This is a genomic window from Alcaligenes sp. DN25, from assembly GCF_023674485.1.
Lineage (GTDB): Bacteria > Pseudomonadota > Gammaproteobacteria > Burkholderiales > Burkholderiaceae_B > Alcaligenes > Alcaligenes phenolicus.
Genome location: NZ_CP098408.1, coordinates 2,215,323 through 2,330,665 on the forward strand (window position 1 = coordinate 2,215,323; position 115,343 = coordinate 2,330,665).

The 115,343-nt window shown below is 56.5% G+C and carries 103 protein-coding genes and 1 tRNA gene (2 of these 104 cut by a window edge); 35 read left to right on the plus strand and 69 right to left on the minus strand.

All coding sequences use genetic code 11. From position 1 onward, the window contains the following. Nucleotides 1–257: the final stretch of a deoxynucleotide monophosphate kinase family protein gene (locus tag NBV64_RS10370; protein ID WP_250755717.1), read on the plus strand. Its footprint begins 553 nt before the window's first position; the window shows 257 of its 810 coding nt (coding positions 554–810); the start codon falls outside the window, past its left edge; its stop codon occupies nt 255–257. 88 nt (nt 258–345) lie between these two features. Here the strand turns inward: NBV64_RS10370 and mltG are convergent, their stop codons facing one another. Continuing rightward, nucleotides 346–1,353 carry an endolytic transglycosylase MltG gene (gene mltG, locus NBV64_RS10375; RefSeq protein ID WP_250755718.1) on the minus strand — a complete coding sequence of 336 codons (1,008 nt, stop codon included), beginning with the start codon at nt 1,351–1,353 and terminating at the stop codon, nt 346–348. Nucleotides 1,354–1,622: 269 nt separating this feature from the next. Between mltG and ygfZ the strand changes: the two genes are divergently transcribed. Further along, a complete protein-coding gene (ygfZ, locus tag NBV64_RS10380; RefSeq protein ID WP_250755720.1) occupies nt 1,623–2,474 on the plus strand; it encodes a CAF17-like 4Fe-4S cluster assembly/insertion protein YgfZ in 852 nt (283 codons plus the stop codon). On the opposite strand, the gene mmsB is transcribed toward ygfZ, so the two are convergent. The 5 genes from mmsB to NBV64_RS10405 form a co-directional block, all read right to left on the minus strand. Continuing rightward, nucleotides 2,449–3,345 carry a 3-hydroxyisobutyrate dehydrogenase gene (mmsB, locus tag NBV64_RS10385; RefSeq protein ID WP_250755722.1) on the minus strand — a complete coding sequence of 299 codons (897 nt, stop codon included), beginning with the start codon at nt 3,343–3,345 and terminating at the stop codon, nt 2,449–2,451. The two genes, ygfZ and mmsB, sit on opposite strands and share 26 nt — an antisense overlap. A gap of 58 nt (nt 3,346–3,403) precedes the next feature. Next, nucleotides 3,404–4,531 (minus strand): enoyl-CoA hydratase/isomerase family protein, encoded by a 1,128-nt coding sequence (locus NBV64_RS10390; protein WP_250755724.1) that lies wholly within the window; start codon nt 4,529–4,531, stop codon nt 3,404–3,406. After that, nucleotides 4,528–5,676, minus strand: a complete 1,149-nt coding sequence (locus NBV64_RS10395) for an acyl-CoA dehydrogenase family protein (protein ID WP_250755726.1) — start codon at nt 5,674–5,676, stop codon at nt 4,528–4,530. The genes NBV64_RS10390 and NBV64_RS10395 overlap by 4 nt, the downstream gene beginning before the upstream one ends. A gap of 149 nt (nt 5,677–5,825) precedes the next feature. Beyond that, nucleotides 5,826–6,179 (minus strand): RnfH family protein, encoded by a 354-nt coding sequence (locus NBV64_RS10400; RefSeq protein WP_009454120.1) that lies wholly within the window; start codon nt 6,177–6,179, stop codon nt 5,826–5,828. Continuing rightward, nucleotides 6,172–6,606, minus strand: a complete 435-nt coding sequence (locus tag NBV64_RS10405) for a type II toxin-antitoxin system RatA family toxin (RefSeq protein WP_009454121.1) — start codon at nt 6,604–6,606, stop codon at nt 6,172–6,174. Before NBV64_RS10405 ends, NBV64_RS10400 begins: the two co-directional genes overlap by 8 nt. A 59-nt stretch (nt 6,607–6,665) precedes the next feature. Here NBV64_RS10405 and smpB point away from each other — a divergent pair, with 59 nt between their 5' ends. After that, nucleotides 6,666–7,130 carry an SsrA-binding protein SmpB gene (smpB, locus tag NBV64_RS10410; RefSeq protein ID WP_003799781.1) on the plus strand — a complete coding sequence of 155 codons (465 nt, stop codon included), beginning with the start codon at nt 6,666–6,668 and terminating at the stop codon, nt 7,128–7,130. Between the two features lie 32 nt (nt 7,131–7,162). Here smpB and NBV64_RS10415 read toward each other — a convergent pair whose 3' ends face one another. Further along, nucleotides 7,163–8,473, minus strand: a complete 1,311-nt coding sequence (locus NBV64_RS10415) for an NAD(P)/FAD-dependent oxidoreductase (protein WP_250755728.1) — start codon at nt 8,471–8,473, stop codon at nt 7,163–7,165. A gap of 341 nt (nt 8,474–8,814) precedes the next feature. Between NBV64_RS10415 and NBV64_RS10420 the strand changes: the two genes are divergently transcribed. Next, nucleotides 8,815–9,456 carry a TetR/AcrR family transcriptional regulator gene (locus tag NBV64_RS10420; RefSeq protein ID WP_235484220.1) on the plus strand — a complete coding sequence of 214 codons (642 nt, stop codon included), beginning with the start codon at nt 8,815–8,817 and terminating at the stop codon, nt 9,454–9,456. A gap of 490 nt (nt 9,457–9,946) precedes the next feature. Here NBV64_RS10420 and ppsA read toward each other — a convergent pair whose 3' ends face one another. Continuing rightward, nucleotides 9,947–12,313: a phosphoenolpyruvate synthase gene (gene ppsA, locus NBV64_RS10425; RefSeq protein WP_021446560.1), complete on the minus strand. Its 2,367-nt coding sequence runs from the start codon at nt 12,311–12,313 to the stop codon at nt 9,947–9,949. A 169-nt stretch (nt 12,314–12,482) separates the two neighbouring features. On the opposite strand from ppsA, the gene ppsR reads away from it, so the two are divergent. Continuing rightward, nucleotides 12,483–13,316 carry a posphoenolpyruvate synthetase regulatory kinase/phosphorylase PpsR gene (gene ppsR, locus NBV64_RS10430; protein ID WP_009454124.1) on the plus strand — a complete coding sequence of 278 codons (834 nt, stop codon included), beginning with the start codon at nt 12,483–12,485 and terminating at the stop codon, nt 13,314–13,316. 200 nt (nt 13,317–13,516) lie between these two features. On the opposite strand, the gene NBV64_RS10435 is transcribed toward ppsR, so the two are convergent. From NBV64_RS10435 to rpsB, 17 genes are all read right to left on the minus strand, one after another. Continuing rightward, nucleotides 13,517–14,965, minus strand: a complete 1,449-nt coding sequence (locus NBV64_RS10435) for an amidase (RefSeq protein ID WP_021446559.1) — start codon at nt 14,963–14,965, stop codon at nt 13,517–13,519. A 258-nt stretch (nt 14,966–15,223) separates the two neighbouring features. Next, on the minus strand, nt 15,224–16,006 hold the full coding sequence (locus tag NBV64_RS10440; RefSeq protein WP_009454126.1) for a TrmH family RNA methyltransferase: 783 nt from the start codon (nt 16,004–16,006) through the stop codon (nt 15,224–15,226). Between the two features lie 10 nt (nt 16,007–16,016). After that, the gene (gene rnhB / locus NBV64_RS10445) at nt 16,017–16,622 is read right to left on the minus strand and encodes a ribonuclease HII (protein ID WP_009454127.1); all 606 of its coding nucleotides are present in this window, start codon (nt 16,620–16,622) and stop codon (nt 16,017–16,019) included. Further along, nucleotides 16,619–17,800 carry a lipid-A-disaccharide synthase gene (lpxB, locus tag NBV64_RS10450; RefSeq protein WP_250757231.1) on the minus strand — a complete coding sequence of 394 codons (1,182 nt, stop codon included), beginning with the start codon at nt 17,798–17,800 and terminating at the stop codon, nt 16,619–16,621. Before lpxB ends, rnhB begins: the two co-directional genes overlap by 4 nt. A 77-nt stretch (nt 17,801–17,877) precedes the next feature. Then, nucleotides 17,878–18,666, minus strand: coding sequence for an acyl-ACP--UDP-N-acetylglucosamine O-acyltransferase (gene lpxA, locus NBV64_RS10455; protein WP_250755730.1), 789 nt, complete (start codon nt 18,664–18,666; stop codon nt 17,878–17,880). A gap of 3 nt (nt 18,667–18,669) precedes the next feature. Further along, the gene (gene fabZ, locus NBV64_RS10460; RefSeq protein WP_003799758.1) at nt 18,670–19,125 is read right to left on the minus strand and encodes a 3-hydroxyacyl-ACP dehydratase FabZ; all 456 of its coding nucleotides are present in this window, start codon (nt 19,123–19,125) and stop codon (nt 18,670–18,672) included. A gap of 12 nt (nt 19,126–19,137) precedes the next feature. After that, a complete protein-coding gene (gene lpxD / locus NBV64_RS10465; RefSeq protein WP_250755732.1) occupies nt 19,138–20,271 on the minus strand; it encodes a UDP-3-O-(3-hydroxymyristoyl)glucosamine N-acyltransferase in 1,134 nt (377 codons plus the stop codon). A gap of 6 nt (nt 20,272–20,277) precedes the next feature. Beyond that, nucleotides 20,278–20,832 (minus strand): OmpH/Skp family outer membrane protein, encoded by a 555-nt coding sequence (locus NBV64_RS10470; RefSeq protein WP_003799754.1) that lies wholly within the window; start codon nt 20,830–20,832, stop codon nt 20,278–20,280. 61 nt (nt 20,833–20,893) lie between these two features. Continuing rightward, nucleotides 20,894–23,236 (minus strand): outer membrane protein assembly factor BamA, encoded by a 2,343-nt coding sequence (gene bamA, locus NBV64_RS10475; RefSeq protein ID WP_009457011.1) that lies wholly within the window; start codon nt 23,234–23,236, stop codon nt 20,894–20,896. A gap of 52 nt (nt 23,237–23,288) precedes the next feature. Further along, nucleotides 23,289–24,611 (minus strand): RIP metalloprotease RseP, encoded by a 1,323-nt coding sequence (gene rseP, locus NBV64_RS10480; protein WP_250755734.1) that lies wholly within the window; start codon nt 24,609–24,611, stop codon nt 23,289–23,291. Between the two features lie 11 nt (nt 24,612–24,622). After that, nucleotides 24,623–25,825, minus strand: coding sequence for a 1-deoxy-D-xylulose-5-phosphate reductoisomerase (locus NBV64_RS10485; RefSeq protein WP_250755736.1), 1,203 nt, complete (start codon nt 25,823–25,825; stop codon nt 24,623–24,625). Nucleotides 25,826–25,865: 40 nt separating this feature from the next. Continuing rightward, entirely contained in the window at nt 25,866–26,720 is an 855-nt protein-coding gene (locus tag NBV64_RS10490; protein ID WP_009457013.1) for a phosphatidate cytidylyltransferase, read from the minus strand. Between the two features lie 13 nt (nt 26,721–26,733). After that, entirely contained in the window at nt 26,734–27,498 is a 765-nt protein-coding gene (gene uppS / locus NBV64_RS10495; RefSeq protein WP_035271876.1) for a polyprenyl diphosphate synthase, read from the minus strand. 25 nt (nt 27,499–27,523) lie between these two features. Then, entirely contained in the window at nt 27,524–28,084 is a 561-nt protein-coding gene (gene frr, locus NBV64_RS10500) for a ribosome recycling factor (RefSeq protein WP_009457015.1), read from the minus strand. A gap of 19 nt (nt 28,085–28,103) precedes the next feature. Then, on the minus strand, nt 28,104–28,820 hold the full coding sequence (pyrH, locus tag NBV64_RS10505) for a UMP kinase (protein ID WP_003799741.1): 717 nt from the start codon (nt 28,818–28,820) through the stop codon (nt 28,104–28,106). Nucleotides 28,821–28,913: 93 nt separating this feature from the next. Beyond that, the gene (gene tsf, locus NBV64_RS10510; protein ID WP_009457016.1) at nt 28,914–29,792 is read right to left on the minus strand and encodes a translation elongation factor Ts; all 879 of its coding nucleotides are present in this window, start codon (nt 29,790–29,792) and stop codon (nt 28,914–28,916) included. Between the two features lie 111 nt (nt 29,793–29,903). Next, nucleotides 29,904–30,653: a 30S ribosomal protein S2 gene (rpsB, locus tag NBV64_RS10515; RefSeq protein WP_021446553.1), complete on the minus strand. Its 750-nt coding sequence runs from the start codon at nt 30,651–30,653 to the stop codon at nt 29,904–29,906. Between the two features lie 609 nt (nt 30,654–31,262). Here rpsB and map point away from each other — a divergent pair. Genes map through NBV64_RS10535 form a run of 4 tightly spaced genes read left to right on the plus strand, consistent with a single transcriptional unit; the run spans nt 31,263 to nt 35,867 of the window. Next, nucleotides 31,263–32,066, plus strand: a complete 804-nt coding sequence (map, locus tag NBV64_RS10520) for a type I methionyl aminopeptidase (protein WP_009457018.1) — start codon at nt 31,263–31,265, stop codon at nt 32,064–32,066. Nucleotides 32,067–32,069: 3 nt separating this feature from the next. Further along, nucleotides 32,070–34,649 carry a [protein-PII] uridylyltransferase gene (locus NBV64_RS10525; RefSeq protein ID WP_021446551.1) on the plus strand — a complete coding sequence of 860 codons (2,580 nt, stop codon included), beginning with the start codon at nt 32,070–32,072 and terminating at the stop codon, nt 34,647–34,649. After that, nucleotides 34,649–35,362 (plus strand): MarC family protein, encoded by a 714-nt coding sequence (locus tag NBV64_RS10530; protein WP_009457020.1) that lies wholly within the window; start codon nt 34,649–34,651, stop codon nt 35,360–35,362. Before NBV64_RS10525 ends, NBV64_RS10530 begins: the two co-directional genes overlap by 1 nt. A 4-nt stretch (nt 35,363–35,366) precedes the next feature. Further along, nucleotides 35,367–35,867: a disulfide bond formation protein B gene (locus tag NBV64_RS10535; protein ID WP_250755738.1), complete on the plus strand. Its 501-nt coding sequence runs from the start codon at nt 35,367–35,369 to the stop codon at nt 35,865–35,867. 66 nt (nt 35,868–35,933) lie between these two features. Here NBV64_RS10535 and NBV64_RS10540 read toward each other — a convergent pair whose 3' ends face one another. The 8 genes from NBV64_RS10540 to aceE all read right to left on the minus strand — a co-directional run bounded on the left by NBV64_RS10540 (nt 35,934) and on the right by aceE (nt 47,978). After that, nucleotides 35,934–37,151 carry a serine hydrolase domain-containing protein gene (locus NBV64_RS10540; protein WP_250755739.1) on the minus strand — a complete coding sequence of 406 codons (1,218 nt, stop codon included), beginning with the start codon at nt 37,149–37,151 and terminating at the stop codon, nt 35,934–35,936. 260 nt (nt 37,152–37,411) lie between these two features. Then, nucleotides 37,412–38,896 carry an amidophosphoribosyltransferase gene (gene purF, locus NBV64_RS10545; protein WP_009457026.1) on the minus strand — a complete coding sequence of 495 codons (1,485 nt, stop codon included), beginning with the start codon at nt 38,894–38,896 and terminating at the stop codon, nt 37,412–37,414. A gap of 23 nt (nt 38,897–38,919) precedes the next feature. Further along, on the minus strand, nt 38,920–39,408 hold the full coding sequence (locus NBV64_RS10550; protein ID WP_009457028.1) for a CvpA family protein: 489 nt from the start codon (nt 39,406–39,408) through the stop codon (nt 38,920–38,922). After that, on the minus strand, nt 39,405–40,247 hold the full coding sequence (locus NBV64_RS10555) for an SPOR domain-containing protein (RefSeq protein ID WP_250755741.1): 843 nt from the start codon (nt 40,245–40,247) through the stop codon (nt 39,405–39,407). Before NBV64_RS10555 ends, NBV64_RS10550 begins: the two co-directional genes overlap by 4 nt. Before the next feature lie 38 nt (nt 40,248–40,285). Next, nucleotides 40,286–41,677, minus strand: a complete 1,392-nt coding sequence (gene folC, locus NBV64_RS10560) for a bifunctional tetrahydrofolate synthase/dihydrofolate synthase (protein ID WP_088450091.1) — start codon at nt 41,675–41,677, stop codon at nt 40,286–40,288. Between the two features lie 92 nt (nt 41,678–41,769). Beyond that, nucleotides 41,770–43,548 carry a dihydrolipoyl dehydrogenase gene (lpdA, locus tag NBV64_RS10565; RefSeq protein ID WP_009457034.1) on the minus strand — a complete coding sequence of 593 codons (1,779 nt, stop codon included), beginning with the start codon at nt 43,546–43,548 and terminating at the stop codon, nt 41,770–41,772. A 9-nt stretch (nt 43,549–43,557) separates the two neighbouring features. Further along, nucleotides 43,558–45,258 (minus strand): dihydrolipoyllysine-residue acetyltransferase, encoded by a 1,701-nt coding sequence (gene aceF / locus NBV64_RS10570; RefSeq protein ID WP_021446548.1) that lies wholly within the window; start codon nt 45,256–45,258, stop codon nt 43,558–43,560. 11 nt (nt 45,259–45,269) lie between these two features. Beyond that, complete coding sequence (gene aceE / locus NBV64_RS10575) at nt 45,270–47,978, minus strand: pyruvate dehydrogenase (acetyl-transferring), homodimeric type (protein ID WP_060185117.1); 2,709 nt, start codon at nt 47,976–47,978, stop codon at nt 45,270–45,272. Between the two features lie 267 nt (nt 47,979–48,245). Here aceE and NBV64_RS10580 point away from each other — a divergent pair, with 267 nt between their 5' ends. From NBV64_RS10580 to NBV64_RS10600, 5 genes are read left to right on the plus strand one after another with little or no spacing between them, the layout of a single operon-like run. After that, nucleotides 48,246–50,003, plus strand: coding sequence for a PAS domain-containing sensor histidine kinase (locus tag NBV64_RS10580; RefSeq protein WP_009457049.1), 1,758 nt, complete (start codon nt 48,246–48,248; stop codon nt 50,001–50,003). Further along, on the plus strand, nt 50,000–50,623 hold the full coding sequence (locus tag NBV64_RS10585; protein ID WP_009457051.1) for a response regulator transcription factor: 624 nt from the start codon (nt 50,000–50,002) through the stop codon (nt 50,621–50,623). The genes NBV64_RS10580 and NBV64_RS10585 overlap by 4 nt, the downstream gene beginning before the upstream one ends. Then, nucleotides 50,624–51,487 carry a bifunctional methylenetetrahydrofolate dehydrogenase/methenyltetrahydrofolate cyclohydrolase FolD gene (gene folD, locus NBV64_RS10590; RefSeq protein WP_026483301.1) on the plus strand — a complete coding sequence of 288 codons (864 nt, stop codon included), beginning with the start codon at nt 50,624–50,626 and terminating at the stop codon, nt 51,485–51,487. A gap of 15 nt (nt 51,488–51,502) precedes the next feature. Then, nucleotides 51,503–53,575: a M3 family metallopeptidase gene (locus tag NBV64_RS10595; RefSeq protein WP_250755743.1), complete on the plus strand. Its 2,073-nt coding sequence runs from the start codon at nt 51,503–51,505 to the stop codon at nt 53,573–53,575. A gap of 15 nt (nt 53,576–53,590) precedes the next feature. Next, on the plus strand, nt 53,591–54,202 hold the full coding sequence (locus tag NBV64_RS10600; RefSeq protein WP_250755744.1) for an SCO family protein: 612 nt from the start codon (nt 53,591–53,593) through the stop codon (nt 54,200–54,202). Nucleotides 54,203–54,403: 201 nt separating this feature from the next. Here the strand turns inward: NBV64_RS10600 and fusA are convergent, their stop codons facing one another. Then, the gene (gene fusA, locus NBV64_RS10605; RefSeq protein WP_250755746.1) at nt 54,404–56,521 is read right to left on the minus strand and encodes an elongation factor G; all 2,118 of its coding nucleotides are present in this window, start codon (nt 56,519–56,521) and stop codon (nt 54,404–54,406) included. Nucleotides 56,522–56,725: 204 nt separating this feature from the next. On the opposite strand from fusA, the gene NBV64_RS10610 reads away from it, so the two are divergent. Then, nucleotides 56,726–57,079 carry an ArsR/SmtB family transcription factor gene (locus NBV64_RS10610; RefSeq protein ID WP_009457063.1) on the plus strand — a complete coding sequence of 118 codons (354 nt, stop codon included), beginning with the start codon at nt 56,726–56,728 and terminating at the stop codon, nt 57,077–57,079. A 133-nt stretch (nt 57,080–57,212) separates the two neighbouring features. On the opposite strand, the gene NBV64_RS10615 is transcribed toward NBV64_RS10610, so the two are convergent. Next, a complete protein-coding gene (locus tag NBV64_RS10615) occupies nt 57,213–58,598 on the minus strand; it encodes a dihydrolipoyl dehydrogenase (RefSeq protein WP_250755748.1) in 1,386 nt (461 codons plus the stop codon). A gap of 128 nt (nt 58,599–58,726) precedes the next feature. On the opposite strand from NBV64_RS10615, the gene NBV64_RS10620 reads away from it, so the two are divergent. Next, the gene (locus NBV64_RS10620; RefSeq protein ID WP_009457067.1) at nt 58,727–59,188 is read left to right on the plus strand and encodes a MerR family transcriptional regulator; all 462 of its coding nucleotides are present in this window, start codon (nt 58,727–58,729) and stop codon (nt 59,186–59,188) included. A gap of 196 nt (nt 59,189–59,384) precedes the next feature. Here NBV64_RS10620 and NBV64_RS10625 read toward each other — a convergent pair whose 3' ends face one another. The 11 genes from NBV64_RS10625 to NBV64_RS10675 all read right to left on the minus strand — a co-directional run bounded on the left by NBV64_RS10625 (nt 59,385) and on the right by NBV64_RS10675 (nt 73,406). Continuing rightward, a complete protein-coding gene (locus NBV64_RS10625; RefSeq protein WP_026483308.1) occupies nt 59,385–59,954 on the minus strand; it encodes a nitroreductase family protein in 570 nt (189 codons plus the stop codon). A 50-nt stretch (nt 59,955–60,004) separates the two neighbouring features. After that, entirely contained in the window at nt 60,005–60,742 is a 738-nt protein-coding gene (gene pdxJ, locus NBV64_RS10630; protein WP_009457072.1) for a pyridoxine 5'-phosphate synthase, read from the minus strand. 55 nt (nt 60,743–60,797) lie between these two features. Then, entirely contained in the window at nt 60,798–62,261 is a 1,464-nt protein-coding gene (locus tag NBV64_RS10635; protein ID WP_250755750.1) for an efflux transporter outer membrane subunit, read from the minus strand. Continuing rightward, entirely contained in the window at nt 62,261–65,455 is a 3,195-nt protein-coding gene (locus tag NBV64_RS10640; RefSeq protein WP_021446545.1) for a multidrug efflux RND transporter permease subunit, read from the minus strand. The genes NBV64_RS10635 and NBV64_RS10640 overlap by 1 nt, the downstream gene beginning before the upstream one ends. A gap of 5 nt (nt 65,456–65,460) precedes the next feature. Then, the gene (locus tag NBV64_RS10645) at nt 65,461–66,699 is read right to left on the minus strand and encodes an efflux RND transporter periplasmic adaptor subunit (protein ID WP_009457075.1); all 1,239 of its coding nucleotides are present in this window, start codon (nt 66,697–66,699) and stop codon (nt 65,461–65,463) included. Nucleotides 66,700–67,006: 307 nt separating this feature from the next. Then, nucleotides 67,007–67,801, minus strand: coding sequence for an ABC transporter ATP-binding protein (locus tag NBV64_RS10650; RefSeq protein WP_009457077.1), 795 nt, complete (start codon nt 67,799–67,801; stop codon nt 67,007–67,009). Continuing rightward, nucleotides 67,801–68,697 (minus strand): ABC transporter permease, encoded by an 897-nt coding sequence (locus NBV64_RS10655; RefSeq protein ID WP_009457079.1) that lies wholly within the window; start codon nt 68,695–68,697, stop codon nt 67,801–67,803. Before NBV64_RS10655 ends, NBV64_RS10650 begins: the two co-directional genes overlap by 1 nt. A gap of 79 nt (nt 68,698–68,776) precedes the next feature. Then, entirely contained in the window at nt 68,777–69,745 is a 969-nt protein-coding gene (locus tag NBV64_RS10660; protein WP_009457081.1) for an ABC transporter substrate-binding protein, read from the minus strand. Nucleotides 69,746–69,843: 98 nt separating this feature from the next. Next, the gene (locus NBV64_RS10665; protein ID WP_035271766.1) at nt 69,844–70,605 is read right to left on the minus strand and encodes a class I SAM-dependent methyltransferase; all 762 of its coding nucleotides are present in this window, start codon (nt 70,603–70,605) and stop codon (nt 69,844–69,846) included. Nucleotides 70,606–70,791: 186 nt separating this feature from the next. Beyond that, complete coding sequence (gene bktB, locus NBV64_RS10670; RefSeq protein ID WP_009457084.1) at nt 70,792–71,964, minus strand: beta-ketothiolase BktB; 1,173 nt, start codon at nt 71,962–71,964, stop codon at nt 70,792–70,794. A 260-nt stretch (nt 71,965–72,224) separates the two neighbouring features. Next, a complete protein-coding gene (locus NBV64_RS10675) occupies nt 72,225–73,406 on the minus strand; it encodes an acetyl-CoA C-acyltransferase family protein (protein ID WP_009457088.1) in 1,182 nt (393 codons plus the stop codon). 193 nt (nt 73,407–73,599) lie between these two features. Between NBV64_RS10675 and NBV64_RS10680 the strand changes: the two genes are divergently transcribed. Both NBV64_RS10680 and NBV64_RS10685 read left to right on the plus strand, forming a co-directional pair. Further along, complete coding sequence (locus NBV64_RS10680) at nt 73,600–74,061, plus strand: universal stress protein (protein WP_250755751.1); 462 nt, start codon at nt 73,600–73,602, stop codon at nt 74,059–74,061. Between the two features lie 61 nt (nt 74,062–74,122). Further along, complete coding sequence (locus tag NBV64_RS10685; protein ID WP_009457092.1) at nt 74,123–74,908, plus strand: isocitrate lyase/PEP mutase family protein; 786 nt, start codon at nt 74,123–74,125, stop codon at nt 74,906–74,908. Between the two features lie 69 nt (nt 74,909–74,977). Here the strand turns inward: NBV64_RS10685 and NBV64_RS10690 are convergent, their stop codons facing one another. After that, nucleotides 74,978–75,118: a hypothetical protein gene (locus tag NBV64_RS10690; RefSeq protein WP_021446543.1), complete on the minus strand. Its 141-nt coding sequence runs from the start codon at nt 75,116–75,118 to the stop codon at nt 74,978–74,980. 287 nt (nt 75,119–75,405) lie between these two features. On the opposite strand from NBV64_RS10690, the gene NBV64_RS10695 reads away from it, so the two are divergent. Then, entirely contained in the window at nt 75,406–76,299 is an 894-nt protein-coding gene (locus NBV64_RS10695; protein WP_009457094.1) for a LysR family transcriptional regulator, read from the plus strand. Nucleotides 76,300–76,489: 190 nt separating this feature from the next. Here the strand turns inward: NBV64_RS10695 and NBV64_RS10700 are convergent, their stop codons facing one another. Next, on the minus strand, nt 76,490–78,757 hold the full coding sequence (locus NBV64_RS10700; protein WP_021446542.1) for an arginine/lysine/ornithine decarboxylase: 2,268 nt from the start codon (nt 78,755–78,757) through the stop codon (nt 76,490–76,492). 165 nt (nt 78,758–78,922) lie between these two features. Here NBV64_RS10700 and NBV64_RS10705 point away from each other — a divergent pair. From NBV64_RS10705 to NBV64_RS10730, 6 genes are all read left to right on the plus strand, one after another. Continuing rightward, nucleotides 78,923–78,996, plus strand: a tRNA-Cys gene (locus NBV64_RS10705). A 564-nt stretch (nt 78,997–79,560) separates the two neighbouring features. After that, the gene (gene xth / locus NBV64_RS10710; RefSeq protein WP_250755753.1) at nt 79,561–80,343 is read left to right on the plus strand and encodes an exodeoxyribonuclease III; all 783 of its coding nucleotides are present in this window, start codon (nt 79,561–79,563) and stop codon (nt 80,341–80,343) included. 15 nt (nt 80,344–80,358) lie between these two features. Further along, on the plus strand, nt 80,359–80,688 hold the full coding sequence (locus NBV64_RS10715) for a hotdog family protein (RefSeq protein ID WP_009457104.1): 330 nt from the start codon (nt 80,359–80,361) through the stop codon (nt 80,686–80,688). Nucleotides 80,689–80,725: 37 nt separating this feature from the next. Next, nucleotides 80,726–81,370, plus strand: a complete 645-nt coding sequence (gene gmk, locus NBV64_RS10720) for a guanylate kinase (protein WP_021446541.1) — start codon at nt 80,726–80,728, stop codon at nt 81,368–81,370. 35 nt (nt 81,371–81,405) lie between these two features. After that, a complete protein-coding gene (gene rpoZ, locus NBV64_RS10725; RefSeq protein ID WP_003799665.1) occupies nt 81,406–81,609 on the plus strand; it encodes a DNA-directed RNA polymerase subunit omega in 204 nt (67 codons plus the stop codon). Between the two features lie 21 nt (nt 81,610–81,630). Beyond that, the gene (locus tag NBV64_RS10730) at nt 81,631–83,910 is read left to right on the plus strand and encodes a RelA/SpoT family protein (RefSeq protein WP_009457108.1); all 2,280 of its coding nucleotides are present in this window, start codon (nt 81,631–81,633) and stop codon (nt 83,908–83,910) included. A gap of 94 nt (nt 83,911–84,004) precedes the next feature. Here NBV64_RS10730 and NBV64_RS10735 read toward each other — a convergent pair whose 3' ends face one another. The 4 genes from NBV64_RS10735 to NBV64_RS10750 form a co-directional block, all read right to left on the minus strand. Beyond that, complete coding sequence (locus NBV64_RS10735) at nt 84,005–84,349, minus strand: AzlD domain-containing protein (protein WP_009457110.1); 345 nt, start codon at nt 84,347–84,349, stop codon at nt 84,005–84,007. 9 nt (nt 84,350–84,358) lie between these two features. After that, on the minus strand, nt 84,359–85,042 hold the full coding sequence (locus NBV64_RS10740; protein ID WP_009457111.1) for an AzlC family ABC transporter permease: 684 nt from the start codon (nt 85,040–85,042) through the stop codon (nt 84,359–84,361). A 21-nt stretch (nt 85,043–85,063) separates the two neighbouring features. Beyond that, entirely contained in the window at nt 85,064–85,936 is an 873-nt protein-coding gene (locus NBV64_RS10745) for a M23 family metallopeptidase (protein ID WP_250755755.1), read from the minus strand. Nucleotides 85,937–86,006: 70 nt separating this feature from the next. Beyond that, the gene (locus tag NBV64_RS10750; RefSeq protein ID WP_021446540.1) at nt 86,007–87,965 is read right to left on the minus strand and encodes a SurA N-terminal domain-containing protein; all 1,959 of its coding nucleotides are present in this window, start codon (nt 87,963–87,965) and stop codon (nt 86,007–86,009) included. A 170-nt stretch (nt 87,966–88,135) separates the two neighbouring features. Between NBV64_RS10750 and ugpQ the strand changes: the two genes are divergently transcribed. Beyond that, a complete protein-coding gene (gene ugpQ / locus NBV64_RS10755) occupies nt 88,136–88,882 on the plus strand; it encodes a glycerophosphodiester phosphodiesterase (protein WP_009457115.1) in 747 nt (248 codons plus the stop codon). 25 nt (nt 88,883–88,907) lie between these two features. Continuing rightward, nucleotides 88,908–89,762, plus strand: a complete 855-nt coding sequence (locus NBV64_RS10760) for a 23S rRNA (adenine(2030)-N(6))-methyltransferase RlmJ (RefSeq protein ID WP_009457117.1) — start codon at nt 88,908–88,910, stop codon at nt 89,760–89,762. 15 nt (nt 89,763–89,777) lie between these two features. Here the strand turns inward: NBV64_RS10760 and NBV64_RS10765 are convergent, their stop codons facing one another. Then, nucleotides 89,778–90,512: a pseudouridine synthase gene (locus NBV64_RS10765; protein WP_009457119.1), complete on the minus strand. Its 735-nt coding sequence runs from the start codon at nt 90,510–90,512 to the stop codon at nt 89,778–89,780. Nucleotides 90,513–90,548: 36 nt separating this feature from the next. Here NBV64_RS10765 and NBV64_RS10770 point away from each other — a divergent pair, with 36 nt between their 5' ends. Next, nucleotides 90,549–91,124, plus strand: a complete 576-nt coding sequence (locus tag NBV64_RS10770; protein ID WP_250755756.1) for a chorismate--pyruvate lyase family protein — start codon at nt 90,549–90,551, stop codon at nt 91,122–91,124. A gap of 50 nt (nt 91,125–91,174) precedes the next feature. Next, nucleotides 91,175–92,383 carry an MFS transporter gene (locus tag NBV64_RS10775; RefSeq protein ID WP_250755758.1) on the plus strand — a complete coding sequence of 403 codons (1,209 nt, stop codon included), beginning with the start codon at nt 91,175–91,177 and terminating at the stop codon, nt 92,381–92,383. A 75-nt stretch (nt 92,384–92,458) separates the two neighbouring features. On the opposite strand, the gene NBV64_RS10780 is transcribed toward NBV64_RS10775, so the two are convergent. The 3 genes from NBV64_RS10780 to NBV64_RS10790 are packed head-to-tail and all read right to left on the minus strand — an operon-like array spanning nt 92,459 to nt 95,020. Beyond that, the gene (locus tag NBV64_RS10780; RefSeq protein ID WP_250755759.1) at nt 92,459–93,301 is read right to left on the minus strand and encodes an aldo/keto reductase; all 843 of its coding nucleotides are present in this window, start codon (nt 93,299–93,301) and stop codon (nt 92,459–92,461) included. A gap of 50 nt (nt 93,302–93,351) precedes the next feature. Continuing rightward, on the minus strand, nt 93,352–93,690 hold the full coding sequence (locus NBV64_RS10785; protein ID WP_003799650.1) for a P-II family nitrogen regulator: 339 nt from the start codon (nt 93,688–93,690) through the stop codon (nt 93,352–93,354). 19 nt (nt 93,691–93,709) lie between these two features. Beyond that, entirely contained in the window at nt 93,710–95,020 is a 1,311-nt protein-coding gene (locus NBV64_RS10790) for a mechanosensitive ion channel family protein (protein ID WP_060185150.1), read from the minus strand. Between the two features lie 145 nt (nt 95,021–95,165). On the opposite strand from NBV64_RS10790, the gene argH reads away from it, so the two are divergent. Further along, the gene (gene argH, locus NBV64_RS10795) at nt 95,166–96,587 is read left to right on the plus strand and encodes an argininosuccinate lyase (protein ID WP_115633758.1); all 1,422 of its coding nucleotides are present in this window, start codon (nt 95,166–95,168) and stop codon (nt 96,585–96,587) included. Between the two features lie 241 nt (nt 96,588–96,828). On the opposite strand, the gene NBV64_RS10800 is transcribed toward argH, so the two are convergent. Together NBV64_RS10800 and NBV64_RS10805 are read right to left on the minus strand one after the other, a co-directional pair. Then, nucleotides 96,829–98,244 carry an IS1182 family transposase gene (locus NBV64_RS10800; protein ID WP_250755761.1) on the minus strand — a complete coding sequence of 472 codons (1,416 nt, stop codon included), beginning with the start codon at nt 98,242–98,244 and terminating at the stop codon, nt 96,829–96,831. A 154-nt stretch (nt 98,245–98,398) separates the two neighbouring features. After that, on the minus strand, nt 98,399–99,256 hold the full coding sequence (locus tag NBV64_RS10805) for a P-loop NTPase family protein (protein ID WP_250755763.1): 858 nt from the start codon (nt 99,254–99,256) through the stop codon (nt 98,399–98,401). A gap of 166 nt (nt 99,257–99,422) precedes the next feature. On the opposite strand from NBV64_RS10805, the gene NBV64_RS10810 reads away from it, so the two are divergent. Continuing rightward, nucleotides 99,423–100,265: an ROK family protein gene (locus NBV64_RS10810; protein ID WP_250755764.1), complete on the plus strand. Its 843-nt coding sequence runs from the start codon at nt 99,423–99,425 to the stop codon at nt 100,263–100,265. Between the two features lie 280 nt (nt 100,266–100,545). Here the strand turns inward: NBV64_RS10810 and NBV64_RS10815 are convergent, their stop codons facing one another. Together NBV64_RS10815 and NBV64_RS10820 are read right to left on the minus strand one after the other, a co-directional pair. After that, entirely contained in the window at nt 100,546–102,996 is a 2,451-nt protein-coding gene (locus NBV64_RS10815; protein WP_250755766.1) for a penicillin G acylase, read from the minus strand. Nucleotides 102,997–103,150: 154 nt separating this feature from the next. Continuing rightward, nucleotides 103,151–104,563, minus strand: a complete 1,413-nt coding sequence (locus NBV64_RS10820; RefSeq protein WP_250755768.1) for an NAD(P)/FAD-dependent oxidoreductase — start codon at nt 104,561–104,563, stop codon at nt 103,151–103,153. Nucleotides 104,564–104,781: 218 nt separating this feature from the next. Here NBV64_RS10820 and NBV64_RS10825 point away from each other — a divergent pair, with 218 nt between their 5' ends. After that, nucleotides 104,782–105,450, plus strand: coding sequence for a TetR/AcrR family transcriptional regulator (locus tag NBV64_RS10825; protein ID WP_250755770.1), 669 nt, complete (start codon nt 104,782–104,784; stop codon nt 105,448–105,450). 320 nt (nt 105,451–105,770) lie between these two features. On the opposite strand, the gene rlmD is transcribed toward NBV64_RS10825, so the two are convergent. The 4 genes from rlmD to surE form a co-directional block, all read right to left on the minus strand. Next, nucleotides 105,771–107,081 (minus strand): 23S rRNA (uracil(1939)-C(5))-methyltransferase RlmD, encoded by a 1,311-nt coding sequence (gene rlmD, locus NBV64_RS10830; RefSeq protein ID WP_250755772.1) that lies wholly within the window; start codon nt 107,079–107,081, stop codon nt 105,771–105,773. Between the two features lie 297 nt (nt 107,082–107,378). Beyond that, the gene (locus NBV64_RS10835) at nt 107,379–108,203 is read right to left on the minus strand and encodes a peptidoglycan DD-metalloendopeptidase family protein (protein ID WP_009462088.1); all 825 of its coding nucleotides are present in this window, start codon (nt 108,201–108,203) and stop codon (nt 107,379–107,381) included. A 23-nt stretch (nt 108,204–108,226) separates the two neighbouring features. Further along, on the minus strand, nt 108,227–109,051 hold the full coding sequence (locus tag NBV64_RS10840; protein ID WP_009462090.1) for a protein-L-isoaspartate(D-aspartate) O-methyltransferase: 825 nt from the start codon (nt 109,049–109,051) through the stop codon (nt 108,227–108,229). Further along, nucleotides 109,048–109,788, minus strand: a complete 741-nt coding sequence (gene surE / locus NBV64_RS10845; RefSeq protein WP_226349772.1) for a 5'/3'-nucleotidase SurE — start codon at nt 109,786–109,788, stop codon at nt 109,048–109,050. Before surE ends, NBV64_RS10840 begins: the two co-directional genes overlap by 4 nt. Nucleotides 109,789–109,903: 115 nt before the next feature. Between surE and plsY the strand changes: the two genes are divergently transcribed. Next, entirely contained in the window at nt 109,904–110,545 is a 642-nt protein-coding gene (gene plsY / locus NBV64_RS10850; RefSeq protein ID WP_250755774.1) for a glycerol-3-phosphate 1-O-acyltransferase PlsY, read from the plus strand. 3 nt (nt 110,546–110,548) lie between these two features. Here plsY and tsaD read toward each other — a convergent pair whose 3' ends face one another. Further along, the gene (gene tsaD / locus NBV64_RS10855) at nt 110,549–111,607 is read right to left on the minus strand and encodes a tRNA (adenosine(37)-N6)-threonylcarbamoyltransferase complex transferase subunit TsaD (protein ID WP_009462097.1); all 1,059 of its coding nucleotides are present in this window, start codon (nt 111,605–111,607) and stop codon (nt 110,549–110,551) included. 188 nt (nt 111,608–111,795) lie between these two features. On the opposite strand from tsaD, the gene NBV64_RS10860 reads away from it, so the two are divergent. Together NBV64_RS10860 and trxA are read left to right on the plus strand one after the other, a co-directional pair. Continuing rightward, nucleotides 111,796–113,088: an NCS2 family permease gene (locus NBV64_RS10860; protein WP_021446536.1), complete on the plus strand. Its 1,293-nt coding sequence runs from the start codon at nt 111,796–111,798 to the stop codon at nt 113,086–113,088. A gap of 120 nt (nt 113,089–113,208) precedes the next feature. Further along, nucleotides 113,209–113,589, plus strand: a complete 381-nt coding sequence (gene trxA, locus NBV64_RS10865; RefSeq protein ID WP_009462103.1) for a thioredoxin — start codon at nt 113,209–113,211, stop codon at nt 113,587–113,589. 63 nt (nt 113,590–113,652) lie between these two features. On the opposite strand, the gene NBV64_RS10870 is transcribed toward trxA, so the two are convergent. The 4 genes from NBV64_RS10870 to NBV64_RS10885 all read right to left on the minus strand — a co-directional run. Beyond that, nucleotides 113,653–113,916: a DUF2024 family protein gene (locus NBV64_RS10870; RefSeq protein ID WP_009462104.1), complete on the minus strand. Its 264-nt coding sequence runs from the start codon at nt 113,914–113,916 to the stop codon at nt 113,653–113,655. A 24-nt stretch (nt 113,917–113,940) separates the two neighbouring features. After that, nucleotides 113,941–114,471 carry a peroxiredoxin family protein gene (locus NBV64_RS10875; RefSeq protein WP_250755776.1) on the minus strand — a complete coding sequence of 177 codons (531 nt, stop codon included), beginning with the start codon at nt 114,469–114,471 and terminating at the stop codon, nt 113,941–113,943. A gap of 208 nt (nt 114,472–114,679) precedes the next feature. Further along, a complete protein-coding gene (locus tag NBV64_RS10880; protein ID WP_203145786.1) occupies nt 114,680–115,276 on the minus strand; it encodes an IMPACT family protein in 597 nt (198 codons plus the stop codon). A gap of 8 nt (nt 115,277–115,284) precedes the next feature. After that, on the minus strand, nt 115,285–115,343 hold the 3' end of the coding sequence (locus tag NBV64_RS10885) for an ABC-F family ATPase (RefSeq protein WP_009462110.1). 1,540 nt of this gene lie beyond the right edge of the window; the window shows 59 of its 1,599 coding nt (coding positions 1,541–1,599); the start codon falls outside the window, past its right edge; it ends in the stop codon at nt 115,285–115,287.

The window sequence follows — 115,343 nt, forward strand, 5'->3', positions numbered from 1 at the left end:
TGAGTCAGGCCCGTTGTCTGCTGATTAAAGACATTCGTTACGAAAACGAGGCCAATTTCATCCGTGAACATGGTGGGGAAATCTGGCATATCGAACGCCCTGGCAATCCAGTGATCAGCCAGCACTCTTCCGAATGGGGTGTAGAACGCGCCCCCCAGGACTATCTGATTCGCAATGACGCAGGCCTGGAAGAACTGGCCAGCAAGGTCCATGATTTGTGGACGGGCTTCACGCAACGGCACGGCTTGAAGCTTTGACTCCCTGGCCTTGGATAGCGCTCAGCCGTCCAAGTGTCACCAAACCGCCCCCAAAAACCATTCAGGCCCCTGATAGGGCCTGAATGGTTTAGCGTTTCAGAATATATTTGGCGACGGCCCGGTTATGTGCAGACAGATTCGTCGAGAACTCGCTGGTTCCATCGCCACGCGATACAAAATAATAGAAATCATGCTTTTCGGGATGCAAAGTCGCCATCAAGGAAGCCTTGCCAGGACTGGCTATCGGCGTGGGAGGCAATCCATTGCGCGTGTACGTGTTCCAGGGGGTATCCGTCGTCAAATCGCGCTTGCGAATACGGCCGTCATAGGCTGAACCCATGCCGTAAATAACCGTTGGGTCTGTCTGCAATGGCATGCCTACGCGCAAACGGTTCATGAACACCCCGGCCACACGCGCTCGATCCTGACTGTGGCCTGTCTCACGCTCCACGATAGAAGCCATGATCAAGGCCTCGTATGGCGTCTTCAAGGGCAAATCCGCATCCCGGTCCGCCCATAGCTGTTCCAGCAGTTCCTGCTGAGCCTGAAACCCGCGCCGCAGGATATCCACATCTGCAGTACCCGGTACAAAAACGTAGGTGTCGGGATAGAACAGACCTTCAGGATGTACAGCGTTCAAGCCAAAACGCTGCAGCAAGTCTGCATCACTGACATCACTCAAGGTTTGGCGAACCTGGGGATTGCTCGCCAACGTCTCGCGAATGCGTTGATAGGTCCAGCCTTCAGGAATGGTCAGGCGGGTTTGCAGCATATTGCCGCTGGACATGCGCTCCATCACCATCCATGGCGTATCACCACGCACGGCCTCGTAAGCCCCCGCTTGCAAGGAGGTATCCAGGCCAGAGAAACGCGCCATCCAGACAAAAGCATCTTCCTGGATACCGATCCCGGCCTGCTGCATGCTGCGTGCAATCGCACGGGGGCCAGAGCCTGCAGGCACCACATAGTCGATGCGTTCAGCACTCATCGTCACGGGCTGCTTCTTGGCCCAATACCAGGCGCCACCCGCTATCACACAGGCGACGACCACCAGAAGGCCCAACAGGGCAAAGAAGATCTTGACAGTTTTTTTCATGCGAGCGCTATTGTAATCAGAATAAGGCGGCATATTCCTGAATATGTGTCACAGTCAAACACAGAAACCGGGACAGGCCCGCGCTACCGGATTGCGCTATCCAGCTCATGCCCTGATCCCAGCGGGGATATGCCCCTGAAACCGGCCTCACACACGGTATCATTGATGTTTAAATTTATTTTTTTCGCTCAGCCATGACCGGAATGCCAGCCCCCTCCTCTTTCGCCCTGCCTGATTTGTGCGTCCTCCAGTTTCAGGGAGCCGATGCCGTGTCCTTTCTCCATGCTCAAGTCAGCAATGACTTGGAGCATCTGGCAGCCGACCGCGCCTGCATCGCGGCCTATTGCACCGCCAAAGGTCGCAGTTTGGCGACCATGGTCTTGTGGCGTGAACAGGACGAGACCGTCTATGCCCTGGTGCGCCGTGACCTGAGCGAGGCCCTGATCAAGCGCCTGCGCATGTTCGTGCTGCGCAGCAAAGTGACGATCAGTCTGGCCGAGTTGCAGGTTTACGGTGTAGCGGATCAATCCGCTGCCCAAGCGGTCTGGAATTTGCAGCGCGATGGTGACGACACCTTAATCCAAGCCCCCGGCGAGCTGGAAGGCTTGAATCGCTACTGGCGGATTTCTCCCCAGCAGGATACGAACGCTCAGGCTTCTGAGGGTCGTTGGGAAACGGCGGATATTTTGGCGGGCCTGCCCTGGATCAGCGCCGACACGCAGGATCTGTTCATTCCCCAGACTCTGAACCTGGACCTGATCGACGGCATCAACTTCAAGAAAGGCTGCTATCCCGGCCAGGAAGTGGTGGCACGCAGCCACTATCGAGGCACGATCAAGCGCCGCATGATGGCCGCCCGCAGCGCCATTCTGGACACGGCACCACAGGTGCAAGAAGCCGCCGATGTGTTCCTGGTCTCTCAAGATGCAGAGCCGGTTGCCGCTGCGCGCATTATCAACCGCGCCTGGCAAGCCGAGCAGCAGCGTCTGTATGTCTTGATGGAAGTGGTACTGGCGGACCTGGAACAAGGCCAGTTTCAACTGGAGCAAGGACAGGCGCTGGAATTGCAGCCCCTGCCCTACGCTCTGCCAGAACTTAGCTCTTCTGACGGTACAAATTAAGAATGCTGGAGAAATCCAGCCCTGCATTCTGACCCTGTGCGGCATGCAAGGCGAACAGGTTACGGGCCAGTTCGCCTAAGGGTGTCGCACTGTTTTGGCTCACGGCTGCATCGGCCGCCAAACCCAGGTCTTTCAGCATCAAACCTGTTGCAAACCCACCCTGATAATCACGCGAAGCCGGTACATCCGGCATCACGCCAGGCCAGGGGTTGTACAGCTCGGTCGCCCAGTTACGGCCGGAGCTGCGCGCCATGATGGACGATAGCACTGCCGGGTCCAGACCGTGAGCAACGCCCAGAGCCAGGGCCTCGGCGGTACCTGCCATCAAAATCCCCAAGAGCATATTGTTGCAAATCTTGGCAACCTGGCCCGCACCGGCTTTACCAGCATGAAAAATGTTCTTGCCCATGGCTTCCAGGTAAGGACGCGCCTTTTCCAGCGCTGGATCCTCGCCCCCGACCATAAAGGTCAAGGTGCCGGCCATTGCGCCACCAGTACCACCGGAAACAGGCGCATCCAGCATCAACAGACCCAGCTTGGCCGCCTTGGCCGCCAGATCCTGGCTGGTTGAAGCATCAATCGTGCTGCAATCGACCAGCACTGTGCCGGGGGCCACGGCATGCAACAAGCCGTTCTCGCCCTCGTAAACCTGACGAACGTGGCGGCCAGCAGGCAGCATGGTAAAGACCATCTGCGCGTCTTTGGCGATCTGCACCGCCGACTCGCCCACTTGCGCTCCCGCTGCCTGCAGCTCCTTCATGGCTTCTGCATTCAGGTCAAAGACCTTCAGGCTATGGCCGGCTTTGAGCAGATTCAGCGCCATGGGTTTGCCCATATGGCCCAGCCCGATAAATGCAATCGTGTTACTCATTTTGTCTCCTCGTCATTATGAAAACGGCGCCGTCAGGCGCCGCAGCGGTCTGCCTGGATCACAGGTCAGCCAAGGGATGAGTCGTTTCTGCGGGCCAGGCGGGAACAAAAAAACGTTCCACCCAGCGGGCATCAGCCTGTTCCAGCGAGGCCGGATTCCAGCGTGGCTGTTTGTCTTTATCAATCAGCAGTGCGCGTATGCCTTCCTGGAAGTCACCCTGTACGCCACATTGCAGCGACACAATGTATTCCAGGCGGAAGACATCAGCCAAAGACAGGTGGTGTACACGCTCCAGCAGTTCAAAGGACAAACGAGCCGAACCTGGAGCACCTTTGGCGAAGGTCTGTGCGGCACGGGACAGCCAGGGGTCGGCACTGTCCTGCCACTGCTGCAAAGCCTGTGTAATGCGTTCAAACTCGCGACTGGCGCAGACATCACGCAGCATGGCGTAGTTTTGCTCCAGCGGGCCGGTATCGGGGCGAGCACCCTCTGCCAGACCACGCAGGACCTGATGCAGGCTGCTGTCACAAGCGGCGCGTTCATCAGACCAGTTCGTGGCTTGCAAGGCCTTGAGCAAGGCATCGAAATGCACCCGTGGCAAGTAGGCATCGGCCAAGCCCAGGAACAAGCAATCCGAGGCGTTGATTTGGGCGCCGCTCAGTGCCAGGAAATGGCCGATACCCGCAGGCAGATGTGACAGCATCCAGGTGCCACCTACATCGGGGAACAGGCCAATGGAGATCTCGGGCATGGCAAAACGCGTGGTATCGGTCACCACACGATGGCTGGCACCGTTGAACAAGCCCACGCCCCCACCCATCACAATACCGTCACCCCAGCACAAAATTGGTTTAGGGAAGGTATGGATCAGATAATCCAGGCGGTATTCCACATCGAAGAATTCGCGGGCGTACTCGTTATCCCAGGCCGAACCACCCTGATTCTTTTGCATGGAGGCATACAGGGAATGCAGATCGCCCCCGGCACACAGGGCCTTTTCTCCGGCGCCATGCAACACGATCATGGCAATACTGGAATCCCGCGCCCATTCCTGAAACTGCTTGAACAGCAGCTGGCACATTTCCAAATTAAGCCCATTCAGGGCTTGCGGGCGGTTCAGCGTAGCAACACCAATCGCCTTTCCGTTCTGGCCGGGCAGGCGATCAAACAAAACAGAATCCGTCATCGAATATCAGCTCCAAGATCAATGATTTGTCGTGCAATGATGACACGCATGATCTCGTTTGTGCCTTCCAGAATCTGGTGCACCCGAGTATCGCGCACCAGTCGCTCAACAGGATAATCCTTCAGGTAACCATAACCGCCAAAGAGCTGTTGTGCATCCACGCAAGCCTGAAAACCCAGATCCGTGGCCATACGCTTTGCCATGGCGCAGTAGGTGCTGGCCTGATTGCTACCGGCGTCCAGGTGCGAAGCGGCCAAACGTACCATTTGGCGGGCAGCAACCACGCTGGTCAGAATATCGGACAATTTGAACTGCAGAGCCTGGAACTGGTCCAGATGCCTGCCGAACTGGCGGCGCTCCTGCATATATTGGCGGGCAGCATCATAAGCCCCCTGGGCGGCTCCTACCGAGCAGCAGGCAATATTGATGCGCCCACCGTCCAGGCCCTTCATGGCCAGTTTGAAGCCCTCGCCCTCCTGGCCCAGCATGGCCGAGGCAGGAACGCGTACGCGCTCAAAGGTAATGCCCCGTGTGGACTGACTATTCCAGCCCATCTTCAATTCTTTACGACCGTAAGTGATACCAGCGGCATCGGCAGGTACGGCAAAAGCGGAAATCCCCTTTGCGCCGTCCCCGCCGGTACGAGCCATAACCACCAACAAGTCCGTGTCCCCGGCACCGGAGATAAAGGCTTTGCTACCGCTGATCAGGTAGTCGTCGCCATCACGCTCGGCACGTGTCCGCAGCGAGGCAGCATCCGAGCCTGCGCCCGGTTCGGTCAAACAGTAAGAGCCCAGTTTCTGGCCGCTGCTCAGCAGCTCGCCCCATTGGGATTTGACCTCGTCCGTACCCCAGGTGCCGACCATCCAGGCAACCATATTGTGGATAGTCAGAAACGCGGTGGTCGAGGGATCAACTGCCGCCATTTCTTCGAACACCAGGCTGGATTCCAGACGCCCCAGGCCCAGGCCGCCGATGGATTCCGGGGCATACAAGCCACAAAAACCCAACTCACCGGCTTTACGGAACGCCTCGATCGGGAAAATCTGCTCCTCATCCCAACGTGCCGCATGCGGTGCCAGTTCCCCTTGTGCGAACTCGCGAGCCGCTTGCGCAAAAGCGTTCTGATCGTCAGTCAGTATCATGTCTGTCTCCTTATTTTCACCCACCATAATGCGTGCCGCCCCCTTTAGTTGTCGTGCTGATGACAATCAGCCGTTTCATAGGGGGCAGTGCAAGGCAGGAGGCGACAGTCTAGCTGAAAGTAGCGGCCTGATGATCAGGCGCAGAAAAACTAGGTGCGGGCGGGTTTGCGGCGAGGTCTGGCGGCAGCGCGGGCGGCCAGCTTGTGCGCATAACGGCGACGGCGGGAATCCATGGGGTCAAAGACCAGCTCGCGATAGACTTCTACCCTGTCCTGATCCTGCAAGAGTTGGTCCAGCTGGCAGCGCTGGCCGTAGACACCGACGTGCAGCGCGTCCAGGCCCTGTTCATCGTCCAGCGGCGGCAAGCCGCATTCACGCAGGCCTTCGGCAATGCCAGCTTTTAACAGGGCATCACGCACACAACTGCCCGCAGGCAAATGCAGGGCGGCTTTCCAGACCTGCGCCTGGGTAGCCACAATCACGCTGACGGATAATTCAGTCACCGTAGACCTCTTGGGCACGGCGGGTGAAGGAGTCGATAAAGCTGTTGGCAACGCGGTTAAAAATGGGACCGACTACCATTTCCAGCGCGCGGCTGGAGAACTCGTACTCCATGGTGAACACGATCTTGCAACCGTCTTCGCCCAAAGGAGTAAACTGCCAATCCCCCGTCAAGGCCGAGAAAGGCCCTTTGACCAGGCGCAAGACAATCCGATTGGGATAATCGTGTTCGTTACGTGTGGTGAAGGTTTGACGAATACCCGCAATGCTGATGGTAACCGAGGCTTCCATCCCCTTTTCGTCACGCTGGTTGACACTGGCGCCACCACACCACGGCATGAATTCAGGGTATTTTTCCACCTCTGCAACCAGGTCAAACATCTGTTCGCAGCTATAAGGAAGGAGGACGGAGCGTTTTACTGTATGCATCAGGTCTGGTTAATAGATAGAATGTTCTGATTTTACAATCTATGGTTGGCAATTAATTCATGAGTATTGTTGATAATCGCAAGGCTACCCACGAATATTTTATCGAAGAGCGCTTTGAGGCCGGTCTGGTCTTGGAGGGTTGGGAGGTCAAGGCGATCCGAGCTGGGCATGTTCAGCTCAAAGAAAGCTATGTCATCGTACGCGAGGGCGAGCTGTTTATTTTAGGAATGCACGTCAGCGCTTTGCCGACAGCGTCCACTCATATCCGGCCCGATGCCACTCGTACACGTAAACTGCTGCTCAAAGCCGAAGAAATCAGCAAGCTGATCGGCAAGGTTGAACAACGAGGTTACGCCCTGGTTCCCCTGAACCTCCACTACAAGAAAGGTCGTATCAAGCTGGACTTCGGTCTGGGACGCGGTAAAAAACTGCACGATAAACGCGATGTTTCCCGCGACAAAGACTGGAAGCGCGAACAAGAACGCTTGATGAAACACGACACCCGCCGTAAGACGAATGAATAAAACGGGCTAAAAAGCCCGTTTTGTTCCAAATCTCAATGTAATTTAACACGAGGGGCGGCCCGTTTGCTGAGCAAGCGGCCCAAAGCCAAGGTTGCCGTTCGCGCAACCCCTAAAATCGCCATGTGGTGCATCAGGTGCAGACTCATGTACATGATGCGAGCCAGCAAACCTTCCACAAACCAGCTCTTGCCGGACAAGACCCCCATCAGGCTCCCTACCCCACGGCTGTGGCCCACGGAAACCAGCGAGCCGTAATCCTTATAGACAAAGGGTGCTTCATCCACAGGCTTGCCCTGGATGCGAGCGGCCAGACGTTTGCGCAAGTAACTGGCTTGCTGGTGCGCGACCTGGGCACGTGCAGGCAGGAACTGACCTTCCTTGTCCCAGGGCACTTGTGCGCAGTCGCCCAAGGCCCAGATATAGGGATCGGGTGTGGACAGACAGGAATCCAGCACCAGCTGATTGATGCGGTTGACGGGCAAACCCAACTGGCCCAAAAAGGCAGGGGCTTCAATCCCCGCCGCCCAAACGCACAAATCGTTGGGATATTGACCACCGTTCGCATCCTCGATGTGGTCCGCCGCCAGACGGCTGACCCGCACCGAGGTCCGTACCGCTACGCCACGCTGCTCCAGCAGACTTTGAGCGGTAGCGGACAGCTTGGGCGGCAGAGCAGACAGAATGCGATCGGCGCCTTCCAGCAAGGTAATGCGCACTTCGCGGTCCGAACTGCTGCCCGGAATGCTGTAAATGCTTAAATCAGCACGGGCTTCCAGCAACTCGGCAGCCAGTTCCACCCCCGTTGCCCCGCCCCCGACAATATTGATGTACAGCGGTGCCCCCGGTTCACGCTGCGCGCGGCGTGTCACACTGATCAGTTCATTGAGCAATTTCAAACGGAAACGCTCTGCCTGATGGGTCGAGTCCAAGGCCAGCGCGTGTTCATGGGTGCCAGGCGTATTGAAAAAATTGGATTTGCTACCCACGGCCATCACCAGGGTGCCATAGGACAGGCTGCGTTCCGGAAAGACTTCTTCATGATCGGGCCCCAGGACAGGAGCCAGCGTAATGCTGCGCTGCTCGCGATTTATACCGGTCATTTCACCTTGAATAAAAGTGAAACCACAGTCTCGTGCCAGCATGAAATATGACAGCCCTTCGCGGTGAATATCCAAGGTGCCGGCGGCAACCTCGTGCAAGGACGGTTTCCAGATATGGTCACTGTCTTTGTCGACCAGAAAGATATGCTGACGCCCGAACTGACGTCCTAATTTGGCAGCCAGCTCCAGGCCACCTGCCCCGCCCCCCACGATCACCACTTGATACGACTGCGTAGTAGACATCCAGAACTCCTTGGGACTTGTCTTGAGCAAAGAGAGTATCAGAACCGCCGCCTTATACTTTAAATCAAAACAGATAAGGACTATAGCGATCTGTAGACGCCGCCAGGCGCGCCCAGAAGCGCCGGCCTGCGCTACCACCCGAATATGTGGCTCTTTTGCGCTTTAATAGGCCTTAGATCAAAGACTGGCGCAAACAAATAGGTCCAGCAGCAGTGCATGTCGTAAAATCAAGGGGTTTGGTCTTGCTTGCCCTTAACGATCGAAATAGAGCAACAGCACAGCAGCTATTGATACGGTATGATGCTGACTTTGTCCTATTCACTTATTTTTTGCCTGCCATTATGCACGACGATGTTCCCCGAAAATCCCAACGCGCGACTCGAAAAGGGCGCGAACGCCGCGACAAAATCCTGGAAGTGGCTTCCGAGGTTTTTCGCGAGAATGGTTTTGAGGCCACATCCATGTCCCAAATCGCTGCATTGGCAGGCGGCTCCAAGGGCACACTCTACAACTACTTCCCGTCCAAAGAAGACCTCTTGCTGGCTGTCTTGCTGACAGGCGCCCAGGACTTTACCGAACAGGTCTTGACCAAGCTGGACTGCGAAGGCGATATTCGCGAAGAACTGAAGCGCTTTTTGCTGCCCATGCTGCGCAATCTTTACTCCAAGCAAACCGCCCAGTTGTTACGTATCGTCGTCTCTGTAGGTGGCCATAGCGACATCGGCAAGCGCTTCATGGAGATGCTGGATGATCAGATCTGGGACGGCGTGCAGTGCTTTTTTGCCCACCACATCGAGCGCGGCACCTTGCGCAAGCTGGACCCGGCATTGATGGTGGAACACTTCCGCTGCCTGAGCGAAGGCGAAATCGTTCTCCTGCTGATGGGCGCCATGGAGCCCTGGAGCGAAGAACACATTCAAAGCGAAACCGAACATATTCTGGATATGTTCCTGCACGTTTATCAAAACGACACGGCAAACTAAGGCTGCATCAATCGGCGGCAACCGCTGATTGCCATCTCCTTACGGTTCCCGGCTTTATGCTCTACAGCTGACAGCGAACCCTTCAAGACAATCTGAATCCATGCCGCCCGATCCAGGGCGGTGACGGCGACTCCTTTTTCCCCATCACTACCTTTCACCAGCTCCCTGCCCCTGATCGGTGCCGGTTGTCAGGATTGAACCTGTGCTTCTCACTGCCCTACACCACGAGCACTCGGCGATACCTGTACGAGCTCGCACACCGACTCCAGCCTGCCAATACGCCAACATAGACGCACTATCAGGCTAAAAGAACCACAAAACGAAATCGCCTGAGCACGCGCAGGAGCAAGAACAGAAGCGCTGGCAAAAGATGCGCCCCAAAAACGACAACACCCCGACATGGAAGCTCCATGTCGGGGTGTTGAATCTTGACTGGCTTGACCAGCTTACTGCCAGAGACGTTTCCCTGGCAGTGGATTAGGTCTTGGTCTTAGGCCTTGGCCAGACGCTGCCAGGTGTCCACAACCGTGTCAGGGTTCAGCGACAGCGAAATAATGCCTTCTTCGCTCAGCCACTTGGCCAGATCGGGGTGATCGCTAGGGCCTTGGCCACAAATACCGACGTATTTGTTTTGTGCCAGACATGCCTTGATGGCACGGCTCAACATGAACTTCACGGCTTCGTCGCGCTCGTCGAAGTCAGCAGCCAACAGTTCCATACCGGAGTCACGATCCAGACCCAGGGTCAGCTGAGTCATGTCGTTGGAGCCGATGGAGAAGCCGTCAAAGTACTGCAGGAACTTCTCGGCCAAAATAGCGTTGGAAGGCACTTCGCACATCATGATCAGGCGCAGGCCGTTTTCGCCACGAGCCAGACCGTGGGAAGCCAGCAGCTCAACCACACGCTCTGCCTGACCCAGGGTACGCACGAATGGCACCATGATTTCGACGTTGGTCAGACCCATTTCGTCGCGCACTTTCTTCAGGGCTTCGCATTCCATCTTGAAGCATTCTGCGAAGTCTTCGGACAGGTAGCGAGCCACACCGCGAAAGCCCAGCATTGGGTTCTCTTCCTCGGGCTCGTAGCGCGAACCACCCACCAGTTTGCGGTATTCGTTGGACTTGAAGTCCGACAAACGCACAATGACGGGCTTAGGGTAGAAGGAAGCGGCCAGAGTCGCAATACCTTCAGCCAGTTTTTCCACGAAGAAAGCACGTGGGCTGGCGTAGCCACGAGCCGCCGATTCCACCGCCTTTTTCAGGTCGCTATCCACATTGGGATAGTCCAGAACGGCTTTGGGGTGAATCGCGATGTTGTTGTTGATGATGAATTCCAGACGGGCCAGACCCACACCATCGTTCGGGATTTGCGAGAAGTCGAAAGCCAGTTGTGGGTTACCCACGTTCATCATAACTTTCAGGCCGATCTCGGGCATTTGGCCCCAGCTGACTTCTTCGATCTCGGTTTCCAGCAAACCGTCGTAAATACGGCCTTCGTCGCCTTCAGCACACGATACCGTCACTTCCTGGCCTTCTTTCAGCACGTCTGTGGCGTTGTTGCAACCGACCACGGCAGGGATGCCCAGTTCGCGAGCAATAATCGCCGCGTGGCAGGTACGGCCGCCACGGTTGGTGACAATAGCCGAAGCCAGCTTCATGATGGGTTCCCAGTTAGGGTCCGTCATGTCGGTCACCAGCACGTCGCCGGGTTTGACCAGATCCATCTCGGAGGCATCCGCCACAATACGGACTTTGCCCGAACCGATCTTCTGGCCAATGGCGCGGCCTGTGACCAGCACGTCGCCGGTGGCTTTCAGGCGGTAACGCTCTTGCACATCGTTGCTGCCTTGCTGGGACTTAACCGTCTCAGGACGGGCTTGCAGAATGTAGATCTTGCCGTCGATACCATCACGACCCCACTCAATGTCCATGGGACGCTGGTAGTGTTTTTCAATAATGGTGGCGTAGCGAGCCAGTTCGATCACTTCTTCGTCGCTCAGGGAGTAACGATTGCGCTCGGACACAGGCACGTCCACGGTACGTACAGCGTGATCGGTGGTACGACCTTCGTCAAATTCCATCTTGATCAGCTTGGAGCCGATACGGCGGCTGATGATGGGGTAGTGACCGGAAGCCAGCGTTGGCTTGTAAACGTAGAACTCGTCCGGATTGACCGAACCTTGCACCACGGTTTCGCCCAGGCCGTAGGAGGAGGTCAGGAAAACCACGTCCTTGAAGCCCGATTCGGTGTCCAGGGTGAACATCACGCCGGCGCTGCCCTTATCGGAGCGCACCATACGCTGGATACCAGCGGACAGAGCCACTTCAGCGTGGGCGTAGCCCTTGTGCACGCGGTAGGAAATAGCGCGGTCGTTGTACAGGGAAGCAAATACGTGGTGAATCTTGCTCAGCACCTCGTCAATGCCCACCACGTTCAGGTAGGTTTCTTGCTGACCGGCAAAGGAAGCGTCAGGCAAGTCTTCGGCGGTTGCGGAAGAACGCACGGCAAAGGAACCTTTGCCATCGGCGTCCAGCTCAGCAAACGCGTCACGTACGGCTTGTTCAAACTCGGCTGGGAACGGAGTGTCGATGATCCACTGACGGATTTCGGCACCGGCAGCAGCCAGTTCACGCACGTCGTCGGCGTCCAGCGCGTCCAGACGCTGCTGAATGCGCTTGTCCAGATCCTTGTTTTTCAGGAAAACGCGGAATGCTTCGGCTGTTGTGGCAAAACCACCTGGCACGCGCACACCGGCATCAGCCAACTGGCTGATCATTTCACCCAGCGAAGCGTTTTTACCGCCCACTGTGTCGACGTCCGTCATGCGGAGCTTGTCGAAACCAATTACGTAAGACATAAGTCACCTTGAATAGAAAAAAAAGCGTGTTTGCTTAAGGCAGTGATCCCAGCAGCGCTGTCTGTGTGATCTGTCCTAAGCAAACCTGCCTTTCCATCCCCCGATTCGAGCGGTAAATGGTAATCTTGCAAATTGTACCGTTTCCCGAGCATTGTGCACGACTTATTCCATGTCTTCTTCTCCTATTGAGCGTACCGTCTTTGTCGTTTCCGACAGCACGGGCATTACCGCCGAAACTTTCAGCAACTCCGTCCTGTCGCAATTCGCTCAATTCGAATTTCAGGCCATCCGGATCCCCTTCATCGATACCATCGAGAAAGCCCAGTCTGTTGCTGATCGCATCAACCAATGCGCGCAGGAACAGGGCCAGCAGCCTCTGGTCTTCAGCACCCTGGTTGACCCCAAGATGGCGCACATCATTGGCGCGGCCAATTGCACCTTCCTGGACTTGTTTGGTGCCTTTGTACGACACATCGAACGCGCCCTGGGGGTGAAATCCAGCCGTTCCGTGGGTCGTTCGCACTCCGGTGGCATGTCCAAGCGCTACAACAACCGTATCGAGGCCATCAACTTCAGCCTGGCGCACGACGATGGTCAATACGTGAATGGTCTGGAACAAGCCGACGTGATTCTGGTGGGTGTGTCACGCTGCGGAAAAACGCCTACCAGCTTGTACTTGGCAATGCAGTATGCCGTCAAGGCCGCCAACTACCCCATCATTCCCGAGGATTTCCAGCGCGGTACCCTGCCCGCGACGCTGGCTCCTTACCGGAAAAAGATTTTTGGCCTGTCCATTCATCCAGACCGCCTGTCCGAAGTGCGTAATGAACGCCGTCCGGGTAGCAAATACGCCACCATCGAACAGTGCCGCATGGAAGTGGCCGAAGCCGAGCGCCTGATGCGTATGGAAGGTATCCCTTGGCTGTCCACCACCACCAAATCCATCGAGGAAATCTCCACCAAGATTCTGGATGATGTCGGTTTGGACCGCCGCTCCTACTAAGGATTGAACTCCTGGTCCAAGCGCCCCCCGTTCGGGCGTATTCGGACAGCCTCAACATCAAGGCCTGAACCCGGTGTGATACCTGGCTCAGGCCTTTTTGTTTGCTGCGGGTACGGTAACAGGTCTGCTGCGCATCCACTTGCGCCTCTACGGGTGTCGGTTTGCCTATACCGGCTTGCATCCCCTATTGTTGCCCCCTCTTAGACCAGCTTGCCCACCCAAACCTGCGGGTGCTGATCGGCCCAAGGCAAGGCTTGCTCCAATTGGCCAGCCAGCCCGAACAAAAGGCATTCCTGGCCATAGCCGGCTGTAAACATCATGCCTATGGGTAAAGAGGTGGCCACATCCTGCCCAGCAGGCACGGACATGGAGGGCGAACCGCTGATGTTGGCCAAAGCAGCAAAAGGCGCTTGCCGGAAGACGTGGGCAATCCAGCCCAGGCCATCCACCTGATCCTGTACCTTGTTGTACTCGCCCACCTTCATGGGCAGCGTAGGCACGGTGGGTGTCATCAGCACATCGTACTTCTGGAAATACGCCCCCAAATTCCGTGAAACTGTATTACGCACGGCAATCGCCCCCAGAATATCAATCCCGCTAATCTTCTTGCCGTAGGCGTAGGCCGCCAGCGTGGCCTGTTCCAGATACTCCTCGTTCACCGGGCGTCCTGTCGCCGCTGCAATGCTGTCTATCCATGCAGCCGTATTCACGTTCCAGAACTGAGCATTGGCGTGCACAAAAGCCTCCCAACTGACGCCGGAGTCAAACACCAGGGGCTCCACCTGATGGCCCAAGGACTCCAACACCGAGGCCATATCAATCGCCTTGGCCGCTATGGCAGATTGGGTTTTATCGCCGCTGGGCGGGTCCATCATCAAGCCGATACGCAAGGAACCCGGATTCTTCTTGACGGCCGATAAAAAGCTCTGCGGGGGCGCTGCGGTGTAATAGGGCTCGCCGATACCGGGACGACTAATCGCATCCAGCAAGGCCGCACTGTCTCGCACACTGCGGCTGACACCCAGATGGGCCAGCAGACCACTCCACACTTCATCTTGCTGAGGGCCGCTGGAGACACGCCCCCGAGTGGGCTTCAAACCAAACAGGCCGTTCACTGCTGCAGGGACACGGATAGAGCCACCGCCGTCAGTTGCATGCGCCACTGGCACCATCCCTGCCGCCACTGCAGCGGCCGAACCTCCTGTAGAGCCGCCAGCATTAAAAGCCGGGTTCCAAGGGTTCAGCGTAGGGCCTACGCAGCGCGCTTCCGTCGTGGTACTGATGGCGAACTCCGAGGTGGTCGTGCGCCCCAGCGTGACCAGTCCCGCCTCCTTGTAGAGGCTCATCAAGGTGCTGTCTGCATCCATCACCATATCTTGCGCCAGCTTGCTGCCCAGCTCGTAGCGCTTGCCCTTCATGGTGATCGCCAAATCTTTAATCAAAAACGGGACGCCGTAGAGTACGGAGTCCCGGTCAGCATGAGGGTCAATCTCCCCGTCCCAGCTCTCTACAACCGCATTGATTTTACTGTTCAAGGTGTCGACGGCTTTTTTGCCAACTTGGCTTAATTCTTGAACACTGATTTGTTTCTTGGCGACCAGCTCAGCAAGAGCCAGGGCATCATAGGTCGCGTATTCGCTAAGTTTCATTGTTGACCTCATCTGAAAAAGATTAGGAATCCAGCCGGATACAACGATGCAGCGATAAAGGGAGGGAAAGACGGCTCTGCACGAGCCGCTAGCAGACAAGCGTCTACTGCGCCAGGCACTCAGTACTAGCGTACCGATAAGCAGGCGCCTTACTAGATGATTTACTTGATTTTACAAGTGGAGACAAGTGCCAGATCAAGACAGAATTAGCGCTTACAGGCTAACTCTGCTTGATGCTGTGAAATAAAGCCGCTGGAACTAGCGGCTGTGCTGACGACGTTGCTCGTACAGGCACAGTGCGGTGGCAATGGCCACGTTCAAGGACTCAACACCGGGCGCCTGGGGGATAAACAGGCGTTGATTTGCCTTAGCCAGCAAGGCCGGGCTGACACCTTGGCCCTCATTACCAAAAACCCAAATCCCTTGGTCTGGCAGGCTGGACTCGTACAGGTCCTGGGTATCCGGGCCCAGAGAAGTCACCAGCACCGGCAAGGCCGCTTGTTCAAGCAATGCTACGCCATCGACCTGCTCATGGATTTGAATGGAGAAATGAGCGCCCTGCGCACTACGCAGCACTTTCTGCGACCAGACGCTAGCACAGCCCGGTGTCAGATACACCGCTTCCAGGCCCACCGCTACGGCAGTGCGCAGTACCGTGCCTACATTGCCCGGATCTTGCACCTGATCCAGCAAGATGGCGCGTTTCGTGGGAGCCGTCCAAGTCTGTCCACGAGGCACGCGGACAATAAAGCCTATGCCCTGCCCCTGACCTACTTGGGACACCGCATTCATCAACGTGGCATTGAACGTCACGCTGCTATGGCCTGGCAAGAAACGCGCCAGTTCCAGCAACTCGTCGGAGTGACGGTCCATCTCGAAAACAGCCAGTTCCGGCAAACCACGGCGTTCCAGCCACATTTGGCACAGATGAATGCCTTCCAACCAAATCAGCTGATCCCCCCCGTCCAGCTCGCGTTTATCGTGAGCCAAGCGCTGTACTCGTTTGAACAGCGCATTATCTTTGGATTCAATCAGCCTCATTGTCTTCAACTTACCTAACTAAAGATGCGCGTACCGGCGCGAAACTTCGACGATGCTCGGGACAAGGTCCGTGCTGGGACAAACGATCCAAATGCAAGGCCGTCCCGTAGCCTTTATGCTGGTCGAAACCGTATTCAGGATAGTCTCGGTGCAATTCCAGGCAGACCGCATCCCGCGCTGTTTTGGCCAAAATCGATGCGGCCGCAATGGCGGCATGGCTGGCGTCGCCTTTAATGATGGCCTCTGCCGGACAACAAAGGCCGCCTGGAATGCGATTGCCATCCACCAAGGCTTGTTCCGGTTTGACGCTCAGGCCATTACAGGCCCGCTGCATCGCCAGCATGGCGGCGTGCAAGATATTGATGTCATCAATTTCTGCCACAGTAGCACTGGCAATTTCCCAGGCTAAGGCTCTTTCCTTGATCAACACAGCCAGGGCTTCACGTCGCTTGGCGGTCAGCTTCTTGGAGTCGTTTAGGCCTTCAATGGGATTGTTCGGGTCCAGAATAACGGCAGCGGCAAAAACGGGACCGGCCAAGGGACCACGTCCTGCTTCATCCAGCCCCGCCACCAAACCTGCCGAGACATCACTGACTAATAAATCCAGCTGCTTCATGCACGCGCCATATTCAAAATGACCTCAGCCGCCAAGGCGGGGGTGTCCCGACGCAAGGTCAAATGCATCTCGGTAAAGACCTGCTCGATATGAGCTACATACTCCTGATCGCTCAAGGCTTTCCAGCACTCTTGCGCCAGCTTCTGGGGTTCGGCATCTTCTTGCAGTAGTTCAGGCACGACAAAATCGCGAGCCAGCACATTAGGCAAGCCCACCCAAGGCACATACGGTCTGTCCTGGCCGGACTTCCAACGTATGATGCGCTCCATCATGGGGCTGAGCACATACGAAATAACCATAGGACGCTTGTACAAGGCCGTTTCCAGGCTGGCGGTACCGCTGGCCACCAGCACCGCGTCACTGGCCTCCATCACCGTCCAGGCGGGTGGACGGACCACTCCTTCCGAATCCGGCTGACGAATACCCGCTGTGTTGGCATCAATAATGTGCAAGTTACGGATAGGATGCTGAACCAGAGCCTCTTCAAATTCCTGACGGCGCTTGGGATTGACCATGGGCACCAGAATCATCAGATCCGGGTCCTGGTCCTGCAAAATCTGTACGGCCTGCAAGAAGCGCGGCGACAGCATCTTGACCTCGGAGGAGCGGCTGCCAGGCAACACGCCCAGAATACGACCCGTCTCGGGCAAACCCAGGCGACGACGAGCGTCGGCCTTGTCCGGCTGCAAAGGGATATTCGCTGCCAAGGGATGGCCCACATAGGTCACCGGAATGCCTTCCTTTTCGTAGATCTCGGTCTCGAAAGGAAACAGCACCAGCATATGGGAAACCGCTTCGCGGATTTTGTGGATACGCTCGTAGCGCCAGGCCCAGATCGAGGGCCCCACAAAGTGCACCGTAGGCACACCAGCCTGACGCAAACGATGCTCCAGGCGCAAATTGAAGTCCGGGGCATCAATACCCACAAACACATCGGGACGCTGCCGCAACCATTGATTGCGCATGCCCAAATAGGTGGAGACCAGACCCGGAATACGTTTGAGCGCCTCGACGTAACCAAATACCGTCAAGGCGTCCATAGGATAGTATTGGTGAAATTGCTGGGCGGCCATCTCGGGGCCGCCTATGCCTTCTACCTGCACGCCAGGACTGCCTTGGCGCAGCCCTTGAATGATGCGAGCCGCCAGCAAGTCGCCAGACGGCTCCCCGGCCACCATTCCTATACGCAGATCCCGCTTGGCCCCTGTTTGCCCCGACCCGTCTGAACGTGCCGCTAATAGGCTGGAGGCGCTGCTCATGGTCGGCAAATACCCCGGCTGGAGTCATTCAAGAAGTCGATCATGACCTGAACCGCGGCACGGCAGTCAGGCTGCGTTTCCTGCAAGGCTTGCATTTGCTCTACCGCCTGCTCCACCGTCAGCTTGCGACGATACAGCAGCTTGTAGCTTTCCTTCACCGCCGAAATCGCTTCAGCCGAAAAGTTGCGACGGCCCAAGCCTTCACTGTTGACACCGACAGGACGGAAAGGATCGCCTGCACCGATGACGTAAGGAGGGATATCCTGACGCACCGAGCTGGTACCACCAATCATGCTGTGCGCACCGATACGACCGAACTGGTGCACGGCAGTCAAACCGCCCAGAATGGCCCAATCGCCAATATGTACGTGACCGCCCAGCTGGACGCTATTGGCAATAATCGTGTGATTGCCAATCTGGCAATCGTGAGCAATGTGGGTGTAAGCCATGATCCAGTTGTCATTGCCAACACGGGTCACGCCTACATCCTGCACCGTGCCGGTATTGATGGTGACGTATTCACGAACCATATTGCCATCGCCGATTTCCAGGCGAGTCGGTTCTCCAGCGTACTTCTTGTCCTGCGGCATGCCCCCGATGGAGCAGAAACGGTAGAAATGGTTGTTGCGACCAATCGTGGTCACGCCATCTATCACGCAGTGAGGGCCCACTTTGGTGCCCGCCCCCATCGTGACATTGGGCCCGATAATGCTGTAAGGCCCGACCTCGACATCATCTGCAAGCTGAGCGCCTGCTTCGATGATGGCCGTTTCATGAATACGCATAAACTATTCTTCCAATTGACGGATAGCACACATAATTTTGGCTTCGGCAACCACTTGGCCATCGACCAGGGCGCGGCCTGTGTACTTGCACAAAGCGCGGCTGATGCGGTCAGCCGTCACTTCCAGACGCAACTGATCGCCTGGCATCACGGGCTTGCGGAAACGCGCGCCATCCACACCGACCAGGTAATAGGCCAGTTTGTTGTCCACTTTGGCGTACGGATCCTCGGGATCGGTAAAAGAGAACAGTGCGGCTGCCTGAGCCATGGCTTCAATGATCAAGACCCCAGGCATAACCGGCATATGCGGAAAGTGACCTGTAAAAAAGGGTTCATTCATCGACACGTTTTTAATGGCGACGATGCTCTTGCCGGGCACCAGTTCCAAGACGCGATCGACCAACAGCATCGGGTAACGATGAGGGAGGCGATCCATAATTTGTCGAATGTCGAGTTCCATGTCCTGTCCTGCTTATTTTTGTTTATTGATATGTTCAGATGATTCATTTGCCCCATCCGCCTGCTGACGTTCCAAAGAACGCAGGCGACGGCGCAAACCGCTCAATTGTCCCAACACGGCAGCATTTTTCTGCCAGTCCTGGTGTCCTGCAAAGGGATAAACCCCGGTATAACGTCCGGGCTGGCTGATGCTGGAAGTGACAGCCGTACCACCAGAGACGTGCACGTCATCCCCCAGAACCAGGTGTCCCGAGAGCATCGCTGCCCCGGCAATCGTACAACGTGCCCCGATCTGGGTAGAGCCGGCCACCCCCACACACGCCGCCATGGCGGTATGCTCACCGACCTGCACGTTATGACCGATCATGATCTGGTTATCAAGCTTGACGCCGTTGGCCAGCACCGTGTCGTCCAGTGCGCCGCGATCCACCGTGGTATTGGCACCGATTTCAACATCGTCACCAATACGTACATGACCGATCTGCGCGATCTTGGCCCACGCCCCCTTCCCTTTCACGGGATCCGGTGCGAAACCAAAACCGTCCGCGCCCAGCACCACACCCGAATGCAGAATGGCGCGTGCGCCAATATGCACCTGATGGTAAAGAGTGACACGTGCGTGCAGCAAGCAGTCCTGACCCAAGGTGGAGCCTGCGCCAATTACGCAATGCGCGCCCAAACGGGTGCCCCGTCCGATCTTGACACCGGCCTCGATCACACAGAATGGCCCGACCGACACGCCTTCGCCCAAGTCAGCGCTGGGATCAATCACCGCACTGGGATGAATGCCCTGAGGCAAATCCGCCATGCGTACCTGATCAAAACGTTGCGCCAGCAGCGCGTACATCAGATAAGGTTGCGAGCACAAAACCGGGATAAAAGACGGTGCAAAGCCCAGACCTTCATAGACTTGTGGCGTCAGAATCACCACCGCAGCAGAGGTCTGCTCCAGCAGATCCTGCATCTTGGGATTGGACAGAAAGCTGATTTCCTCCGGGCCCGCAGAAAGCAAAGAGCCTAGGCCCCGAATCCGGGGCATAGGCTCTTTAATGCCTTCTGGCAGCTTGCAATCCAGTCCGGTCTTGTTGATGGCGTCTATAAGTTCAGACAGCTGTACAGCCTGATCAACGTTCAGCAATACCGGCATAGTGCATCAACCGCCCAGTGCTTTCAGAACTTCCTCGGTGATGTCCACACGTGGGCTAACCGTAACGGCGTCCTGAATGATCAGGTCGTAGCCTTGGGAGTCAGCAATACGCTTGATGGCGGCATCAGCCTGCTCAACAATGGCCGAGAACTCTTCGTTGCGGCGACGGTTGAAGTCTTCCTGGAATTCGCGACGCTTGCGCTGCAAATCGGAATCCAGATCAGCCAGCTGACGCTGACGCTTCACACGGTCAGACTCGGACAGAACAGGAGCGTCCTTGTCGAACTTCTGAGCTTGCGAACGCAGGTTGTTGGCCATGCGCTCCAGTTCTTCGTCGCGACGCTTGAATTCTGCTTCGATTTTGGTCTGGGCAGCTTTGGCGGGCTTGGAATCACGCAAGATACGCTCTGTGCTGACAAAACCGATTTTGGTCTGTGCCTGAACAACAGGTGCAGCGGTCATGGCGCCGACACCCAGCGCGGCAGCCAGAACGAGCGCTTTATTGCCACGCGACAAGCTGCGGGCGATGTTTGTAAGTTTTAATGCGATGTTTGACTTCATGAAAAATCTACCTTGCTAATTAGGCTGCAGAATAGTGCAATTGTGCCACTAAACACGAACATCAGAAAGCGGTACCAATCTGGAACTGGAAGGCTTGTTTGTCGTCACCTTCCTTGGCGCGCAAGGCGCGACCGTAGGACAGCTGCAAAGGACCGAGCGGGGATTCCCACGACAAGCCCAGACCTGCAGCGTACTTCCAACCGCATGGGTCTTCCGACAAACGATCAGGGCGACCCATTGCACAACCACCGCTAGTGTTGTCGACCTTACCGGCATCGGCAAAGACGAACCAACGTAACGTGCGGTCACGTGACGCGCCCGGGAAAGGCAGGTACAGCTGGGCGTTGGCGATCATGCGACGCGAACCACCCAGGTAGTCACCGGTCAAGGTGTCTCGACCACCCAAGGATGCGCCTTCATAGCCACGTACCGAACCGATACCACCGGCGTATACGTTCTTGATGACCGGGAAGGTCTTGCCACCAATGCTGCGACCATAGTCAATGGCACCATTCAGAGCCAATGTATACGCACGACCCAATGGAATGTAGTGCTGGTGGCTGGCGCGCAGCATGTAGTAGCGCAGGTCCACGGTACCCATATCCGCCGACAAGCTGGTCAGGCTACCCTTGTTGGGAGCAATCGCGCTGTCACGGGTGTCTTTGGACCAACCCAGATTAAAAATAAACGTATTGGTGCGCTCACCGTACTCGTTCACATAATCCTGATAGGCACGTGGCGTGTACTGGGGGCTCAGGCGTGAGAGCTTGTTCTGCTCAAAGTTCACACCCATGAAAATACGGTCGTACTCGGAAATAGGCACGCCAAAGTTCAAGCCCGCACCAATGGCGGTGTTCTGGTAATCACCCCAACCATCATTGGACTGGTAAGGCGTGGTACGACGGTAGTAAATCGAGGTGGTTTTGCTGATGCCGTCACCCGTCCAGAAAGGATTGGTGTGGCTGATCACCGCCGCACGGTTCACCTTACTGGTATTGACCTGCAAGGACAGACTATTACCGCTACCGAAGATGTTGTCCTGGCTGATACCTGCCGACAACATCAACTTGTCAGTGGAGCCGTAACCAATACCCAGGTTAACCAAGCCGGTGGGCTTTTCTTTCACGTCCACGTTTACGTCGACCTGGTCAGGCGAACCAGGCACAGGCTTGGTGTTCACGTCCACTTCATTGAAGTAGCCCAGACGGTCAATACGGTCACGCGAGAACTTGATGGCGTCCGAGTCATACCAGGCCGCTTCTTGCTGACGCATTTCACGACGTACCACTTCATCACGGGTACGGACGTTTCCGCCCACCTCGATACGACGCACATACACGCGACGACCGGGATCGACGTAGAAGGTCAAGTCAGCCGTGTGATTTTCGCGATCCAGAACCGGATTCGGGTTGGCATTGGCAAACGCATAACCCAAGCCACCCAGGTATTCGGTAATCGATTTCACAGTGGCGCTGGTTTTGTCCGAGGAGAAGACCTCGCCTTCTTTCTGCTGCACCAGAGGCTGGATCTTGTCCTCCAGACCCAGCAGATCACCCGCCAGCTTGACACTGCTCAGTTTGTAGGGCTGGCCTTCGTGGATGGTCAAGGTGATGAAAATATCTTTGCGATCCGGGGAAATCGAAACCTGAGGAGCCTCGGCGGAGTACTCCAGAAAGCCGCGATTCAGGTAGTAGGAGCGGATGCGCTCCATATCGCCTTCCAGCTTCTCGCGGGAGTACTTATCGGTACCGGTGTACCAGGTCATCATGCCCGAAGTCGTCAGTTCCATCTGATCGAGCAAGTCACCTTGCGAGACGGCTTCCGTACCGACGATGCGGATTTCCTTGATCTTGGCCAGACCGCCTTCAAAGATGTCAAAGCTGACACCGACGCGGTTACGTGGCAAGGGCGTGATGATGGGCGTGATTTCCACACCGTACTTGCCCTTGGACAGGTATTGTTGTTTCAGCTCGAATTCGGCACGTTCCAGCATGGAACGGTCAAAAACCCGGCCTTCTCCAAAGCCTACCTGAGCCAGGGAGTTGGTAATATTCTTCGCATCGAACTCGCGCATGCCATTAAAGGACACCGACGCGATGGTTGGGCGCTCTTTGACGTTGACGATCAGCACATTGGTGCTGGTGTCAATTTGCACGTCGCTGAAAAAGCCTGTGGCGTACAAACGCTGAATCGCGTCTGCGGCCTGCTCTTCCGAGAAGGACTCACCGACCTTGACAGGCAAGGACGAGAACACGGCGCCGGGGTCGACCCGCTGGATGCCGTTGACTTGAATATCGCGCACGACAAACGGTGCAAATGCATTCGCCAAGGCGGGAGCAAGCAGACTTGCCACCAATACGGGCAGAACACGCAACGCAAAAGTAGGTTTCCGGCTAAACGACATCCTGGACAATCCTTGGTCGGTCAAATGGTTGGAAATTGTATGCCACCCGCCCTCAACTGAAAAGGCGGGTGATGTCATTAAAAAAAGCAATACTCATCAGCAGGGCCAACAAGGCCAGGCCCAGGCGCTGACCGACAAGCATCATACGCTCCGAAGCGGGCTTGCCGCGCACAGCTTCGATGGCATAGTACAGTAGATGTCCCCCGTCCAACATAGGTACGGGCAACAAATTCAGTAAACCGATGCTAATACTGATCAAGGCCAGGAAATTCAGGTAGGCGATCAAGCCAATACGTGCTGTCTGGCCCGCATAATCCGCAATAGTAACCGGCCCGCTGACATTACGTACAGAGACTTCCCCCGTAATCATGCGCCCGATCATCTTCAAAGAGAACCAGAAGGTCTGCCCGGTACGGGTAAATCCGCGTTCCACGCTCTCGATCGGCCCATAACGCACCAGTGTCATGGGCATATCCATAGCCACTTTTGCACCGATACGCCCCTGCGCATTGGCATCACCTTCAGGAGCGAGGAGCAGGCGTTGAATTTCGCCGTCCCGCAGCACTTCAAGCTCCAGTGTCTTGCCTGCGGATTGTTGCACCTTTTGAACGAAAGCCGTGATCCCGGGCTCGATCAAATCATCCAGCCGGATAATAAGGTCACCCTCCCGCAGGCCTGCCTGTTCGGCTGCCGTATCTTTAAACACCTCTTGGACGATGGATCGCGCCGGACGCAGCATCAATCCTGCCTGGGCCATCAAGTCCTGCCCGTTTGGCAAAATCTCGCCCGCCGGTAATCTCAAGTAACGATTTTTTTCCTGTCCAAGCGGGTCCTTGACGCCCACTTCCAGCTCGCCACCCGAGGACAAGGCATCCATAAAGGCCCAACGCGCCTGCAACCAGGAGTCCACCGGCTTGCCATCGACAGAGACCAGGCGATCTCCAGCCTCGAACCCAGCTTGTGCGGCGGGTGTCCCTTCTGGAACAGGGCCAATTTGCGCAATAGGCTCTTGAGTACCCAGCAAGCCCACAAAGGCATAGATCACCACGGCCAGAATCAGGTTGGCCATCGGGCCCGCCAGCACAATCGCGGCACGTTGTCGCAGGGGTTTGTGGTTGAAAGATTCGTCGATCTGCGCCTGCGTGGCATGAGCAGGCGGATCATTTTGCATGGCGACGTAGCCGCCCAAGGGCAAGGCCGAGACGGCCCATTCGGTGCCATTCTTGTCAGAACGGCGGTACAACACCTTGCCAAAACCAATCGAAAACCGCTCTACCCGTACCCCGCAACGACGGGCCACCCAGTAGTGGCCCAGCTCGTGAAAGGTCACCAGCACGCCCAACGCCACCAAGAAAGCCAGCACGGTAAAGAGCATGTTAAGTCCTGTTAAATACGCGCAGAGCTTCGACAGTAATCCAGCGCCAGCGAACGGGTTTCGCTATCGAGCTCCAAGACCCCGTCCAGAGCATCCAAGGCCTGGCTGGCACGGCCATTGAGCTTGTCCAGACAATGCTCGATCACAGCCGGAATCTGAGTATAGCCAATCTGCCGCTCCAGGAAGCGGTCTACGGCGATTTCATTGGCGGCGTTCAAGGTCACGCAGGCGGCCTGACTGCTGCGCAAGGCATCATAGGCCAGTCGCAAACAGGGGAAACGCAGAAAATCGGGCTGCTCAAAATCCAGACGTCCCATTGTGGCCAGATCCAGCAAGCCTACGCCGCTATACAAACGCTCCGGAAAGCCCAGACCGTAGGCAATCGCCGTACGCATGTCAGGCTGACCCAATTGCGCCATGACGGAACCGTCTATGTACTCGACCATGGAGTGAATCACGCTTTGCGGATGCACCACCACATCAATCTGGTCAACAGGCACTGAAAACAGCCAATGCGCCTCGATTACTTCCAGACCTTTATTCAGCATGGTGGCCGAGTCCACCGAAATTTTGCGGCCCATGCTCCAGTTAGGATGCGCGCAGGCCTGCTCGGGGGTCACTCCCTCCAGCTCGGACAGATTGCGCGAGCGGAAAGGTCCACCGGAAGCGGTTACCAGAAGACGGCGCAGAGCCGCAACTGGCTGACCGGGTTCTGGCGGCAGCTCACCCGCCAGGCATTGGTAGATGGCGCTGTGCTCAGAGTCAATGGGCATCAACTGCGCCCCACCCTCTTGCACGGCTTGCATGAAGATACGACCTGCGGCAACCAGCGCCTCTTTATTAGCCAGCAGCACACGCTTGCCAGCACGTGCAGCGGCCAGGGCCGAGGGCAAACCTGCGGCGCCGATAATCGCGGCCATGACAGTAGTGACTTGCGGATCGGCAGCCGTGTCGGCCAGCGCCTGAGCACCTACCCGAATCTCTGGCAAGGCACCGCCCTGCCACGCGGCCAGAAAGCGGCTACGCGCAGCTTCATCCGGCACGAGGACAACACGGGCTGCGCTGTTACGAGCTTGCTCGGCCAACAGCTCCATGCGAGTGTGGCCGCTCACGGCATAAACCGCCATCCGATCGGGATGACGAGCAATCACATCCAGTGTGCTGATACCAATAGAGCCAGTGGCCCCTAACACACATACATGCTGGAAACTCATGAGTTCTTCCTTGACGCAAACACTTTGAATCCACGCAGGACTAAAAGAGCCACGCCCCACTTAGCAGCAAGGCCACGGGAGCAACCGGCAGCAAGGCGTCGATACGGTCGTACACCCCACCATGACCGGGCAATAATTGACTGGAATCTTTAACAGCGGCACGACGCTTGAGCAGGGACTCGAACAAGTCACCCACGATAGACAGAGCCGCCAGCGCAAGGCCCAAAGCAGCCGTGGCGACCCAGCCCCAGCGCTGCTGCACATCGGCACCGAAACTGCCGGCCCAATTTGCGCTGATCAACATCCATGCAGCAGCGGCAACCATACCACCGAGCGCTCCAGCCCAGGTCTTGCCAGGGCTGACACGCGGGGCCAGCTTGGCTTTACCGAAGGCACGTCCAGCGAAATAAGCAGCGATGTCTGCCACCCAGATCAGGACCAGCAAGGAGAGCACATAGACAATGCCCTGCGTATGCAGGAACAGATACAGGCTGGCCCAGGCAACCAAAGGAGCCAGTACACCCATCACGCTGAGCAAGACCCCTTGCGCACGCTGTGTGGCCTGAGCTTGCAGCACCAGCCCGGTAGCGCCGACGACCCACAAGACCGCCATCAGGGGCACCAGACCACGGTAGACCAAATCGGCCGCCTGCCCTTGCGGGCCGGTGTGATACCAGTGCACGCTTAGCCACAGCATCAAGGCACCGTTGAGCATGGCCAGGGGCCAGGCCCAACGCTGCTGCTCCTGGGTCAAACTCAGGCGCTCCCATTCCCAGCAAGCCAGCGTACTCATCAGGACAAAAATAGCCAGCAATGGCCAGCGCACGGGGGCAAGCATGGCCGCGCCCAGAATGACCAGCAGGATCAGGGCGGTGATGACTCGTTGTTTCAACATAGATAAGGCTCCGTCAAGGCGCGGGGCTACCCTGCACCTGGGCACTGGTGCGCCCAAAGCGCCGCTCGCGCCCACGATACCACTCGAAGGCCTGCTCCAGCTGCGCCCGGTCAAAATCCGGCCAGTACGCGTCTGTAAAGTACAGTTCGGTATAGGCCATCTGCCAGATCAAAAAATTGGAAATGCGGCGCTCTCCGCCCGTGCGGATGAACAGATCCGGTTCGGGGGCGTAAGACATCGCCAAATAGGGACTGAACATGGCCTCATCCAGTTGTTCAGGATGATCGACCAAATGGGGATTGGCAGCCAAGGCCTTTCGGGTCGCCTGCAAAATATCCCAACGACCACCGTAATTGGCGGCAATCGTCAAATGCAAGGTGTCGTTATCACGCGTTTGTTCTTCTGCATCGGCAATCAGCCCGCGCAATTCTTCGCTAAATGCGGATAGCTCACCAATAATATGAAGTCGGACGCCGTTTTTTTTCAGTGTTGCCACTTCTTTTTGCAGCATCTTGACGAACAGCCCCATCAACAGAGACACCTCTTCAGGAGGGCGTCGCCAGTTCTCGGAGCTGAAAGCAAACAGGGTCAAATAACGCACGCCGAGCTCGCCACAGGCCTCGACAATACGCCGGACGGTTTGCACACCACGCAAGTGCCCTGCCGTGCGTGGCAAAAGACGACGGGTTGCCCATCGTCCATTGCCGTCCATGACAATCGCCAGGTGGCCAGGAACCTGACCGTGTTCCGGAATAGTTTGGGTAGAACTGAAAGAAATCACCTAGCCACCTGTGCAAAAGCCGTTAGACCGTCATGATCTCGGCTTCTTTCTGGGCGATCAGCTTGTCGACTTCAGCCACATACTTGTCGGTCAGCTTCTGGATTTCGTCCTGGGCGCGACGCTCGTCGTCCTCGGAGATTTCCTTGTCCTTGACTTGCTTTTTAAGCGTGTCATTGGCGTCACGACGCAGGTTGCGAATGGCGACCTTGGCATCTTCGCCTTCGCCACGCACCACTTTGGCCAGATCGCGACGGCGCTCTTCGGTCAGCGCAGGCATGGGCACACGAATGCTCTCGCCCATCGAGATGGGGTTCAGACCCAACTCGTTGTCACGAATGGCTTTTTCAATCGGGCCAGCCATATGCTTTTCCCACACTTGCACGTTCAGCGTGCGAGCATCCACCACCGTGATGTTGCCCACCTGGCTGACCGGCACCATGGAGCCGTAGTACTCAACCTGAATGTGATCGAGCAAGCCTGCAGTAGCACGGCCAGTGCGAATTTTGGCCAGGCCTGTCTTGAGAGACTCGAGGGACTTACCCATCCGGCTGTCGGTCGATGCTTTAATCTCGGAAAGACTCATGGACTAAATTCCTATAACTTTAAACGTGAACCAGGGTGCCTTCATCTTCACCAGAGACCGCGCGCGTCAGGGCGCCGGGCTTGTTGATGGAGAACACTTTGATCGGCAGTTTCTGATCGCGACACAAGGCAAAGGCGGTCGCGTCCATCACTTCCAGACGGCGTACGATAGCCTCATCAAAGCTGATACGCGAGTAACGCGTCGCACCTGGGTCTTTATTGGGATCGGCACTGTAGATGCCGTCGACTTTGGTCGCTTTCAGTACGATTTCCGCACCCACTTCGGCGCCGCGCAAGGCTGCTGCCGTATCGGTGGTAAAGAACGGGTTGCCCGTACCGGCTGCAAAAATAACAACTTTGTTTTCTTCCAGGTAACGCAGTGCCTTGGGACGAATGTAAGGCTCTACGACCTGCTCAATATTCAGGGCAGATTGCACACGGGCATCCAGGCCACGGTGCTTCAAGGCATCTTGCAAGGCCAGCGCATTCATGACGGTAGCCATCATGCCCATGTAGTCGGCTGTCGCACGATCCATGCCCTGGGCACCTGGAGCGATGCCGCGAAAGATATTGCCCCCGCCAATCACGATAGCCAGCTGTACCCCCAACTGGGCAACCTGGGCGATCTCCTCCGTCATGCGAATGATTGTGCTGCGATTAATACCGAACGAGTCCTCGCCCATCAGCGCTTCGCCGGAGAGCTTCAACAGAACACGTTTGTAATGAGGGGTAGTCATGGGTGGGATTCCAAGTGACGAAGACAGAAGAGAGTGTAAAGCAGCAGGGCAGGCACCGCCACTACGGTGCCTGCCCTGAAAAAACAAGCTAGATTAGGCTTGACCGGCAGCGGCAGCTACCTCAGCGGCGAAATCTTCAACACGCTTCTCAATGCCTTCACCCACAACGTACAGGGTAAAGCCAGCGATCGATGCTTTTTTCTCGTCCAGCATTTGCTGCACGCTTTGCTTGTCGTTCTTGACGAAAGGCTGGCTCAACAGAGTCACTTCTTTCAGGAACTTGGCAACAGCGCCGTCAACCATTTTGGTGACGATGTCAGCAGGCTTGCCCGATTCAGCGGCTTTCTGAGCAGCCACGGAGCGCTCGGCTTCGATCTCGGCAGCGTCAACACCCGAAGCGTCCATGGCTTTAGGACGAGTCGCGGCGATGTGCATGGCCAGGTCTTTACCCACTTCTTCGTCGCCACCGGCGAAATCAACCAATACGCCGATCTTGCCACCGTGAACGTAGCTGGCCAGTTGGCCGGCTGTTTCGTAGCGCTGGAAGCGACGGATAGAGATGTTTTCACCAATTTTGCCAACCAGAGCAGCGCGCACGGTCTCGACATTGCTGTCGGCCAGTGGCAGTTCAGCCAAAGCGGCCAGATCTGCCGGGTTGTTCTTGGCGACCAGTTGGGCGACGTCGTTGATAAAGCCGATGAAGTCATCGTTCTTGGCAACAAAGTCGGTTTCGCAGTTAACTTCAACTACGGAGCCGGTCTTGGCATCGTCAGCGATGTAAACAGAAACCAGGCCTTCAGCGGTAACGCGGGTAGCTGCTTTGCTAGCCTTGCTGCCCAGCTTCACGCGCAAGATTTCTTCAGCACGTGCCATATCGCCGTCGGCTTCGGTCAGTGCTTTTTTGCATTCCATCATGGGCGCGTCGGTTTTCTCGCGCAATTCTTTAACCATCGATGCGGTGATTTGAGCCACGGTTTTCTCCAATTCTGTAGAACATGCCCCGGCAAGCCGGGGCGATACGAAGGATCACTGTAGCTGTCTGCCATGACAACTGATGGTGTCTGGCAGACAGCGGTGAGCCTGTTACTCCTGGGTGTCAGCCTGAACTTCGACGAACTCTTCGTCAGCGGCGATTTCTTCAACCAGACCGTTCAGGTTCTGTTCGCGGCCAGCCAGCACGGCGTCAGCCATGCCACGGGCGTACAGAGCGATAGCCTTGGCCGAGTCATCGTTACCAGGGATCACGTAATCCAGACCTTCTGGCGAGTGGTTGGTGTCAACCACGGCCACCACAGGGATACCCAGAGTGCGGGCTTCAGCCACGGCAATCTTGTGGTAGCCAACGTCGATCACGAACAGGGCGTCAGGCAGGTTGTTCATGTCCTTGATACCGCCGATGGCCTTGTTCAGCTTTTCCAGTTCGCGTTCGAACATCAAGGCTTCTTTCTTGCTCATGGTTTCCAGACGACCTTCAGCCATCTGAGCTTCCATTTCTTTCAGACGCTTGATGGAAGTCTTGACCGTTTTGAAGTTGGTCATCATGCCACCCAACCAGCGGCTGTCGACGTAAGGCATGCCGCAACGTTCAGCCTCAGCAGCCACCAGTTCGCGAGCAGCGCGCTTGGTGCCTACAAACAGCACGTTGCCACCACGGGCAGCCAGTTGACGCACGAATTTGGTTGCTTCTTCGTACTGAACAACCGTTTTTTCCAGGTTGATGATGTGGATGTTGTTACGCTGGCCGAAGATGAACGGAGCCATCTTGGGGTTCCAGTAACGGGTTTGGTGGCCAAAGTGCACACCAGCTTCCAGCATTTCACGCATTAAAGACATAAAGTTCTCCAAGGGTTTGGTCTTGTAACTGCCCGGTATCCGGTAAGGGCCGCAGCCTGTGCTGCATTCCAGACACCCCGAGACGGACAGTCACGCGATTTACAACTTAAAACATAAAAACGTTGCCCAGCATGAGCGAACGCCTGCACTGCAACGGACTCACGCCTGCAGGCAGACAAGATATCTGCCATCCGGGCCCGAGCCTGAAACTTTTCTGGCTACCGCCTGCATACAGGGTACTGTTCGCAGGTGTATCCTAGAGGATTGCTTGGTCAGCATCACTTGAACAAGAACCGGGCTGCCGCCCTGTTGCTTTCGCAACGCTTGTCATCGTGTTGACCCTGTATGTGTTGTGAATTCTGCGTGTTTTTGCTGGCTGGCCATGGCCCGAGGCTTCTTCCAATCTTGGGGCACGATTTCCTGATGCCTGGCTTGGCTCATCCAGCCTGAAAATTCAGGCGGCCCAAGAAAAACTGGTCAAACCAGGAAAGCCCAGATTTGGCGCGGTGTTCCGCGACACATGATCCCCCCAAACGGGACGGAGCGTAACTGCAAAATTCACAAAAGCCTATAATTCTACTATTTTTCAATAGACCTGTTCAAGTTGCTATGAGTATTCTCGTCACAGACCCCACTGATCTCGAAAAAATGCGCGCTGCTTGCCAGACCGCGGCATCCATCCTTGATTACCTGACTCCCTTTGTCAAAGCAGGTGTCACGACCGGCGAACTGGATCGCCTGTGCATGGAGCGCATCAATGAACTGGGGGTCAAATCTGCCACCGTAGGCTACGCGCCTCCTGGCTACCCACCCTTTCCAGGCTCTATTTGCACCTCCGTCAACCACGTCATCTGTCACGGCATCCCCGGCGATAAAGTGTTGAAAAATGGCGACATTCTGAATATGGACGTCACCATTATTCAAGACGGCTGGTTTGGCGACACCAGCCGTATGTACTACGTGGGCGAGCCCAGCATCCTGGCCCGCCGCCTGACTGAAACCACCTACGAATGCATGTGGCTGGGTATTGATCAAGTCAAACCCGGCGCCACCCTGGGTGATGTCGGCCACGCCATTCAGCAACACGCTGAAAAACAAGGTTTTTCCGTTGTGCGCGAATACTGCGGCCATGGTGTGGGCCAGAAGTTTCACCAGGATCCGCAAGTGCTGCACTACGGCAAACCCGGCACCGGCGTAAAACTGGAACCCGGCATGATTTTCACCATCGAGCCCATGATCAACGCCGGTCGTCGCGAACTGCGCACGCTGGCTGACCAATGGACCGTGGTGACACGCGACCACAGCCTGTCGGCCCAATGGGAGCACGCGGTGCTGGTAACCGATACCGGCTACGAAGTGCTGACCGTCTCGCCCGGCATGCCTGCCCCTCCAGCCATCATCAACAAGGCCTGAACCATGTCTTTCCTGGCCCAGCTTCGCGACAGAATTGCTTGCCGCCGGGCCAGGGCCTACGAGCGCTTCAGACAAGACCTGCATTGCGATCGCCTGCTCAAAAGCCTGTGCCAGATTTGCGACCAAGGTCTGCGTGAACTTCTGGTCCGTTACCCCCTGCCCCGCCAAGCCAGCCTGGCGGCCTTGGGGGGGTATGGTCGCGGGGAGCTGTATCCGCATTCGGATGTGGACTTGCTGATCCTGTTGCAGCGCGAGCCCAATGCAGAGGATATAGACCGAATTCAGGCTCTGGTCGCCGCCTTGTGGGATATAGGTCTGGCTCCCAGCCATAATGTGGCCACGCCCGCCCAATGCCTGGAACAAGCCAGCCAGGACATCACCACCGAAACCGCCTTGCTGGAAAGCCGTTGGCTGGCGGGTTCCCGATTGCTGCTACGCCATGCCCAACAGCAACTGCAAAGCCAGCTGGACCCGCAGGCTTTCTTCCTGGCCAAACAGGCCGAACAGCAGCAGCGTCATGCGCATCTGCAAGACACCCCCTACTCCCTGGAACCCAATTGCAAAGAGTCTCCTGGCGCCTTGCGCGACCTGCAGGTGCTGCTCTGGATGGCACGGGCAGCCGGTTTGGGACGCAGCTGGGTGGATGTCGCGCAATCCGAACTACTGACGCAATCCGAGCTGAAAGCTCTGCAACGCGTGGAAGAAGCCTTCAAGCGTCTGCGCATTGAGCTTCATCTACTGACTGGCCGCGCCGAAGACAGACTGCTGTTTGACCTGCAACCACGTCTGGCTGACATTTACGGTTTTCAACCCACGGCCACCCGACGCGCCAGCGAACTGCTGATGCAGCGTTACTACTGGGCCGCCAAGATTGTCAGCCAGCTCAATCTGATCCTGATGCGCAGCATCGAGGAACACCTGTTCCCGCAAACCGATCAGGAACCGCTGATTCTGGACAGCCATTTCCAGATTCATCATGGACAGCTGGAACTGCGTCAGCCTGATGGCTTCGAGCAAGACCCCTCTTTGATTTTTGTAGCCATGCTGCATTTGCAGCAACAGCCCAATCTGCGTGGCCTGAAAGCCGACACCTTGCGAGCCCTCTGGCACGCCCGCCGCCTGATCGATGCCAAGTTCCGGGCCGAGCCCCGGAATCGACGTCTGTTTCTGGAAATCCTGCAGCAGAACAAAGGCATCGTGCATACCTTGCGGCTGATGAATCTGCTGAACCTGCTGCCACGCTATTTGCCGGTATTTCGACGCGTCGTCGGACAAATGCAGCACGACCTGTTTCACGCTTACACCGTAGACGAGCACACGCTAAAGGTCATACGCAATCTACGCCGCTTCACCATGGCCGAGCACAGCGAAGAGCTATCCATGGCCAATCAGCTGATGAGCGGTTTTGATCGCCACTGGCTACTGTATATTGCCGCCCTCTTTCACGACATTGCCAAGGGACGCGGCGGCAACCACTCCGAGCTGGGTGCGCAGGACGCCTTGGCATTTTGCCAGGATCACGGCTTGATGCCGGTAGACGCAGAACTGGTGGTGTTTTTGGTGCGCGAGCACCTGACCATGTCGCAAGTGGCTCAGAAACGCGATTTGAGCGACCCGAATGTCATTTTCCAGTTTCTGCAGACCGTAGGTACGGAACGCCGCCTGACTGCCCTGTACCTGCTGACTGTCGCCGACATTCGGGCCACCAGCCCAACGGTATGGAACTCCTGGAAAGGCAAGCTGCTGGAAGACCTGTACAAGCTGTCACTGGCAGCTTTGGGACGGCAGGCCAAGGATGGCGTGTCCGTACTGGATCAACGCAAGCGTGACGCCGCTGGCGAAATTCGCCTGGCCGGTCTGCTGGACGAAGCTCGCGAGGACTTCTGGCAATGGTTGGACAAGCCCTATTTCCTGCGCCACGACGCCAGCGAAATCGCCTGGCATACCATCCAGCTCTACCACCAGTCTCACAGCCCGACACCGGTGGTGCGCATACGTCCCGCCGGACAAACCGATGCGCTGCAAGTGCTGGTCTACACCAAGGACGCCAGCCGCCTGTTCTTGCGCATCTGTCGCTACTTTGACAGCCAGGCCGTCAGCATCCAGGACGCACGCATTTACACGACTCGCCACGGCTGGGCACTGGACAGCTTTGTCGTGATGCTGCCCACCTACGATCACGCCCTGCGACGCGATCCCTTGCTGATCGAAACCGAGCTGTGCCAGGCACTCCAGCAGGATTGGCTCCCCAACGAGCACCCCCACGACCACTACCGCGACATACGCTCCCGCCGGGCCCGCGTCTTCCCCATTCAACCCACCGTGGACCTGCGCCAGGATGAACAGGGTCAGGACTGGATTTTGACGCTAAGTGCCACAGACCGGCGCGGTTTGTTGTACAGTCTCGCCCAAGTATTCGAGCACCACGACGTGCAGCTACGCTCCGCCAAAGTCATGACCTTGGGCGACCGCGTGGAAGACGTCTTTATCCTGAGTGGTGCCGCACTGGAACAAAACCGTAATCAATTGCGCCTGGAGCGCGATGTACGTTTAGCCCTCTCTCAACAAGCCACCCCGTCTTAATGGAAATCTCCTCCGTATTTGCTGATGTCAGCCGCAGCTTCCTGTTTGCATTGGCGACGCTATTGCCCATGCTGAACCCGCCTGCGGCTGCCCCCATCTTTCTGACCCTGACCGAAGGCGCCAGCGTGCCTGACCGTGCCCGCCTTGCCAAGAAAGTCGCCATCAATATTTTCATCATGCTGGCCATTGCCATGGTGGCGGGCAATATCGTGCTGAATTTCTTTGGCATTTCCCTGCCCATCATTCGTATTGGCGGGGGCTTGCTGGTCATAGGCACGGCCTGGCGATTGATCAACGCCTCGGACTTTGATGCGGCGCACGCCCAGAACATGGCCGAGTCCTACTCCTGGGAACAGATTCGCTCCAAAGCCTTCTACCCCCTGACCTTCCCCATGCTCTGCGGCCCCGGCTCCTTGTCTGCAGCACTGACGGTAGGGGCGACCTTGCATGACAACTCGGTCACCGGCACCATGAGCAAGCTGGCTGGCGCGCTGCCAGCTATTGCTGCGGCCAGTTTTATCGTGTTTCTGGCCTTACGTTTTGCATCGCAATTCCTGTACAAACTGGGTAAAAATGGCACGGCTGTCGTGATGCGCCTGTCCGCCTTTATTCTCTTATGCCTGGGCGTGCAGATTACCTGGGCCGGTTTCCATGAACTTTTCCTGGGTTTGCTGCACGAAGCATCTACCTTTCATTCTTTAAGTTCCTCTTGATACCATGGCCGCATCCTCCCGCCAGTCCGCTGCACCCTACTACCTGATCACCCTGCTCGCCTTTTCCGGCGTAGGCATTGCACTGCTTTCCCAGCATGTATTCAGCATCCCACCTTGCGCCTGGTGCGTCCTGCAACGCCTGATTTTCATTGTGTTGGGCGTATTCAGCCTGGTTGCTGGTGTGTTGCGTCAACTGGGGCATCAGCGCAGCTCTACCGTCGCCAGCTTGCTGGGTCTGGCTACCTCAGTAGGTGGCATTCTGGCTGCCTGGTACCAGGTATCGGTCGCGCAGCACCTGTTCAGCTGCGACCAGACCTTTGCCGATCGCTTCATCACCCAGTCCGGCCTGGAAAGCGGCTTGCCTTGGCTATTTGGTATTTATGCCTCCTGCATGGATGCACGCCAACCTTTGCTGGGGATTGAATACGCTTACTGGAGCTTGGCGCTATTTGTGATCCTGGGCCTGGGTTTGTTGCTGACGCTGTTCAAGCGACGAGGGGCCTGAGCGCCTGGGCAGCCACTACAGCCGTGAAGCCCTGCCTTCCAGCAGGGCTTTTTTGTTCCATCCCGCTCAATCAGGCATCAAACCCAAATCGGTATAAACAGCATCACGAACCTGATCCGGAAATGCACCAAACAGGCCCTCTGGAGCGGTATTGGTCATGCTGACAATGATGAGATCCTGCTGTCGATCAAACATCCACTTCTGCCCGAATGCACCGACCCACTGCAAGCTTCCAGCAGACATCGGCATGGTCCGCTCAGGCGGCTGTCGTGAAATGGCGGCCCCGTAGGTATAGCCCCAATTTGGCCACATGCATTTGGCAGAATATGGCACATGATCGGTAAACAGCGCTTCGCAATACGGTTTGGAAAGCAAACTCCCATTTCGCAAAGCCAGAAGTATGCGCATCAAATCTGCCCCGGACCCAAGCATGGATGCCCCCGCATAGATCGGCCTGGAGCGCTGTGACAGGCTCTGCTCATCAAACCGCAGCACGCCGATACCCAGATCCAACGCACCATCCACCCGCGTCAAGCAAGTCTCATGATTTTGATACGACATGGCCATCTGAAAATCATCGTGCTTGTAAAAGGAACAATGTCTCAAGCCCAAGGGACGACTAATGCTGTCCTCCAGTAACTCCGACAAGCCCCGTCCCGAAGCAATTTGCAAAGCCTGCCCCACCACATCCACTCCCAAGGAGTAACGCCAGCCCGTACCCGGTGCAAAACGTAGTGGTACGGAGCAAATACGTCGAAAATTCTCTTGCCAGCTCAGCTCTGGATCATCCAGCCCATCACTTACCTGGGCGTGAGCGTAGGCACTCTGCTCACCATCAATAAAACGATAACTAAGCCCCGATGTGTGAGTCAGCAATTGATGAATGGAAATAGGTGGGCAAATAGAATTGAAACTGGGGCCGAAATGGGGAAGATAGCGCGTGATCCTATCTTTCGAAGAAAGCAGTCCCCGCTCAATCAAACGCAAGGCCAGCCAGGAACTGATTGTCTTGCTCAAGGACCCCAAACTGAAGACCGTATCTTCATGCATGGCTTGGGCCAGCTCCTTATTCGCCCAACCACCACTAAAACGAAATATCAGTTCACCTTGGTAAGCCACCAGCACCACGGCACCCATCACCCGGTTTTGCTCCAGGGCCTGCTCCAGCAAATGATGCAAGGCAGGAAATTCGATACCAGATTGAATACTGACTGGAATCTGCTCAGTGGGATCAGGATCTGTTAATGCCTGATCAGACTCGCTATCTTTACTTGGATTTTTCATCTTTGATTCCAGATAGAATGCACACCAAGGCGCATGATTTATCGAAAGAAGCAAAGAAAATATAAGCCGATTATTAAATGATATGAAATTAATTCGTAGATTATAAAATCATCAAAAATAAAAAAATAATAGGTTTAATTTATATAAGAGGCTGATAATTAAAGCCTGAAAATAAAATATCCAAAACCACCCCGCAATCATAAATTCAAAAAAACCCGCCATAAAAGCGGGTTTTTCCAATCAGGCACAAGATCAAGCTATCAGTCCGTTACATCAGGCACTTCACGACCATTTTTGCGGCCTTCTGCCAACAGATTCAGATACGCCTCGTCCACATCCCCCGTAACGTACTCGCCGCTAAAGCAGGAGGACTCAAAGCCGGCAAAGCGTGGGTTCAAGTCACGCAGGGATTGCTCCAGATCGTGCAGGTCCTGATAAACCAGGCCATCCACACCAATTTCCTTGGCAACCTGATCCACATCACGACCTGTGGCGATCAGCTCGGAAACCGTAGGCATGTCGATGCCGTACACGTTCGGAAAGCGGACCGGTGGCGCTGCCGAAGCAAAGAACACCTTGTTCGCACCCGCGGCACGGGCCATATCCACAATCTGGCGGCTCGTTGTGCCACGCACGATGGAGTCATCCACCAGCAGCACGTTCTTGCCGCGGAATTCCATGGGAATAGCACTCAGTTTCTGACGCACCGACTTCTTGCGCACTTCCTGACCGGGCATGATAAAGGTGCGGCCCACGTAGCGGTTCTTGATGAAGCCTTCGCGGTAGTTCAGGTTCAAATGTGCTGCCAACTGCATGGCCGAAGGACGCGCCGAGTCAGGGATAGGCATGACCACATCGATATCGGCCAGACGCAGGTTCTTGGCGACGTTCTCGGCCAAGTACTCCCCCATTAGCAAACGGGCGTCGTAAACCGACACACCATCAACGGTGGAATCGGGGCGGGCGAAGTACACATACTCAAAGACACAGGGATTCAGGCGCGGGTTCTCGGCGCACTGGCGGCTGCTGAGATTACCGTCCAGATCCACAATGATGGCCTCGCCGGGCTCAACGTCGCGGACCAGCTCGAAGCCGCAACCGGTCAAGGCAACGGACTCGGAAGCAATCATCCATTCTTCACCCTTGGGCGTCACATTACGACCCAGGCACAAAGGACGAATCCCGTTCGGATCACGGAAAGCCACCAGACCGAAATTGGCGATTTGCGAGACTACCGCATAAGCCCCACGCGCACGGCGGTGCACAGCAGCGACGGCTTCAAACACTTCGTCCTGAGTCAGCTCAGGACCCGTGGCAGCGCGTTGCAGCTCGTGGGCATACACATTCAACAGAACCTCGGAATCCGAGTTGGTATTGATGTGGCGACGATCAATGGTGAACAGTTCTTCACGCAGCTCACGCCAATTGGTCAGATTGCCGTTGTGCACAAAGCTCAGACCAAATGGGGCGTTGACGTAAAACGGCTGCGCCTCCTCCACGCTCTGGCTGGAGCCTGCCGTGGGGTAACGCACATGGCCAATACCGCTATTGCCCGGCAAGGAGCGCATGTTGCGGGTACGGAATACGTCCCGCACCAGGCCAAATGCCTTGTGCATGCTGAAGAACTGGTCGTGCCAGGTCGCCAGCCCCGCTGCATCCTGCCCGCGGTGCTGCAGCAAGAGCAAACTGTCATAGATCAACTGATTTACAGGGCTGCGCGCAACAACCCCTACAACTCCACACATGATTGGTTCCCGTTAGTGTGTTCTCAATAAGGCAGCCATTCTGCCAGAGACGGCGGCAGCATGGCCTTAATCGACTGCACCGCGCGGATCGCAGGCTCGGCCAGCTTGGCCTGCTCCCACCACGGTTCCTTAGGTAAATCGGTATGCCCGGCCAGGATGACCAGAATCAGCACCAGCAGCACCCCGCGAGCCAGTCCGAACAGGCCGCCCAAGCCATGATCGGCGGGCGTCAAACCCGTTTGCTCGATCAAGCTGGCCAACAGCATGTTCAACAGGCCCACCAGCAGCAAGACCATAAAAAAAACGGCTCCGTAGGCCAAAGCCGTACGTAATAAGCCGTTTTCTACCCAGACTTGTATCCAGCCTGATGTGCGTGGCCCCCACCAGATTGCGGCCATGAAGGCCAGCAAATAGGCGCTGAGCGAAAGAACTTCCTTGATCAATCCGCGTATCAGGCCCAGAAGGCCTGATACACCCACAATTCCAAGGACGATATAGTCGAAGCTGCTCACTTAGCCGAGATAAAACTGTTCTCGTAACCGAGCGAGCGCAAGCGGGCCTGGGCTGCCTGAGCCGCTTCACGGGTGGGGAATGGCCCCACACGCAAACGATAGGTTGGCTTGCCACCACTTTGTGCCGTCTCTACATAGGCATTGGTCACACCGGCCGATACCAGCTGATCACGACGCGACTGGGCATCGTTCTGGTTGGAATAGGCGACAATCTGCAAAATGAAGTTGCCTTGTTGCGTAGCCGGTTTAGCAGCAGCAGGGGCTGGTTTACTCGGTACACGGCCTTCCAGCAGGGCCAGCGCGTAGGAGCCGTCATCGGTACGGCCATTTTGTGCAGGCGCTGGGCTTGGCTTGGGTTTTTCGACAGGCTTGGGCTTCTCAACCGGCTTGGGCGGCTCTGGACGTGTGGTCACGGGCGGCGGCGCAGCGGGAGTGCTAGGTGTCGTGACAGGAGCAGGATCAGTTTCCAGACCGGGATTGACCACGGCCAGACCACCGTCGGTACTGGTGGAAGGATCAGTGACCAGCGGCTCGTCAGGTTGTTCGATGACAGGAGCAGGCGTGCCTTCTTGCACCACCAGCTCGCCAGGACGAGTCTGCACCGTGCCCTGCCCCGTTGTCTGACCGATGGGCCCCAGGGCCAAAGACTGCTCGGGCTCAGGTGGGGTCTTGTCGGCGGTCAGCATGGGCACCAGCACGACGACGGCCAGAACCAGAGCCAGCGCACCGATCAGACGGCGGCGAGCCCGTCCACGCAGTTCCGATAATTGTGAATCGCTGGAAGCACTGCCGCGGCGACCCGACGATGAGGAAGTATCGTTACGTGAAAATAAACCCATGAGCCCTAGACCTATGAAATAAGCAGTCTTACTGATATTCAGGAAGATGAACGGTCGTTTGCGGCTTCAAGTATTGGTCCTACTGTCGCAAACGAGCCAAACACGACAATTCTATCATTGTCACTGGCCTCTTTTAACGCCGCCTCGTAAGCGAGCTGAGGACTGTTGTAACTGGATACGACCGCTGACGCTTTACTGACCGAAGCGCGGGCAACCGGCCGAACACCTGGGCGATGCGAGCCGGATTCGGCCTCGGGTGCCAACACATCATCAGGCGTCTGACCACTGGCCAGAACAGCGCGTACATGATTGGCCAATTCTTCACCCGACATGCTGCGTGGGCCTTCCAGACTGGCACACATCCAGTGGTCGATACGGGTAGCCATGCGGGCGATCACGCCGTCCACATCCTTGTCCTTGTACATACCCACGACGGCAATCGTCTTGGGGTAAGGCGGCATATTGTCCAGGTTCTGCGCCAAGGCAGCCGCCGCATGGGGATTGTGGGCCACGTCAAAAATCACACAAGGCTGGCCAGGTTGAATCTGGAAGCGGCCAGGCATGTGAGCACGCAGCAAGCCGGCACGTACAGCTTGCGCAGGCACAGCCAAACGTGGGTGCAGCGACTCCAGCGCAGCTAATGCCGCAGAAGCATTCAGCAGCTGATTCGCTCCACGCAAGGCCGGGTAAGCCAGGGCAGCGCGGCGCTGATTGCGGCCACCGTAAGCCCATTGCTGACGGTCGCCGGAATAGTTGAAATCTTTGCCAAACAGCCACAATTGGGCACCAATTTCCTGGGCGTAATCCAGCATGGTCTGTGGTGGCACGGGGTCGGCACAGATCGCAGGACGATCGGCACGGAAAATATGGGCTTTCTCCCAGGCCACCTGTTCACGGGTATTGCCCAGGTACTCAGCATGGTCGATATCAATGCTGGTAATGATGGAACAGTCCGCATCAATGATGTTGACGGCATCGAGGCGACCACCCAGGCCCACTTCCAGCACCGCGACATCAACACGCTGCTCCTGGAACAGCAACAAGGCAGCCAGCGTGGAAAATTCAAAATAAGTCAGGGTCAGATCGCCACGAGCTTCGTTGATACGGGCAAATTGCGCCGTGATCTGCGCATCTTCGGCCATCTCGCCATTCAAGCGAATGCGTTCGTTATAGCGCACCAGATGCGGAGAGGCGTACACGCCTACCTTGTACGCGGCGGCCAGCAAAATCGCTTCCAGCATGGCGCAGGTCGAACCTTTGCCGTTGGTGCCCCCCACCGTAATGACGACAGAATCCAGTTTGATGTTCAGACGTTGAGCAACCTCGCGAATCCGGCCCAGGCCCAGATCAATGGCCGAGGGATGCAAAGTTTCCAGATAGGACAGCCAGTCACTCAGCGAGGAGTCGGCTTTCAGAACAGGATGAGTCATGGACAACACCAATTACAAAATAAAAACGGCAGGCGCTGATGATAGCACCTGCCGTGATCCAATACGCCTTAACTATCAGGCGAATACTGGTATTACTTGCGACGCGTCGGTGGCAAGTCCGTGCACGTCCCTTCTGCGACGGCAGCAGCCTTGCTGACGGACTCGCACAAGGTGGGGTGCGGGTGGATGGATTTGGCCAGATCGACCGGGTCCACACCCATTTCGATAGCCAGAACCAACTCACCGATCAGCTCGCCCGCATTGGTACCGACGATACCGCCACCCACGATACGGTGGGTTTCAGCATCGAACAGAACCTTGGTAAAGCCTTCATCACGGTTGTTCGCAATCGCGCGACCAGATGCAGCCCAGGGGAACACGCCCTTCTCGACCTTGATACCGTCTTTCTTGGCCTGATCTTCTGTCAGACCCACCCAGGCGATTTCCGGATCGGTGTAAGCCACCGAAGGAATCACGCGGGCATCAAAGAAGGATTTTTCACCGGCGATGACTTCAGCAGCCACGTGCGCTTCGTGCTCGGCCTTATGTGCCAGCATGGGCTGACCCACAATGTCGCCAATCGCATAGATGTGCGGCACGTTGGTGCGCTGTTGCTTGTCAACCGGGATGAAGCCACGATCTGTCACCTGCACACCGGCTTTCTCGGCACCGATCTTCTTGCCATTGGGCGAGCGGCCCACGGCTTGCAGAACCAGGTCGTAACGCTGCGGCTCGGCCGGAGCATTCTTGCCCTCGAAGGTCACCCAAATACCATCTTCGCGCGCTTCGGCGGCCACGGTGCTGGTTTCCAGCATCATGTGATCAAAGCGGTGCTTGTTCATCTTCTCCCACACCTTGACCACGTCGCGGTCTGCTCCTGGCATCAAGCCAGTTTGCATTTCCACCACGTCCAGGCGTGCACCCAGAGCCGAGTACACCGTACCCATTTCCAGACCGATGATGCCACCACCCACGATCAGCATGCGCTTGGGCACAGACTTCAGTTCCAGCGCGCCGGTGGAGTCCACCACGCGTGGATCGTCAGGCAGGAATGGCAGTTTTACCGACTGGCTACCGGCCGCAATAATGGCCGAGCCGAACTTGATCACTTTCTTGGTGCCGTCGTTGGCGGTCACTTCGATGTGGTTGGGGTCCAGGAATTGGCCGTTACCGACCACAACCTGTACCTTGCGGCCCTTGGCCATACCAGCCAGGCCACCGGTCAGCTTGCCGATCACCTTGTTCTTGTAATCGCGCAGCGCGTCGATATCGATTTGCGCTTCACCGAACTTGATACCGTGTGTTGCCAGGGACTTGGCTTCCTCGTAGACCGCTACGGTGTGCAGCAAGGCCTTGGAAGGAATACAACCCACATTCAAACACACGCCACCCAAGGTGCTGTAGCGCTCGACCAGAGCCACTTTCAGGCCCAGGTCAGCCGCTCGGAAGGCCGCGTTGTAACCGCCTGGGCCCGCGCCCAGAACGACCACATCCACGGAATCATCCGCGCCGCCCTGATGGCTGGCCGCCTGCGGAGCAGGTGCCGCAGCCGGAGCGGCAGCGGCCGGAGCCGCCGCTGCTTTAGGCGCTTCTTCTTGTTTAGCGGGTGCTGCAGCGGGAGCGGCTTGGCTCTCGGACGCTTCAATCTTGGCAATGGCCGAACCCTGGGAGACTTTGTCACCCACTTTGACCAGCAACTCCTTGATCACCCCTGCCTGAGCGGCAGGAATTTCCATGGAGGCCTTGTCGGACTCCACGGTGATCAGGCTTTGCTCGACCTCGACCGTATCGCCGACTTGCACCAGCACTTCGATGACATCTACCTCACCGGAGTCGCCGATATCCGGGACCGTCAGATCAATCAGACTCATGACAACTCCTTACAGTGCGATGCGACGGAAGTCGGCCAGCATCGTTGCCAGGAAGGCATTGAAACGGGCGGCAGCGGCACCATCGATAACGCGGTGGTCGTAGGACAGGGACAGAGGCAGCATCAGGCGTGGCTCGAATTCCTTGCCATTCCAGACTGGCTGCATGGAGGAACGCGACAGACCCAGAATGGCCACTTCCGGCGCATTGATAATGGGTGTGAAGTCCGTACCGCCAATACCGCCCAGCGAGGAAATGGTGAAGCAACCGCCTTGCATCTGGGCTGCGCTCAGCTTGCCATCACGGGCAGCGGCAGCCAGTTCGCCCGTTTCGCGAGCGATGTCCAGAATGCCTTTCTTGTCGGCATCACGGATAACCGGCACAACCAGACCGTTAGGCGTGTCAGCTGCAAAACCAATATGGTAGTACTGCTTGAGCACCAGATTGTCGCCGTCCAGCGAAGCGTTGAACTCGGGGAATTTCTTCAGGGCAGCTACGGCAGCCTTGATGACGAAAGCCAGCATGGTGACGCGAGCGCCGGACTTCTTGTATTCCTCGTTCAGCTCTTTACGCAGGGCTTCCAAAGAGGTGATGTCAGCCACATCGTTATTGGTGACATGAGGAATCATGACCCAGTTGCGATGCAGGTTGGCGCCCGAAATCTTCTTGATGCGCGAGAGGGCCTGCGTTTCGACTGGGCCAAACTTGGCAAAATCGACCTTGGGCCAGGCCAGCACATCCAGACCGCCCACTTGAGCAGCGGTACCGGCAGCAATAACCGGAGCAGCGCCGCCCGCCATGACCTGCTTCACAAAGCCACGCACGTCGTCAGCCGTAATACGGCCTTTATCGCCCGAGCCATGAACCTTGGTCAGATCCACACCCAGCTCGCGAGCGAACTTGCGTACGCTAGGCGAGGCATGCGGCAGATTGCGCAAGGAGCCTTCGGTTTCCGCAAAAGCGGCAGTGGGCGAAACACGCTCTGGAGCCGGCGCACCAGCACCGACCACCACCGAGGAGCTGGCAGCAGGAGCGGCCGCTGCTGCAGGAGCAGGTTCGGCTTTAGGGGCGGGAGCAGCCTCGGCCTTGGCTGGTGCCGGGGCTGCAGCAGCTCCTTGCACTGTCAGTTCCAGAATGTCGCTACCCTGGCTGACCTTGTCACCCAGTTTCACTTTGATGGCCGTCACCACACCTGCGTGGGAGGACGGCACTTCCATGGAAGCCTTGTCCGACTCCACGGTGATCAGGCTTTGATCCACTTCAATGGTGTCACCCACTTGCACCATGATTTCGATAACGTCCACATCGCGGGCGTCGCCAATGTCAGGCACTTGAACGGTAACTTGCTGTTCACCACCGGCCGGGGCTGCCGCGGCAGCGGCAGGAGCCGCTGCGGGAGCAGCTTCAGCTTCAGGAGCGGGAGCAGCTTCGGCCTTGGCAGGCTCAGCGGCAGGCGCGGCCTGCGCGCCTTCGGCGGCTTCAAGTTCCAGAACCAGACTGCCTTCCTTAACCTTGTCGCCCAGCTTGACCTTGATCGACTTGACCACGCCAGCATCGGACGAGGGGATTTCCATGGAGGCCTTGTCGGACTCCACGGTAATCAGACTTTGCTCGACCTCAATGGTCTCGCCTTCCTTGACCAGGATTTCGATCACTTCGACAGCGTCGTCAGCACCGATATCCGGGATTTTGACTTGAATGATATTGCTCATGGTTCAGTCCCTTATGCGTGCTGCGGGTTGGCCTTGGAAGGATTGATGCCGTATTTGGCAATCGCCTCGGACGCTTTGCTGAACGGAATCTTGCCGTCTTCAGCCAGCGCGCGCAGAGCAGCCAGCACCACAAAGTGACGATCAACCTCAAAGTGCTCGCGCAGCTTGAAGCGGTAGTCGGAGCGGCCAAAACCATCGGTGCCCAACACTTTGAAGGTGCGATCCTTAGGCACGAACGGACGAATCTGGTCGCCAAAGGCCTTGACGTAGTCGGTGGAGACCACGATAGGACCGTCCGTTTTAGCCAGTTGAGTCGTCACGTAAGGCACGGGCAGATCCTTGCCTTCAGGATTCAACAGCGCTGCACGTTCGCAATCCAGACCATCACGACGCAGTTCGGTAAAGCTGGTCACGCTCCAAACGTCGGAGCCAATGCCCCAGTCTTTTTCCAGCAGTTCCTGTGCTGCGATCACTTCGCGCAAAATCGTGCCCGAACCCATCAGCTGAACGCGCAGCTTGCTGTCCTTGGCCACGGACTTGAACTTGTACATACCGCGCAGGATGCCGTCTTCGTCGCCTTCGACCAGACCGGGCTGAGCGTAGTTCTCGTTCATCAGGGTGACGTAGTAGTACACGTCTTCCTGGTCCTGAACCATGCGCTTCAAACCATGCTGCATGATGACAGCCACTTCGTGAGCGAAGGTGGGGTCGTAGGATACGCAGTTAGGAATCAGCGAGGACTGAATATGGCTATGGCCATCTTCGTGCTGCAAACCTTCACCGTTCAAGGTGGTGCGACCGGCAGTGCCGCCCAGCACGAAACCGCGTGCCTTCATGTCACCCGCTGCCCAGGCCAGATCGCCAAAGCGCTGGAAGCCGAACATGGAGTAGTAAATGAAGAACGGAATCATGATGCGGTTGCTGTTGGAGTACGACGTGGCCGCCGCAATCCAGGAGCTGAAAGCACCCTGTTCGTTAATACCTTCCTGCAACAACTGACCATTGGCCGTTTCGCGGTAGTACATGACCTGGTCTTTATCGACCGGGGTGTACTTCTGGCCTTCCGGTGCGTAAATACCGATCTGACGGAACAGACCTTCCATACCAAAGGTACGGGATTCGTCTGCCAGGATAGGTACGGCACGAGGACCCACTTGCTTGTCGCGCAGCAAGGTGTTGAAAAAGCGCACAAACGCTTGCGTCGTGGAAATCTCACGGCCTTCGGCAGTGGCTTCCAGCATGGGCTTGAATGCGTCCAGGGTCGGCACGGTCAGCTGTTCATCGGCCTTGGTGCGACGCTTGGGCAAGTAGCCGCCCAATGCCTGACGGCGGGCATGCAGGTACTGCATTTCTGGAGAGTCATCAGCTGGCTTGAAGTAAGGCAGCTCTTCCAGTTTGTCATCAGGAACCGGGATGTTGAAACGGTCGCGGAATTCGCGCACGGCGTCCAGATCCAGGCTCTTTTGTTGGTGCGATGGGTTCTTGGCCTGGCCCACGTGGCCCATGCCGTAGCCCTTGATGGTCTTGGCCAGAATAACGGTAGGCTGACCTTCGTGCTTGGTGGCAGCGTCAAACGCAGCGTACACCTTGTGAGGATCGTGACCGCCACGGTTCAGACGCCAGATGTCCTCGTCGCTCATGCGGCTGACCATTTCCAGCAGCTTGGGGTGCTTGCCAAAGAAGTGCTCGCGAACGTAGGCACCGTCGTTGGCCTTGTAGGCCTGGTATTCGCCGTCCACGGTTTCTTCCATGACCTTGCGCAGGATGCCTTCCTTGTCACGGGCCAGCAATGGATCCCAGTAACCGCCCCAGATCAGTTTCAGCACGTTCCAGCCAGCACCACGGAAGGTACCTTCCAGCTCCTGGATGATCTTGCCGTTACCGCGTACAGGACCGTCCAGACGCTGCAAGTTACAGTTCACGATGAAAATCAGGTTGTCCAGTTTTTCACGTGCTGCCAGACCGATGGCGCCCAGGGATTCGGGTTCGTCCATCTCGCCGTCGCCCAGGAACACCCAGACTTTACGGCCGCTGGTATCAGCGATGCCACGGGCATGCAGGTACTTCAGGAAACGAGCCTGGTAGATCGCCATCAATGGGCCCAGACCCATGGATACGGTGGGGAACTGCCAGAATTCGGGCATCAACTTGGGATGCGGGTAGGATGGCAGGCCTTTGCCATCAACTTCCTGACGGAAGTTATTCAGTTGATCTTCGGAGATACGGCCTTCCATGAAGGCGCGGGCGTAAATACCGGGCGAGGAATGGCCCTGGAAGAACACCATGTCGCCGCCGTGATCTTCGGTTTCAGCGTGCCAGAAGTGGTTCTGACCGCAGCCAATCATGGTGGCCAGCGAAGCAAAGGAAGCAATGTGACCGCCCAGACCACCGCCATCAGGAGGGGTTTCGCGGTTGGCGCGCACCACCATGGCCATGGCGTTCCAGCGAATGTAGGAACGGATACGCTCTTCGAGCATCAGATTGCCAGGGTGGGCAGGTTCCAGACCGGGAGGAATCGTGTTCTCGTAAGCCGTGTTGGGCGAGAACGGGATGTGAGCACCGGAGCGACGGGCCAGATCGATCAGCTTTTCGATCAGATCATGAGCACGGGCCGGGCCTTCACGGTCCACCACCGCTTCCAGGGCGTCAAGCCACTCTTTTGTTTCTAGGGCTTGGTCTTGACTGACCTGAGCCGAACTATTGTCTTGGGTTGAGGACATATAGTGTCTCCATATATGTGGTAGTAGTCCGGTCTTGCTCGACGCTGAGCCGCCCATCTAATAAGAAGTAAAGCGATCCTGACCGAAGCGGGTTTTGCGGACTGTGAGCGTTCAAGGCGGGGTACGCCTGCACCAAACCATTCTAGGAAAGAACACAGAAACGCTCAAGCAAAATTTCATTTTATGGTATGTGTTTTCACAATACGAAATATCAATAAAAAAAATAGCCCTACATTACAATCCAGCCATACTTCTTTTCTTGCTGTTATGGCTACTCATCCCAAAAAGTCTCTGATCCCTTCAACCTTCTATGATCAGGCCAAGCAGAATCGGCGTGGATTCTATTGGCTGACACCGGTTGTCGTGCTGTTTCTCTACCTCTGTGTCATGGGGGTATTCCTGTGGCTGCAGCGTTTGCAGAACGATAGCGTCATGTTTGTGACCATCGATCAGGAAACGCGCCAGCAACGCCTGATGATGGTGATTCTGGCCCTGTCCCTGGTGATTGTGGTCAGCTTGCTGGCCCTGTGGCGCTATACCCGCTTCCGTACCCACGCCGAGGCAGCACAAACCGCCGAGACGGGTTTCCGGCGTGCCATGGAAAACTCCATGTCCACGGGGATGCGCGTTTTTGACATGCAGGGCCGCATTGCTTATGTGAACCCGGCTTTTTGCAGAATGATCGGCTGGAACGAGGCCGATCTGGTCGGTCGCACCGCCCCCTTCCCTTACTGGCTACCCGGTCGTCACCAACAACACCAGGAAACCCTGGACCTTTTGCTGTCCGGCCGCACGCCCAGCAGTGGTCTGGAAGTGGAGGCTCAGCGCCGTGATGGCTCGCGCTTTACGGCCCGTATGTATGTCTCGCCCTTGCGTGCCCCTAATGGAGAGCAGATCGGCTGGATGACTTCCATGACGGACATTACCGAACCCAAGCGTATTCGCGAAGCCCTGACCGCCGCCCATGAACGCTTCATGACGGTGCTGGAAGGTCTGGATGATGCCATTTCCGTGGTGGCCGATACATCGGAAGGTCTGGAACTGCTGTTTGCCAACCGTACCTATCGTCGTTTCTTTGGCGCCCAATCCAATGGCCACGCTGAATTGCTGGGTGGCCGCCTGGGTCGTTTTACGGATGAAACCGTAGAGATCTACTCCGAATCGGCGGCTCGCTGGTTCGAAGTTCATCACCGTATGCTGGCCTGGACAGACGGCCGCCGTGTCCGTCTGCAAGTGGCGCGCGATATTACCGACCGCCGCAAGCACGAAGAAGCCTCGCGCATTCAGCAGGAAAAGGTGCAGCTGACCAGCCGCCTGACCACCATGGGCGAAATGGCCTCCTCGCTGGCGCACGAATTGAACCAGCCGCTGACGGCTATCAATAACTACAGCATGGGCGCAGTCGCCATGCTGAAATCCGGTCGCTACCAGCCTGAAACCTTGCTGGCCGCACTGGAAAAAGCGGCCCAGCAAGCCGAGCGCGCGGGCAAGATCATCAGCCGTATTCGTGAATTCGTGAAACGTAGCGAACCGCGTCGCGTCCGGGTCAAGGTCATGCGTATTGTGGAAAATGCCGTCGGCTTTGCCGAAATCGACGCCCGCAAGCGCCAAATTGAAATTGAATTGAGCATTCCTGATCCGGTTCCTGACGTCATTGCCGACCCCATTCTCATAGAACAGGTATTATTGAATCTGCTCAAAAATGGGATCGAAGCCATGGAACACAGCGAGCATCATGTGCTTCAATTGGTGATTACCCAACAAGAATCGCTTTTGGAGATGGCCGTCATCGATCGCGGTCATGGCTTGAAAGACCCCGAGCGCCTCTTTGAACCGTTTTACAGTACCAAGTCCGAAGGCCTTGGGATGGGCCTGAATATCTGTCGCACAATTATTGAATCGCATCACGGCCGCCTGTGGGCTGTCGGCAATCCAGAGGGTGGAACGATTTTCCGTTTCAGTCTACCTTGTGCGGCACCGGATGTAACGGACACCCTTGATAACAAACTGGAGATACCCGAATGACCAGCCCGCAAATGCCATGCACCATTTACGTAGTCGATGACGACGAAGCCGTACGGGACTCCTTGCGCTGGCTCCTGGAAGCCAACGGCTATCGGGTCCGCTGCTTTGCATCGGGCGAAGAGTTTCTGGGCGCCTACGACCCGGCCCAGGTGGCTGTCCTGATTGTGGACGTGCGCATGCCCGGCATGAGCGGCCTGGAGCTGCAGGAAGCCCTGATCGCTCGCAAATCGACTATCCCGATTGTGTTCATTACCGGCCACGGTGACGTACCCATGGCCGTGAGCACCATGAAGAAAGGCGCTATCGACTTTCTGGAAAAACCCTTTAACGAAGCCGATCTGCGCACCATCGTCAGCCGCATGATCGAACAGGCTACAGCTCGTGCCTCCCAAGCGCAGGCACAGAAAGATCAACAAGAAGTCCTGGGCCGCCTGACAGCGCGCGAGCAGCAAGTGCTGGAACGCATTGTTGCCGGTCGCCTGAACAAGCAGATTGCCGGGGACTTGAACATCAGCATTAAAACTGTCGAAGCGCATCGCGCCAATATCATGGAAAAACTGGAAGTCACTACGGTTGCCGACCTCATGAAAATCGCCCTCACCAAGTCCGAGGATGCGTAAATGAGTGCTCGCATTATTGATGGAAAAAAGCTGTCCACCGCCATCAAGGCGGACGTTGCAGAACGCGTTGCCAAGCTGAAACAAACCCACGGCATTCAAGCCGGTTTGACCGTGGTGCTGGTCGGTGAAGATCCGGCCTCCCAGGTCTATGTACGCAACAAGGGCCTGGCATGCGAAGCCGCTGGCCTGAAATCCGAAATCATCCGTCTGCCTGCCGACACCACCGAAACCAAGCTGCTTGCCCTGATCACTCGTTTGAATCAGGACAGCTCGGTGCACGGCATTCTGGTTCAGTTGCCCCTGCCCGCCCATCTGGACGAGCACAAGGTGATTGAAACCATTGCACCGCACAAGGACGTTGACGGTTTTCACGTCAGCAATGCTGGCATGCTCATGACGGGCAAGCCGCTATTTGCACCTTGCACGCCCTACGGTGTCATGAAAATGCTGGAATCCGAAAACGTGGCACTGCGCGGTGCAGAAGCCGTAGTCGTGGGCGCCAGCAATATCGTGGGCAAACCCATGGCCATGCTCTTGCTGGCTGCGGGCGCTACCGTCACCCTCTGTAACTCCAAAACGCGCGATCTGGCCGCCCAGACACGCCGTGCCGATGTGCTGGTCGCTGCTGTAGGCCGCCCTGGCATCATTACCGGCGATATGGTCAAGCCCGGTGCCGTCGTGATCGACGTGGGTATCAATCGCGGAGCAGACGGCAAGCTGTGCGGCGACGTGGACTTTGCCAGTGCCAGCGAAGTGGCCTCGGCCATTACGCCCGTACCCGGCGGCGTGGGCCCCATGACCATTGCCATGCTGCTGGTCAACACCTTGGAAGCGGCCGAACGTTCGGCCAACATCAGTCTTTAATTTAATCAACGGTTTATGACGACAAATCCCTTACTGGTTCCTATCGACAGCCTTATTGACTATCCCGCCATCCAGCCCGAGCACATCGAGCAGGCGGTGGACCAACTGCTGGCCTTGGCCCGCCAAGCCGTAGACACAGTCTCCAACGACGATAGCGAACCCACTTGGGACAACATCGTCGAGCCCATTACCGACGCCACCGAAACCTTGTATCGCGCCTGGTCGGTGGCCGGTCACCTGAACTCGGTCGTCAACACGCCCGAACTGCGCACGGTGTACAACCAGTGCCTGCCGCGCATGAGCGAGTTCTCGACCTGGGTGGGCTTGAACCGTCCTTTGTTCCTGCGTTATCAGGCGCTGGCCGACAGCCCGGCCTTTGCCACCCTGACGCCCCAGCGCCAACGCATCATTACCCTGGCCCTGCGTGATTTCCGCTTGAGCGGCGTGCAACTGGAGGGTCAGGCGCGTGAAGACTACGCCCGTATTTCCGAAGAGTTGGCGCAAACCTCGCAGCAGTTCTCCGAGCATGTACTGGATGCGATTGATCAGTGGCATTACCTGGTCACCGACCAGGCCGAACTGGACGGCATCCCGGACGACGTGCTGGCCGCCGCCCAACGCGCTGCTCAGGAACACGATCAGCAAGGCTGGCGTCTGACATTGAAAATGCCTTGCTACCTGCCTGTCATGCAATACGCACGCAACCAGACCTTGCGTGAGCTGATGTACCGAGCCTACACCACCATTGCCTCCGATCAGGGCGATGCCCAGTTTGATAATTCCCAGGCGATTGAAACGCTGCTGGATCTGCGTGCCCAGGAAGCCAGCCTGCTCGGTTTTGCCAGCTACGCCCATATGCGTCTGGAAACCCGCATGGCCGACACCCCGGAACAGGTGATGAGCTTCTTGCGCGATCTGGCTGCCAAGGCTCGCCCTTACGCCCGCCAGGACCTGGACGAGCTGCAAGCCTTCGCCAAAAAGGAGCTGGGCCTGGACACCCTGCAAGCCTGGGATGTGCCGTTCAGCGCTGAACGCCTGCGTGAACAGCGCTACGCCTACTCGGAAGACGAGGTCAAACAGTACTTCACGGAACCCGCCGTTCTGAACGGCCTGTTCAAAGTCATTCAGCGCTTGTTTGACGTGACACTGCGCGCCGCCGACGTGCCTGCCTGGCATCCTGCCGTACGCCCCTTTGAAGTCATGGCTTCCGACGGCAAAGTTCTGGGTTATCTGTACATGGACCTGCACGCCCGCCAAGGCAAGCAAGGCGGTGCCTGGGTCGATAGCGAACGCAGCCGTCGCCGCCTGGGTGAACAGCTGTGCCTGCCTATTGCCTACCTGGTATGCAATTTTGCCGAACCCCAGCCCGGTCGCCCCGCCCTGCTCACGCATGACGATGTGATCACCCTGTTCCACGAGTCCGGCCACGCCCTGCACACTCTGCTCTCGCGTGTGGATGATCCAGCCGCCTCGGCCTTCTCCGCCGTGGAATGGGACGCCATCGAATTGCCTTCGCAGTTCATGGAAAATTTCTGCTGGGAATGGCCTGTGGTGCAAATGTTGACGGCCCATGTGGAAACCGGTGAGCATCTGCCCCGTGCGCTCTACAACAAGCTCAATCTGGCCCGCAACTTCCAAAGCGGCATGCAAATGGTGCGCCAGCTGGAGTTCTCCCTGTTTGACATGCTGATCCACTCGCGTGACAGCGGTCTGAGCATTGAAGCCGTCATGGAGATTCTGGATCAGGTTCGCCAGGAAGTCGCCGTGCTGTCTCCGCCTGAGTGGCACCGTTTCCCGCATCAGTTCTCACACTTGTTTGCGGGTGGCTACGGCGCGGGTTACTACAGCTACAAATGGGCTGAAGTCCTGTCCGCCGACGCCTACTCGGCCTTTGAGGAAAAAGCCTATACCCACTCGGATGGAGCACGTGATACCCTCGACAGCAATACGGGCCATCGCTTCTGGCGCGAGATTTTGTCCGTAGGGGGCGAACGCCCGGCTGCCGACTCCTTCCGGGCTTTCCGTGGCCGCGATCCTTCCATTACCGCCCTGCTCCGTCACAGCGGGCTCACTCCAGAGCCAGCTTGAACCCAGAGGACGTCCATGACACCCAGCCCAGTAAAGTCCATTCTTGTCTTGTTTAAACAGTTTGGCCTGACACTGGCGCTGGGCTTGTTCCTGCTAGGCAGCGCTGCCGCTGCCAATCTGCATCCCGTACGTGGCTTCCTGCCCGATCTGCGTTTTTCCCTGCAAGCCGCTGGCCCCAAAACCGTCACCCAGGATGACTTCAAGGATAACGTCGTCATGATGTTTTTTGGCTATGCCAGTTGCCCGGATATTTGCCCCACCACCTTGGCTCAACTGGGCCTGGTCATGGAAGAGCTGGGGAACGATGCCGAGCAGGTGCGCATCATCTTTGTCAGTGTGGACCCCCACCGCGATACACCCGACTCCCTGGCCCGTTATGTGGCCGCCTTTGATGGCAAGCACACCACAGGCCTGACAGGCTCTGAAAAGCAGATTGCCGATCTGGCCCGTCGTTACCGAGTGGCCTTCCAAATTGAAAAACCCGATCCCAAAGCACCCGAAAACTACGAGGTCTCGCACAGCCGTGGCGTGTATATCTTCGATCAGCAAGGCCGAGCGCGATATCTAGCACCGGATACCGAGTCGGTGCAGGTTCTGGCGGATGGGGTACGCAGTCTGCTGAACTAAGCGGGCTTGGGCCTGAATCAAACCTCAGATCAGACTGGCCAACAGCGCCCTCAGCACAACAACAACAACAACAACAACAACAACAACAACAACAACAACAACAACAACAACAACAACAACAACAACAACAACAACAGGCAAAGCATCGGGGCGGATGTTCCCGTGCCTGGTTAGACACAGGAACACCCGCCCCCTTTAGTATCAGCCTGCGTGTCGTGTGCTCTGACGTTCAGCCACCAGATCCTGCACCATGGACTTGGGCACTTCCGCGTAGCGTTTGAACTCCATGCTGTATGTTGCACGGCCCTGGGACATGGAACGCAGCGTAGTGGCATAGCCAAACATCTCGGACAAAGGCACTTCCGCCTTGATCAGCTTGCCCGCCCCCACCATGTCATCCATACCCTGCACCATGCCACGACGGCTGGACAGGTCCCCCATCACATTACCGGCATAATCTTCAGGCGTTTCCACTTCCACCGCCATCATGGGCTCCAGGATCACGGGTGATGCCTGTTTGGCCGCTTCCTTGAAACCAAAGATCGCCGCCATCTTGAAGGCTTGCTCGGACGAGTCCACGTCGTGGTAAGAACCGAAGGTCAGTGTCACTTTCACATCCACCACGGGATAGCCCGCCAGCACACCACTGTTCAGGGCCTCCAGCACGCCTTTTTCCACCGCCGGGATGTATTCACGCGGAACCACCCCGCCCTTGATGGCGTCGACAAACTCAAAGCCCTTGCCCGCCTCTTGCGGCTCCAGGGTGAAGACCACATGGCCGTACTGTCCTTTACCACCGGACTGACGCACAAACTTGCCTTCGACATCGCGCACGGTCTTGCTGATGGTTTCGCGGTAGGCCACTTGCGGTTTGCCCACATTCGCTTCCACGCCGAACTCGCGCTTCATGCGATCCACAATGATCTCCAGATGCAGCTCGCCCATACCGCCAATAATCGTCTGGCCCGACTCCTCGTCCGTGCTGACACGGAAGGACGGATCTTCAGAAGCCAGACGCGAGAGCGCAATCCCCATCTTTTCCTGGTCGGATTTGGTCTTGGGCTCCACAGCCTGACGAATTACCGGCTCGGGAAACTCCATGCGCTCCAGCGTGATGATGGCCGAAGGATCACACAAGGTTTCCCCTGTGCTGACCTCTTTCAGGCCAACACAGGCCGCAATATCACCCGCATGCAGTTCATCAACTTCATGCCTGTCATTGGCATGCATCTGCACAATCCGGCCAATACGCTCTTTCTTGTCACGGCCGGGAATATAGACGCTATCGCCCTTGGCCAGCACACCGGAATACACTCGCACAAAGGTTAACTGGCCGACATAAGGGTCCGTCATCAGCTTGAAGGCCAATGCCGAGAACTTCTCATTGTCGTCAGATTGACGAGTGACGATTTCACCAGCCTCGTCCACGCCTTGCACTGCAGGTACATCCACGGGAGAAGGGAGCAGCTCCACCACCGCATCCAGCATGCGTTGCACACCCTTGTTCTTGAAGGCCGAGCCACACAGCATGGGCTGAATCTCTCCGGCAATAGTACGCAAGCGCAGGCCCAACGTAATCTGGTCCACGCTCAGATCACCCGTTTCCAGGTACTGATTCATCAGATCTTCATTGGCTTCGGCCGCCGCTTCCAGCATGCGCTCGCGCCATTGCTTGGCCGTAGCGAGCAAATCCGCAGGGATGTCCTCAAAACTGAACTTCATGCCCTGAGAGGCCTCGTCCCACACAATCGCTTTCATCAAACGTAGGTCGATCACACCCTTGAAGCCCTCTTCAGCCCCCATAGGAATCACCACAGGCACGGGATTGGCCTTGAGGCGGTCCACCATCATCTGACGTACGCGAAAGAAATCCGCCCCGACGCGGTCCATCTTGTTGACGAAGGCCAGGCGCGGAACCTTGTACTTGTTGGCCTGACGCCAAACCGTTTCAGATTGCGGCTGTACCCCACCGACCGCGTCATACACCATGACCGCGCCGTCCAGCACGCGCATGGAGCGTTCAACCTCGATGGTGAAATCCACGTGGCCGGGGGTGTCGATGATATTGATGCGGTGCTCGGGCAGCGAGCCATCCATGCCTCGCCAAAAGCAGGTGGTGGCCGCCGAGGTAATGGTGATGCCACGCTCCTGCTCCTGGCTCATCCAGTCCATAGTGGCCGCCCCGTCATGCACTTCCCCCAGCTTGTGACTGACGCCGGTATAGAAAAGAATGCGCTCGGTCGTGGTGGTTTTGCCAGCGTCAATATGCGCCGAGATACCAATGTTCCGATAGCGAGTGATGGGTGTATGGCGAGCCATGATGATTGTCCTTGGAGTCGTCCTGCCTTGCAGTGCAAGGCACCTGGGCTCCTGTTGTTTCAGTGGTTGATAACAATCAGATAGTACGCCTACAATCGTACTATTAACAAGATTTTTTCCACGCGTCGTGCATCCACACCACAGCGCGAAAACGGTACGTGGACACAGGTACAATCACCGCGACGAATAATGACAGGACTCGATATGCTTCCCAATCATCCCGAGCGCGCACAGATTCGCTTGGAAAATGTACTGACTGCCCTGGGCAATCCCTTGCGTCTGGCCGTTGTGCGTGCTTTGGCCTCCGAAGGCGAACGCGCCTGTGGCTCGCTACTGCAAGGCCAAACCAAATCCACCATGACGCATCACTGGCGTGTCTTGCGCGATAGCGGCGTGATCTGGCAACGGCCTTCTGGACGAGAAAACCTGCTATCGCTGCGTAAGGACGATCTGGAGGAGCGCTTTCCCGGTCTGCTGCACTCCTTGCTGGGCGCATTGGAAAATGACCCGGTAACCGAGGCGACCACCGCGCAGCATCTGCAAAACGCCGCCAAATAATAAAAGCACCCTGAAAATCAAACTGCCCGCCAAAGGTCGGATCAATGTCCAACTTTTGGCGAGCAGTTCACATACAGGATCAGGACTCTCGGGGCCAGAGCCCGAAAACGGGATCAAACCCGTTCAGGCTGACTTATTTGCCTCGCAAAGCAGATTGCGCACCGCGCAAGGCCGTACGCAAGCCCTCTTCCAATACGGGATGGTAGAACGGCATGGCCAGCATCTGATCCAGCGTCAGTCCCATCTGCAAAGACCAGGCCAGCAAGTGAGCAATATGTTCTGCTTGAGGCCCCACCATCTCGGCCCCCAGAAACTTGCCCGCCTTGTCCGCATAAACGTGCAACAAGCCACGGTTGACCAGCATCACGCGAGCACGGCCCTGATTGCCGAAGTTCACGCTGCCTGTCACCGCACCCTCTGGCAAGGATTTAAAGGGCGTACCAACCACAGCCACCTGCGGATCACTAAACACCACAGCCATGCGTGCACGACGCGCCATAGGCTCATCCTGGCCATTGCTGACGGCTTGCAAGGCAGCCAGACGACCATCATCTGCTGCCTCGTGCAAGATGGGTGCACGTTGGTTCACATCGCCTGCCAGATAGATAGAGGTGCCTTTCAGTTGCAAGCTGTCCAGGTCAAAGACCACCCGCCCTTTGCTATCCCATTGCGCAGGCGTGTTTTCTAGCCCCAGATTATCCAACTGCGGTTTGCGGCCTGCCGCCCCCAGTACATAGTCGTAGTCCTCGACCAACTCCTTGCCATTCACCTGCAAGCGCACGCGCGCCTTGCCATTGACGACTTCACTACCTAATACAGCTACGTCGGCACGAATATTCAGTTCCTGGCTGAAAATCGCCCGTCCGGCTTCACGTACCTCAGGATCGGAAAGACCCGCCAGACTCTGGCTGCGGTTGATGATGGACACCTTCACGCCCAAGCGCGCCAGCGCCTGCCCCAACTCCAGACCGATTACACCCGTACCTACGACCAGCACGCTTTCCGGCAAATCCGTCCAGTCAAAAACATCCTCGTTATTGATCAGCAAAGCCCCCAGCGGCTCCAGCTCCTTGGGGCGCACGGGCGTGGAGCCAGTGGCGATAATCACGTGCCCTGCGGTGATACGGGTATGGTCATCCACTTCCAGCACATGCTCGGACACAAAGCGGGCATGACCACGCACTTTGTCTTCGGCATCAAAGCCTTCCACATCGTCCACCACAAATTGCACAAAGCGATCCCGCTCGCGACGCACGCGATCCATGACCTCTTTGCCTTCAATGCGGATATTGCCGTCTACGTGAACACCGAAAGGAGCGGTATGGCGGGCATGATGGGCAGCGTCCGCTGCTGCGATCAGCAACTTGGATGGCATGCAGCCAACACGTGCGCACATGGTGCCATAGGGGCCTGATTCAATCATCAGCGTTCGTTTACCGGCACGTTTGGCCGTACGATACGCTGTCATGCCTGCTGTCCCCGCTCCAATCACGGCAACATCACACTGAATTTCTTTCATAACCGCTCCTTGAGTCCATACTAAGGCTATCAGGGGCCTGATGACCTGCCCGACCACCCGTTCTACAATGTGCAGAATTGACTCTTTCAATCATAACGCAGTCCCCTTGCACTGCCCGAGGAAAGCCCATGCTGATTAGTGAAGCGGCCCGCGTAACCGGCCTGACACCCAAAATGATCCGGCACTATGAAGATCTGGGACTCTTGAATAGTGACCGTGCCCCCAATGGCTACCGCGTCTACCAGGATCAGGACCTGGATACCTTGCACTTTATTGTTCGTGCCAAGGACCTGGGTTTCAATCTGGCGGACATTCAGCAACTGACCAGCCTGTGGCGCGATCAGCAACGCCCCAGCAGCGAGGTCAAGCAACTGGCCCAGGCTCATATCAAGAATCTGGAAAGCCGCGCGGCCCTGCTGCTGGACATGGCCGCCAAGCTGCGTGTGCTGGCTGAACAATGCCAGGGGGACCAACATCCAGATTGTCCGATTCTGGATGGTTTGGAGGGGGCATGCTGTCATACAGATGCCTCGACCAAGGCTCAGTCGCATAAACCTGCCCATCAGAAAAGCAATACAGCCAAGCTTTAGTGCCTAAGAGCGGGTTTAGACAGGCAGGAACCAAAACAAAGAGTGGGAAACAGGACAGGAAGCCAACGCCTCCCACTGCTCCTCCAGCTTGCATCACTTACTGAGCAAGAGAAGACAAAAAAGCCTGAGTTCAATGACGAACTCAGGCTTTTTCTTCACAATCGCGAACTTGGCTCGCGCAGGCTACCCCGCAAATTTAAGCAGGCTGCCACTCCGTCACGAACTTTTGTGGCTCGGGACGCTGGGCAGGACCCAGATTGTGAATAGGCGTACCTACCGACACAAAGCCCAGGAACTGGTAATCCAGGGAATCGAAGCCCAGGGCTTCCGGGACTTCTTCACCATAGGTGCCCAGGCCAGTGCTCCAGAAAGCGCCAAAGCCCAACTGGTGAGCAGCATGCAGCATATTGCTGACGGCTGCGCCCGTTGCCAGAACACGCTCCAGTTCAGGAATTTTTTCTTCACCATGATCGATGTGGCTGGCTACAGCAATCAGCATGGGCACTTTGGCCAGCCAGGCGCGGACGCTGGCAGCTTTCTGCTCGGTCAAGGGATTACCGGCGCGCTCATTGGCGGCAATGGCCAGTTCGCCCAGAGCCTGCACGTTTTCACCGCGGATCAGGCAAAAGCGCCAAGGCTGTAAACGGCCATGGTCAGGAGCGACCATGGCAGCGCGCAAAATCAGGTCCAGCTCCTGCTCGTTCGGGCCGGGGCCTTGCACCAGCTTGATGGAGCGGCGGGACAATAGGGAATCAATGGTACTCATAGTGCTTCCAGAATCAGTTAAGAGTGCCCTGCCCAGATGGCAGGGCTCAGTCAGGCTTGAGCAGGAGCGCCCGCTTGCACCAGCAGGGCTTTCATGTCGCGCACGGCTTTTTCCCAACCGTCAAAGACAGCCTGGGCAACAATGGCGTGACCAATATTAAGCTCCGTCAGCCCCGGCAAGGCGGCAATCGCTTGTACGTTGCCGTAGTGCAGGCCATGACCCGCATTCACACGCAGACCTTGCGACACACCTTGAGCAATACCGGCACGGATACGCTCCAGTTCGCTGGCGGCCTGCTCGGGCGTTTGAGCATCCGCATAGGTGCCGGTGTGCAGTTCAATCACGGTGGCACCCACGTCGCTGGCGGCTCGGATTTGCGCCGGGTCGGCATCAATGAACAGCGAGACGCGAATACCGGCAGCCTGCAATTGCTGCACAGCCGCCTTGACCTGGTCCAGATGACCGACCACATCCAGACCACCTTCGGTCGTCAGTTCAGCACGGTGTTCGGGAACCAGGCAGACATCGTCCGGTTTGATACGGCAGGCAATGTCCAGCATTTCGGTGGTGATGGCGCATTCCAGATTCATCCGGGTACGCAGTACGGGGCGCAGGGCCTCGACGTCGGCATCCTGAATATGACGCCGGTCTTCACGCAGATGTAAGGTGATCAGGTCCGCTCCGGCTTCTTCTGCTCGCAAAGCGGCCTGAATTGGATCAGGGTATGTGGTCAGACGCTGCTGGCGCAGCGTCGCCACATGATCGATATTGACGCCCAGTTCTAACATTCCCCAAGGACCTCCGTAGTTTCAGGGATGAATGACCAGACGTATTATCGCCTGTTTACTCCGGTGCTGTCCCAGTGGCCTGGGTCTTTGTTTCAGGCTTGACGGTTTCAGCTGTCCAGCCGCCACCCAAAGCCTTGTACAACTCGACCCGGTTCATCAGGGATGCCAGGCCAGTCTGAATATAGGCTTGACGCGTACCGTACAGGCTGACTTCCGCCGTTTGCACCTGCAGGAAGCTGTCTATACCCACTTCGTAACGCAGCTTGGCCAGACGCAAGCTTTCGCTGGCAGCCTGATCAACCTCTTGCAAGGCGTCGATCTGCTGACCGTAGGTGGCTTCGCCCGCCAGAGCATCAGCCACTTCGCGGAAGGCTTCCTGAATGGTTTTTTCATACTGGCTGATCGCAATGTCACGACGAGCCTCGGCCAGATCCAGATTGGCCCAGGTACTGCCCGAGAGCAGCGGCATGGTAATTTGCGGCTGGAATTGCCAGTAACGGTTACCCGAACTGAACAGACCACCCAGCTCGGGGCTCATGAAGCCCAGCAGACCGGTCAGGCTCAGACGCGGGAAGAAAGCAGCGCGTGCTGCCCCGATGCTGTAGTTGGAACCACGCAAGGCGTGCTCGGCGGCCAGAATGTCAGGACGACGCTCCAGCAATTCTGCCGACAACCCTACAGGCAAGCCAGGCATCAGCTGAGCACGGGTAAAGGGCAAGCCTGCTGGCAAGTCAGCCGGTATTTCACCGCCCAACAAGACCTGCAAGGCATTGAGTGCACGCTGACGATCACGCTCGACAGCCTGCATATCGGAACGCACGGTGTTGTATTGCACCTTGGCCTGGTTCAGGTCCAGCGCCGACACCGTACCGGCATCGTAAGAAGACTGCACCAGGCGCAATGTCTCTTGACGGCTGCGCAAGGTATTGCTCATCAAAGCATGCAGTTCTTCGGCAGTACGTACCTTGAAGTAGGCTTCGGCGGTGCCCGCCACCAGGGCGATATGGGCGGTACGCTGAGCCTGCTCGGTGGCAAAGTACTGTTCTTGAGCAGCACGGGCCAGATCACGCACTCGACCAAAGAAGTCCAGCTCGAAAGCAGTGATACCGACACCGGCCTGGAACGTACGGGTTACGGGGGCCGAATTTGGGCCACCAGGACGCAGCTCAGCCGGTGTGTGGGTGGCCTGCTCGGCCGCCTGCACACCAATGCTGGGCAACTGGTCACTGCGTGCCACGCCGTATTGCGCGCGAGCTTCCTCGATGCGCTGGGTGGCAATACGCAGATCGCGGTTATTCTCCAGAGCCTGCTCGATCAGGGCATGCAGACGCGGATCCGTAAAGAATTCACGCCAGCCCAGATCAGCAGCCTGTGCCGCATCCGCCTGGCCCTGCTGGGCCAGAGGGAATTGTGCGGGCACGGGAGAATCAGGACGCTCGTACTTCGGTGCCAAGGAGCAAGCCGACAAGGCAAACGCCACGGCCAGCACCAAGGGGCTACGTAAAAACATGCTAGACATCAGTGCTGTCCTCCTTGCGAACCGGCCGGCTGTGCAGCTTGTTTGGCCTGTTCTTCCTCGTGCAATTTAGCGGCTTCGCCAAACAGACGGGGTTTAGTTTTAAAGAGCTTGAGGATCACGACAAAGAAGGTCGGCACCATCAAGACAGCCAAGGGCGTTGCGGCCAACATACCACCCAGCACACCCAGACCCACGGCGTTCTGGCTGGCAGCACCCGCACCAGTCGAGGTAGCCAGAGGCACCACACCCAGCACAAAGGCGAAAGAGGTCATCAAGATAGGACGGAAACGCAAGCGAGCGGCTTCCAGAGTGGCGTCGATCAAGGTAGCACCACGTGCGTAGGCATCCTTGGCAAACTCCACAATCAGAATCGCGTTCTTCGCTGACAGACCGATCACCGTCACGATACCCACCTGGAAGTACACGTCGTTAGGCATACCCAGACCGGAGACCAGCAAGACCGAACCCAGCATACCCAACGGTACGGCCAGCATCACGGACAGCGGAATCGCCCAGCTTTCGTACAAGGCAGCCAGCAGCATGAACACCACCAGAACCGCCAAGCCCATCAAGATAGCGGACTGGCCTGCGGCCTGACGCTCTTGATAAGACAGACCTGTCCAGTCCACACCAAAGCCGCTAGGCAACTGCTTCATCAGGTTTTCCATCTCGATCATGGCTTCACCCGAGGTATAGCCTGGAGCGGGGCCACCACCGATACGGACAGACTCGTAGCTGTTGTAGCGCACGATCTGTACCGGACCTTGTTCGGTCGTCTGGCTGACAAAAGCCGACAGCGGAACCATCTTGCCTTCGCTGTTGCGAGCGTTGAGCTTGAGCACATCGTCGATGGTCATGCGATATGGCGCATCAGCTTGTACCCAGACACTTTGCACACGTCCCTGGTTGGTGAATTTACCCACAAAAGACGAGCCCAGGGCGCCACTGATCAAGGCAGAAGCTTCGCTGAAGTTCACCCCCAGGGCAGCCGCCTTGTCTCGGTCAATTTCCAGACGGATCTGTTTGCCAGGTCCCAAGCCCGTGATACGCACACTCTGTGGATCGAACACAGGGCTTGCCTTGGCCAGGGCCAGCAACTGATCCGCGGCTGCCATCAGGGCATCGTGACCCATGCCGCCGCGGTCTTCCAGACGCATATCAATACCCGAGGAGTTACCCAGAGCAGAAATAGCGGGTGGCACAATCGCGATCACCATGGAGTCGGGCAAACCGAACAGCAATTGGCCCATGGCCTTGCCGGAAATGGCTTGAGCCGAGTTTTCCTTGCCTTTACGTTCGTTGAAATCTTTCAAGGGCACAAAGGCAATCGCCGAGTTCAAACCACTACCGTTAAAGCTGAAGCCTTGCACGGCAATGATGTTTTCAACCTGAGGCTGCTCCTTGAAGTAGTCCTCTACCTTGGAGATGGTTTCAATCGTACGGTTGGCCGTCGAACCGGCAGGCAGTTCGATGTTGGCAATCACGTAGCCCTGATCTTCCTCGGGCAAGAACGCGGTTGGCATACGCATGTACAGGAAGCCCAGCACCAGCACCATGATCAGGTAGATGAACATCATCCGACCGCCACGACGCAAGGTCTTGCCAATAAAGCTTTCGTAACCATTGGTGGTACGCGTAAAGACACGGTTGAACCAACCAAAGAAGCCACGCTTGGTTTCGTGATGACCCTTGGGGATAGGTTTCAACAAAGTCGCGCACAAGGCAGGTGTAAAGGTCAGTGCCAAAAAGCCGGAGAAGGCAATCGACACGGCCATGGCCACCGAGAACTGACGGTAAATCACCCCCACCGAACCGGCCATGAATGCCAGGGGCAAGAACACGGCCGACAGCACCAGCGTAATACCCACAATAGCGCCACTAATTTGCGGCATGGCTTTCTTGGTCGCTTCCTTAGGCGAGAGCCCGTCTTCCACCATGATACGTTCGACGTTCTCCACCACCACGATCGCGTCGTCCACCAAAATACCAATGGCCAGCACCATCGCGAACATGGTCAGCACGTTCACGGACATGCCCAGCACCTGCATCACCGCGAACGCCCCCAAGATAGCCACCGGCACCACCAGTGCAGGGATCAGGGTGTAGCGCACGTTTTGCAGGAACACGTACATCACGATGAACACCAGCACCATGGCTTCCAGCAAGGTGTAAACCACCTGGGTGATGGACTTGTCCACGTAGGGCGAGGTGTCGTAAGGAATGTCGTAGCGGATGTTTTCCGGGAAGAACTCGGCCAACTTCTCCATTTCGACTTTGATTGCCGCGGCAGTATCCAGCGCGTTCGCTTCAGGCAACAGGGAGATAGCAAAAGCCGCTGTTGGCTTGCTGTTCAGACGGGCACCAAACTGGTAGTTGTCCGCCCCCACTTCCACACGAGCGACGTCTTTAATACGTACGGTCGAGCCATCAGGCTGCGAGCGCAGAATGATGTTTTCAAACTCTTCCACGGTTGCCAACTGACCGTTCACCGTAATGGGTGCGGCCACACGCTGACTGTCCTGATTGGGTGGGCCACCCAGAATACCGGCAGACACCAGCATGTTTTGCTGACGAATCGCGTTGGTCACGTCCGCTGGGCTCATCTGGTAACCGACCAGCTTGGCAGGGTCCAGCCACACACGCATGGCGCGACCGGATGCAAACAGCTGGAAGCGAGCCACACCAGGAACACGAGAAATCGTGTTCTTGATATTGCGTTCGATGTAGTCAGCCAGAGCTGTCTGATCCAGACTGCCATCCGTGGAGGACAAGGTCACCACTTGCAGAAAGCCGGTACTGGACTGCTCCACGTGCAGGCCCTGCTCCATCACCGCTGTCGGCAAGGACGCAGTAATGTTGCTGACCCGGTTCTGGACGTCTACCTGAGCCATGTCAGGATTGGTACCAGGACGGAACGTGGCGGTGATTTCGGTCGAGCCGTAGGAGTCACTGACGGACTCGTAGTACAGCAGGCCTTTGGCACCGTTCAGCTGATCTTCGATCACACTGGCTACCGTACTGGCAACGTCTTCCGCGGTTGCGCCTGGGTAGGTCGCCCGGATGGTGACCGAAGGTGGTGCCACATCGGGATACTGCGCTACAGGCATATTGGGCAAAGCCAATAAGCCAAATAGCGTGATCGCCAAGGCAACGACCCATGCAAAAATGGGCCTTTCAATAAAAAACTGAGGCATGTCGCTTACTCGCTAGACTTGGCTTCGTTTGGCTCAGCAGCGGCGGCCGGTTCCTGTGCGGGAGCCGCATCAGGAGCAGGTGCAGCGGCTGACTTGTTGCCCTTCCAAGGCATCGTCTGGACAGGGGCACCGGGACGAATCTTCTGGAAGCCTTCGACAATGATCTGGTCGCCAGCTTGCAGGCCTTTGTTGACCACATACTGACCATCGCTCTCAGGTCCCAGCACGACAGGTACGGACTGGGCTTTTTCTTCACGAACTACATAAATGTTGGAAGCACCATCCGAGGTGTACTGAACAGCTTGGGCGGGCACCAGCAAGGCATCCGGAATAACGCCTTGTTCCAGACGTACGCGTACGTACATGCCGGGCAAGAGGATTTCGTCAGGATTAGGGAACACGGCACGCAAGGTTACTTGCGAGGTGGATGGATCCACGCTGACACCGCTAAACAGCAAAGCGCCATCCTGATCGTACAGGGAGCCATCTTCCAGAACGGCCTTGGCCTTGGCCTGGCCTTCACCAGCCGACTTCAAGGTGCCATCGGCCATGGCGCGACGCAGCTGCGTCAGTTCAGCAGTGGAACGCGTCACGTCAATATAGACACGGTCCAGTTGCTGCACGGTGGCCATATGGGTGGCGTTGGCGGCAGAAACCAGAGCACCTTCGGTAACCAGGGACTTGCCGATACGGCCCGACACGGGCGACACAATCTTGGTGTAGCCCAGATCAATATTGGCGCTGTCCAGGGTCGCCTGTGCAGCGGCAATGGCGGCATCGGCCTGCATGGCGCGGGCCTTGGCGTTGTCGTAATCCTGGCGGGAAACTGCATTTTCCTTGATCAGACGCTCGTAACGCTGGGCCAACTGCTTGGCACTTTGTGCGTCAGCCTGGGCGTTTTTCAGCTGAGCTGCAGCCTGGTTACGAACTGCACGGTACGGAGCCGGGTCAATGGTAAACAAGAGCTGGTCTTGTTTGACATCAGCGCCCTGCTCAAAGTTGATCTCTTCCACAATCCCGGAAACACGGGCGCGGATTTGTGCATCTTTAATTGCTTCGACTCGTCCAGGCAGCTCGGAGAACAACTCGGTAGAGGTCGGTTGGACGGTAATCACACTGACTGGGACCTTCATCCCGCCGGCCGGAGCTTGAGGCTCTTTGTTGCCGCAAGCGGCGAGCAGAACCAAGGAAGAGAAGGCAGCAATACGAAAAGTCTGCCGACCCAACAAGCTTTGAAATGACATGAAGAACTCCTGAGCTAAGCGTTGCATGGGAGTTTAACGCTTAAACTGACTGGATTGTATGGTTTGGACAAGCAGCAAGTATATGTCGAAAAAGCGCAAATCAAACAGGAAAATTTGCGATGAGACTCATTTCGATCTTGCCATTATTTGGCGACTACGATTAGCCAGCTACCCCCTTGCACCCGCTCCGCTGTCTGCCTATGCCAAAAGAACACGTATTATCATATACCTACGGTTTCTTGAATATAAAAAAACCGCGTTTAACCCTCAGAGTTCACGCGGTTTTCCAAATCCGGGATAGTGCTTCCTAACCTAGCAATAAACTATCGTCGGCTAAAGTCTCGCCCCGAACCCGCTCGAACATCTCCAGCAAATCTCGCACATCCAGGCCTTGACGCTGTTCACCACTGACATCCAGAACCACCTTGCCCTGGTGCAACATGACCGTGCGATCACCCACATCCAGAGCCTGACGCATACTGTGCGTGACCATCATGGTGGTCAGGCCACCTTCACGCACAATCCGATTGGTCAGTTGCAAAACAAAGTCAGCCGTACGCGGGTCCAGTGCCGCCGTATGTTCGTCCAGCAGCAAGATCTTGGAAGGACGCAAGGCCGCCATCAACAGGCTGACGGCCTGACGCTGGCCACCGGACAACAATCCGATGCGGTCTGTCAGACGGTTTTCCAGACCCAGACCCAAGGTTTCCAGACGCTCTGCAAATTCAGCGCGCATGGAGTGACGCACGGCACGGCTCAGACCACGGCGGCTGCCACGGCAGGTGGCCAGCGCCATATTTTCTTCAATGGTCAGATCTTCACAGGTACCGGCCATCGGATCCTGAAACACACGTGCTACCCAATTGGCTCGCTCCCAGACCGGGCGGCGAGTCACGTCTACCTTGTCGATCATGATTTGGCCATCATCAACAGACTGGTCGCCCGAGATCGCATTCAGAAAAGTAGACTTGCCCGCACCGTTGGAACCGATCACGGTCACGAACTGCCCTTCCGGAATGGTCAGGGACAAACCGCGCAAGGCACGGGTTTCAATGGGCGTACCTGGATTAAATGTCAGGGACAGATCTTTTGCTTCTAACATTACTGGGCCCCCTTCTGTTTACGAGCACGCTTTTTCTTGAGCAATGGAATCACCAGCGCCACGGTAACCAGCAAAGCGGTGACCAGGTTCAAGTCCTGCGCTTTCAGGCCGATCACATCGGCATTCAGAGCCAAAGCAATAAAGAAACGGTACAGAATCGCGCCCAGCACCACGGCCAAGGTGGCGTAGAACAGTTTGCGTGCGGGCAAGATGCTTTCACCCACAATCACGGCAGCCAGACCAATCACGATGGTCCCGATACCCATGGAGATATCCGCCCCACCCTGCGATTGTGCAAACAAGGCACCGGCCAAGGCGACCAGGGCATTGGAAATAGCCATGCCCAGCAAAAGCATATTGCCAGTTGCCACACCTTGAGCACGGGCCATACGCGCATTGGCGCCGGTAGCGCGCATGGCCAGGCCAGTTTGCGTACCGAAGAACCAATCCAGCGCCAGTTTGGCAATGATTACCAAACCAATCAGCATCAAGGGACGAGCAATATAGTCAGCGATGGACTCGGGCTGCAGAATCGTGAAGACCGTCGGCTCCATGATCAGGGGCACATTGGGACGGCCCATGATGCGCAGGTTGATGGAATACAAGGCGATCATCATCAGGATACTGGCCAGCAGATCCATGATTTTCAGGCGTACGTTCAACCAGCCAGTAATCGTGCCGGCAATGGCACCAGCAAAAGTGGCCACTACAGTCGCCAGGAAAGGATCATTGCCCTGACTGATCAGGATGGCGGCAACCGCCCCACCCAAAGGAAAACTACCATCGACCGTCAGGTCAGGAAATCGCAGGATGCGAAAAGAAATCAGAACACCCAGAGCAACCAGTCCGAAAATCAGACCAATCTCCAGGGCCCCCCACATTGAATAAATAGACATATTGTTGGACGTCTAGGATACAAAAGAAACAGGCGGGCAGCTTGTGGCAACCCACCTGCAAGAAGCAGTCAAATCAGGCTTATTCGACGATTTTTGTTGCGGACTTCACGAAGTCCTCGTTAAGCGAAACGCCTTGGCGCTTGGCAGCGCCCGGATTGACATACAGTTCCAGATTGCTGCTGGTCTCGGAGGCCATATCACCGGGTTTTTCACCCTTCAGAATACGGATGACCTGTTGACCGGTCTGCAGACCCAGGTTGTAGTAGTTCACGCCCAAAGCCGCGATAGCACCACGGGCCACACTGTCGGTGTCCGAAGCGATCAAAGGCACTTTGGCGTCCACGCCCACTTTTACCAGGGACTCGTAGGCCGACACCACGTTATTGTCGGTATTGGTGTAGATCACATCGACTTTGCCCACCAGGCTACGAGCAGCCGCCCCCACGTCCACGGTACGAGGCGCGGTGGCTTCCACTAGCGTCATGCCATGCTTGGGCAGCAATTCTTTCATTTCTTTAACGACCACGGCGGAGTTGGCTTCGCCAGGGTTGTAAACCATACCCACGCGCTTGGCATCAGGCACGACTTTCTTGATCAGATCAACCTGGGCTTCCAGTGCCAGCGCATCGGACACGCCTGTCACGTTGGTGCCCGACGGTGCCATGCTGGGCACCAGGTGTGCCACCACAGGATCGGTCACGGCCGAATACACCACAGGGATAGTCTTGGTTGCCGACACCACGGCCTGCGCCGAAGGAGTGGAAATGGCCACAATCACGTCAGCCTTGTCACCGACGAATTTACGAGCGATCTGAGCGGCAATCGCCGGATTGCCCTGGGCGGTCTGAAACTGCCATTTGAAGCCGGAGGCTTCGTTATAACCAGCATCGGTCAGCGCTTTGTGTACTCCATCCTTAATGGCGTCCAGAGCCGGATGTTCCACAATCGACGATACCGATACAGATTGCGCATGAACTGCAGCGCCCGACATCAATCCTACACAAGCCAAAGCGGCCGCCACCTGATGCACCGATCTGATCAGTTTCATCCAATACTCCTTAGATGCAAAAAAACGAAAATTTTAGGTGTTTAGTCTAACGCGAACGACAGGACTTTGACCCTTCAGGTAATCCCTGCCCCGCTCCCCTACTGGTCCTGCATCTGGCGACGGAACGAGAGCAGTTCCCTGGCCCAACGTGTAGCCGGCAAACCATAATCGGCCTGCACTTGTTCGGCCCGACTCAGCAGCTCTCCGGCTGTCATCTCCAGCGTGCTGCCTTTGAAGGCCAGAACCACCTGATTGCCCTCGTCCATTTCAGGCAAGAGCAATACTTTGCCATTAAAGGCTTCACGAATGTTGTCAATATTATGTTTGAAGCTGGGATGGGCACCAAAAAGATTCACCGTCATGATGCCTTCATCATCCAGAACCGCGCGGCAATCCTGATAGAACTCCAGACTGTCACGTACTGGGCCTTCGGCATGCGCGTCGTACAAGTCCACCATCAAGGCGCGATACTGACTGTGCTGATCGCTATCCTGTACCCAGACACCGGCGTCAGCCTGATCAATCAGAGACCGTGGACTGCGCGGTAGCCGGAAGAAAGCATTGCACATGCCAATCACCGACGGATTCCACTCCACCGTCTGTACCTGACTGCTGGTCTGCTTCAGGCAGAAACGCAGCAGGGAACCCGCCCCCAGCCCCAGAATAGCCAGTTTGTGCTCGGGTTTGGGGTCTTCCATAAATAGTAGCCAGGCCATCATTTGTTGTGTGTAGGCCAAGACCAATTCAGCGGGCTTGCGAATACGCATGGCGCCTTGAATCCACTCCGTTCCAAAGTGCAGATAACGGATCCCTTCGCTTTCCGACAACGTAGGACTATCGTCCCCCTGCTCACCAGCCATGAAACTCTTCCTTGCAAAGCAGTCAGGCGGCCCGGCTCACACGGGAGCAACGTGGCACCCCACATAATCCTGAACCTGGATATGGCCTGACGACAGAGAAAACAGCGCCGGAAGGCGGCATTGCGCCACTTCCGGCGTTTTTTAGCAAGGCGCCATCATAACAGCGATCACTTGATGGGGAACGGCTCACTGACGTTCGATAATCATGGCTACTCCCTCGCTACCGCCATGACACATGGTGACCAGAGCATACCGCCCCTGGATGCGCTGCAACTCATGCAAGGCCTTGACTACCAGTGCCGCTCCTGTCGCCCCCAAAGGATGCCCCATGCTAATGCTGCCGCCATTTGGATTGACTCGCTCCGGATCAAAATCCAATTCTTTGGCAACGGCGCACACCTGTGCTGCAAACGCCTCATTGGACTCGATCACATCAATATCGGCTACCGTCAGTCCCGCCCGCTTGAGCGCCAAGCGAGTCGATGGCACCGGCCCCATTCCCGCAAATTGAGGATCCACGCCCGCATGCGCCCATGAGCGCAGCTTGCCCAAAGGCTTCAAGCCTTGACGGCGTGCCTGCCCCTCTTCCATCATCAGCACCACCGCCGCCGCATCCGCCAGACCCAAGATATTACCGGCCGTCACCGTCCCCCCGTCGCTCTGGAAAATAGGCTTCAAGGCGGCAAGCTGCTCCAGACTGCCATCATGCCGAACATGCTCATCCTGCTCGAAGATGCTCCCATCGTGGGCCGCCAGCGGGACGATCTGCTCCTTGAAGTACCCATTTTCAATGGCACGAGCCGCTCTACGGTGCGACTCCAGGGCCAACTGATCTTGCTCACAGCGGGACACACCGTATTTTCTGGCGACATTCTCCCCCGTCACCCCCACATGCTCCCGAGTCAGAGGACTGATGAAAATCTCCGACAAGACATCTACCAAGGCCACACTGCCCATGCGACTCCCCCAGCGCTGGCTTGGCGCCAGATAGGGCATTCGACTGGTACTTTCAACACCGCCGGCCAAGGCCACCCGAGCCTCACCCAATACAATCGCTTGCGCTGCCGAAATAATGGCCTGCAAACCGGATGCACATAAACGGTTTACGCTCATCGCGACAGCCTCATGAGCCACTCCCGCTTTCATGGAGGCTGCCCGCGCCATATAGATATCCTGGGGCTCAGTCAGCACCACCTGCCCCATCACCACCTGGTCCACCTCCGAGGCAGCTACTCCACTCCTGCCCAGCGCCTCCTGCATGACTGCCGCCCCCATCTCAATGGGAGGCACATTCCGTAACGAGCCACCAAAGTTACCAAAAGCAGTTCGACAAGCTTGAACCAGGACGACTTCTTGCATATGAATCTCCTTTTATTCCGTTTTATTCCGATGAGAAAAAACAAGGGCTTCATGCTCAGCCACACAAGCCACGCGTTACTTTTAAAACAATTCAATGCAATTGGCTGGATACTTAGGGCCCATTACAAAAACAAACAATCAAGTCGGCGTTTTTATAAGATTTACTTGTATATGCCGAAAAAAAAGCCGGAAAGTGACTCGTAGCACTTCCGGCTTTCCTGCTCTTTAAACGAAGCCTAAAGAGAAATAATCAGCAAGGTTCAAGGGCGCTCGAAAATCGCCGCAATCCCCTGCCCACCACCAATACACATGGTGACCAGCGCGTAACGACCTTGGACACGCTGCAGTTCATGCAAGGCCTTGACTGTAATAGCGGCGCCGGTCGCGCCAATAGGGTGGCCCAGGCTGATACCACTACCATTGGGATTCACACGTGCCGGATCCAGACCCAGTTCACGCACAACTGCGCACGCTTGGGCGGCAAAAGCTTCGTTGGACTCGATCACATCCAGATCCGACACGCTCAAACCGGCGCGCTCCAGTGCCAGACGGCTAGCTGGCACTGGCCCAATACCCATAATGCTGGGATCCACCCCGGCATGCCCCCAGGACACCAGCTTGGCCAAAGGCTTCAGCCCACGCTGGCGAGCTTCTTCCGCGCACATCAGCAAGACAGCGGCTGCACCGTCATTCAGGCCCGAGGCATTACCTGCCGTAACACTGCCGCCGTCAGGCATGAACACAGGTTTCAGGCCGGTAAAGTTTTCCATCGTAGCGTCCAGACGTACGTGCTCGTCCTGATCAAACACGATCTCGCCCTTACGACTTTTCTGGATAATGGGCACGATCTGCTCTTTAAAATAACCTTGCTCGATCGCGCGACGGGCACGCTGGTGCGATTCCAATGCCAGCTCGTCCTGATCGGCTCGGGTCACGCCGTATTGGCGGGCCACATTTTCGGCCGTAATGCCCATATGAACGCGATCAAAAGGATCTGTCAGTGCGCCAGTCATCATGTCCATCATGACCGAGTCCCCCATGCGAGCGCCCCAGCGATGAGCACTGGACATATAAGGCGCACGGCTCATGCTTTCTGCTCCGCCTGCCAAAGCCACCTTGGCATCACCGACCAGAATACCCTGCGCGGCCGACACAATGGCTTGCAGACCAGAACCGCACAAACGGTTGACGTTCATGGCCGGTGTTCCGTGTCCCACGCCCGCCTGCACCGACGCCACACGCGACAAGTACATATCACGTGGTTCGGTCTGAATAACCTGCCCCATCACTACATGCTGAACGTCTGCCGCCGACACGCCACTGCGATCCAGTACTGCGCGCAATACCGTCGCGCCCATCTCGATAGGCGACACGTTCTTCAAAGCACCACCAAAGTCACCAATCGCGGTACGGCATGCCTGGACTACAACCACTTCTTTCATATGAATCTCCCTCAATCCCGGTGGGATATGATGACCAGCATAAAAAAGCCAAGCTGACAAAAACGTCCACTCGAATATACACGGCTGCCATGGAAAACCATAAAGCAGACACAAAGACCGTAATTCGCAGTATGGTTTGATACCTTACCCACAAGACACGTTCTTGATAACCCTTTTTATAGGATCCCCCCTCATGTACGAGCGTATCCTGGTATGTACCGACGGCTCAGAACTGTCCGCCCACGCTGTCACCCATGCCCTGAGTCTGGCCAAGACCAGCGGCGCCAAATTGCTGGCCCTGCGCGTCATTCCGCGCTATCGCCAAAGCTACCTGGAGGGCGGCCCCATTATCGACCAGAAACTCGATAGCCGTATCGAAGCCTCCTGGGTAGAGCACGCCCAATCCGAGCTGGCCGCCGTCAAGCAAGCCGGTAAAGACATTGGTGTCTCGGTCAAGGGCCTGGTGGTGAAGTCCGAACTGGTGGCCGATGCCATTATTTCTACCGCTGAAAAACAGAAAGCTGACCTGATCGTCATGTCCTCGCATGGCCGCAAGGGCTACAAGCGCCTGCTCTTGGGCAGCGAAACCCAGCACGTTCTGACCTACTCGGAAATCCCCGTTCTGGTGATCCGCAAGAAAGCCAAGAAAAAATAAAACGCGGCCAGGCATCAAAACGCAAACTCCGGTTTGCGTTTTTTATTCTCAGGAGTCCCGCATGAACGTCAGCACACAGGAAAAACGACGCCGTTTTCGAGCCTTGCATGAAAGTGGCTTACTGATTTTGCCCAACCCCTGGGACATAGGTGGAGCCAAGCGTCTGGAACGACTGGGTGCACAGGCAATTGCCAGCAGCAGCGCTGCGTTTGCCTGGTCAAAGGGATTGGAAGACTTTGAGGTGGGCCGGGATGCCCTGCTGGCGCATTTGCGAGAGCTGGCGGCCAGCACGAATCTGCCACTGAACGCCGACTTTGAAAATGGCTTTGCCGATGAGCCCGAACAGGTCGCCGAAAACGTCCGCCTGGCCATTGAAACCGGCATTGCAGGCTTATCCATTGAAGATCGCCATGGCGACGAACTGTATGAACTTGAGTTGGCTGTGGCCCGCATACAGGCTGCCAAGCAAGCAATTATCGACAGTGGCGAGGACGTTCTGTTAATAGGACGCAGCGAAGGCCTGCTGATTGACGCGCTGGATCTGGGACAAACCATAACCCGGCTAAAAGCCTTTGCCCAGGCAGGCGCCGATGTGGTCTACGCCCCCGGATTACGCGATCTGGACGATATTGCCCAAGTGGTCCAGGCACTGGCACCTACGCCCGTCAATGTGCTGCTGATTCATCCGGGGCTGAACGTGCCCGATTTGGCCACCATCGGTGTACGCCGTGTCAGCACAGGGTCACAACTGGCTCTGGCCACCTGGAACCGCTTTGAAGAGGCCAGCCTGCAACTGCTGGAGCAAGGGCATCTGCCGGCCACCAAAGCCCATCGCCGCTGGTCCTGATACAAGACAGGCAGGCATAAAAAAAGCGCAAGCTGCAAGGCTTGCGCTTTTTAACCCTTCAGTCAGAACTTAGCTGTCCTGAGCCTGGTCGCTGGACGCGTCCACTTTGGCTTCCTGATCGGTTTCTACGACTGCTTTCTTGGGAGCCACCCAATTCAGGGGCTCAACCTCAAAGGCCTGTTTACGACGTACTGGTTTCGATTTGCTCACGAATAACTCCTGCTCAATATCGACAGGGGGCGCTGCCCTTAGCGCCCCGATTTCTTTATTATATCAATGATTAGACCACAAATCAATTTTGATCATGATATGGGCGCATTATGAATGCAAATTAGGCGACGTTAGAACAAAATAAAGGCAATTCAAAACAAGGCTTTTTCATAGACAATTCAAGCCAAAATAACTGCCCTGAATACGCGACTGCTCACATAGCCCCCCAGGCACCCTTGAAAACTCATTTTTCACCCATTTGAGTACAACAATAAAGAGACAATGGCATGCACGAATCCCGCCCCACCGATCATCTGGATCGCTCCTTGCGCTGTTTTTTACGCATTGCACAATTAGGCTCGGTCAGCAAAGCAGCTGATGATTTGGGACAAAGCCAATCCAGCCTGAGCAAACAATTAAGCTCGCTGGAACAAAGCCTGGGCCAAACCCTGTTTAACCGTACCGGGCGCGGAGTCAGCCTGAATGATGCGGGCGAGCTGCTGCGCCAAGCAATCGAACCCGCCTATAGCCGTATTGATAGCGCTATCCACGCCGTGCGCCAGGAGCACGGCGTCAATTCAGGCACCGTGAGGCTAGCCACCGTCCATACCCTGAGCTACTACTTCATGTCCGATGTCGCTGCCACTTTCATGAGTTCGCATCCCGGCGTGAATTTGTCCTTATTGGGACGCAGTTCGCCCGAAGTAGTGGCTTTAGTGGAAAGTGGTAAAGCCGATGTGGGGTTTGTGTACGACTCGGCGGTGGACTGTGGCGGCTTGATCTCGCACACCTTGTTTGACGACCAAATGTGCCGCATCTCCGCCAAGCAGGAGCCTTTTCCCAGTGCAGATTTAAGCCACCAGGCCTTGCGCCTGATCGGTTTTCCGCCCCATTACGCCCTGCGCCGCATGATTCACAGCAGCGGCCTGCACCCCGAATTTGTGGCGGAGGTCGAAACCATAGATGCCATGTTGCGACTGGTCGCTTCAGGATTGGGGGACTGTATCTTGCCGAGCCGCATTCCCGACAACCTGCTGAACGAGCACAATCTGCATAAATACCCGATTGAGCAACCTGCCCTGCAACGCCGGGTTGTGGCGATCTTGCGGGCAGACCGTGATCCCCAAGCACTGACTTCACGGCTGCTGGAATGTGCCTTGCGCACAGCACAAAGTCTGTAACAAGCCTCTGCAACACGAACCTCTCACAAAGATTCGTGGCAGATAGACAGCCAATAAAAAACGGGCCTGATGACAGACACTTCAAGTCTGGAAGTCTTCCAGAACCCTGAACATCCCTCATCAGGCCCGCTTGCTTCACTGCTCTACCCAAAGGCCGATGCCCTGCCCCGGCCCTGGACAGCAAACTGCCTTACTGTGCCACGCAGTCCACGTAGTACCGCTTCTGACCGGAGGCATCCACCTCTTCCACAAAACCGTGGATATCCGTACCAAAGCCTGGACACTGGCGATGCAGTTCACGCGAGAACTTCAGGAAATCCACAATCGTCTTGTTAAAGGCTTCGCCAGGAATCAGCAGCGGGATACCAGGTGGATAAGGTGTGATCAAGTTGGTGGTCACCCGACCTTCCAGCTGATCAATCTCGACCCGTTCCGTGCGACGCTGCGCAATGCAGGCAAAAGCATCAGCCGGACGCATGACAGGCACTACATCCGACAGGTACATATCGGTCATCAAACGGGCAATGTCATGCTTGGCGTACAACTGGTGCACATGCTGGCACAAATCGCGCAAGCCCATTTCCTCGTAACAAGGATACTGGCGCGCAAACTGCGGCAGAACACGCCAGACAGGCAAGTTGCGGTCGTAATCGTCCTTGAACTGCTGTAGCGCTGTGACCAGAGAGTTCCAGCGGCCTTTGGTAATGCCGATGGTGAACATGATGAAGAAGCTGTACAGGCCAATCTTCTCCACAATCACGCCACGTTGCGCCAGAAACTTGGTCACGATAGAAGCCGGAATGCCGGTTTCACCAAATGTGCCTGTCAGATCCAGGCCGGGGGTAACAATCGTGGCCTTGATCGGATCCAGCATATTGAAGCCATCAGCCAGCGGGCCGAAACCATGCCACTCGCTATGCTCCGCATCGTCCGTAATGATCCAGTCCTCAGGTTTGCCCACACCGTCTTCTGCCAGTGTTGGCGGGCCCCAGACCTTGAACCACCAATCGTCTTCATCAAACTGCGATTCGACCTTGCGCATGGCGCGGCGGAAATCCAGCGCTTCAATAATGCTTTCCTCAACCAGCACACGACCACCGGGTGGCTCCATCATGGCAGCGGCCACGTCGCAAGACGCAATAATCGCGTACTGCGGGCTGGTGCTGGTGTGCATCAGATAGGCTTCATTGAACAAATGACGATCCAGGCTACGGGTGACCGAGTCCTGTGCCAGCACGTGGCTGGCCTGGCTCAAGCCGGCCAGCAGCTTGTGCGTGGACTGGGTGGAGAACACCATGGTTTCCTGCGGGCGCGGACGGTTCTTGCCCATGGCATGGAACTGACCATAGAAAGGATGGAAAGCCGCGTGCGGAATCCAGGCTTCGTCAAAATGCAGCACTTCCACGTAACCATCCACGGCATTCTTGATCACCTGGGTGTCGTAAATAATGCCGTCGTAGGTGGACTGGGTCAGCGTCAGCACACGGGGTTTGACCGTATCGGCATCCAGATGCGAGAGCAAGGGGTGCTTGCGGATCTTCTCACGAATGGTCTCGATATCAAATTCGCTGCGCGCAATCGGGCCAATAATCCCGAAGTGGTTGCGCGTAGGACGCAGAAACACGGGGATAGCCCCCGTCATCACAATGCTGTGCAGGATGGATTTGTGGCAGTTACGGTCCACAACCACCACATCGCCCGGAGCCACGGCATGGTGCCAGACAATCTTGTTGCTGGTGCTGGTGCCGTTGGTTACGAAAAAGCAGTGGTCAGCATTGAAAATACGCGCGGCATTGCGTTCGCTGGCGCCAATGGCCCCGTTGTGATCCAGCAGTTGGCCCAGTTCTTCAACGGCATTGCAGACGTCGGCACGCAGCATGTTTTCACCAAAGAACTGGTGGAAAATCTGCCCGACCGGGCTTTTCAGAAAGGCTACGCCGCCGGAATGACCGGGGCAATGCCATGAATACGAGCCATCCTCGGCGTAATCGAGCAAGGCTTTCAGAAATGGAGGCTTGACGCCTTCCACATAACTGCGCGCTTCACGCACGATGTGGCGCGCCACGAACTCGGGCGTGTCCTCGAACATGTGAATGACGCCTTGCAGCTCGCGCAAGATATCGTTTGGCATATGACGAGCCGTTTTGGTCTCGCCATACACATAGATAGGTACATCGGTATTGCGACGACGCACAGCCCGAATAAAGGCACGTAGATTGACCAGCGCCGGGGCGCTGTCTCCATCTTGCGTGAACTCCTCATCATCGATGGACAAAATAAACGCGCTGGCACGACTTTGCTGCTGGGCAAATTGACTCAGATCGCCATAACTGGTGGTTCCCAACACCTCGAAGCCTTCGGCCTCGATCGCATCTGCTAATACACGAATGCTCAGACCAGACGCATTTTCAGAACGAAAATCCTCATCGATGATCACAATGGGGAATTGATATTGCATGCCATGTCCTTAATACAAGGGAGTGCCGCAGGGGCGGCAAAAAAAGGGAGGGACGTCAGTCGCTTTTGCGCAGCAGATCGTACCGTGTTTCACGTCCCGTCATGTGACACTTGCTTTTCCCTACGTCCTTGGGCATAATTCTACATGTCCCAGGACAAAACAAAAGGCGTGGTGACAGATTGGCTATGTGACGGACTGCAAATCCGTTCAGGTTGGTTCGATTCCAGCACACGCCTCCATCTTGCTTGCATTCAAGACAGACAAAACTGGCCTTCTTTCCGGTTTTGATCACACAGAAAAAGTCGCCATTATGGCGATTTTTTTATTCCCTTTTCCTGCATATCAAATCCTTGTACTACGCGCTGCGGCCAAGCCCTTCCATCGGTTTTGGCCCACCGTTCCAACTTGGCCTGCAATTTAACACAAGCAGGCGCGTGATCTGCGCAAAAAACCCTCTTTTTCGTGCCCTAAAAACATCAATCTGCCCCAAGCGCGCTTTGGGTCTTGCCGCCTGACTTTATGGCTGTTACATGCAGATAGTTTGAGGACAAATTTATTGTCTGAAAATGTCTGTTTTTCACTACGACCTAGAACAAAGCCCAGGCTCATCGGCCATTTTCATCCTGTCGGTGGCGCTGGCTTTAAAACCAGTCCCTGGCTAGCGCTGATATGATGGCGGCATTCGCGCACGCTAAACGCCATCCTGCCCGTTTCCAACACGCTGATGGCCGCCTCTGCACTACCTTTATCGGCAAAGCCCTGTACAAGCGGCTTTCTCTGATTTACCGAGATTGTCTGACACCATGAAACTCACCACCTGGAACGTGAACTCCCTGAACGTCCGTCTTCCCCAAGTTCTGGACTGGCTCAAGGCCAACCCCGTAGACGTGCTGTGTCTGCAAGAGCTCAAACTGCCCGACGAGCGTTTTCCCTTGGAGGCTTTTCAGGAAATGGGTTATCACGCTCACTGGGCGGGTCAGAAAACCTATAACGGCGTGGCCCTGATTTCGCGTGAGCCTGGCGCGGATGTGCAACGCAATCTACCCAACTACGAAGACCCACAACAGCGTTTGCTGGCCGCCACGTACCCCTCGCCTGACGGCCCGGTGCGTGTGATCTGTGCCTACTGCCCCAACGGGCAATCGCTGGAAAGCGAAAAGTACACCTACAAGCTGGAATGGTTTGCCGCCTTGCACGACTGGCTGGAAAAAGAATTGCAGCAGTATCCCCGTCTAGCCATTCTGGGCGACTATAATATTGCCCCAGCCGACCAGGACGTTTACGACCCGGTCAAATGGGGAGTCGATGTTCTGGTATCCCCGCCCGAGCGCGCTGCGTTCGAGCGTTTGCTGGCACTGGGCCTGCACGATGCCTACCGTCTGTTTGAGCAAAGCGGCAGCCCCTTTACCTGGTGGGACTATCGTCGTTTTGCATTCCGTCGCGATGCGGGGCTGCGTATTGATCACGCCTTGTTGTCCGACGCGCTCAAGGCCCGTTGCACGGCCTGCGATATTGACCGCGAGCCGCGCGCCAATGAGCAGCCCTCGGATCACGCTCCCGTTACCGCTACCTTGTCTTTTAGCTGACACACTCTTTTCATTATGCAAATTCAAAGCCAAATCATCGAGCAGACTGACTCGGCCTATGTGCTTGAGATCACCTTGGAAGAGGAGCACAAGGTCTGGGCCTATCTGGCCATCAGCGAGCCTGATCTGGATGCGGTCGCCCATATTGTCCCGCCCGAGCAATTCGAAGCCGGTGGCGATGTGCACGTGATGGCCATTGCCCAGCCCGAAGATGCCCCGCAGGAAGTGGAAGACGTTTTGTTCTCCATGAACCCCAATGACACGGTGGTCTTTCTGTGCGCGGACCAGGCCAGCATCCTGGCCGTTTTGAATGAGTTTGGGCAAACCGACCCAAGCAGCAATTAATTCTTTTATAAAAATCTACTTCTAGAGTCTGCTCTCCATGTCCACGAGCTATCCTGGCACCGTCTTTATGGTTGTCGCCCCCAGCGGGGCGGGTAAATCCAGTCTGGTCAACGCCCTTCTGGCCAACGATTCCAACATCATGCTGTCCATCTCGGCCACCACACGTGCCCCCCGTCCCGGCGAGAGCGACGGCCAGCACTACTTCTTTGTGGACAAAGCGCGTTTTGAAAACATGGTCGCAGAAAACGCCATGCTGGAATGGGCCAAGGTGCATGACAACTACTACGGCACGCCCCGCGAACCCATTCAGAAAGCCCTGAATGCAGGCCGCGATGTGTTGCTGGAAATTGACTGGCAAGGCGCCCGCCTGGCGCGTGAACATTTCCCCGAAGCCGTCGGCATTTTCATTCTGCCGCCCTCCTTGCCCACCTTGCAGGCCCGTTTGCGCAAACGTGGACAAGATAGCGAAGAGATCATCGCCCGCCGCCTCGAGGCGGCCGAGCACGAAATCGCCCATGTTCATGACTGTCAATATGCTATTATCAATGAGGATTTTGATACGGCATTACAGCAGCTATTGAGTATTGTGCAGGCCAGTCGTTTGCGCACTGCCACTCAGTCAGTACGGCATCGCCAACTCTTTCAACAATTAGGCGCAGATGCCCTGCTGAATCAGGGCTGATCTCCTTCTTATTACTTTTTGATAACAGGTCTACTATGGCTCGCATCACTATCGAGGACTGCCTGGAGCAAGTCCCCAATCGCTTTAAGCTCACCTTGGCAGCCGCCTACCGTGCGCGCGAACTGGCTCAAGGCCACGAACCACGCCTGGAAAGCAAGAACAAGCCTACGGTTACCGCCCTGCGAGAAATCGCCTCCGGCGCGACCGGTCTGGAAATGCTGCGCAAAGTTCCTACCTGATAGGCACAGGCGGAGCACGGTATGGCATTTTCTGGTTTACGGGGCGCATCGTCTGGGCTGTTGGCCGTCCTTAAAAAAGGTTCACGGCTAGGTCGTCGCAAGCCTAAAGACAAGAACACCCCGGCACTGGCACAAGCTGCCCAGGAAAGTGCCAGTCCTCCTATTGCCTCACTGGCTCCGCTACACAAGATCATCTCGCAGTACCTGGACCCGAAAGATGTAGAACGGGTACGGGAGGCCTATCGTTTCTCCGATCAGGCCCATCTGGGGCAGTTTCGCGCCAGTGGCGAACCCTATATCTCGCACCCCATTGCCGTCACGGAAATCTGTGCCGGCTGGAAGCTGGATACCGATGCCTTGATGTCGGCCCTGCTGCATGACGTGATCGAAGATCAGGACGTCACCAAGCAGGAACTGGCTGAGAAGTTCGGGACCGATGTGGCCGAGATTGTGGACGGCCTGTCCAAGCTGGAACGCCTGGAGTTTGCTACTAAGACACAGCAACAGGCCGACAGCTTCCGCAAGATGCTGCTGGCCATGTCACGCGACGTGCGCGTGATTCTGATCAAGCTGGCAGACCGTTTGCACAATATGCGCACCCTGGATGCGGTCAAGCCGGAAAAACGCCGCCGCGTCGCCCAGGAAACGCTGGATATTTACGCTCCGATCGCGCATCGCCTGGGCCTGAACGCCCTGTTCCGCGAGCTGCAGGATCGCTGCTTCAAGGCGATCTACCCCAATCGCTACAAGGTGCTGCACAAGGCCTTGCTGGCAGCGCGTGGCAATCGCCGTGAAGTGCTGGGCAAGATCACCGAAGCCGTCAAGATCGCCCTGCCTGCTGCCGGAATTGATGCCGAAATTTCCGGCCGTGAGAAGTCGCTCTACAGTATTTTCTGCAAGATGGTCGAGCAGAAGAAGTCCTTTTCGGACGTGCTGGATATTTATGGCTTTCGCGTCATTGTGCATACCCTGCCCGAGTGCTATTTGTCCTTGGGTACGCTGCACCAGCTGTATCGCCCCGTACCGGGCAAATTCAAGGACTACATTGCCATCCCCAAAGTGAATGGCTACCAGTCCCTGCACACTACCTTGATTGGCCCCTACGGCACCCCTGTCGAGTTCCAGTTCCGCACCCGCGAAATGGACCACGTGGCAGAAGAAGGCGTGGCCTCTCATTGGCTGTACAAAGAAGACGACGTCACCCTGAACGATCTGCAAAAGCGCACACACCGCTGGCTGCAATCCTTGCTGGATATCCAAAGCCAGACAGGCGACTCCACAGAATTCCTGGAACACGTCAAAGTTGACCTGTTCCCCGATGCCGTTTATGTCCATACGCCCAAAGGCAAGATTATTTCCCTGCCTCGTGGTGCGACTCCGGTGGACTTTGCCTACAGCATTCACACCGATATCGGCAATCACGCTGTTGCTTCCAAAATCAATGGCGAGTTTGCCCCGCTGCGCACCGAGCTGAAAAGCGGTGACTCGGTAGAGATCATTACCTCTCCCGCCGCTCGCCCAAGCGCTCAGTGGCTGAACTACGTCCGTTCGGGCCGCGCCCGTTCGGAAATCCGCCATTACCTGCGCACGGTTAAATACGAAGAATCCGTGGCTTTTGGCCGCCGTCTGCTGGATCAAGCCTTTGACCAGCTAAGCCTGCCACATGCCACCGACGACGATCCCAACTGGGACAAACTGGCCAAGGGTTCGGGCGCCGCATCCCGTGAAGAAATTCTGGCCGATATTGGCTTGGGCAAACGTTTGGCGGCCGTCGTGGCGCGCCGCTTTGCTCCAGAAAACCCCTTGCTGGAAACCACTGCGGCCGAGTTTGACGAAATTAACGCCAACACTTCTGCACCGATTCTGATTCACGGTAACGAAGGTCAGGCTGTACAGCTGGCACCGTGCTGTGGCCCCCTGCCCGGTGACGCCATTATTGGCGGCATCCGTCTGGGTCACGGTTTGGTTGTTCATATGGCTGAGTGTGCAGTGGCACAACGCGCCCAGGCCAAAGAGCCCGAACGTTGGGTGCCTGTCATGTGGGACAGCAATACCGCCCGCCACCTGTCCACCCGTCTGGATGTCACTGCAATCAACGAGCGTGGTGTTCTTGGCCGTCTGGCTGCTGAAATTACCGATGCCGACTCCAACATCCTGCATATTTCCATGCCGGACGAATCGGCTGCCACCTCCGTGCTACACCTGACCGTTCAGGTTGATAGCCGTACCCACCTGGCACGCGTGATTCGCGCCATCCGTCACGTACCGCAAGTTCAGAAGATTGTGCGTGTGAAGGGCTAAACCCGCTTGCAAATCAGCTTTCAGCCGTACAAAAAACTCCCATCCGGCTCATGACACCAGATATCACAAAGGCAGAAACAGGGAGACAAGCGACTTACACACCCACGTAAGCCACGCACAGGCCATAGGCCAGCACGCCAGTCAGTGTTGAACCCGCAATGCCACCTGGCCAGCGACGGCCCAGCAGCACCCCTGCCAGACCTGCCAGCAAAGGCGGCAAGTCCAGGGACATATGTTCAGGGCGCAGCAAGGAGATCAGGGACACAACCAGCAAGGACACCACACCTGCCGGGCCAATGGCCCCAAACAGGCGTGGCCAGATCGAAACGCGGCTGGGGTCCACCTTGCCTTGTCGTCCACCCAGACGCAAGGGCAAGTAACGAATCAAAAATGTTCCCAGACCCGCCAGCACAATCATGAGCAGAAAACTCCAATCCATCTCCACTCCTTAAGCGCGGCGCAGGGCCATCAAACCACCGGCCAGCATGCCGACAATAATCGCCAGATACGATGGCAAGAAAGCCATGGCCAGAACAGCCCCTACAGCGGCAGCCACCAACACCGGCAAAGGTGCAGATCGGCGGATTTCCAGCAACAGGGCAAAGAACAAGGCGGGCAAGACAAAACCCAGCGTCTTTTCCAGCACGGGAGATTGACCCAGCAAATCGCTGGCGAAGAAGGCCCCCACGGCGGTGCCCAGCACCCAGGACAGGTAAGAGCCCAGTTGCAAGCCGCAGTACCAGGACTCCTGCTCCTGGGCCGGTTGGCGGGCTACTCCGGCTGCAGAAGCGGCAAAGACCTCATCGGTCAGGCCAGGAGCCATGAACAGACTGGAGACAGTTCTTGGGCCGGTAAAAAAGCCCATCAAGGTTGGGCCATAGAACACATGGCGCAGGTTCATGAGCAGCACAATACCCAAAATGCTGGGATAGGCGGCGCCTGCCACCAGCAGACTGATCAAAATGAACTGACTGGCCCCCGCGTACACGATCAGGGACACCATGACTGCCAGCCAGGGCGACAAGCCTGCGTGCACAGCAGTCAAGCCAAAGGAAATCGCAACGGGGACATAGCCCAGGGCGATTGAGGCGCTGTCTCGCAAGCCCCGTCGATATGCCGAACCGATGATCATGAAAAACCTTGCAGGCCTTGTCTAGGCCTGGAATGCACCAATAAAGATGGCGGGGTCCACCCGTGCGTTATTCAGACTGACATTCCAGTGCAAATGAGGGCCAGTCGCACGGCCCGTTGCGCCGGAACGCGCCACCACATCGCCCCTGCTGACACGATCACCCACACGCACATCAAAAGCCGACAAGTGACAGAACATGGTGATCAGGCCCTGACCATGATCCACAAATACGGTTTTACCGTTAAAGAAGTAATCCGCCACAATGGTGACAATCCCGTCAGCAGGCACTTTGACCGCCGTGCCGGTAGGCGCGGCAAAGTCCAGGCCCGAATGTGGATTACGCTCTTCACCATTGAAGAAACGGCGCAAACCAAAAGGACTGGTCAGGCGACCCGGTACCGGCTTTTCAAAGACCACATTGCTGGGGCCTTCTGTGCGGAAGCTGGCATATGCCTGCATCTGCTCCTCGTATTCACGCTCAAAACGGGCTTGCTGCTGCGGGTCCGGATTCACATGCGACTTGTTTTTCAGGGTGATGCGCTGCTCGCGGTAACGCTTGCTGCCAACCTGAAACGCTACGCCCGACTGTCCTTGCACGGATATGCTGTACTGGCCTGCTTGGGTTTTCAAGTCCAGTCCGACAATCGCTTTCCAACGCTGATCAGCATCCTGAATCACCAGCACACGGTTGCCATTAAAGTGCACCACCGGCGCTAAGCCACCCGCTCCCAGGTCCAGCACTGCCACCCCGCCTGGCACAGGGCGATGCAAGGTGCGCTCGATAAAGGTGCCCTGCCCAGGCGCAGCATAGGCCAAGTACGGTGCCGTCAGGCCCCAAACAGTTGCGGCGCCTAAAAGGCGCCGCCGTACCAGGGAAATATCAGTGTGATTCATCAGAATGCTCTTTGAAAAACACCCCTGGAGCCTGCTGGCTCCAGGGTTACAGGCTCTGATTCAAGCCGCTTTATTCATTTTCACCTGTGGAGGTCAACTCTTTTTCTGCTTCTGGCAGAATCTGAACCTTCTCTTCCACACGCATGGCTTGCAGAACGGCCTGGGTCTCCGTGCGGGCCATGGCTTGGGTCAACTGTGCTGTCAGCATGTCCAGCCCAGGGTTGCCGGACTTGCCGGGCTCATGGCTCAGAATCTGCACCACGGTGTAGCCCTGGGGTTGGCGATCACCCACATAGGCAGGCAGCTTGTCCACGGGGTTGGCCAGAACCTTGTTCAGCAAGGCTTCGTCCATCTCGGGGAATTCCGCACGGCTCACGGCAAACTGGGCCGAGAAGTTCTCAGGTTCGGCACCCGCTTGCAACTGCTTCAGGTAGTCCTCACCGGCCTGAACCGCCAAGGCAGCCGCCTTTTCACGGCGCAGGTTTTCCTCAGCAATAGTGCGTACTTTATCCAGTGCAGGCACATGAGCCTCGGTGACGTCGGTGACGCGCAGGGCAATCAAGGTGTCAGGCGATACTTCTACAACGCCTGCATTCTTGCGCGAAGCCAGAGTTTCGGCATTGAACAAGGCTTGGCGAACACGGCTGTCATCCAGCACGGCTGCATCAGGGCTCTTGGCGGCAGCCAGCTCACCTTCAACTTGCGAAGCAGGAATCAAACCTTGGCGGCTGATGCCTTCAGCCTGCTTCAGAGTCAGGCCCAAGGCATTGGCGGCGGCTTCCAGATTGTCCTCGTTGTCGTAAACCAGATTGGTCAGCTTGCTGGCCATATCGGCAAAGCGCTCGGAAGCCAGCTGCTTGCGCACTTCGTCCTGCACCTTGCTGCGAGCTTGCTCGAAGGACTCGCCTTGTTCGGGCTGAACTTCGTTACTCTTGAAAATGTGGAAACCGTTGGGGCCTTCAATCACGCCCGACACATCACCTTTTTTCAAGGCAAATACAGCGCTTTCCAGCACGGACGGCCAGGAGCCTTTGCTGATCCAGCCCAATTCGCCACCTTCACGGGCGCTACCCTCGTCCTGGGAGTTGGCACGGGCCAGGTCGGCAAAGCCTTCTTTATTGGCCTGGGCTTTTTCAGCCAGTTCGCGAGCCTTGGTCTGGGCCGCTTCACGTTCGGTATCGGAGGCACCGGCAGGCAATGTCACCAGAATGTGACTGATGTTCACACGGCCAGCTTGCACGTAACGAGCCTTGTTTTGCTCGTAGTATTGCTTGAGCTGATCGTCGGTAGGCGTCGCCAGATCCTTGGAGGCTGCCGCTTCATTCAGCAGCAAATATTCCACTTTGACTTGCTGGGGCAGTTCCAGTGATTGCTTGTTGGCGTCATACCAGGCTTGCAGATCGGCATCGCTGATCTGAACCTTGGATTCGAAATCACGAGTCAGGAAGCTGCGTGTGCGTACACCACGCTCTTCGGTCAGGGCGATTTCCAGCTTGTTCATCACGCTGGGCAGCATGGAAGAGCTGGCAGCCACGGGACCGAGCACGCGTTGCAGGGCCATCTGGCCGCGCTGGCTTTGCTCGAAATCACGGGTATTGATACCTGCCGAAGCCAGAACCTGGCTGTAAAGGGCGGGCGAGAAAGAACCGTTCTCCTGAAATTCCGGCATAGTGGCGATGTAGTCGCGCAGCGCAATGTCGGAGACGTTAAAGCGAGCGGCAGTAGCCACTTCAATTTGTACACGCTGATCAATCAAGGATTCCAGCAATGCACGACGGCTTTCCAGGCTGTCAGCCTGGGCCAGATCAAAACCGGAAGGATTGTTGCGCTGCATATCGTCCAGCTGCATGCGGCGCGCACGATCAAATTCCTGGGACGTAATGGCGCTATCGCCAACTTTGACAATATCGCTATCGCCCGAAACGTAGCTGGAGTAGCCGCTGACGCCGATCAGTACAAAAGACGGCAAAATCAACACTAACAGGACCAGCTGCATGACGCGTTGGTTCTTACGGATAATCTCGAACATTAATCATCACCTACTTTCGCTTGCAGCAGGGCGCTGCGGGTGGCGCATCAGGCCGGTGAGCCGGCTCGGCCTGAAAATATACCGTATATGAAAACCGTACAGTGTACAGCCCCGGTTAAAATAGTACATTGGCTTTTTATCACGCCTCTTGCGAGTCCGCCATGTCTTCAATGAATCATCACTGGCCCTACCCTGCTTTGATCGCCCACCGTGGCGCCGGCAAGATTGCCCCGGAGAACACCCTGGCCGCCATTCGGGTCGGTGCCCAGAACGGTTTTCGCATGATGGAGTACGACGTCAAACTGAGCCGTGATGCGGTTCCCGTGCTGCTGCACGATGACGAGCTGGACCGTACTTCCAATGGTCAGGGTATTGCCTCCAGGCTAACCTTGGCCGAGCTGTCCGCCCTGGACTTCGGTGCCTGGCATTCCTCGGCCTACGCCGGGGAGCCCATGCCCACATTAAGTTCGATAGCCGCCTTCACCCTGGCCAATCAGGTTCACAGCAATATCGAAATCAAGCCGACTACCGGGGACGAAGCCGAAACGGGCCGACTGGTCGCCCTGGCCGCCCAAGCCTTGTGGGCGCAGGCCAGCTTGCCGCCGCTGCTGTCGTCCTTTTCTGAAGAGGCTCTGGAAGCAGCCCAACAAGCCGCCCCCACCCTGCCCCGTGCCCTGCTGATTGAAGAAGATGTTCCGGCCGACTGGCCCGAACGTCTGGAGCGTCTGGGCTGCATGGGTCTGAATCTGAATGACCGCTTTGTCACTCAGGCTTTGGTTCAGGCAATTCGACAAAAAGGCTACACCGTGGCTGTCTGGACCGTGAACGATGCCGAGCGGGTGCGCGAACTGCTCGATTGGGGGTGCAATGGCATTTTCACTGATAAAGTCACCACCATTCGCCCCGACACTCTTTAATTAAACCGCAACACCAGGATTTCTCTTGTTCAGTTACCGTCACGCCTTTCATGCTGGCAATCATGCAGACGTGCTCAAGCACGCCACCTTGCTGCATATCTTTAATTACTACGCTCAAAAAGACAGCGCTTTCAGCATCATCGATACCCACTGTGGTGCCGGTATCTATGATCTGGAGCACGACTGGGCGCAAACCAAGGGCGAGTTCTACGACGGCCTGGACCGGGTCTTGCAGCAGGACGACTACCCGGAGCTGGTGGAACACTATATTGATGCCATTGCCGACCTGAACCCGGACGGTACCGCGCGCTACTATCCCGGTTCGCCCTGGCTGGCGCTGGAGCGCTTGCGCACGCAGGACAGCTTTCACGGCTTTGAACTGCACCCATCTGAATTCGAAGTCTTGAGCGACAACGTGGCGCAACTATTCCCCCAGGGAAACCGTCGGGTGCGCCTGTATCCGGAAAATGGGTTTGAACAGTTGGGACGCCTGCTACCGCCGCCCTCGCGACGTGCCATCGTGGTAATGGACCCCTCGTACGAGGCCAAATCCGACTACCAGCAGGTCTTGAACAGCGTCAAAAACGCGCTCAAGCGTTTTGCTCAAGCCTGTATTGTCGTGTGGTATCCCATTGTGCAGCGGCCCGAAGTACAAGCCTTGCAACGCAAGCTGGAGCAACTGGATACGCCCTGGCTGCATGTCAGCCTGTCGGTTCGTGCTCCGGCCAAAAATGGTTTGGGTTTGCATGGCAGTGGCCTGTTCATCAGCAATCCTCCCTGGACGCTGCTCAAAGCTCTGGAACAAAGCATGCCGTGGTTAACAAAAACGCTGGCCCAGGATGACAAGGCCAGCTTTCAACTTCGTCACTCGGGGCTGTAAGCCGCCCCTTTGCCTTTAGGCCAGGCTCTCGGATTCTTTCATGTAGCGCCACTGGCCCATAGGCAGGTCGCCCAGCACCAGATCGCCAATACGCACGCGCTTCAGACCCACCACTTTCAAGCCGACCAGTTCACACATGCGGCGAATCTGGCGTTTCTTGCCTTCGCGCAAAATGAAACGCAGCTGGTCATCGTTCTGCCAGGACACCTGGGCGGGCAGCAAGGGCTTGCCATCCAGGCTCAAACCAAAGTTCAGCAGTTCCAGGCCACGCTCGCTCAGCTTGCCGGTTACACGCACCAGATATTCCTTGTCGATGACCGAGTCTTCACCAATAATCTGCCGCGCAATACGACCATCCTGAGTCAGAATCAGCAATCCGGTGGAGTCGATATCCAGACGACCAGCCGGCGCCAGACCGCGCAAATGCGCCGGATCAAAGCGCTGGCTGCCGCGACCACCCTTGTACTGCGTAGAAGCGCCGATCAGGGAAACCGCATTGCGATAACCAGCTTCGGCTTGCCCCGACACATAGCCCACGGGCTTGTGCAGCAAGATAGTGGCACGTTGGGTCTGACGCTGACGCGCTTGTTTTTCCAGTGTGATTTTCTGATTGGGGTAGGCTTTGCTCCCCAGTTCAGAGACGATTTGACCGTCCACACGAACCCAGCCGCGCTCGATGAAAGCATCCGCCTCACGGCGTGAACACATGCCGCGCTGGGCCATTAATTTTGAGATACGTTCTTTTTCCATGAGCGCTATTTTATGGCTTTGGCGATAATACAGGACATGAAATTTCCCTCCAGCACAAAAAAACCCTGGCATGAGCACGTTCACCCCTCTGCTACCCCCGCTCAAAAGTACTGGCTACACCGTCCCGGCGCCCTGACTGGCGGTCTGCGCCGCTTGGGCAAGGTCGATCTGGAAGTGGTCAGCGAATACGCTTGCCGCTTGAACCCGCAAGAAGCCGCTTTGATTCAAAAGCCGCCAGGCACGCTGGCCTGGATACGCGAGGTGTCCATGGCGGTGGACGGAATCCGCTGCGTGATTGCCCGCAGTTTCACTCCCCTGCCCGCCTCACACAGCGTCTGGCAAGGCATACGGCGGCTGCGTAGCCGTCCGCTGGCCGACATGCTTTATAACGATGCCCAGATACAACGTTCCGCCTTTTTAAGCTGCCGTTTGAATCGCGGCATGAGCTTTTTTCGCACGATTGAGCGCGCCCTGAATCCCAGTGGCGAGCCGGTTCCGCAGGCTCAGCAGATTCTGTCGCGCTGCTCCGTCTTCTGGCGGCACGGTCAACCCCTCCTGGTGGCCGAATCCTTTATGCCAGCCTTCTGGGCACGCGGTGCTACACTGGTTTAGCTCAAATTCAGCATTAGCTAATAAAACAAAGTTATATACAGAACCAGACCATGTCCACGCAAGCCGATCCAAGCCGACGCAACGCCTTTATTCTTTCCGGGATGCAAGCATTAGGCGGGGCAAACCCGGCCTTGGTGGTCGCACTCAGCAGTCTGGTGGGCCAAAAAATGGCCAGCAGCCCGGACCTGGCGACCTTGCCGGTAGGTATTTTCAACCTGGGTCTGGCTGTGGGCATTTTGCCAGCGGCCTACCTGATGCGCCGCTTGGGGCGCCAGGGTGGCTATATCATCGGTGCCTTGCTGGGCATAGGGGCGGGCCTGCTGGCCGCCGCCGGGATCTACAGCCTGTCCTTTGTCATGTTCTGTGTGGGCACTCTGCTGGCCGGGCTGTATGCCTCTTACGTACAAAGCTATCGTTTTGCCGCGGCCGATGACGCCAGTGATGCCTTCCGCCCCAAGGCCATTTCCTGGGTCATGGCCGGGGGGCTGCTGGGCGCGATTATCGCCACCCAGACCATTATCCATACCCAGGACATTTGGCCGGAGCACCCTTTTGCCGCCGCCTTCCTGGCACAAGCAGTCTTGGCAGCCCTGGTCCTGCCCTTCGCCTTTGGCCTGCGCCTGGCACCGGGCACACGGAATCAGCAAGAGAAAATCCCCTACACCGGACGCCCCTTACGCGAGATTGCCTCCAATAGCTACTTCATCATTGCGCTCTTGGCCGGAGTCGCTTCCTATGTGCTGATGAACTTTTTGATGACGGCTTCGCCCTTGGCCATGGTGATGCACGGCCATAGCCTGAAAGAGTCCACCTTGGGGATTCAGTGGCATATTCTGGCCATGTTCGGCCCCAGCTTCTTTACCGGCAATCTGATCAAGCGCTTTGGCAAGATCCCCGTCACCTTTGCGGGCGTGCTCTTGCTGGGACTGGCCAGCATTGTGGCGCTGCTGGGCATGACGGTGCCGCATTTCTGGGTCAGCCTGATCTTGCTGGGTCTGGGCTGGAACTTCGGCTTCATCGGTGCCACCAATATGGTGGTGGACTGCTACCGCCCCGAAGAGCGTGGCCGTGTGCAGGCTTTGAATGACTTCATCATCTTTACCTGTGTGGCCTTGTCCTCCTTCACCTCGGGCCGCGTACTGGCCGTGTATGGCTGGTATGGGGTCAATACCTGGACGCTGCCGATCTCGGCGGTAGTCATGCTGGCTTTGGCCTGGTTGTACTTCAAGAATAAGCGTCAGCCCTACTTCGCCAGTTAAGCAAAGCAAGGGCTCGTGAAAAACGGCCCCCAAGCCTTGGATTTCATCCAGGCTTGGGGGCCGTTCCTCTTGCGTTCAAATCATCGGTAAATAAGCAGGCTTGGGGCCGCGAGGAAACTGAGCGTCCAATGCCTGAATATGCTCGGGCTGCAGCACCAGATCCCCGGCAGCGGCATTTTGCTGGGCATGAACCGCGCGCGAGGCCTTGGGAATCACAAACACATTGGGGTCACGCAGCAAAAAAGCCAAAGCCACTTGCCGCGCAGTAGCCTGATAATGGCTGGCAATCTCGGCCAGCAAGGCCCCGCCTTGAGAGTCCGGCTCGGGAAAATCATCGTGACCGAAAGGACTGTAAGCCACCACGCTGACTTGATGCTGCTGACACCAGGGGATGACTGCGTGTTCAATGGCACGCTCGTTCAGGTGATACAAGACCTGATTGCAGGCAATTTCACCCGGCCCAACGATGTCATACAGCTCTTCCAGATCCGGCACATCAAAATTGCTGACGCCCCATTGCTTGATCTTGCCTTGCTGAACTAGCCTGTCAAAGGCTGCGCAGGTTTCTTCCAAAGGAACCTGACCGGGCCAGTGCAATAAATACAGATCCAGGTAGTCCGTACCCAGACGCTTCAGGCTGGCCTCGCAAGCGCGGATTACACCCTGACGGCTCGCATTGAAGGGCAAGACCTTGGACACCAGAAACGCCTCGTGCCGACAACCTTGCAGGGCCTGACCGATCAAGGTTTCTGCCTGACCATCGCCATACATCTCGGCGGTGTCGATATGGTTCATGCCCGCGTCCAGCCCGGCCTGAAACGCGGCCACGCTCTGCGCCCAATCGGCCTGCTCCACATACCAACTGCCTTGGCCTACACGCGAAACACGTGGTGCCGACCCTAGTTTTTCATATCGCATCAGCTTGTCCTTCCATAACTACTGTCCAAACCAGCCCAACTGCGACCCCCTTACAAGGCGTCGCGACCGCTCTCCGAAGTACGGATACGGATAGCCTGCTCGACCGGCGTCACGAAAATCTTGCCGTCGCCAATCTTGCCCGTATGGGCGGCTTTGATAATGGCTTCGATGATTGCATCACAGCGATCGGCCGCCACCACGATGTCCACACGAATCTTGGGCAGAAAATCCACCACATATTCGGCACCGCGATACAGCTCGGTGTGGCCCTTTTGACGACCAAAGCCTTTCACTTCAGTCACGGTCAAGCCGTTAACATCCAGCTCTGCCAGGGCTTCGCGAACTTCATCCAGCTTGAAGGGTTTGATGATGGCCGTAATTTGTTTCATGGTTACTCGCACGTCAAATTTAAAGAGGATCTTTGGCAGCGCCCGGCAAGGACGGGCGATGACTTTCTGCTGCCAGACTCAAGCCCAGGCTCAAGTCGCGACCGGTAGGCGACTGGAACAGACGCAAGCCAAGCTCAGGCAGCACCGCCAGAATGTGGTCAAAAATATCGCCCTGGATGCGCTCGTGGTCCACCCAGGCGGTTTTATTGGTAAAGCAATACACCTCGATAGGAATACCGTCCGCCGTGGGCTCCATCATGCGCACCATCTGAATCATGTCCTGATGGATTTCAGGATGGCGCTTGATATACGCCATGCAATAGGCACGGAAGGTACCCAGATTGGTCAGGCGGCGGTAATTGACCGCATCCAGACCGGCACGGCTCAATTCCTGATTGGAACGCTCCAGATCTTCTTTTTTCTCGTTCAGGTAATCGCGCAGCAAGGCAAAGCGTGACAGGCTATCGACTTCAGTCGGCGTCAAAAAACGAACGCTGGAGGCATCAACGCTCAACGTGCGCTTGATACGGCGGCCGCCTGACTCAAACATCTGACGCCAGTTGCGATAGCTCTCGGAGAACAGCTTGTAGGTGGGAATGGTGGTGACGGTCTTGTCCCAGTTCTGGACCTTGACCGTGTGCAGCGCCATATCAATGACAAAACCATCCGCCCCGGCCTGCTTCATTTCGATCCAGTCGCCGATGCGCAACATGTCATTGGTGCTCATCTGCGTGCTGGCCACCAGCGACAGCAAAGTGTCTTTAAAGACCAGCAAGAGCACCGCCGACAAGGCACCCAGACCGGAGAGCAACAGAACGGGCGATTGATCCAGAATGATGGAGATCATGACAATAATGCCAATCGCCCACACCGCTATCTTGGCCACTTCCACATAGCCCTTGATGGACTTGGTGCGCCCTTTGCTGGAATTGGCGTAGACCTCTTGCCAGGCCCCCAACAGGCTGACAATCGCCATGATGAGAAAGACCAGAAAGCCCAGCAAGGCCACCCGCTCTATGATTTCCAGCAAGGTCTTGGCCAGGGGCAGCAAGGTCAGATTGGAGCTGACCACCAGCAAGGGCACGGCATAGCCCACATTGCGCACAAAGCGCTTCTTGACCAGGGCACGCGCCCAATCGTCCTTGCCCGCCACTTTCAGCAAACGCCGCACCAGGCGCGACAGTACGGAACTGGTCAACCAGCTGACAATCCAGACCAGCACCGTCAGCATGGCCAAACCGGCCAAAATCTGTACCCAGCGATCCTGCGGTAAATACGCTTCGATCCATTGCCATCCCAACAAATCGGCAAAGGTGCGTTCTTGCTCCATGTATTCTTCCTTGTCCAGCCAGCCCCAAAAAGGGCTCGCATGGTTTCCTAGAGTCTGAAAACTATCTAATATACTGCACAGCGTCTGTTTCCTGCGGGACTGGATGACCTGCGTCAGCCCGTCCGATCCACTATAATTGCCCTCTATGTCATCAAACACCCCCTCCTCTTCCCAAGACCAGTTCGCCAATAAGGCCATGGCCTGGTCGGCTCGTTTTTCCGAGCCCGTCTCTGACCTCGTCAAACGCTACACAGCGTCGGTGGACTTTGACAAGCGCATGGCCCGCTTTGATATTCAGGGTTCCCTGGCCCACGCCAGCATGCTGGCTGCCGTCGGTGTGATCACCGAGCAGGACAAGGCCGACATTGAACGCGGCATGAGCCAGATTCTGGACGAAATCGCCCAAGGCCAGTTCCAGTGGTTGCTGGATCTGGAAGACGTGCACCTGAACATTGAAAAACGTCTGGTCGAGCTGATTGGCGATGCGGGCAAGCGCCTGCACACCGGCCGTTCGCGCAATGACCAGGTCGCCACCGATATCCGCCTGTGGCTGCGCAACGAAATCGACATTGCCCTGGACCTGCTGGCCCAGATGCAGCGCAAGCTGGCTGAATTGGCACTGGCTCAGGCAGACACTATTTTGCCCGGTTTCACCCACCTGCAAGTGGCACAGCCCGTTACTTTTGGCCACCATTTGCTGGCCTACGCCGAAATGTTCCAGCGCGATGCCGAGCGTCTGCAAGACTGCCGCAAACGCGTGAACCGCCTTCCATTGGGCGCGGCCGCACTGGCCGGCACCAGCTACCCGATCGACCGTGAAATGGTTGCCAAGCTGCTGAACTTTGACGATGTGTGCCGCAACTCGCTGGACGCTGTGTCGGATCGCGACTTCGCCATCGAATTCTGCGCCGCTGCCGCCCTGATCATGACGCACATCTCCCGCTTCTCCGAGGAGCTGGTGCTGTGGATGAGCCCACGCGTGGGCTTTATTGATCTGGCTGACCGTTTTTGCACCGGCAGCTCCATCATGCCGCAAAAGAAAAACCCCGACGTTCCCGAACTGGCCCGTGGCAAGACCGGTCGCGTCAATGGTCACCTGATTGCCCTGCTGACTTTGATGAAAGGCCAACCGCTGGCCTACAACAAGGACAACCAGGAAGACAAGGAAGGTCTGTTCGATTCGGCTGATACCATTCGCGACACCCTGACCATTTTTGTAGACCTGATCTCCGGCATCAAGGTCAAGCCAGAAGCCATGCGCGCCGCAGCGCTGCAAGGTTTTGCGACTGCTACTGATCTGGCCGACTACCTGGTCAAGAAAGGCCTGCCTTTCCGTGATGCCCACGAAACCGTGGCCTTGGCCGTGCGTGAGTGCGAGCAACTGGGTTGCGACCTGGCAGACCTAAGCCTGGAGCAACTGCAAAAGTTCGACAGCCGTATTGAGTCGGATATTTTTGGCGTGTTGACTCTGGAAGGCTCGGTGGCTTCACGCAAACACATCGGTGGCACCGCACCTGAGCGGGTGCGTATTGAAGCACAGCGCATTCTGGATCGTATTCCTGGCTGATAAGCAGCGACTGCTGAAAGCAGAAAAAGCCGCTCCTGTCCCAGGAGTGGCTTTTTTTATAGGTGTTGACTTAGATTTGATCTGACGTGTTTTGTCAGTTGCGTTAGGGTTAGGACTGGAACCGCCGCTTTCGGCCGATTCTGTTGAAAAACTCGCTTTGAATTTTTTGGCGGCGGCAGCTGCGCAGGATTCATGATCGAGTTTTCGCGAGTAGATCGCAAGGCAAACCTCTCTGCCTACCTCATGCGATCTTCAATCCTGCATTTGTTGCCCCTGGCATCAGCCACTTCGCCATTCTTCTCAGATTCTGAGCCGTTGCAGCCAGCAAGAACTCGTCGCGCGCACCGCTAAGCCCGCGCAGCCTGAGCCGATCTAGCTTCATGATGCGCTTGAGGTGTGCGAAGAGCATCTCCACTTTCTTTCGCTGCCTGCGCGACTGGCTGTACTCCGGTGTCTGAGCGATCGATCGTGCCACGTCCCGCGCGTCTTCATGAATGCTGCGCGCGATCTTGCGGAACGACGTGTTGGGGCAGCAATGCTCTTTGCGCACACAGGAAGTGCAATTAGCCTGACTCGCGCGGAAGATCACGGTGTCTGCCTTGGTGATGCGTGTACGCGGCGTGGTGAACTGGCGTCGATCATTGCGCAGTGCATGTCCTTCCGGACAGACATACTCGTTGCGTTCAGGCACCCATTGGAACTCGCCGATCGACAGGCTACCGTCCTTGCGAACCGTCTTATCCCATACCGGAACATGGGGTTCGATCTGTTTATCTTGGACCATCCAACCCAGCAGCGGTGCGGTTCCATAAGCGGTGTCGCCCACCAGGCGCTGAGGTTTAATGTCGAAGCGCTGCTCGACTCGGTCGATCATGGTGCGGGTAGATTCCACCTCCCGCGTGCGGTGCGCCGGTGTGGCCTCAACATCCATGATGATTCCGGCTGACAGATCGATTAGGTAGTTAGTGGAGTAAGCGTAGAACGCAGGGCCACCCGATGCGGCAGTCCAGCGTGCAGCAGGATCAGTCGGAGAGATATTCCGAGGCGCAACGTCTGCGCCAGGTGTTGCCTCGAGAGCGTCCTTGGTCACCGGATTAGCGGCATCCAATGCTTCTAGATACTCGCGCACAGCACGACTGCACCGAGACTCCTGACGCCAATTGACGAGCTCTGAGCTGGGCATCTTGCCTGCCCGATTGGCATCGGCCTTGATGATGCTGGCATCAACGGCGAACCCTTCACCTTGAACCAGACCTTCGCTCATGCACCGGCGCAACACGGTCTCGAAGACGAAGCGAAACGCGTCGCTCTGCCGGAAGCGGCCATGTCGGTTCTTGGAGAAGGTGGAGTGATCAGGAACCTTGTCTTCAAGGCCAAGGCGGCAGAACCAACGATAGGCCAGGTTCAGGTGAACCTCTTCGCAAAGTCGCCGTTCAGACCGGATGCCCATGCAGTAGCCGATCACGAGCATACGAATCATGAGTTCGGGGTCAATCGAAGGTCGGCCGGTGTGGCTGTAGAACGGCGCCAGATGCTGGCGTAGCTCGCCAAGATCGAGAAAGCGGTCAACGCCTCGCAGGAGATGGCCTTGTGGGACATGGTCCTCAAGGTTGAACGCGTAGAAGAGCTGATCCTGAACCGTAGCTTGACCCATCATGATGCACATCTCCGTTGATGAGGATAAGACACCAGAACGACGTGACGGTTCTACAATTCAGCAGAGTTTTTCAACATAATCAGCCAGTAGCGGTCATCCGCAATTTCTTTCGGTTATGCGGATGCAGCGCTATTCGCATTATGGATATACAGAGTCAGCCTTTGTACTGACGGGAATCCTTACTACTGCGGAGTCTGCCAGCCAAATGACGGCTGAAAGAGCACCATCCTTCCGGCCCAGATATACCAATAGGCTGAGCCCTTAAAGGCAGCGTGGCGTTCTTTGCTGCCTCCAGTGTTTCGAATGTTTGCTCTTCTATCTGATAAACATCGCTAGTGCCGGGTCGGCTAAAGAAGAGTCGAACATTGGTAGCTATGGGTGAAGGTGTAAGAGAAGTCTCAGCCATTGCGATAGCCGCATCCCAAAGCTGTGCTCCAATTGGCATCAATCCCTTTTTAATTTCGTTTTCAATCTCGGGCTCTTGAACGCCATTAGTCGAGACGATGCAGAGAAATTTGCCATTAACGAATTTGCCTCGTGGTCGTTCATGAACAAAACTCAGGTATGGGTCTGGCTTGTAGTCGCGGACCGCAGTGAAGCGGCGGATTAGCCAGTTGGAGGGTATGCGTGGCAAGTAGAATGAAAGGCCGCCAGCACGTTCCAATTCGGCACATGTTTTTGTGTCACGTATGGCAATCTTAAGGAAAAATACTCCTCGAGAACCAAGCTTAAAAGGCTGGAGAGTCAATTCAAGCCTAGGAGTGACAGAATTCCTTTGGAGTAGTGCCCAGTTTGGCCAGCCATTTTGCTGCGCTATATGGTCAAGAGCTTGACTTTGCTTCAGTAAGGGATTGCTGCGACGCAAGTCTTTGGCGTTGCGCTTTAGCCGGTCGATACTGTTGGTGGTGAAATGAGTTCGCATTGAAACCTCGCTAAGTAATGCCGTCAAGTCGATGTGCCCGTCAAAGACCACGGCAGACAAAGCCAGGTCACTGAGACTCTCTTTCCACACGCGCCATTTGCGGCTTCGCCAATTCGGGCAGGCAGGCCCCGTGCTTCGGGCCAACTATTATTATAACAAATTTGACCATAGTTTCTGGCAGGCTGGCGAATTCCGTTTAACCCACGTTTTTCAACGCTATAGGCCAAAAGCGGACACAACTCTACTGAGGTAAAACATGATGAATCAGGTTTTCCAGTCCGCCGTAGGAGTTGATCTTGGTGGGACAAAGCTACTACTGAGGTATCGAGATCACGTCCTGCGGTTCGAAACCGGACCCGATTTCGGTGCTGCTGATCTAAGGGATATCTTGAAGGATTTTATTGGGCAATACGCCGAACCAGGTGTTGTAATTGGCATCGCTGTACCTGGCGTCGTCGAAAACGATACTGTGGTTGCCTGTGATGTCTTGCCGAAACTTGCTGGGTGGAGAGCAAATACTCTGCTTTGCCAAAAAGTCGACCAGATTTCCTTGGTAAACGATGCGAATGCAGCACTACACGCTACTGTAATTGACTTGGCTAGTGACAAGACAGCCGTCACCGTTATGGTGGGTACTGCCATTGGTTGTGGTCTTATGCTCGACGGCAAAGTATTCCGCGGTGCAAGGGGGTGGGCTGGCGAACTTGGATATTGGCCAGTGCAGGCATCTGGCTCACAGTGGCAAAGACTCGACGACATCGCTGGCGGACGCTACATGGCCAATAGACTTAACGTTGACGCAAACCAGTTAGCACTGTTAAGCCAACAGGGTCATCGGGCGGCATTAGAAGTGATTGCGGAAGGAGGACGCGCTCTTGGGCGTGCACTTGGGGGAATCATCAATCTATTGAACCCACATCGTCTTTCAGTCGGCGGGGGCACCCTCAAACTTGTTGGATATTGGGCAGAGGCGCAAACCCAAATCGAAGCCTCGGCGATCCCAAGCATACTAAAAGAGTGCGAGATACGGACAGTTCACGAATTGGAGGACCTCGTCGCGATGGGCGCCGCTCAAATTGCGCTGACAGCTTCTCGCTGAGTTCGTGGCTCACCACCTATTTCCGCTCCGGGTCGTTTTCTGCCCAATAGATCTGCCAGCGTCTGTCAGATCAACCTGAGTCAATACATTTATATCGCTTCAACCTACTGCCAATCCTGCACGGATTTGCAGCTTGGACTTCATACTCAGCTTCGCTCCTGATACTGACAGGCTATTTTTACTCATTTACAACTTCGGGCTACATCTCCTGGCCAGCTAAACCCTCCAGCAACGATCAGAAAAGCGGCACCGCCTCAAAGTGCAGGTGCCGCACTCGACGTTAAGGCTGAGGCTGAATCAACAGCATCGTGCTGCTTTGCGCATTACGACGAATGTCCGTATGTGTCACATCCATAGTCTTGCACTCGAAGTTCTCGTACAACTTCAGCTGATCCTCGTAATGCGGGCTGCGCACGCCATTGCGATCCGTGAATCCGCTCTGACCGGGTGGCATGGCATCACAAAACTCCACACCTTGAGCATTGAACACCACACGATTATTTTCCGTTCCACGGTTCTGATAGCCTGTGAATGCAAAGGTATTGCCCGACGTTGTTTGCGGGGTTCCCGTGAAGTTCTTGTCACTGAAGCGATGCACTGACGTAGGCAAGGTCCAACGTGCCATCTCAGCGCCCTGCTCCTGGCTCAAGCGCACCTGAGCGTCTATCAGAGCCTGATGCATGATCTCTTGAGAAGATCGATCTCCAAAGACATTCACACGCTTGGGATCAGGATTGGCTTCCAGCGCCAAAGCACGCAACAGGACCTTGGTCCCCATGCTCAAGTTGATCGAACCTGGATTGGGGCCTTGCTGCGTTGCAAACCCTGTCTGGCTATACATGGCACGATGCGACTCTGGCACGACCGGCATCAAGACCTGTTTGTACATCTCCTCCAGCCAGGTCTTGAACAACACGCGTGCTGGCCCGACATTATGCCCATCCTGATCTCGTTCCATACCATTCCAGGCCAACAGGACGTCCAGTGCCGCCTTGCTGGAATCCTTGGCCGACAGCTGCTGCGCCAGCTTTTCCAGATGCGGACGGAAGTAGCGCCAGTTCACATCGCTATAAGACGCCTTTTTATTGAACTCCCAGATCTCCTGCACGCTATGGACGTCCTTGTCCTGATACTGGCTGGTCAACTCGTTCATGCGGTCGCCATAGGTCCAGTAGTAAGTATCCGTATTGGTCTTATCCGGCGCGGGCTTGTTATTCCAGTTGACCAGATAGCCTTGCGGCGGATTGTAGGCTTTAGGAATCGCGTCAAAACTCTTGATGCCCTGCCACTCCATGCTGCCGTCCCCTTTGGCTGGCACGCGGATGTCTTGATTGGCAGGACGCTGGGGCAAGAAAGCAGGAGAGACATAGCCGATATTGCCGTGCTTGTCGGCGTAGTACCAGTTAATGGAAATCGCCATCTTGCTGGCCTGATCCAGAAACTCCGTCCAGTTGCGCGCCTTGGCTACATTCAGCCAAGCCAGCAAGGACTGCACCTCATAACCATCCCAGCTGCGTTTCTTGCTGTAAGCCGTGCCCTGTTCATAATCAAACTGCATCACGGGGCCGTGTACGGTGCGCCAGATCGTCATTTCACGATCAGCCTGGCCACGCACCTGGATGCGCTCCTTGCGCTGCTCCATCGTGCGCCAGGCATTATTGAACCAGTACTGATCGGCGCGCGCCGGGTTCAGTTTCTCCTGGTACATATCCACCACGTCCTGAGGACCAGCAGTCGCCCCCCAGGCAATCTCGCTATTGGTACCGAACAGAACAATCGGATAAGCAAAAGGCGTATTGCCCACCACATCAAAGCCCGCGCCGTGCAGTCCGATACCGTAGGTGTAGGCCGGGTTGTACCAGCCAAACTGCGGGCCGTTGATCAGGACGGTAGACCCATCCTGAACACGCTCGGGGCGGGTGCTCCACAGATTACTGGCCTTGGGTGCAAAGTCCGGGCCACGGCCACCCCAATGCTTGTCCTGACGCGCCAGCTCGGCAGCCAGAACTTGTGAAGAAACATGGGTCAAATTCTGTGACCCTGCTTGCGCCTGCGGCTTGCGCTGGGCGGCGGGGGCCGGAACGGTGGTGGGGGCTGTTGTGTCATTGATCCACAGCAGCTCATCAAACAAGGCACGGCCACGTTCCGGGCCGTGCTGTTTTTCCAGAGACTGACGCATGGCCAGCGCGGTGACTTCGAGATTCGTGTCGGAGAAGCGGTTGGCCATGGAGCCCACCCAGATCATGACCACATCAAAGTCGGTCAGCGGCTCGGGCTGGAAATCAAAGTCTATGTATTCTTTAGGCAGCAGTTCAGGACGACGGCGCACCTGCTCCAGATAGGCGTTATAGCCATCGGCATAGCCACGGAAAATATCGCGCTCATCCTTGGACAAGGCTGCAATCTGCCGCTGAATAGAGGCAGGGGTGAAGTTCTGACGCACCTGCATGTCGTACTTGACGTAGACATCCTGCTCGCCAGGACCCAGAACGGCGGCTGTTGTGCCTACAAAGGAGCGGCGCGCCATATCCATCTGGAACAGACGGTCTTGGGCGACCGCATAACCATAGCCGTAATACAAGCCATAGTGGCTGTCGGCAAAGACGTGTGGCACACCATAGCTGTCACGCATCACCTCTACCGACTGCACCTGCGCATGGGCCGGTGCCCCCGCCAAACCCAAGATCAAACCAGCGGCCGTAACCCCTGTACGAACAAGCCCTTTCTGCATATCTGTCCCTTGTTTTTATGATACTGAAAATTATTATGAACCTAAAATATTGAAGCCAATACGAATAGGAAATCACAATGTAAAACAATCAGGATCGAAAACAAGTAAGGGCTTGCCCTAGTCAGCGCTGCTAAGCAAAGGCTTGAAAACGTATTTAGAAAGACACCAGACGACCGGGATTCACCGCACTCATCATGCCAATGGCTGCCTTGACCACAGGGATCGCCAGGCCGGACAACTGATGGCCCAGAGGAATGCTGCGATGGGTAATATCCGTCAGCATGGCAAAGTCCTCGTTGCGACCCATGACGTCGTCACTAATGGCTTTACCAATACGCACGGTTTGCGCTACGCCGTGACCACTCCAGCCATGCACCATGTACACGGGTACCGCATCCTCGGTTTTACGCGAATCAGTTGCCCCGTTCAGAGTAAAGTCACTGATCCCGCTCCAGGAAAAGTCCAGCTGTACCTGTTCCAGCTGCGGGAAAACGGTCTGAATACGATCCAGCAGGTAGTCATTGATACGTTCGGGGGACCAACTGGTGCCTGTACCCTGCCCGCCAAACAACAGGCGGTTTTGACGCACGGCGCGGTAATAGTCGATCTGGAATTGCGTGTCATACACCGCACGGTCTGTTGGCAACAGCTCGCTGACTGGACACTCCAGGGGTTCAGTCACACCCACATAGGTATAGAACGGGACAGTGGTATTGGATTGCGTCGGCAAGAACTGCGAAGTCGTATCATGCACGGCCAGCACCAAGGCCTGACGGGCCAGAATCGTGCCACCGGGGGTGATAGCCAAAGCGCCCTTTTCCGTCTGCTCGATTTCCTCGACCGGACTGCCTTCATAAACTCGACCGCCATGTTGAACCAGGCCGTAAACCAGTCCGCGCAGTAGCGCCAGGGGATGCAGTTGACCACCCAAGGTATCCACCACCGCACCATGATATAAGGGCGAGCGGATTTCCTGCTCCAATTCGTAGCTACCCACAACTTCCACGCTGGTATCACCCAGATAGCGGCGGGCATCCGCCCCCTCTACCAATGCACCCATATGACCTGCGTGCACAGCAGCCGTCAAATGGCCACGACGACGATCAAAATCCAGCTCGTAATCCTGAGCAATCTGATCGAGCAGATCCATGGCTTCATGCGAGGCAAAGCGCCACAAGCGACGGGCCTCATCCAAAGGCAGATGGGCAATCATGTCTGCGGCTTCCCAACGGGCCAGGCCGGGAGTCAGCTGACCACCATTTCGGCCTGAAGCGGCAGAGCCAATACTGTCTTTTTCTACCAGCACCACGTCCAGGCCAGAGCGGGCCAGGTGCAAGGCGGTAGAGGCACCCAGCAAGCCACCACCCACTACCAGCACATCACATTGCGTGTCGGCTTGCAGAGAATCAAAGCGGTTCCAGGGGGCAAGTGATGCTTCGTAATACGTCGCGGGCGCGACAGCTTCGTTCAGATGGCCTTGTCGCCAGTTCCACAATCGGGGATTACTGACCAGCAGGCTCTCTGCATTGGAAACATCATTTAAAAGAGTCGGTTTGGAAATAAGCATAAATGTCCTGTGTCTGTTACGGCCTTTTGGCCGCCTGGATCACAGAGCGGAATGCTCCGGTGACGCCCCGTCAACGCGGCGTTCCGTTCTGTCTCGTTATCAACACCCCGTTGTAAAAACGGGGTGGAACGATCTTCTTCTACGCTGTAGAATTAATTTATTCTACTCTGTAGAGTTAAACTTGGCAAATCTGCCCTTTCCCTATCAAAGGAACTCTATTGGTCCAAGCACCCGCCACGCGCACACGCAAACTGAATAAGGACGAGCTGGTCATCGCCGCCGTCACCTTGATGGAGGAAGCCGGAGACAGCGGCTTTTCTTTACGCAAGCTGGGAGAGCAAGTCGGTTGCGATCCCATGGCCGTGCTCTATCACTTCAAGTCCAAGGACGGCTTGCTGCGTGCGATGGCAGATTATTTGACAGGCCGCATTCAGGCCGTGGATACAGGTCTGTCGTGGACAGAGCGTTTGTATGAATTGGCCCGACAGTATCGTGAGCTGGCCTTGGGCCACCCACAGACTTTTCAGCAAATGCAGCGTTTTCTGAATACCGGCAAGGCCGACTATCTGGTTCTTGAGCAGGTATACAGGGCCTTGCGCGATGGCGGTTTGAGCGATGCCGAAATCCCCGCCGCCTGTGTGGGCTGGTATGCCGCTTTATATGGATTGATTCAGGGCGAGCTGGGTGGACTTATCCGCCCGGTCACTGAGGAAGAGCTAAACGAACTGGAACAATGGCCCGCCGAGGATGTGCCTATGCTGCGCCAGATTCTGCCGCGCTTTGTGCATCTGCAATCCGAGCAGGTATTCAAGATGATGATGGAGCTGATACATGATGGCTTGATTGCCCATGCTGGTAAAGCGGCGACACCTGCCACCAAGCAGTAAAACCAGCAACGGACCGAATCAAACACACAAAACCGATCAGCCAGCCTAGCCTTCAAACGTGGTGATAAAAAATATATAGCTGCCGGCCACCTTGGCAAGGACACGGGCTGGCTCATGCCCACATCTCGAGAAAAGCACCTGAACGCGACTGATCTTTCCGCCAGCCTTCAAAACGTGATACTACCCAACTGGTCGGGATTGAAGGCAACAGCACCTTGGGCAAACGAGCTGACAAAGCCCCCGAGAAAAAACAAATGCCCCGCAAACTGGAACTCTGTCCAATTTGCGGGGCGTTTTAGTTCAAGCCTGCTTAGGTGTACTTAGCGTGTAAAGACGGCAATTGATTCCACGTGTGCCGTATGCGGGAACATATTCACCACACCGGCCGATTCCAGCGTGTAACCACCCTGGTGAACCAATACACCGGCGTCCCGAGCCAGAGTACCTGGGCTACAGGACACATAAACCAGACGCTCGGGGCGCTCGTGCTTTTCCAGTTGCGCCAAAGCGGTGGCGACCGCAAAGGCACCATCACGCGGCGGGTCAATCAACATGCGATCAAAATGGCCCAGGTCACGCAGCCATTGCACGTCCACCTCAAACAGATTCAGCGTCGTGAATCTTGCCTTGTCCTGCAAGTTGTGGGCCAAGGCTGCTTCACCGGCACGTTCGGTCAGAGTGCTGCTGCCTTCAATGCCAACCACCTCGGCGGCACGGCGTGCCAGCGGCAGGCTGAAGTTACCCAGACCACAGAACAAGTCCGCCACACGATGCTCGGGCTTGACGTCCAGCAGGGTCAAGGCACGCGAGATCAGGCTGCGGTTAATGTCGTGGTTCACCTGCGTAAAGTCTGTAGGACGGTACGGCATACGCAAATCAAATTCAGGCAATGCATACGCCAGCTTGTCCGCATCTTCGCGCAGCAAAGGATGGGCCGTTTCCGGGCCCTTGGGCTGCAGCCACCAGCTAATGTCGTGCTCCTGACCGAAGCTCTGCAAACGCTGGATATCCTCGCTGGTCAGCGGCTCCATATGGCGCAAGGTCAAGGTGGTGATCTTGTCGCCCATGGCCAGCTCGATCTGCGGCAAGCGATCCGGGCGGGACAGGCCTGCCAAACAAGAACGCAAGGGCTCCAGCAAGGCAGAAACTTTGGCGGGCAACACACGACATTCCGTCATGTCCACCACGTAGCGACCATTCTTTTCACGAAAGCCGACCAGCACCCCACCCTTTTTAGGCACGTAGCGCATGGAGAAACGAGCGCGGTAACGGTAACCCCAGTAAGGGCCGTGCAAGGGTGCCAGCACGCGACCTGGCTTTACCTTGCCAATATGACCCAGGGAATCTTCCAGAACGCGCTGCTTGACCGCAACCTGGGCCGAGGGCTCCAGATGCTGCATGGCACAGCCACCACAGACACCAAAGTTGGGACAGGGAGGTTCAGCACGCTGCGACGACGCTTTCAACAAGGCCGTCATGCGGGCTTTATCGTAAGAGTCCTTGGAGCGCACCGTCTCGGCCAGCACCTCCTCGCCGGGCAAGGCACCTTCCACAAACACCACTTTGCCCTCTTTGTGGGCGACGCCGCGTCCTTCCAGATCCAGCGATTCAATTAACAATACGTCAGACATTCGATAAAAACCTAAATAAGCGTCCTGCCAAGCAGAATGGCGCAGTTGCATTGCTGCAAACGATGGCGAATCGCTGATTTTACAATGAGCATTCGGCACAACGGGTAAAAACAAGCACAACGCGGCCATAGCGGCTCGGCGACACGATAAAATCTGTTGTACCCGGGCTGAACAAGAGGCATGGCCTTCAAGCATGGAGGTGGATTTTCATGACACGAGTCATTCCTCCCCGAGCGGCCAACGACAAGGCACAAAAAAAGCGGCCAGAAGCCGCTTTTTTCAGTCTAGATACCGAGCTTATCGCGTAGGCAGGTACGAGATCGGGTTGACCGGCGTACCGGAGCGACGAATCTCGAAGTGCAGTCGTGGCGAGGTGGTGTCAGACTGACCCAGATCGGCAATACGCTGCCCCTTCTTCACCTGCTGACCCGTTTTAACGTGCAAGACACTGTTATGGGCGTAAGCAGTGATAAAGCCATTGCTGTGGCCGACCAGAACCATGGAGCCTAAACCGCGCACACCGTTACCGGCGTACATGATCTTGCCATCCGCTGCGGCAACCACGGGGTCGCCCACCTTGCCTTCGATATCAATACCCTTGGTCGAGGCATTGAAACCCTGGATGATCTTGCCACTGGCAGGCCAGCCCCAGGCGATCAGAGCCGCGTCGCTTGCGCGAGGCGCAGACACGGGCGTTTCAGTCTTGACCGGGGTGGCCGGGCTGACGGGTGAGGTCTGTGTGCTACCGCTACCGGCTGGGCGAGTCGTCACTGCCGCCATCGAGGTATTGCCATCCAGACGCAAGGTTTGACCCACGCGCAACATGGAAGGATCCGTAATCTGATTCAACTGGATCAGCGAGTTCACGTCCATGCCGTGCGCTTGTGCAATCTTGTAGAGCGTATCGCCGGGGCGTACCACATAGGTACCCGAGGCACTGCTGACGCTGCCTGCCGCCGAAGAGGAACTCAGGTCAGTGACTGGAGCGCGCTCATTACGGCTTGCACAACCAGCCAGCAGGGTACTGGTGACCACAGCCGCCACCAGGCACTGACGGGGCGTCAAGAACCACTGTGTACCGGTGGAAGCAGCGGTTAACGGTAACCTGACTGCATGCTGCATATAAATCTCCTGAGAATATCTGACTAAATCTGGGTCCCGGCTCGCATCGGCACGAAGCGAACCGCATCAAGTTCTTCACGACGCCAAGTAGCCTGTCCGGTGCGTTCCACCAAAACCAGGCGCTGTTGTGTCGTACCTTCAGGGGCGATCAGTCTCCCCCCCAATGTTAATTGTTCCAATAAGGTTCTGGGAATGACCGGACCGGCTGCCGCCACAACAATAGCATCATATGGTGCCGCGGCAGGGTAACCTTGCATTCCGTCACCAAACATTATTCGAGCCCGTTGCGACAGCCCTAATTGGCGCATGTGATCGCGAGCCATATCGCACAAGCCTTTGATACGTTCTACCGCATACACTTCTTTGACCAATTGTGCCAAAACAGCAGCCTGATAACCACATCCGGCTCCCACTTCCAGCACCTTGGTCGGTATTTTCTGGTCACACACCAGGCTGATCATATGGGCTACAACCCAAGGCTGGGAGATGGTCTGCGCAAAGCCGATAGGCAAGGCATCATCTTCATAGGCCCGACTGGCCAAACCCTGATCAACAAATTGATGGCGCGGTACTGCCTGCATGGCCGCCAGCACTCGTTCGTCGGTAATTCCTTGACGGCGCAAGCGCTCGATCATCATGCCACGCGAGCGTTCCGAGTTCAAACCCAGGTTGACACTTGTTGACACTTGCGGTGACAAAATGGCCGAGGGTGTCGGTTGTAACTGGCCACGTTGCACAATACGGGTATTGCTATTGCTGGCAGACAGGCCACTGCCCAGGCTGGACTTGCCGAACCGGTTCCGAGTGCCGTCTGCAAAAGGATAGCGCTTGCCTGGTTTACTTGTCATTGCATCCAGTCCCGCAATCCGGCCAGTTGCTCGTGGTGAGTCAGGTCCGCGCGCAAGGGCGTAATGGATACTGCACCTTGTTCCACGGCACCGAAATCTGTGCCCTTCTCGCTATCGGACACACCACCGACACGGCCAATCCAGTACACGGGTTCGCCATAAGGCGTCTGGCTTTTTACGACCGGCTCCGAAGGATGACGCTTGCCCAGGCGGGTGACTTGCGTGCCCTTCAAGGCTTCGTAAGGCAAACACGGAATATTCACGTTCAGCAAGGTATTGGCCGCCAACGGCTTCTTCTGACAGCGCTGTACCAGATCTCGTGCCACGCGCGCTGCGCTGTCCAGGTTCTTCCAGCCGCGTTCAATCAGGGAAAACGCAATTGCGGGAATACCAAACAAATGACCTTCCATCGCGGCCGCCACCGTGCCCGAATACAAGGTGTCGTCGCCCATATTGGCGCCGTTATTAATGCCGGACACAATCAGATCGGGACGGAAATCCAGCAAGCCTGTCAGGGCCACGTGCACACAATCGGACGGTGTACCATTAACAAAATAAAAACCATTGCTGGCCTGGCGCAGCGACAGGGGACGATTCAAGGTCAGGGAATTGCTGGCACCGCTGCAATTGGTCTCGGGTGCAATGACAGTCAGCTCACCCAGTCCTTGCAAGGCTTCATACAAAGCCTCGATACCGGCTGCTGTATAGCCATCATCGTTGGAGACCAGAATACGCATGCTTTACTTTTCCGTTAAAAATCTAACAGGGGCAGCAAATTGTACCCGCTGCCTTTGGTATTTTGCTGCAAGGCCGGTAGAATCCGCGCAACAATAATTGTGGAGCTCAATCCTCATGAACGCCGTTTCTTTTGCTGTGGCCGCCCCGCTTGTCGCCCTCTTGTCCTATTTGCTGGGATCCTTGCCGTTTGCCGTAATCGTCAGCAAGATCATGGGCTTGCAAGACCCTCGCACCTTTGGTTCGAAAAATCCGGGAGCCACTAATGTACTACGTAGCGGCAATAAAAAAGCAGCTGTCCTGACCTTGTTGGGCGATGCCTTCAAAGGCTGGCTGGCTGTCTTTCTGACCCAACAGGCCATCAGCAACTGGGGCTGGGCACCGACTTTACTGGGTGTCAGCGCCTTTTTTGTCTTTTTGGGTCACTTGTACCCGGTCTTTCTGGGCTTTAAAGGCGGTAAAGGCGTGGCAACCGCGCTGGGTGTCATCCTGGCCCTGCTGCCCTGGCTGGCTCTGGCTACCGCGGCCACCTGGCTGATTATCGCTTATGTCAGCCGTTACTCCTCGCTGGCAGCCATCATCAGTGCCGTGTTTGCCCCCTTGTTTTACCTGCTCGGTGCCAAGGTGGTCTGGCCCATGAATGCCTCTATTGCCACGGCCCTGGTCCTGATCAGTGCCTTCTTGCTCTGGCGTCACCAGGAAAACATTCGTCGTCTGATGACGGGCAAAGAAAGCAAGATCGGTTCCAAGAAAAAATAAGCACTAACGCTCTTGCTGGGAGACAGGCTGATTCACACAGGCCAGATCCCAGCGAGGCCGGATGGCAAAGCCATGCTGACTATCATCCAAAGTCACCAAACCATGCTTGACCCGCATGGCCGCCGCAAAAGCAATCATGGCACCGTTATCGGTACAGAATTCCAGCGGCGGAAAGAACACCTCGCCCTTCAAACGCGCCACGGCTTTCTGTAAATAAGCCCGCAAGTGGCGGTTGGCGCCCACACCACCGGCAACCACCAGACGTTTCAAGCCCGTTTGCTTCAAGGCCTTGATCGCCTTGGCGGCCAGCACGTCCACAATGGCGGCCTCGGTCGCAGCAGCCAGATCAGCGCGTTGCTGTTCGGTAATCCCGCCCTCTTCCGCTTCCAGCTTGCGCAAGCGCGTCAGCACGGCAGTTTTCAAACCACTAAAGCTGAAATCCAGATCCTTGCTGTGCATCATGGGACGCGGCAGCTCGTAGACGCTGGGGTCACCCTGTTCAGCCAGACGCGACAAGGCCGGGCCGCCGGGATAACCCAGGCCCATCAGCTTGGCGCTTTTATCAAAGGCTTCGCCTGCTGCATCGTCCAGCGTTTCACCCAGCAATTCATACTGACCCACACCATCTACACGCATCAGCTGAGTGTGGCCACCCGAGACCAGCAAGGCCACAAAGGGAAAGTCGGGACGCGGCTCGGCCAATAAGGGCGAGAGCAAATGACCTTCCAGGTGATGGATAGCAATCGTCGGTTTTTTCAGCGACCAGGCAATCGACTGCGCCACACTGGCTCCCACCAGCAAGGCACCGGCCAGACCGGGGCCGGCGGTATAGGCAATGGCATCGACCTGATCGAGCTGCATATGGCAAGAAGCCAACACCTGCCGTGTCAAAGGCAGGACGCGACGGATATGATCGCGAGAGGCCAGTTCAGGCACCACCCCACCATATTCACGGTGCATGGCGATCTGGCTGTGCAAGGCATGGGCCAGCAGGCCCTGTTCCGTGCTGACCAGCGCCACGCCAGTTTCATCGCAGGAACTTTCAAATCCAAGAATATTCATGGCGCCTATTTTAGCCTGCTGTATTGGGGAAAATAGGAATTTATCCCCTCAAGACAATCAGCGGATAGTGTCTGGGTTGTGCCGATACATCGCGACAAAGGGGGGCGACGCAGTGGCACACTCGTGGTTAAAATCCCGCATCGATAATTTCACGCTCCGATCGCCTAATAATCACAAGGAGGCTGCCCATGTTTGAACGTCTCTTCAAACTCACTGAGCATGGCACCAACGTCCGTACCGAGGTCCTGGCAGGTATCACTACCTTCCTGACCATGTCCTACATTATTTTTGTGAATCCAGACATCCTGTCGTCCACAGGGATGGATCGCAATGCCATTTTTGTAGCCACCTGCCTGGCTGCTGCTCTGGGCACGTTCATCATGGCCTTTGTGGCCAACTGGCCTATCGGCATGGCACCGGGCATGGGCCTGAACGCCTTTTTTGCCTTCACCGTGGTCGCCACCCTGGGCTATACCTGGCAACAGGCACTGGGCGCGGTCTTTATTTCCGGCGTCATCTTCCTGATTCTGACGGTGACTGGCATCCGGTCCTGGCTGATTCGGGGCATTCCCAAATCCCTGCAAAGCGCCATTGCCGCCGGTATCGGCATGTTCCTGGGCCTGATCGCCCTGATGAACTCGGGTATTGTGGTGGCCCACCCTGCCACCAAGATTGGTCTGGGTGACCTGACCCAGCCCGCAGCCCTGTACGCAATTCTGGGTTTCTTTATTATTGCCGCCCTGGACGCGCTGAAGGTGCGCGGTGCAATCCTGATCGGCATTCTGGCCGTGACCATTCTGTCCATGCTGACCGGTCACAGCGAATTTGGTGGTGTCGTCTCCACCCCACCCTCGCTGATGCCCACCTTCATGCAGCTGGACATCATGGGTGCCCTGCACACCGGCTTTGTGCACGTGATTCTGGTTCTGGTTCTGGTTGAGGTGTTTGACGCCACGGGCACCATGATCGGGGTTGCCAAGCGCGCTCGCCTGATTGAAGAAGGCAAGCCCAATCGCCTGGGCCGCGCCCTGCTGGCTGACAGTACCGCCATTGTGGCCGGTTCCATGCTGGGTACCAGCAGCACCACTGCCTATGTGGAAAGCGCCTCGGGTGTGCAAGCAGGTGGCCGTACCGGTCTGACAGCGCTGACCATTGGTGTCCTGTTCCTGCTGGCCCTGTTTTTCTCGCCACTGGCCGCGACCGTTCCCGGTTACGCCACCGCCCCCGCCTTGCTGTATGTGGCGTGCTTGATGATGCGCGAGATCACTGAAGTGAAATGGGACGACATGACCGAGGCCGTGCCTGCTGCCCTGGCTGCCTTCACCATGCCCTTCACCTACTCGATTGCCAACGGTCTGGCCTTTGGTTTTATCAGCTACGTGATCCTGAAGCTGACAACCGGCCGCTGGCGCAGTATCCACCTGGCCACACTGATTGTCGCCATCTTGTTTGTGATCAAGTACGCAATCGCTACGGAATGAAAAACCCTTTAGCAAACTCGTTTGGCGCTTTAGGGCTGCCTGGAAAACGAGTACACTGATTGCATGTTTAACGAAGCGGCTGAACACCATCAGCCGCTTTTTTATTGCGGAGGCTCCCCCATGAGCATCGTCGAACTGAACGAAGAAACATTCCAGGCAGCAGTAGAAGACGGCAAACCCCTGATCATCGACTTCTGGGCTCCTTGGTGCGGTCCATGTCGCCAATTCGCCCCTGTCTTTGACGCAGCAGCGGCCAAGCACCCCGGCGTGACCTTTGGCAAGGTGAACACGGAAGAAGAGCAGGAACTGGCCGCTGGCCTGCGTATTCGCTCCATCCCTACCCTGATGGTTTTCCGTGAAAACGTCTTGCTGTTCTCGCAAGCCGGTGCCCTTTCCGCTGCCCAGCTGGACGATCTGATCGAACAGGTCCAGGCTGTGGACATGGAAAAAGTCCATGCTGAAATTGCTGCCCAGCAAAACCAGCAGCCTGACCAGGCCTGATTTGCCCGGCCCCAGAAAAAACGCCAGACGATTTGTCTGGCGTTTTTTTTGCATGAATGCGATTTAGTCGCAGTTTTCCAACTCGATAATCGCGAAGCCACTGCGTTTGATTTCATTTTCGACCGGCGCAGAAGCCATTTCCGTATGGCAGAAGCGGCACTCGCGCGAGGTGAAGTTTTCCACATTCACCCCTTTGGCCGCCAGATAGCGCTGACCATAACTCAAGACCTTGTCCATATCCTTGGCATCGTCGCTGACCAAGATATCAAAGTGCATACGACGCCCGTCAGGACGCACAACGTAGGTATCAAACACCGCAATCTTCATGACAAACCCTTTTCAGCAAAAAACCTAGTAGGTACAGGTCGGCCCGCAAGAGGAAGAATCCTGCTTGTCCGCCCCCCCCTCTTTCTTGTCTGCTTGCGCCGGGCGGCGAGCAATCAGCTGGCCGACAAACGCACCCAGACGCAGATCGTCCAGATGGCCCAATTCCTTCAGAGCCAGATTGCCATCACGGTCAAAAATAATGGTAGATGGTGTCCCGCCCAGGCCCCACTCCTTCATGGTGCGCGGCAAGGGGCCGCTGTCTGAAGGCTGATCAATGGCGATGGGGAAATTCAAGCGGTACTCATGGGCAAACGCCTGCAAAGCTGCAGGGCCCATCACGTCGTGATGCTCGAACACGCTATGCAGGCCTATGATGCGCAGATCATCGCGCGAGAACAGCGTATCCAGTTTCTTGGCTTGCGGCAGGCTGTTGATGACACAACCAGGGCAAAGCATCTGAAAGGCCGTGACCACCACCACGCGGCCACGCAAGGACGCCAAGCTTAATGGAGCGGTCGTATTGAGCCACTGGCTGGCATGGATCTCGTAGGACATGGCTTACACCCACAATGCTGACTAAACCCGATCATACCCGCAGGCTGGATACAGACTTAGAAGGAATCAGAGGTATTTAGTATGGCCACTGCCTGGACGGTGCAGAGGGATAATCGTCTGGAAAAGATACCTTTTCGTCCAGAAAGCTCAATCAAGGCGGATGGCGACCAGAGGTCCATTGCAGACCTTGGGCAGAACCGAGGATGACTTAGGCTTGCTCCAGGGGTTCACATTCCCCCTGACCACGCGTCATATTGATAAAGGACTGTTGAAAATCAGCTTTATGCTCGAGCGGCAGATTCAACAGCCACTGCACACCTTCAGCATCGAATTGCTCGTCCTGAACCTGAACGCCAAAGCTGTCGAAACGGGATTGAACCAAAGCCAGATCGGCAAAGGAGCAACGGCAGCGCAAAGCCGCCATGGGAATCAGCTCCTGCTTGTCAGCAAGACGCAAACATTGAGCGGCCACGCCGCCATAGGCACGCACCAGGCCACCCGTACCCAGCTTGACGCCCCCAAACCAACGTATCACCAGTACCGCAACACGGTCGCAATCCTGGCCTTCTATGGCTTGCAAAATGGGACGCCCGGCCGTGCCGCCGGGTTCGCCATCATCGTTAAAGCGGTATTCCGACCCGATCTTGTAGGCCCAGCAATTATGCGTGGCATCGGGCACACCCTTGGCCTGGAAAAAAGCCAAAGCCTGGCTGGCACTGTCTACAGGCGCAGCCAGTGCCAGAAAGCGGCTTTTTTTGATGTCCTGCTCGAAGCTGGTGGGCTCACGCAGGGTAAAGACCGCCACCCCTAGCCTCAGTCCTGCTCGCGGCTGGCCAGATAGTCTTCGTAGCCACCGCGGTAATCCACCAGAC

Coding starts and splice junctions, on each gene's coding strand:
- NBV64_RS10735 (WP_009457110.1), bottom strand. CDS start 84,349: ATGGATTGGAGTTTTCTGCTCATGATTGTGCTGGCGGGTCTGGGAACA.
- NBV64_RS10580 (WP_009457049.1), top strand. CDS start 48,246: ATGGCTACTCATCCCAAAAAGTCTCTGATCCCTTCAACCTTCTATGAT.
- NBV64_RS10650 (WP_009457077.1), bottom strand. CDS start 67,801: ATGTTAGAAGCAAAAGATCTGTCCCTGACATTTAATCCAGGTACGCCC.
- NBV64_RS10390 (WP_250755724.1), bottom strand. CDS start 4,531: ATGACGGATTCTGTTTTGTTTGATCGCCTGCCCGGCCAGAACGGAAAG.
- NBV64_RS10790 (WP_060185150.1), bottom strand. CDS start 95,020: ATGGAGCAAGAACGCACCTTTGCCGATTTGTTGGGATGGCAATGGATC.
- NBV64_RS10820 (WP_250755768.1), bottom strand. CDS start 104,563: ATGCTTATTTCCAAACCGACTCTTTTAAATGATGTTTCCAATGCAGAG.
- pyrH (WP_003799741.1), bottom strand. CDS start 28,820: ATGACTACCCCTCATTACAAACGTGTTCTGTTGAAGCTCTCCGGCGAA.
- bktB (WP_009457084.1), bottom strand. CDS start 71,964: ATGCAAGAAGTCGTCCTGGTTCAAGCTTGTCGAACTGCTTTTGGTAAC.
- map (WP_009457018.1), top strand. CDS start 31,263: ATGAGTATTCTCGTCACAGACCCCACTGATCTCGAAAAAATGCGCGCT.
- fusA (WP_250755746.1), bottom strand. CDS start 56,521: ATGGCTCGCCATACACCCATCACTCGCTATCGGAACATTGGTATCTCG.
- NBV64_RS10615 (WP_250755748.1), bottom strand. CDS start 58,598: ATGAAAGAAATTCAGTGTGATGTTGCCGTGATTGGAGCGGGGACAGCA.
- NBV64_RS10535 (WP_250755738.1), top strand. CDS start 35,367: ATGGCCGCATCCTCCCGCCAGTCCGCTGCACCCTACTACCTGATCACC.
- xth (WP_250755753.1), top strand. CDS start 79,561: ATGAAACTCACCACCTGGAACGTGAACTCCCTGAACGTCCGTCTTCCC.
- NBV64_RS10685 (WP_009457092.1), top strand. CDS start 74,123: ATGAACGTCAGCACACAGGAAAAACGACGCCGTTTTCGAGCCTTGCAT.
- NBV64_RS10490 (WP_009457013.1), bottom strand. CDS start 26,720: ATGTTGAAACAACGAGTCATCACCGCCCTGATCCTGCTGGTCATTCTG.
- rnhB (WP_009454127.1), bottom strand. CDS start 16,622: ATGAAGCAGCTGGATTTATTAGTCAGTGATGTCTCGGCAGGTTTGGTG.
- NBV64_RS10860 (WP_021446536.1), top strand. CDS start 111,796: ATGTTTGAACGTCTCTTCAAACTCACTGAGCATGGCACCAACGTCCGT.
- frr (WP_009457015.1), bottom strand. CDS start 28,084: ATGAGTCTTTCCGAGATTAAAGCATCGACCGACAGCCGGATGGGTAAG.
- NBV64_RS10835 (WP_009462088.1), bottom strand. CDS start 108,203: ATGCAGCATGCAGTCAGGTTACCGTTAACCGCTGCTTCCACCGGTACA.
- NBV64_RS10745 (WP_250755755.1), bottom strand. CDS start 85,936: ATGAATCACACTGATATTTCCCTGGTACGGCGGCGCCTTTTAGGCGCC.
- NBV64_RS10660 (WP_009457081.1), bottom strand. CDS start 69,745: ATGAAACTGATCAGATCGGTGCATCAGGTGGCGGCCGCTTTGGCTTGT.
- NBV64_RS10435 (WP_021446559.1), bottom strand. CDS start 14,965: ATGAAACTTAGCGAATACGCGACCTATGATGCCCTGGCTCTTGCTGAG.
- rpsB (WP_021446553.1), bottom strand. CDS start 30,653: ATGTCTTTAATGCGTGAAATGCTGGAAGCTGGTGTGCACTTTGGCCAC.
- NBV64_RS10470 (WP_003799754.1), bottom strand. CDS start 20,832: ATGAAGTCAAACATCGCATTAAAACTTACAAACATCGCCCGCAGCTTG.
- NBV64_RS10640 (WP_021446545.1), bottom strand. CDS start 65,455: ATGCCTCAGTTTTTTATTGAAAGGCCCATTTTTGCATGGGTCGTTGCC.
- NBV64_RS10695 (WP_009457094.1), top strand. CDS start 75,406: ATGCACGAATCCCGCCCCACCGATCATCTGGATCGCTCCTTGCGCTGT.
- NBV64_RS10645 (WP_009457075.1), bottom strand. CDS start 66,699: ATGTCATTTCAAAGCTTGTTGGGTCGGCAGACTTTTCGTATTGCTGCC.
- lpxD (WP_250755732.1), bottom strand. CDS start 20,271: ATGCCGGTATTGCTGAACGTTGATCAGGCTGTACAGCTGTCTGAACTT.
- NBV64_RS10875 (WP_250755776.1), bottom strand. CDS start 114,471: ATGTCCTACGAGATCCATGCCAGCCAGTGGCTCAATACGACCGCTCCA.
- gmk (WP_021446541.1), top strand. CDS start 80,726: ATGTCCACGAGCTATCCTGGCACCGTCTTTATGGTTGTCGCCCCCAGC.
- aceE (WP_060185117.1), bottom strand. CDS start 47,978: ATGTCCTCAACCCAAGACAATAGTTCGGCTCAGGTCAGTCAAGACCAA.
- purF (WP_009457026.1), bottom strand. CDS start 38,896: ATGTGTGGAGTTGTAGGGGTTGTTGCGCGCAGCCCTGTAAATCAGTTG.
- bamA (WP_009457011.1), bottom strand. CDS start 23,236: ATGTCGTTTAGCCGGAAACCTACTTTTGCGTTGCGTGTTCTGCCCGTA.
- NBV64_RS10810 (WP_250755764.1), top strand. CDS start 99,423: ATGATGAATCAGGTTTTCCAGTCCGCCGTAGGAGTTGATCTTGGTGGG.
- smpB (WP_003799781.1), top strand. CDS start 6,666: ATGAGTATTGTTGATAATCGCAAGGCTACCCACGAATATTTTATCGAA.
- aceF (WP_021446548.1), bottom strand. CDS start 45,258: ATGAGCAATATCATTCAAGTCAAAATCCCGGATATCGGTGCTGACGAC.
- NBV64_RS10405 (WP_009454121.1), bottom strand. CDS start 6,606: ATGCATACAGTAAAACGCTCCGTCCTCCTTCCTTATAGCTGCGAACAG.
- NBV64_RS10485 (WP_250755736.1), bottom strand. CDS start 25,825: ATGAGTTTCCAGCATGTATGTGTGTTAGGGGCCACTGGCTCTATTGGT.
- lpxB (WP_250757231.1), bottom strand. CDS start 17,800: ATGGTGGCCGGGGAGCCGTCTGGCGACTTGCTGGCGGCTCGCATCATT.
- NBV64_RS10775 (WP_250755758.1), top strand. CDS start 91,175: ATGTCCACGCAAGCCGATCCAAGCCGACGCAACGCCTTTATTCTTTCC.
- tsaD (WP_009462097.1), bottom strand. CDS start 111,607: ATGAATATTCTTGGATTTGAAAGTTCCTGCGATGAAACTGGCGTGGCG.
- rseP (WP_250755734.1), bottom strand. CDS start 24,611: ATGCTCTTTACCGTGCTGGCTTTCTTGGTGGCGTTGGGCGTGCTGGTG.
- NBV64_RS10635 (WP_250755750.1), bottom strand. CDS start 62,261: ATGTCTAGCATGTTTTTACGTAGCCCCTTGGTGCTGGCCGTGGCGTTT.
- NBV64_RS10780 (WP_250755759.1), bottom strand. CDS start 93,301: ATGCGATATGAAAAACTAGGGTCGGCACCACGTGTTTCGCGTGTAGGC.
- NBV64_RS10610 (WP_009457063.1), top strand. CDS start 56,726: ATGCTTCCCAATCATCCCGAGCGCGCACAGATTCGCTTGGAAAATGTA.
- NBV64_RS10665 (WP_035271766.1), bottom strand. CDS start 70,605: ATGGCTGGTGAGCAGGGGGACGATAGTCCTACGTTGTCGGAAAGCGAA.
- ppsA (WP_021446560.1), bottom strand. CDS start 12,313: ATGTCTTACGTAATTGGTTTCGACAAGCTCCGCATGACGGACGTCGAC.
- NBV64_RS10870 (WP_009462104.1), bottom strand. CDS start 113,916: ATGAAGATTGCGGTGTTTGATACCTACGTTGTGCGTCCTGACGGGCGT.
- NBV64_RS10815 (WP_250755766.1), bottom strand. CDS start 102,996: ATGCAGAAAGGGCTTGTTCGTACAGGGGTTACGGCCGCTGGTTTGATC.
- NBV64_RS10680 (WP_250755751.1), top strand. CDS start 73,600: ATGTACGAGCGTATCCTGGTATGTACCGACGGCTCAGAACTGTCCGCC.
- NBV64_RS10765 (WP_009457119.1), bottom strand. CDS start 90,512: ATGGAAAAAGAACGTATCTCAAAATTAATGGCCCAGCGCGGCATGTGT.
- NBV64_RS10620 (WP_009457067.1), top strand. CDS start 58,727: ATGCTGATTAGTGAAGCGGCCCGCGTAACCGGCCTGACACCCAAAATG.
- NBV64_RS10740 (WP_009457111.1), bottom strand. CDS start 85,042: ATGATCATCGGTTCGGCATATCGACGGGGCTTGCGAGACAGCGCCTCA.
- NBV64_RS10675 (WP_009457088.1), bottom strand. CDS start 73,406: ATGAAAGAAGTGGTTGTAGTCCAGGCATGCCGTACCGCGATTGGTGAC.
- argH (WP_115633758.1), top strand. CDS start 95,166: ATGTCATCAAACACCCCCTCCTCTTCCCAAGACCAGTTCGCCAATAAG.
- NBV64_RS10730 (WP_009457108.1), top strand. CDS start 81,631: ATGGCATTTTCTGGTTTACGGGGCGCATCGTCTGGGCTGTTGGCCGTC.
- NBV64_RS10770 (WP_250755756.1), top strand. CDS start 90,549: ATGAAATTTCCCTCCAGCACAAAAAAACCCTGGCATGAGCACGTTCAC.
- NBV64_RS10415 (WP_250755728.1), bottom strand. CDS start 8,473: ATGTCTACTACGCAGTCGTATCAAGTGGTGATCGTGGGGGGCGGGGCA.
- mmsB (WP_250755722.1), bottom strand. CDS start 3,345: ATGAGTAACACGATTGCATTTATCGGGCTGGGCCATATGGGCAAACCC.
- NBV64_RS10840 (WP_009462090.1), bottom strand. CDS start 109,051: ATGACAAGTAAACCAGGCAAGCGCTATCCTTTTGCAGACGGCACTCGG.
- trxA (WP_009462103.1), top strand. CDS start 113,209: ATGAGCATCGTCGAACTGAACGAAGAAACATTCCAGGCAGCAGTAGAA.
- NBV64_RS10625 (WP_026483308.1), bottom strand. CDS start 59,954: ATGAGTACCATTGATTCCCTATTGTCCCGCCGCTCCATCAAGCTGGTG.
- folD (WP_026483301.1), top strand. CDS start 50,624: ATGAGTGCTCGCATTATTGATGGAAAAAAGCTGTCCACCGCCATCAAG.
- pdxJ (WP_009457072.1), bottom strand. CDS start 60,742: ATGTTAGAACTGGGCGTCAATATCGATCATGTGGCGACGCTGCGCCAG.
- NBV64_RS10785 (WP_003799650.1), bottom strand. CDS start 93,690: ATGAAACAAATTACGGCCATCATCAAACCCTTCAAGCTGGATGAAGTT.
- plsY (WP_250755774.1), top strand. CDS start 109,904: ATGAACGCCGTTTCTTTTGCTGTGGCCGCCCCGCTTGTCGCCCTCTTG.
- NBV64_RS10700 (WP_021446542.1), bottom strand. CDS start 78,757: ATGCAATATCAATTCCCCATTGTGATCATCGATGAGGATTTTCGTTCT.
- NBV64_RS10530 (WP_009457020.1), top strand. CDS start 34,649: ATGGAAATCTCCTCCGTATTTGCTGATGTCAGCCGCAGCTTCCTGTTT.
- lpxA (WP_250755730.1), bottom strand. CDS start 18,666: ATGCGTATTCATGAAACGGCCATCATCGAAGCAGGCGCTCAGCTTGCA.
- surE (WP_226349772.1), bottom strand. CDS start 109,788: ATGCGTATTCTGGTCTCCAACGATGATGGCTATACAGCAGCCGGTATC.
- ppsR (WP_009454124.1), top strand. CDS start 12,483: ATGTCTTCTTCTCCTATTGAGCGTACCGTCTTTGTCGTTTCCGACAGC.
- ugpQ (WP_009457115.1), top strand. CDS start 88,136: ATGAATCATCACTGGCCCTACCCTGCTTTGATCGCCCACCGTGGCGCC.
- NBV64_RS10595 (WP_250755743.1), top strand. CDS start 51,503: ATGACGACAAATCCCTTACTGGTTCCTATCGACAGCCTTATTGACTAT.
- NBV64_RS10395 (WP_250755726.1), bottom strand. CDS start 5,676: ATGATACTGACTGACGATCAGAACGCTTTTGCGCAAGCGGCTCGCGAG.
- rlmD (WP_250755772.1), bottom strand. CDS start 107,081: ATGTCTGACGTATTGTTAATTGAATCGCTGGATCTGGAAGGACGCGGC.
- rpoZ (WP_003799665.1), top strand. CDS start 81,406: ATGGCTCGCATCACTATCGAGGACTGCCTGGAGCAAGTCCCCAATCGC.
- NBV64_RS10585 (WP_009457051.1), top strand. CDS start 50,000: ATGACCAGCCCGCAAATGCCATGCACCATTTACGTAGTCGATGACGAC.
- NBV64_RS10440 (WP_009454126.1), bottom strand. CDS start 16,006: ATGAGGCTGATTGAATCCAAAGATAATGCGCTGTTCAAACGAGTACAG.
- NBV64_RS10420 (WP_235484220.1), top strand. CDS start 8,815: ATGCACGACGATGTTCCCCGAAAATCCCAACGCGCGACTCGAAAAGGG.
- NBV64_RS10655 (WP_009457079.1), bottom strand. CDS start 68,697: ATGTCTATTTATTCAATGTGGGGGGCCCTGGAGATTGGTCTGATTTTC.
- NBV64_RS10555 (WP_250755741.1), bottom strand. CDS start 40,247: ATGGGTTTATTTTCACGTAACGATACTTCCTCATCGTCGGGTCGCCGC.
- mltG (WP_250755718.1), bottom strand. CDS start 1,353: ATGAAAAAAACTGTCAAGATCTTCTTTGCCCTGTTGGGCCTTCTGGTG.
- NBV64_RS10525 (WP_021446551.1), top strand. CDS start 32,070: ATGTCTTTCCTGGCCCAGCTTCGCGACAGAATTGCTTGCCGCCGGGCC.
- NBV64_RS10750 (WP_021446540.1), bottom strand. CDS start 87,965: ATGTTCGAGATTATCCGTAAGAACCAACGCGTCATGCAGCTGGTCCTG.
- folC (WP_088450091.1), bottom strand. CDS start 41,677: ATGACTCATCCTGTTCTGAAAGCCGACTCCTCGCTGAGTGACTGGCTG.
- NBV64_RS10715 (WP_009457104.1), top strand. CDS start 80,359: ATGCAAATTCAAAGCCAAATCATCGAGCAGACTGACTCGGCCTATGTG.
- NBV64_RS10800 (WP_250755761.1), bottom strand. CDS start 98,244: ATGATGGGTCAAGCTACGGTTCAGGATCAGCTCTTCTACGCGTTCAAC.
- NBV64_RS10540 (WP_250755739.1), bottom strand. CDS start 37,151: ATGAAAAATCCAAGTAAAGATAGCGAGTCTGATCAGGCATTAACAGAT.
- lpdA (WP_009457034.1), bottom strand. CDS start 43,548: ATGAGTCTGATTGATCTGACGGTCCCGGATATCGGCGACTCCGGTGAG.
- NBV64_RS10600 (WP_250755744.1), top strand. CDS start 53,591: ATGACACCCAGCCCAGTAAAGTCCATTCTTGTCTTGTTTAAACAGTTT.
- fabZ (WP_003799758.1), bottom strand. CDS start 19,125: ATGGAACTCGACATTCGACAAATTATGGATCGCCTCCCTCATCGTTAC.